107 protein-coding genes (2 of these 107 running past the window's edge) are annotated in these 115,343 nt (G+C 43.6%); 60 read left to right on the plus strand and 47 right to left on the minus strand.

The features are described 5' to 3' along the window. Window positions 1-730: the 3' end of an FMN-binding glutamate synthase family protein gene (locus tag ABD744_RS06830; protein WP_344796771.1), read on the plus strand. It extends 932 nt beyond the left edge of the window; 730 of the gene's 1,662 nt are visible here — the last part of the coding sequence; its start codon lies off the left edge, out of view; the stop codon is at window positions 728-730. Between the two features lie 81 nt (window positions 731-811). On the opposite strand, the gene ABD744_RS06835 is transcribed toward ABD744_RS06830, so the two are convergent. Beyond that, complete coding sequence (locus ABD744_RS06835) at window positions 812-1,651, minus strand: M90 family metallopeptidase (RefSeq protein ID WP_344796773.1); 840 nt, start codon at window positions 1,649-1,651, stop codon at window positions 812-814. Between the two features lie 186 nt (window positions 1,652-1,837). Between ABD744_RS06835 and cobU the strand changes: the two genes are divergently transcribed. The 3 genes from cobU to ABD744_RS06850 are packed head-to-tail and all read left to right on the plus strand — an operon-like array spanning window position 1,838 to window position 4,007. Next, window positions 1,838-2,356 carry a bifunctional adenosylcobinamide kinase/adenosylcobinamide-phosphate guanylyltransferase gene (gene cobU / locus ABD744_RS06840; protein ID WP_344796776.1) on the plus strand — a complete coding sequence of 173 codons (519 nt, stop codon included), beginning with the start codon at window positions 1,838-1,840 and terminating at the stop codon, window positions 2,354-2,356. Next, window positions 2,357-3,448 (plus strand): nicotinate-nucleotide--dimethylbenzimidazole phosphoribosyltransferase, encoded by a 1,092-nt coding sequence (cobT, locus tag ABD744_RS06845; RefSeq protein ID WP_344796778.1) that lies wholly within the window; start codon window positions 2,357-2,359, stop codon window positions 3,446-3,448. It abuts the gene before it with no gap. Then, entirely contained in the window at window positions 3,435-4,007 is a 573-nt protein-coding gene (locus ABD744_RS06850) for a histidine phosphatase family protein (protein ID WP_344796780.1), read from the plus strand. Before cobT ends, ABD744_RS06850 begins: the two co-directional genes overlap by 14 nt. Before the next feature lie 8 nt (window positions 4,008-4,015). On the opposite strand, the gene ABD744_RS06855 is transcribed toward ABD744_RS06850, so the two are convergent. Further along, window positions 4,016-4,753 (minus strand): SIR2 family NAD-dependent protein deacylase, encoded by a 738-nt coding sequence (locus ABD744_RS06855; RefSeq protein WP_344796782.1) that lies wholly within the window; start codon window positions 4,751-4,753, stop codon window positions 4,016-4,018. A gap of 253 nt (window positions 4,754-5,006) precedes the next feature. Between ABD744_RS06855 and ABD744_RS06860 the strand changes: the two genes are divergently transcribed. The 3 genes from ABD744_RS06860 (at window position 5,007) to ABD744_RS06870 (ending at window position 6,808) form a co-directional block, all read left to right on the plus strand. Then, a complete protein-coding gene (locus tag ABD744_RS06860) occupies window positions 5,007-5,438 on the plus strand; it encodes a hypothetical protein (protein WP_344796784.1) in 432 nt (143 codons plus the stop codon). 162 nt (window positions 5,439-5,600) lie between these two features. Beyond that, entirely contained in the window at window positions 5,601-6,269 is a 669-nt protein-coding gene (locus tag ABD744_RS06865; protein ID WP_344796786.1) for a DsbA family protein, read from the plus strand. A 170-nt stretch (window positions 6,270-6,439) separates the two neighbouring features. Beyond that, window positions 6,440-6,808, plus strand: a complete 369-nt coding sequence (locus ABD744_RS06870; RefSeq protein ID WP_344796788.1) for a DUF6164 family protein — start codon at window positions 6,440-6,442, stop codon at window positions 6,806-6,808. A 97-nt stretch (window positions 6,809-6,905) separates the two neighbouring features. Here ABD744_RS06870 and ABD744_RS06875 read toward each other — a convergent pair whose 3' ends face one another. The 3 genes from ABD744_RS06875 to ABD744_RS06885 form a co-directional block, all read right to left on the minus strand. Further along, a complete protein-coding gene (locus ABD744_RS06875; RefSeq protein WP_344796790.1) occupies window positions 6,906-8,144 on the minus strand; it encodes a saccharopine dehydrogenase family protein in 1,239 nt (412 codons plus the stop codon). A gap of 205 nt (window positions 8,145-8,349) precedes the next feature. Then, on the minus strand, window positions 8,350-9,405 hold the full coding sequence (locus tag ABD744_RS06880; RefSeq protein WP_344796792.1) for an SMP-30/gluconolactonase/LRE family protein: 1,056 nt from the start codon (window positions 9,403-9,405) through the stop codon (window positions 8,350-8,352). Window positions 9,406-9,530: 125 nt separating this feature from the next. Then, entirely contained in the window at window positions 9,531-9,938 is a 408-nt protein-coding gene (locus ABD744_RS06885; protein WP_344796794.1) for a YacL family protein, read from the minus strand. A 132-nt stretch (window positions 9,939-10,070) separates the two neighbouring features. Here ABD744_RS06885 and ABD744_RS06890 point away from each other — a divergent pair, with 132 nt between their 5' ends. Continuing rightward, window positions 10,071-11,612 (plus strand): DNA recombination protein RmuC, encoded by a 1,542-nt coding sequence (locus ABD744_RS06890; protein ID WP_344796795.1) that lies wholly within the window; start codon window positions 10,071-10,073, stop codon window positions 11,610-11,612. A gap of 50 nt (window positions 11,613-11,662) precedes the next feature. Here the strand turns inward: ABD744_RS06890 and ABD744_RS06895 are convergent, their stop codons facing one another. From ABD744_RS06895 to ABD744_RS06905, 3 genes are all read right to left on the minus strand, one after another. Beyond that, window positions 11,663-13,801, minus strand: a complete 2,139-nt coding sequence (locus ABD744_RS06895) for a CHASE domain-containing protein (protein ID WP_344796797.1) — start codon at window positions 13,799-13,801, stop codon at window positions 11,663-11,665. Between the two features lie 44 nt (window positions 13,802-13,845). Then, window positions 13,846-15,552: a putative bifunctional diguanylate cyclase/phosphodiesterase gene (locus ABD744_RS06900; RefSeq protein WP_344796799.1), complete on the minus strand. Its 1,707-nt coding sequence runs from the start codon at window positions 15,550-15,552 to the stop codon at window positions 13,846-13,848. 162 nt (window positions 15,553-15,714) lie between these two features. Continuing rightward, complete coding sequence (locus ABD744_RS06905; protein ID WP_344796802.1) at window positions 15,715-17,529, minus strand: ATP-binding protein; 1,815 nt, start codon at window positions 17,527-17,529, stop codon at window positions 15,715-15,717. 393 nt (window positions 17,530-17,922) lie between these two features. Here ABD744_RS06905 and ABD744_RS06910 point away from each other — a divergent pair, with 393 nt between their 5' ends. Together ABD744_RS06910 and ABD744_RS06915 are read left to right on the plus strand one after the other, a co-directional pair. Then, entirely contained in the window at window positions 17,923-19,110 is a 1,188-nt protein-coding gene (locus ABD744_RS06910) for a hypothetical protein (RefSeq protein WP_344796804.1), read from the plus strand. 76 nt (window positions 19,111-19,186) lie between these two features. Then, complete coding sequence (locus tag ABD744_RS06915) at window positions 19,187-19,813, plus strand: DUF938 domain-containing protein (protein ID WP_344796806.1); 627 nt, start codon at window positions 19,187-19,189, stop codon at window positions 19,811-19,813. Between the two features lie 10 nt (window positions 19,814-19,823). On the opposite strand, the gene ABD744_RS06920 is transcribed toward ABD744_RS06915, so the two are convergent. After that, complete coding sequence (locus ABD744_RS06920) at window positions 19,824-20,708, minus strand: ROK family protein (protein ID WP_344796808.1); 885 nt, start codon at window positions 20,706-20,708, stop codon at window positions 19,824-19,826. A gap of 91 nt (window positions 20,709-20,799) precedes the next feature. Then, the gene (locus ABD744_RS06925; protein ID WP_344796810.1) at window positions 20,800-21,291 is read right to left on the minus strand and encodes a DUF2269 family protein; all 492 of its coding nucleotides are present in this window, start codon (window positions 21,289-21,291) and stop codon (window positions 20,800-20,802) included. A gap of 119 nt (window positions 21,292-21,410) precedes the next feature. Here ABD744_RS06925 and ABD744_RS06930 point away from each other — a divergent pair, with 119 nt between their 5' ends. Beyond that, a complete protein-coding gene (locus ABD744_RS06930) occupies window positions 21,411-22,022 on the plus strand; it encodes a TetR/AcrR family transcriptional regulator (protein ID WP_344796812.1) in 612 nt (203 codons plus the stop codon). Between the two features lie 21 nt (window positions 22,023-22,043). Here the strand turns inward: ABD744_RS06930 and ABD744_RS06935 are convergent, their stop codons facing one another. Both ABD744_RS06935 and apbC read right to left on the minus strand, forming a co-directional pair. Continuing rightward, on the minus strand, window positions 22,044-22,448 hold the full coding sequence (locus ABD744_RS06935) for a gamma-butyrobetaine hydroxylase family protein (RefSeq protein ID WP_344796814.1): 405 nt from the start codon (window positions 22,446-22,448) through the stop codon (window positions 22,044-22,046). A gap of 26 nt (window positions 22,449-22,474) precedes the next feature. After that, the gene (apbC, locus tag ABD744_RS06940; protein WP_344796816.1) at window positions 22,475-23,611 is read right to left on the minus strand and encodes an iron-sulfur cluster carrier protein ApbC; all 1,137 of its coding nucleotides are present in this window, start codon (window positions 23,609-23,611) and stop codon (window positions 22,475-22,477) included. 278 nt (window positions 23,612-23,889) lie between these two features. Here apbC and ABD744_RS06945 point away from each other — a divergent pair, with 278 nt between their 5' ends. The 6 genes from ABD744_RS06945 to ABD744_RS06970 all read left to right on the plus strand — a co-directional run bounded on the left by ABD744_RS06945 (window position 23,890) and on the right by ABD744_RS06970 (window position 29,105). Beyond that, the gene (locus ABD744_RS06945) at window positions 23,890-24,321 is read left to right on the plus strand and encodes a phosphate-starvation-inducible PsiE family protein (protein WP_344796818.1); all 432 of its coding nucleotides are present in this window, start codon (window positions 23,890-23,892) and stop codon (window positions 24,319-24,321) included. A 157-nt stretch (window positions 24,322-24,478) separates the two neighbouring features. After that, window positions 24,479-25,861 carry a serine hydrolase domain-containing protein gene (locus ABD744_RS06950; protein ID WP_344796820.1) on the plus strand — a complete coding sequence of 461 codons (1,383 nt, stop codon included), beginning with the start codon at window positions 24,479-24,481 and terminating at the stop codon, window positions 25,859-25,861. A gap of 147 nt (window positions 25,862-26,008) precedes the next feature. Next, window positions 26,009-26,860, plus strand: coding sequence for an alpha/beta fold hydrolase (locus ABD744_RS06955; protein WP_344796822.1), 852 nt, complete (start codon window positions 26,009-26,011; stop codon window positions 26,858-26,860). Between the two features lie 197 nt (window positions 26,861-27,057). Then, window positions 27,058-27,495: a hemerythrin domain-containing protein gene (locus ABD744_RS06960; RefSeq protein WP_344796824.1), complete on the plus strand. Its 438-nt coding sequence runs from the start codon at window positions 27,058-27,060 to the stop codon at window positions 27,493-27,495. Beyond that, window positions 27,482-27,757, plus strand: coding sequence for a DUF2249 domain-containing protein (locus tag ABD744_RS06965; RefSeq protein ID WP_344796826.1), 276 nt, complete (start codon window positions 27,482-27,484; stop codon window positions 27,755-27,757). Before ABD744_RS06960 ends, ABD744_RS06965 begins: the two co-directional genes overlap by 14 nt. 13 nt (window positions 27,758-27,770) lie before the next feature. Further along, window positions 27,771-29,105, plus strand: a complete 1,335-nt coding sequence (locus tag ABD744_RS06970) for a hypothetical protein (RefSeq protein WP_344796828.1) — start codon at window positions 27,771-27,773, stop codon at window positions 29,103-29,105. A 107-nt stretch (window positions 29,106-29,212) separates the two neighbouring features. Here the strand turns inward: ABD744_RS06970 and ABD744_RS06975 are convergent, their stop codons facing one another. The 4 genes from ABD744_RS06975 to ABD744_RS06990 all read right to left on the minus strand — a co-directional run bounded on the left by ABD744_RS06975 (window position 29,213) and on the right by ABD744_RS06990 (window position 33,438). Beyond that, window positions 29,213-31,297 carry a lipoxygenase family protein gene (locus ABD744_RS06975; RefSeq protein WP_344796830.1) on the minus strand — a complete coding sequence of 695 codons (2,085 nt, stop codon included), beginning with the start codon at window positions 31,295-31,297 and terminating at the stop codon, window positions 29,213-29,215. Between the two features lie 281 nt (window positions 31,298-31,578). Continuing rightward, window positions 31,579-32,148, minus strand: coding sequence for a LemA family protein (locus tag ABD744_RS06980; protein WP_344796831.1), 570 nt, complete (start codon window positions 32,146-32,148; stop codon window positions 31,579-31,581). A gap of 20 nt (window positions 32,149-32,168) precedes the next feature. Next, the gene (locus ABD744_RS06985; RefSeq protein WP_344796833.1) at window positions 32,169-32,849 is read right to left on the minus strand and encodes a DUF3137 domain-containing protein; all 681 of its coding nucleotides are present in this window, start codon (window positions 32,847-32,849) and stop codon (window positions 32,169-32,171) included. A 268-nt stretch (window positions 32,850-33,117) separates the two neighbouring features. Beyond that, on the minus strand, window positions 33,118-33,438 hold the full coding sequence (locus tag ABD744_RS06990) for a hypothetical protein (RefSeq protein ID WP_344796835.1): 321 nt from the start codon (window positions 33,436-33,438) through the stop codon (window positions 33,118-33,120). Window positions 33,439-33,653: 215 nt separating this feature from the next. Here ABD744_RS06990 and ABD744_RS06995 point away from each other — a divergent pair, with 215 nt between their 5' ends. The 4 genes from ABD744_RS06995 (at window position 33,654) to ABD744_RS07010 (ending at window position 35,430) form a co-directional block, all read left to right on the plus strand. Next, window positions 33,654-33,842 carry a hypothetical protein gene (locus ABD744_RS06995; RefSeq protein ID WP_344796837.1) on the plus strand — a complete coding sequence of 63 codons (189 nt, stop codon included), beginning with the start codon at window positions 33,654-33,656 and terminating at the stop codon, window positions 33,840-33,842. Between the two features lie 160 nt (window positions 33,843-34,002). Continuing rightward, window positions 34,003-34,299: a hypothetical protein gene (locus ABD744_RS07000; protein ID WP_344796839.1), complete on the plus strand. Its 297-nt coding sequence runs from the start codon at window positions 34,003-34,005 to the stop codon at window positions 34,297-34,299. 113 nt (window positions 34,300-34,412) lie between these two features. Beyond that, window positions 34,413-34,988 (plus strand): elongation factor P-like protein EfpL, encoded by a 576-nt coding sequence (gene efpL / locus ABD744_RS07005; protein WP_344796841.1) that lies wholly within the window; start codon window positions 34,413-34,415, stop codon window positions 34,986-34,988. 97 nt (window positions 34,989-35,085) lie between these two features. Then, entirely contained in the window at window positions 35,086-35,430 is a 345-nt protein-coding gene (locus ABD744_RS07010) for a cupin domain-containing protein (RefSeq protein ID WP_344796843.1), read from the plus strand. Window positions 35,431-35,550: 120 nt separating this feature from the next. On the opposite strand, the gene ABD744_RS07015 is transcribed toward ABD744_RS07010, so the two are convergent. Further along, window positions 35,551-39,813: a fibronectin type III domain-containing protein gene (locus ABD744_RS07015; RefSeq protein ID WP_344796845.1), complete on the minus strand. Its 4,263-nt coding sequence runs from the start codon at window positions 39,811-39,813 to the stop codon at window positions 35,551-35,553. 264 nt (window positions 39,814-40,077) lie between these two features. Between ABD744_RS07015 and ABD744_RS07020 the strand changes: the two genes are divergently transcribed. Further along, complete coding sequence (locus ABD744_RS07020) at window positions 40,078-40,374, plus strand: TfoX/Sxy family DNA transformation protein (RefSeq protein WP_344796847.1); 297 nt, start codon at window positions 40,078-40,080, stop codon at window positions 40,372-40,374. 60 nt (window positions 40,375-40,434) lie between these two features. Here the strand turns inward: ABD744_RS07020 and ABD744_RS07025 are convergent, their stop codons facing one another. Beyond that, window positions 40,435-40,749, minus strand: a complete 315-nt coding sequence (locus tag ABD744_RS07025) for a DUF4124 domain-containing protein (protein ID WP_344796849.1) — start codon at window positions 40,747-40,749, stop codon at window positions 40,435-40,437. A gap of 98 nt (window positions 40,750-40,847) precedes the next feature. Next, window positions 40,848-41,723 carry a MaoC/PaaZ C-terminal domain-containing protein gene (locus ABD744_RS07030; protein WP_344796851.1) on the minus strand — a complete coding sequence of 292 codons (876 nt, stop codon included), beginning with the start codon at window positions 41,721-41,723 and terminating at the stop codon, window positions 40,848-40,850. A gap of 195 nt (window positions 41,724-41,918) precedes the next feature. On the opposite strand from ABD744_RS07030, the gene ABD744_RS07035 reads away from it, so the two are divergent. From ABD744_RS07035 to ABD744_RS07065, 7 genes are all read left to right on the plus strand, one after another. After that, complete coding sequence (locus ABD744_RS07035) at window positions 41,919-42,935, plus strand: AraC family transcriptional regulator (protein ID WP_344796853.1); 1,017 nt, start codon at window positions 41,919-41,921, stop codon at window positions 42,933-42,935. An 80-nt stretch (window positions 42,936-43,015) separates the two neighbouring features. After that, complete coding sequence (locus ABD744_RS07040) at window positions 43,016-43,348, plus strand: hypothetical protein (RefSeq protein ID WP_344796855.1); 333 nt, start codon at window positions 43,016-43,018, stop codon at window positions 43,346-43,348. Window positions 43,349-43,413: 65 nt separating this feature from the next. Further along, window positions 43,414-43,773 (plus strand): hypothetical protein, encoded by a 360-nt coding sequence (locus tag ABD744_RS07045; protein ID WP_344796857.1) that lies wholly within the window; start codon window positions 43,414-43,416, stop codon window positions 43,771-43,773. 236 nt (window positions 43,774-44,009) lie between these two features. Next, the gene (locus tag ABD744_RS07050; RefSeq protein ID WP_344796859.1) at window positions 44,010-44,492 is read left to right on the plus strand and encodes a hypothetical protein; all 483 of its coding nucleotides are present in this window, start codon (window positions 44,010-44,012) and stop codon (window positions 44,490-44,492) included. Beyond that, on the plus strand, window positions 44,489-45,394 hold the full coding sequence (locus tag ABD744_RS07055) for a restriction endonuclease (protein WP_344796860.1): 906 nt from the start codon (window positions 44,489-44,491) through the stop codon (window positions 45,392-45,394). The genes ABD744_RS07050 and ABD744_RS07055 overlap by 4 nt, the downstream gene beginning before the upstream one ends. Then, window positions 45,384-46,094, plus strand: coding sequence for a sensor histidine kinase (locus ABD744_RS07060; protein ID WP_344796862.1), 711 nt, complete (start codon window positions 45,384-45,386; stop codon window positions 46,092-46,094). The genes ABD744_RS07055 and ABD744_RS07060 overlap by 11 nt, the downstream gene beginning before the upstream one ends. Next, the gene (locus ABD744_RS07065; RefSeq protein ID WP_344796866.1) at window positions 46,091-46,513 is read left to right on the plus strand and encodes a hypothetical protein; all 423 of its coding nucleotides are present in this window, start codon (window positions 46,091-46,093) and stop codon (window positions 46,511-46,513) included. The genes ABD744_RS07060 and ABD744_RS07065 overlap by 4 nt, the downstream gene beginning before the upstream one ends. A 292-nt stretch (window positions 46,514-46,805) precedes the next feature. Here ABD744_RS07065 and ABD744_RS07070 read toward each other — a convergent pair whose 3' ends face one another. Continuing rightward, window positions 46,806-48,224 (minus strand): 3-oxoacyl-ACP reductase, encoded by a 1,419-nt coding sequence (locus ABD744_RS07070; protein ID WP_344796868.1) that lies wholly within the window; start codon window positions 48,222-48,224, stop codon window positions 46,806-46,808. A 317-nt stretch (window positions 48,225-48,541) separates the two neighbouring features. Here ABD744_RS07070 and ABD744_RS07075 point away from each other — a divergent pair, with 317 nt between their 5' ends. The 6 genes from ABD744_RS07075 (at window position 48,542) to ABD744_RS07100 (ending at window position 56,376) form a co-directional block, all read left to right on the plus strand. Beyond that, the gene (locus tag ABD744_RS07075; protein ID WP_344796870.1) at window positions 48,542-49,840 is read left to right on the plus strand and encodes an acetyl-CoA C-acetyltransferase; all 1,299 of its coding nucleotides are present in this window, start codon (window positions 48,542-48,544) and stop codon (window positions 49,838-49,840) included. 95 nt (window positions 49,841-49,935) lie between these two features. Next, complete coding sequence (locus ABD744_RS07080) at window positions 49,936-51,015, plus strand: PrnB family protein (RefSeq protein WP_344796872.1); 1,080 nt, start codon at window positions 49,936-49,938, stop codon at window positions 51,013-51,015. Between the two features lie 92 nt (window positions 51,016-51,107). Then, on the plus strand, window positions 51,108-52,619 hold the full coding sequence (locus ABD744_RS07085) for a winged helix-turn-helix domain-containing protein (protein ID WP_344796874.1): 1,512 nt from the start codon (window positions 51,108-51,110) through the stop codon (window positions 52,617-52,619). Window positions 52,620-52,750: 131 nt separating this feature from the next. Next, window positions 52,751-54,439 (plus strand): electron transfer flavoprotein-ubiquinone oxidoreductase, encoded by a 1,689-nt coding sequence (locus ABD744_RS07090; RefSeq protein WP_344796876.1) that lies wholly within the window; start codon window positions 52,751-52,753, stop codon window positions 54,437-54,439. Window positions 54,440-54,668: 229 nt separating this feature from the next. Further along, a complete protein-coding gene (locus ABD744_RS07095) occupies window positions 54,669-55,706 on the plus strand; it encodes an alpha/beta hydrolase (protein WP_344796878.1) in 1,038 nt (345 codons plus the stop codon). 166 nt (window positions 55,707-55,872) lie between these two features. Further along, on the plus strand, window positions 55,873-56,376 hold the full coding sequence (locus ABD744_RS07100; RefSeq protein WP_344796880.1) for a P-loop nucleotide/nucleoside kinase family protein: 504 nt from the start codon (window positions 55,873-55,875) through the stop codon (window positions 56,374-56,376). Window positions 56,377-56,717: 341 nt separating this feature from the next. On the opposite strand, the gene ABD744_RS07105 is transcribed toward ABD744_RS07100, so the two are convergent. Then, window positions 56,718-57,194 carry a hypothetical protein gene (locus tag ABD744_RS07105; protein ID WP_344796882.1) on the minus strand — a complete coding sequence of 159 codons (477 nt, stop codon included), beginning with the start codon at window positions 57,192-57,194 and terminating at the stop codon, window positions 56,718-56,720. Between the two features lie 199 nt (window positions 57,195-57,393). Between ABD744_RS07105 and recC the strand changes: the two genes are divergently transcribed. Genes recC through recD form a run of 3 tightly spaced genes read left to right on the plus strand, consistent with a single transcriptional unit; the run spans window position 57,394 to window position 66,576 of the window. Then, window positions 57,394-60,819 (plus strand): exodeoxyribonuclease V subunit gamma, encoded by a 3,426-nt coding sequence (gene recC / locus ABD744_RS07110; protein ID WP_344796884.1) that lies wholly within the window; start codon window positions 57,394-57,396, stop codon window positions 60,817-60,819. Continuing rightward, window positions 60,812-64,663, plus strand: coding sequence for an exodeoxyribonuclease V subunit beta (gene recB, locus ABD744_RS07115; protein ID WP_344796886.1), 3,852 nt, complete (start codon window positions 60,812-60,814; stop codon window positions 64,661-64,663). Before recC ends, recB begins: the two co-directional genes overlap by 8 nt. Beyond that, complete coding sequence (recD, locus tag ABD744_RS07120) at window positions 64,660-66,576, plus strand: exodeoxyribonuclease V subunit alpha (RefSeq protein ID WP_344796888.1); 1,917 nt, start codon at window positions 64,660-64,662, stop codon at window positions 66,574-66,576. Before recB ends, recD begins: the two co-directional genes overlap by 4 nt. 38 nt (window positions 66,577-66,614) lie before the next feature. On the opposite strand, the gene ABD744_RS07125 is transcribed toward recD, so the two are convergent. Next, the gene (locus ABD744_RS07125) at window positions 66,615-67,619 is read right to left on the minus strand and encodes a nucleoid-associated protein (RefSeq protein WP_344796890.1); all 1,005 of its coding nucleotides are present in this window, start codon (window positions 67,617-67,619) and stop codon (window positions 66,615-66,617) included. Between the two features lie 94 nt (window positions 67,620-67,713). On the opposite strand from ABD744_RS07125, the gene ABD744_RS07130 reads away from it, so the two are divergent. Then, entirely contained in the window at window positions 67,714-67,953 is a 240-nt protein-coding gene (locus ABD744_RS07130) for a GIY-YIG nuclease family protein (RefSeq protein ID WP_344796892.1), read from the plus strand. A gap of 89 nt (window positions 67,954-68,042) precedes the next feature. Here ABD744_RS07130 and ABD744_RS07135 read toward each other — a convergent pair whose 3' ends face one another. From ABD744_RS07135 to ABD744_RS07160, 6 genes are all read right to left on the minus strand, one after another. Continuing rightward, a complete protein-coding gene (locus tag ABD744_RS07135; RefSeq protein ID WP_344796894.1) occupies window positions 68,043-69,635 on the minus strand; it encodes an isocitrate lyase in 1,593 nt (530 codons plus the stop codon). Window positions 69,636-69,831: 196 nt separating this feature from the next. Next, window positions 69,832-70,527 carry a M48 family metallopeptidase gene (locus ABD744_RS07140; RefSeq protein WP_344796896.1) on the minus strand — a complete coding sequence of 232 codons (696 nt, stop codon included), beginning with the start codon at window positions 70,525-70,527 and terminating at the stop codon, window positions 69,832-69,834. Between the two features lie 6 nt (window positions 70,528-70,533). Continuing rightward, the gene (locus tag ABD744_RS07145) at window positions 70,534-70,749 is read right to left on the minus strand and encodes a DUF3820 family protein (RefSeq protein WP_344796898.1); all 216 of its coding nucleotides are present in this window, start codon (window positions 70,747-70,749) and stop codon (window positions 70,534-70,536) included. A gap of 19 nt (window positions 70,750-70,768) precedes the next feature. Beyond that, window positions 70,769-71,086, minus strand: coding sequence for a DUF3301 domain-containing protein (locus ABD744_RS07150; RefSeq protein WP_344796900.1), 318 nt, complete (start codon window positions 71,084-71,086; stop codon window positions 70,769-70,771). Between the two features lie 102 nt (window positions 71,087-71,188). After that, window positions 71,189-72,526, minus strand: coding sequence for a response regulator c-di-GMP phosphodiesterase, NosR family (gene nosR / locus ABD744_RS07155; protein WP_344796902.1), 1,338 nt, complete (start codon window positions 72,524-72,526; stop codon window positions 71,189-71,191). Next, on the minus strand, window positions 72,501-74,327 hold the full coding sequence (locus ABD744_RS07160; protein ID WP_344796904.1) for a sensor histidine kinase: 1,827 nt from the start codon (window positions 74,325-74,327) through the stop codon (window positions 72,501-72,503). Before ABD744_RS07160 ends, nosR begins: the two co-directional genes overlap by 26 nt. A 271-nt stretch (window positions 74,328-74,598) precedes the next feature. Between ABD744_RS07160 and ABD744_RS07165 the strand changes: the two genes are divergently transcribed. From ABD744_RS07165 to ABD744_RS07175, 3 genes are all read left to right on the plus strand, one after another. Further along, entirely contained in the window at window positions 74,599-76,881 is a 2,283-nt protein-coding gene (locus ABD744_RS07165; protein WP_344796906.1) for a YgiQ family radical SAM protein, read from the plus strand. A gap of 65 nt (window positions 76,882-76,946) precedes the next feature. Beyond that, window positions 76,947-77,531 carry a lysophospholipid acyltransferase family protein gene (locus tag ABD744_RS07170; RefSeq protein ID WP_344796908.1) on the plus strand — a complete coding sequence of 195 codons (585 nt, stop codon included), beginning with the start codon at window positions 76,947-76,949 and terminating at the stop codon, window positions 77,529-77,531. 111 nt (window positions 77,532-77,642) lie between these two features. After that, on the plus strand, window positions 77,643-78,491 hold the full coding sequence (locus ABD744_RS07175) for a 23S rRNA (adenine(2030)-N(6))-methyltransferase RlmJ (RefSeq protein ID WP_344796910.1): 849 nt from the start codon (window positions 77,643-77,645) through the stop codon (window positions 78,489-78,491). A gap of 46 nt (window positions 78,492-78,537) precedes the next feature. Here ABD744_RS07175 and ppnP read toward each other — a convergent pair whose 3' ends face one another. Beyond that, window positions 78,538-78,819: a pyrimidine/purine nucleoside phosphorylase gene (gene ppnP / locus ABD744_RS07180; protein ID WP_344796912.1), complete on the minus strand. Its 282-nt coding sequence runs from the start codon at window positions 78,817-78,819 to the stop codon at window positions 78,538-78,540. A gap of 149 nt (window positions 78,820-78,968) precedes the next feature. Here ppnP and ABD744_RS07185 point away from each other — a divergent pair, with 149 nt between their 5' ends. Then, window positions 78,969-79,376 (plus strand): hypothetical protein, encoded by a 408-nt coding sequence (locus ABD744_RS07185; RefSeq protein WP_344796914.1) that lies wholly within the window; start codon window positions 78,969-78,971, stop codon window positions 79,374-79,376. 96 nt (window positions 79,377-79,472) lie between these two features. Continuing rightward, entirely contained in the window at window positions 79,473-81,764 is a 2,292-nt protein-coding gene (locus ABD744_RS07190) for an ATP-dependent helicase (protein WP_344796916.1), read from the plus strand. 41 nt (window positions 81,765-81,805) lie between these two features. On the opposite strand, the gene ABD744_RS07195 is transcribed toward ABD744_RS07190, so the two are convergent. The 7 genes from ABD744_RS07195 to ABD744_RS07225 all read right to left on the minus strand — a co-directional run bounded on the left by ABD744_RS07195 (window position 81,806) and on the right by ABD744_RS07225 (window position 88,434). Continuing rightward, on the minus strand, window positions 81,806-82,819 hold the full coding sequence (locus ABD744_RS07195; protein ID WP_344796918.1) for a GNAT family N-acetyltransferase: 1,014 nt from the start codon (window positions 82,817-82,819) through the stop codon (window positions 81,806-81,808). A gap of 42 nt (window positions 82,820-82,861) precedes the next feature. Next, window positions 82,862-84,031: a JmjC domain-containing protein gene (locus ABD744_RS07200; protein WP_344796920.1), complete on the minus strand. Its 1,170-nt coding sequence runs from the start codon at window positions 84,029-84,031 to the stop codon at window positions 82,862-82,864. 94 nt (window positions 84,032-84,125) lie between these two features. Beyond that, entirely contained in the window at window positions 84,126-85,502 is a 1,377-nt protein-coding gene (purB, locus tag ABD744_RS07205) for an adenylosuccinate lyase (protein ID WP_344796922.1), read from the minus strand. A 39-nt stretch (window positions 85,503-85,541) separates the two neighbouring features. Further along, entirely contained in the window at window positions 85,542-86,171 is a 630-nt protein-coding gene (gene hflD, locus ABD744_RS07210; RefSeq protein WP_344796924.1) for a high frequency lysogenization protein HflD, read from the minus strand. A gap of 41 nt (window positions 86,172-86,212) precedes the next feature. Continuing rightward, window positions 86,213-87,298, minus strand: coding sequence for a tRNA 2-thiouridine(34) synthase MnmA (mnmA, locus tag ABD744_RS07215; protein ID WP_344796926.1), 1,086 nt, complete (start codon window positions 87,296-87,298; stop codon window positions 86,213-86,215). Between the two features lie 24 nt (window positions 87,299-87,322). Beyond that, window positions 87,323-87,772 carry an NUDIX hydrolase gene (locus ABD744_RS07220; RefSeq protein ID WP_344796928.1) on the minus strand — a complete coding sequence of 150 codons (450 nt, stop codon included), beginning with the start codon at window positions 87,770-87,772 and terminating at the stop codon, window positions 87,323-87,325. 56 nt (window positions 87,773-87,828) lie between these two features. Continuing rightward, entirely contained in the window at window positions 87,829-88,434 is a 606-nt protein-coding gene (locus ABD744_RS07225; RefSeq protein WP_344796930.1) for a pseudouridine synthase, read from the minus strand. A gap of 91 nt (window positions 88,435-88,525) precedes the next feature. On the opposite strand from ABD744_RS07225, the gene ABD744_RS07230 reads away from it, so the two are divergent. Further along, complete coding sequence (locus ABD744_RS07230; protein ID WP_344796932.1) at window positions 88,526-88,861, plus strand: putative signal transducing protein; 336 nt, start codon at window positions 88,526-88,528, stop codon at window positions 88,859-88,861. Between the two features lie 36 nt (window positions 88,862-88,897). Here the strand turns inward: ABD744_RS07230 and ABD744_RS07235 are convergent, their stop codons facing one another. Continuing rightward, complete coding sequence (locus ABD744_RS07235) at window positions 88,898-90,550, minus strand: electron transfer flavoprotein-ubiquinone oxidoreductase (protein WP_344796934.1); 1,653 nt, start codon at window positions 90,548-90,550, stop codon at window positions 88,898-88,900. 484 nt (window positions 90,551-91,034) lie between these two features. Between ABD744_RS07235 and ABD744_RS07240 the strand changes: the two genes are divergently transcribed. The 3 genes from ABD744_RS07240 to ABD744_RS07250 all read left to right on the plus strand — a co-directional run bounded on the left by ABD744_RS07240 (window position 91,035) and on the right by ABD744_RS07250 (window position 93,158). Further along, entirely contained in the window at window positions 91,035-91,784 is a 750-nt protein-coding gene (locus ABD744_RS07240; RefSeq protein WP_344796936.1) for an electron transfer flavoprotein subunit beta/FixA family protein, read from the plus strand. Continuing rightward, window positions 91,784-92,713 carry an electron transfer flavoprotein subunit alpha/FixB family protein gene (locus ABD744_RS07245; RefSeq protein WP_344796938.1) on the plus strand — a complete coding sequence of 310 codons (930 nt, stop codon included), beginning with the start codon at window positions 91,784-91,786 and terminating at the stop codon, window positions 92,711-92,713. The genes ABD744_RS07240 and ABD744_RS07245 overlap by 1 nt, the downstream gene beginning before the upstream one ends. A 91-nt stretch (window positions 92,714-92,804) precedes the next feature. Then, a complete protein-coding gene (locus tag ABD744_RS07250) occupies window positions 92,805-93,158 on the plus strand; it encodes a hypothetical protein (protein WP_344796940.1) in 354 nt (117 codons plus the stop codon). Here the strand turns inward: ABD744_RS07250 and ABD744_RS07255 are convergent. Then, a complete protein-coding gene (locus tag ABD744_RS07255; protein ID WP_344796941.1) occupies window positions 93,155-93,733 on the minus strand; it encodes a DUF501 domain-containing protein in 579 nt (192 codons plus the stop codon). The two genes, ABD744_RS07250 and ABD744_RS07255, sit on opposite strands and share 4 nt — an antisense overlap. A 123-nt stretch (window positions 93,734-93,856) precedes the next feature. Between ABD744_RS07255 and bamJ the strand changes: the two genes are divergently transcribed. Beyond that, window positions 93,857-94,486 (plus strand): BamJ family beta-barrel-assembly machinery protein, encoded by a 630-nt coding sequence (gene bamJ, locus ABD744_RS07260; protein WP_344796943.1) that lies wholly within the window; start codon window positions 93,857-93,859, stop codon window positions 94,484-94,486. A 137-nt stretch (window positions 94,487-94,623) separates the two neighbouring features. Beyond that, window positions 94,624-95,181 (plus strand): lipid-binding SYLF domain-containing protein, encoded by a 558-nt coding sequence (locus ABD744_RS07265; RefSeq protein WP_344796945.1) that lies wholly within the window; start codon window positions 94,624-94,626, stop codon window positions 95,179-95,181. A 16-nt stretch (window positions 95,182-95,197) separates the two neighbouring features. On the opposite strand, the gene ABD744_RS07270 is transcribed toward ABD744_RS07265, so the two are convergent. Together ABD744_RS07270 and ABD744_RS07275 are read right to left on the minus strand one after the other, a co-directional pair. Next, window positions 95,198-97,009, minus strand: a complete 1,812-nt coding sequence (locus tag ABD744_RS07270) for a methyl-accepting chemotaxis protein (RefSeq protein ID WP_344796947.1) — start codon at window positions 97,007-97,009, stop codon at window positions 95,198-95,200. Window positions 97,010-97,205: 196 nt separating this feature from the next. Further along, window positions 97,206-98,126 carry a LysR family transcriptional regulator gene (locus tag ABD744_RS07275; RefSeq protein WP_344796949.1) on the minus strand — a complete coding sequence of 307 codons (921 nt, stop codon included), beginning with the start codon at window positions 98,124-98,126 and terminating at the stop codon, window positions 97,206-97,208. A gap of 136 nt (window positions 98,127-98,262) precedes the next feature. Between ABD744_RS07275 and ABD744_RS07280 the strand changes: the two genes are divergently transcribed. The 6 genes from ABD744_RS07280 to ABD744_RS07305 all read left to right on the plus strand — a co-directional run bounded on the left by ABD744_RS07280 (window position 98,263) and on the right by ABD744_RS07305 (window position 104,153). Further along, the gene (locus ABD744_RS07280) at window positions 98,263-99,492 is read left to right on the plus strand and encodes an acyl-CoA dehydrogenase family protein (RefSeq protein ID WP_344796951.1); all 1,230 of its coding nucleotides are present in this window, start codon (window positions 98,263-98,265) and stop codon (window positions 99,490-99,492) included. After that, complete coding sequence (locus ABD744_RS07285; protein ID WP_344796953.1) at window positions 99,489-100,307, plus strand: SDR family oxidoreductase; 819 nt, start codon at window positions 99,489-99,491, stop codon at window positions 100,305-100,307. The genes ABD744_RS07280 and ABD744_RS07285 overlap by 4 nt, the downstream gene beginning before the upstream one ends. Next, window positions 100,304-101,380 (plus strand): phosphotransferase family protein, encoded by a 1,077-nt coding sequence (locus ABD744_RS07290; RefSeq protein ID WP_344796955.1) that lies wholly within the window; start codon window positions 100,304-100,306, stop codon window positions 101,378-101,380. The genes ABD744_RS07285 and ABD744_RS07290 overlap by 4 nt, the downstream gene beginning before the upstream one ends. A gap of 9 nt (window positions 101,381-101,389) precedes the next feature. Next, window positions 101,390-102,088 carry a histidine phosphatase family protein gene (locus ABD744_RS07295; RefSeq protein WP_344796957.1) on the plus strand — a complete coding sequence of 233 codons (699 nt, stop codon included), beginning with the start codon at window positions 101,390-101,392 and terminating at the stop codon, window positions 102,086-102,088. Window positions 102,089-102,124: 36 nt separating this feature from the next. Beyond that, on the plus strand, window positions 102,125-102,889 hold the full coding sequence (locus ABD744_RS07300; RefSeq protein ID WP_425562139.1) for an SDR family oxidoreductase: 765 nt from the start codon (window positions 102,125-102,127) through the stop codon (window positions 102,887-102,889). Between the two features lie 178 nt (window positions 102,890-103,067). Then, window positions 103,068-104,153 (plus strand): SMP-30/gluconolactonase/LRE family protein, encoded by a 1,086-nt coding sequence (locus ABD744_RS07305; RefSeq protein WP_344796959.1) that lies wholly within the window; start codon window positions 103,068-103,070, stop codon window positions 104,151-104,153. A gap of 653 nt (window positions 104,154-104,806) precedes the next feature. On the opposite strand, the gene ABD744_RS07310 is transcribed toward ABD744_RS07305, so the two are convergent. Both ABD744_RS07310 and ABD744_RS07315 read right to left on the minus strand, forming a co-directional pair. Continuing rightward, window positions 104,807-105,268 carry a flavodoxin family protein gene (locus tag ABD744_RS07310; protein WP_344796961.1) on the minus strand — a complete coding sequence of 154 codons (462 nt, stop codon included), beginning with the start codon at window positions 105,266-105,268 and terminating at the stop codon, window positions 104,807-104,809. Further along, window positions 105,261-105,584 carry a hypothetical protein gene (locus ABD744_RS07315; protein ID WP_344796963.1) on the minus strand — a complete coding sequence of 108 codons (324 nt, stop codon included), beginning with the start codon at window positions 105,582-105,584 and terminating at the stop codon, window positions 105,261-105,263. Before ABD744_RS07315 ends, ABD744_RS07310 begins: the two co-directional genes overlap by 8 nt. Before the next feature lie 106 nt (window positions 105,585-105,690). Here ABD744_RS07315 and ABD744_RS07320 point away from each other — a divergent pair, with 106 nt between their 5' ends. Then, window positions 105,691-106,200 (plus strand): DUF6942 family protein, encoded by a 510-nt coding sequence (locus ABD744_RS07320; RefSeq protein WP_425562140.1) that lies wholly within the window; start codon window positions 105,691-105,693, stop codon window positions 106,198-106,200. Between the two features lie 22 nt (window positions 106,201-106,222). On the opposite strand, the gene rapA is transcribed toward ABD744_RS07320, so the two are convergent. Next, the gene (gene rapA / locus ABD744_RS07325) at window positions 106,223-109,015 is read right to left on the minus strand and encodes an RNA polymerase-associated protein RapA (protein ID WP_344796967.1); all 2,793 of its coding nucleotides are present in this window, start codon (window positions 109,013-109,015) and stop codon (window positions 106,223-106,225) included. Window positions 109,016-109,200: 185 nt separating this feature from the next. Here rapA and ABD744_RS07330 point away from each other — a divergent pair, with 185 nt between their 5' ends. After that, window positions 109,201-109,746 (plus strand): DUF6933 domain-containing protein, encoded by a 546-nt coding sequence (locus ABD744_RS07330; protein WP_344796969.1) that lies wholly within the window; start codon window positions 109,201-109,203, stop codon window positions 109,744-109,746. Between the two features lie 22 nt (window positions 109,747-109,768). Here the strand turns inward: ABD744_RS07330 and msrB are convergent, their stop codons facing one another. Together msrB and folE are read right to left on the minus strand one after the other, a co-directional pair. Further along, window positions 109,769-110,938: a peptide-methionine (R)-S-oxide reductase MsrB gene (msrB, locus tag ABD744_RS07335; protein WP_344796971.1), complete on the minus strand. Its 1,170-nt coding sequence runs from the start codon at window positions 110,936-110,938 to the stop codon at window positions 109,769-109,771. Between the two features lie 89 nt (window positions 110,939-111,027). Beyond that, window positions 111,028-111,666: a GTP cyclohydrolase I FolE gene (folE, locus tag ABD744_RS07340; RefSeq protein WP_344796974.1), complete on the minus strand. Its 639-nt coding sequence runs from the start codon at window positions 111,664-111,666 to the stop codon at window positions 111,028-111,030. A gap of 245 nt (window positions 111,667-111,911) precedes the next feature. Here folE and ABD744_RS07345 point away from each other — a divergent pair, with 245 nt between their 5' ends. Next, entirely contained in the window at window positions 111,912-113,204 is a 1,293-nt protein-coding gene (locus ABD744_RS07345) for a DEAD/DEAH box helicase (protein ID WP_344796976.1), read from the plus strand. A 104-nt stretch (window positions 113,205-113,308) separates the two neighbouring features. Here the strand turns inward: ABD744_RS07345 and ABD744_RS07350 are convergent, their stop codons facing one another. Continuing rightward, window positions 113,309-113,911, minus strand: coding sequence for a glutathione S-transferase (locus ABD744_RS07350; RefSeq protein ID WP_344796978.1), 603 nt, complete (start codon window positions 113,909-113,911; stop codon window positions 113,309-113,311). Window positions 113,912-113,926: 15 nt separating this feature from the next. Next, window positions 113,927-114,205 (minus strand): hypothetical protein, encoded by a 279-nt coding sequence (locus tag ABD744_RS07355; RefSeq protein WP_344796980.1) that lies wholly within the window; start codon window positions 114,203-114,205, stop codon window positions 113,927-113,929. 484 nt (window positions 114,206-114,689) lie between these two features. Here ABD744_RS07355 and ABD744_RS07360 point away from each other — a divergent pair, with 484 nt between their 5' ends. After that, a protein-coding gene (locus ABD744_RS07360; RefSeq protein WP_344796982.1) for an SDR family oxidoreductase crosses the window boundary here: on the plus strand, window positions 114,690-115,343 show its 5' portion. The gene runs 933 nt beyond the window's last position; only the first 654 of its 1,587 coding nucleotides appear in the window; it begins with the start codon at window positions 114,690-114,692; its stop codon lies beyond the right edge, outside the window.

The raw sequence follows: 115,343 nt of genomic DNA on the forward strand, positions 1-115,343 counted from the left end.
ACTGTGCATCGGAAATCCAGCGGAATTTTTAAGTGTTTGCAAGGCGATGCTGGAAACAGGGATTACCCCTGACTTTATAACCGTCGATGGCGCGGAAGGCGGCACCGGTGCCGCCCCTGTAGAGTTCAGTAACCGACTTGGTATGGTGTGTCTGGAAGGTATTTACTTTGTGCATAATGCGCTGGTTGGCGTAGGTCTCAGGGATAAGATTAAGATCATTGCCTCAGGAAAGACGGCCTCAAGTTTTGATTTGCTTTCCAAGATTGCTATGGGTGCAGATTTAGTGAATGCAGCCCGGACCATGATGTTTGCGCTGGGGTGTATCCAGTCGAAAAGCTGTAATACGAACCATTGTCCTACAGGGATTGCTACGCAAGATCCAGCTCGCTCCAAGGCGATTAATGTCGAGGATAAAAGTAATCGTGTTTATAATTTTCACAGAAAAACTTTGGACAGTTTTTATGAGTTAGTGGGAAGTCTTGGTTTGGATGATCCCGCAGATCTGGCTCCTCACATGGTGAAACGCAGAACGCCTTATGGCCTGTTGATGGCCACAGGCAGTTTGGTTGAACCTCTCAGGCCCGATGCACTGGTAGAAGGGTTAGTTTCTAACAAGCAATGGGCGCATTGGTGGCAGTGCTGCAGTGCCGATCAATTTTACGTTGAAGATTTCACAGTGATTAAACCTGAAGAAATAAAGCTGACTCCTCAGGCGATTCTTGAAGAATAACGCTTGTTAGAGAGTGATTTAAACACATCGGGGTTCTCCGAAATGTTATAGCTTCATTTCAACGTAAGAGGTTGAGAACCACTATAAGTTATTCAGGCAGCACCGCTTGTATTTTTTTCCACTTCCACATGGGCAAGGGCTGTTTCTTGTAGGTTGTATATCGGCCTCAATTTCAGCCAGGTTCTGCTGATAAAAGTCGCTTAGATACTCGTAAAGTTTTGGGTGCTTTTTCTGAAGCATTTTTGGTCTTTCAAAAAAGTACTCGGAAGCAACCGCCAGAAACTCAGCTTTATTGGTGGTCGCGTATTCTCTGATGTTGCTTTTCTTATCTTCAACTTCGGATATTTTGTGTTGCACCAAATCAAACCAAGGGGCGCAGTATTCAAATTTCTTTACCCGTTCAGGAAATCCGTCGCAGTTTCCATCGGCCATATCAACCAAATGTACAAATTCGTGAATGCCCACATTTTGTTTGTCTCTGTCGTTGGCAAAGCCCTGATGTAATGCCGGTTTGCTCAATGCCATTTTTCCTGCCATCGGGCCAGTGCCTACCATTCCGGTGATTCTTGCATCTGGGCCGCCACACTCGAACTGCTCGTTAAACATCGCGGGTAATAGATAAACAGTTTTGATGTTGATGTAGTGCCAGTTAGGGAAACCCCAAACCGGAATGATGGCACTTGCCGCGACCAGAAGTTTGTCTTGATCTGTAACTTCTACAGCTACACCGCCTTCAACCGATGTGGTTGTTAAAAATAGCAGGCAACGTTGCTCAAACCGTGTTTTGTCTTCATTGGATAAATTGCGATAAAAACTCACTTTGCTATTCAGGAATGCGGACCATTCGGGTTGCCACGGAGGTAATTTTGTGGGTTTCTTGGTGAATAGGGCGCTAAAAAAATCTTTGAGGGCTTGGAACATTGACTTTTCGATCCTTGAAGTAGTGATCCTGATATTTCGGTTATATAACGATTCAAACTCCGTTAGAATCTTCCGCGAGACTGAATTCTACCGGATGTTGGAAAGCTCGTTATGATAATTGATTCGTAAAGTGAAGTAATCCGCATAGGCATCTGATTTGATTAATTTTGTAAATAGGTTGTTTAAGTGAAGACACTTATATTGGGTGGGGCTCGCTCGGGCAAGAGTAAATTGGCGGAGCAATACGCCTCTGAAAGTCAATTATCGGTGTGTTACATCGCTACCAGCGAACCCACTGATAAGGAAATGTCTGAGCGGGTACGGTTGCATCGTGAACGTCGACCTGATCATTGGGGGTTGGTTGAAGAACCCATTAAATTAGCCGACGTTCTCAAAGCGCAGGCAACGAGCGAAACCTGTATTTTGGTGGACTGCCTAACACTGTGGCTGACTAACTTGCTCATGTTGGAAGATCAGTCTCAATTTGAAAGTGAACGACAAGCCTTATTGGATGTTTTCCCCACCTTACCCGGCCAGATCATTATGGTCAGTAACGAGACCAATATGGGGGTCGTGCCGATGGGTGAACTTACGCGAAAATTTTGTGATGAGGCAGGGTTACTTCATCAGGCGGTTGCTGAGATCAGTGAACAAGTAATTTTGACGGTGGCGGGTTTGCCTCATTTTTTGAAAGGACATGCTTAAATGTTGGATTGGTTGGAAATTTCTGTAAAGGCCCTGAATAAAGAGACAAAGGCAGCTGCGCTTGATCGACAGCAGATCCTGACGAAACCGGCCGGTTCATTGGGAAAGATGGAGTCTCTTGCTGTGAGTCTGGCGACGATGCAGGGTTCTGAGCGACCTTCAGTGGATAAGACCTTTATTACGGTATTTGCTGCCGATCATGGGATAGCGGCTGAAGGGGTTTCTGCTTATCCGCAAGCCGTTACCGCACAAATGATTGCCAACTTTCTGGCTGGCGGCGCGGCCATCAGTGTTTGCGCAAGAGAGTTAGGCGCATCCTTGGAGATTGTTAATTTAGGAGCGGTCGAGCCTTTACCCCATGAATTTATAGCTTTAGCAGAATCCAGTCAAAGTCAGTTCCATCAAGTGAATATTTCAAACGGTACTTTGAGTTTTCTGACTCAACAAGCCATGACCGAAGAGCAATTAGTGCAGGCAATGAATGCCGGAAAAGAAGCGGCGGAAAGGGCGTTTGAACAAGGTGCTCAGTTGTTTATCGGTGGCGAAATGGGCATTGGTAATACCACCACCGCCACTGCGTTAGCTTGTGCGCTGTTGAATCGTCCGGCGCTGGATATTGCTGGCCCGGGCACAGGGATTACGCCTGAAGGAATTAAATTTAAAGCTCAAATGATTGAGCAGGCCATTGCTTTTCATAAAGCCGCTTTTTATAAAACAGAGGTGGTAAATCCGTTAGCAATTCTGACGTGCTTAGGCGGGTTTGAAATTGTTGCGCTTTGTGGTGCGTATTTGCGTTCGGCCCAATTAGGCTTGCCTGTTTTGGTCGATGGTTTTATTTGTTCTGTGGCTGCGCTATTTGCTCAATCTCTGAACCAAGAATGCCGGGAGTGGATGGTATTTTCTCATCAATCGGCGGAACCCGGCCATCGTATTATTTTAGAAGCGATGAATGGAGAACCAATATTGAAACTTGAAATGAGGCTAGGAGAGGGCAGTGGGGCAGCCATCGCTGTTTCGTTATTAAAGACGGCCTGTGCATTGCATAATCAGATGGCGACTTTTGCTGAGGCGGGTGTTGATGACAAAGGATAATTCTTTAAAGTCATTAACGCTGTTAAGGCACGGTATCACCGAAGCCGGTAAAGCATACATCGGTGTGACCGACGCGATATTGACCGAGGAAGGGAGGCAACAGATGCTGACTTCCGTTGGTCAACGTATTTCAGAGGTAGGCCATCCTGAATGGGATGTCATTGTGACATCGCCTCTTTTGCGTTGTTTATCCTTCAGCAAAGAACTTTCTGCGATGTTGTCTATTCCATATGAAACTGACCCGGCCTTTCGTGAATATGACTTTGGTGTGATGGAAAACCTGACGGCCATCGAAGTGCTGGATCAACATCCTGGCGTGCTGGAGCGTTTTTGGGAAGACCCGTTGAGTAACCCGCCCACGAACGGAGAGTCTCTCTCTGACTTTGATCGTCGTATTCTCGACGGACTGGCGGACATCTATGCCCGGTTCTCTGGTAAGAGCGTCTTGCTTGTTGCTCATGGCGGCGTCATTCGTGGTTTGTTGTGCCATAAACACGACAAACCGATTCAGGAGCTGATGAATTTTGAAGTCAATCACGGCCAATTGATTAGTTATTAGGGCGATTGTTAGTCCGCCCTTTCAATGTACTCAGATGCTTTCATTCTGTGGTAAGTCGTATTTTCATAAGGGATTCTAACCGGATAGGGGTCAACCACTTCAATGGGCTTGTTTTGGGTGACAGCAATTTCTAATGCCATCTGAGTGATGTTGACGCTGAACGATGTACCCATAAAAATGATTTTATCGGCGTCAATCATTCTTTGTTGCGCTTCACTGATTCGATACAGCTCGGTGTAATATTCATCAAACAACAAAACATAGGGTTTGAAAGACTGGCTCTTCATAGGCTTTCGTGTGGAAAGGCTGATTTTGAATACCTCCAGCAGTGACTCTGTGAGCGAAGTCTCGTCTACTGAATCCCATGGTGCTTGTTGGGTAGCCACGTTGTCCCCTTGAGTATGGAACAGTGTCATCTGATCCAGTCGGCCATGAATGGCTATGTAGTTTTGGTTTCCGGCTTTTCCATCTAGACCATCAATGTTTTGGGTGATTAAATTTTTGTTGGCAAGCCAGTGGTGTACTTTGTTTGGGCCATGGTTTCGATACGCTGCAAACCGTTTGTAGTACCAGGAAAGAAACTGCTCCGGGTTTTCTTTATACATTCTTCGTGTTGCCATTTCCTGAGGCGTATAGTTTTTGCTGCCTATTTTCCAGAAACCGTCCTTCCCCCGGAATGTAGGAATGCCACTTTCTTCACTGACACCTGCGCCAGTGATGTAAAGGATGTTGTTTATTTCGTTCACAAAAATGCCTTTGTTAAAAATTCAAAAATGACGTGTTCAGACGTTCTTTGATGGATTGATAAGAGTATGAATTAAAAGGTGTTAAAGCAAACTAATGCCTTTGTATGAGCCAAAAATAAGACCCTGTGTTCTATTAAAGCAGTTTGTTCTTAAATGACAATTATTAGGGTGTTCAGTCTAATTTTGGTTGATATGTTCGTGACCATACAGGGGCGTAAAGCGCTAAATTTATATCTGCAGAGTGAGTAATCTAATGAGCAAACTTAAATCAATTCAAGCCAAAGTTGAAGGTTCAATCGAAAGTGGTATCAATACTGTTGAGCAATACTACAGCTCTGTAGCTGGTAAGACGTTCGACTATGTTGAGACGATCGAAGAAAAAGCGAAAACAATCACAGCGAAAGACATTCGTGAGAAGCATAACGAAAAAGCAGTGAGTGCTTTTCAGAACGTTCGTTCTTTGAACGCAAGTGCCAGTGAATTTGTAAGCAAGCTTCTTTCGAAAATTGAAAAAGACGTTGAAGACGTTGTTGAAGAAGTAAAAGACGCCGTTGAAGATGTTGCAGAAGAAGCGAAAGAAGCGCTTGAGACTGTTAAAGAAGCGGTTTCCGAAACTGAAGCACCAGAAGCCAAAGAAGCGGCTAAAAAGCCACGTCGTTCACGCAAGAAAACTGAAGACGCATAATTCGAGCGTTTTAATTGGTTCAAAAAAGGGCACTTCGGTGCTCTTTTTTATTGCCTGAAGAAACGTTTTTCTTTCTGTGGTTTAATAGTGCAACAAATCCTCACAGCAAAAGAACTTTGATTGCACAGAAATTAATGTACAAAATACTCATCGCGAAGAATTATGACCGCCACACTCTATTACATTCATGACCCTATGTGTTCATGGTGTTGGGGTTTTAGACTTACCTGGGACGAGCTTCAAAATCATTTACCTCGTGATTTGGAAATTCAGTACGTGTTAGGAGGGCTAGCTCCGGATACCCATCAGCCAATGCCTATGGCTCTTCGGCAAACCATTCAGCAACACTGGTATAGAATCAATGATCTATTGGGAACGGAGTTTAATTTTGATTTTTGGTCTTTCAATACGCCAAAGAGATCGACTTATCCTGCGTGCAGGGCCATTATCGCGGCCAAGGTAATTGCTAAGAAATACAACTTGAATCTGGACGTTGGCAAAATAATGGTGGATGCCATTCAACGGGGATACTATTTACGAGCAATGAATCCATCAGAGAATGATATTCTGGAGACGTTGTTTCAAGAAGTGGCAACTGAGTTAAGTTTACCCGTTGAGGCGGCTTCAGATTTTCGGACAGTTTTAGATTCTGATGAAACTCATGAAGTATTGAATGGACAAATTAAGTTGGCCCGAAACCTATCGGATGCCGGATTTCCTTCTTTGGTTCTAGAATGGGGAGATCAGCTGTATCCTATTGGTATTGACTATCGAGACTGGCAATCGATGCAGTTTTCAATCTCGAATATTATCAACACAGTGAGACCTTAGCACGGACTGTGAAACGATTTAGAACAAGGCAAAAATCAACGAAAAAGCTGAGTCAGTGTGCCCCTTTGGGTATTACTGATCGTAAATGAGCATTTTGAGGCGATTTTTAACGCTGTTATTAGTCGTTGTAGCTTCCGCGCAATAGTCTCACCGCAAATTAACGGGTGTATATGCCTTATTTGATTTTTAAACTGAGTGGTGTTCCGGAAGATGAAGCAGACGATGTTCGTCATCTGCTTGAAGAAAACGCCATTGATTTTTACGAAACCACGGCTGGTCGGTGGGGCGTTTCAATGCCAGGAATTTGGGTTCATGATGAAGCGGATCACGAGCGATCTCGTGGCCTTATCGACCAATATCAGCAGGAACGTCATAGCCGGTTTAATGAAGAATGGAGGAAGCTTGAGACTCAGGGAAATTTACCAAGTATCTGGACCAATTTTCTGCATAACCCTTTCAGGTTAGTACTGGCGGTTATCGCAATTGCTTTTGTCTTGGGCTTAACGTTGTATCCGTTCTTAGACTTACTGGATTTTTAATTCAGTGTTGTGTTTGTTTTGTTGTACTGCTTTGCATTGAATGAGGCCTCAAAGTCGATCATTGAGGCCTTATTAAAACAACGATACATCTGATTTTTTAGTCAATAACTTCAAAGTTCAAATCTGCTTTTTCGGTCAGCCTCCGAATAAAGCGATTATCAAATGCTGTCGCTGGTGTCCAGAAGCCGCCAGGCTTATCTTCTTTTTTCAAGTCCAGCGCAAGGAATGCCGCTGCTTGTCCCAACATCTTAGAGGTTGAACCGTAACCTGGATCGCCTTGTCCTGTTACTTTGGTCGTGATTTTTTGACCTTTTGATGTGGAACCGACAAAACGAAGGTCGTAATAGCCGGAAAGCTGCTCTTTTGGCGACGGGCCTTCGCCGGGCTTAGGAAGAACAAAGCGCTCTAAGGCCCAACGACTTGGTTTTATGGCTGCGCCAATCAGGAATCCTGCCAGACCTGCAACGACAACGTTGGCTTTCAGACGACCTTTGAAACCCGGCCCTGTTAACATAGCTTCATCGTATTTAAAGTCTTTTCCATAAGCGTTGTCTGAAAGAGCATTGGAACGATGCACTACCCGAGTATTGATACCTGCCATTACGAATGGCGCAGCCCATGCGTTTAAGTCCTGATCAAACTCAGTTGTGCTGACATTGTGTTGCCTCGCTGTGAAGCTGTGATTTTCAGGGCAAATTGAATAAGGGTTGGCCAGCTCTTTTCGAAGCGCAGGGTTTGCTGCGGCTTCTTTGGTTATATTGACCATACTGGCAACGGTACCACCAGAAGCGCCACCTTTTGCTGCTTTTACTCGCATTTTAATGGTATTACAGTGCTCACCCAATTGTTGTTTGGCTTGCTGTTGAAGGAAGTACACGCCCATGTCGGAGGGTATTGAGTCAAAGCCGCAGCAATGCACAATTCTGGCGCCGGTTTTTTTTGCTTGAGCTTCGTATTTCGTGATCATTCGTCTGATCCACTGAACTTCACCCGTCAGATCACAGTAATCGGTACCAGTTTCCACACACGCCTTGACCAGTGGTTCGCCATAGAGCGCATACGGGCCCACCGTAGATACAACCACATTGGTTTGCTTGCACATGGCTTCTAGCGCACTTTGATCAGCCGCATCTGCAATAATGACCGGTAGCTTGGATGCTTCGATGCCGCATTCTTGCTTCAGAGTGTTCAGTTTGGATTCTGAACGGCCAGCCAGTGCCCAATTCAGCTGCTCCTGACCTTCATTGTTGAAGTTGTTTAACAAGTATTTGGTTAAGATTTGGCCAACGAAACTGGTGGCTCCGAAGACTACGATGTCAAACTGTTTTTTGCTCATGCGGTCATCCTTAAATGCTGTTGTTATTATTAATACCCTGAGATTTTTTAATACACTGTAAAGTTTAATACAAAGCAGGTTACTTTAAATCCTAAGGAAGTTCATCCTTCAATTGGATGAGTTGATTCGTATTTATTACAAAAATAAAAAAGCGGCCATGAAGGCCGCAAATAGAGTAGGAATGAAAATACGATAAAGAGATTGATCAGTCTAACGAAGCAACAATGTCACAAGCGTTAGCACTGTTCAGGTCAAATGGCATTGTTGCAGTAGATAGACGATTCCCGAAGGATGAATTTTTCTCCTGTAACAAGCCTTTTTCTGTCACTAGCAAGTCGTAACCACTGAACAGTGGTGGCTGACCGATAGCGATAGAACTGGGTGAATTGAAAGCCAGAGCGCCGGTGTCTGCAATTTCAACAAATTCTTCTTGTCCGGTGGTGTGATTAAATTGCCGTTTAACGTACTTAACACTGCCGTTGAGATAACTGGTCAGAGCAACACCGCCACAATAGGGCATGATATCGTCAACTATGGTGGCCAAACTGCCTTTCCACATCAGTGTTTCATTAGGTTCTGCAAGGCCATTGATTTCAATTGTGGTCGGAACGGTTCCGTCTTCAGCGAATGCATACCGTTTTACTGCGTTACCATTCGATACGTAAACATAATTATCGTCGGTTCGAACCCCGTTAGGTGAAGAAAGCCCGTGATTCACACCAATGAAATCTTCCTCAAGTGATGAAATAAAAGGTTGTGGGCCTGAAAAGTCTAACGTTAGTTTTGCAATGCCTGAAGTCGCAAATAAATTATAGTCAGCCACCAGCAAAGAACCGTCCTTGGTGAAAGCAATGCCGTTTGGAAGCGCTAACTGGTCATATACATCGTTCTTGCTCGGTGTTATGACGTTGAATTTAAAGTCAGAGTCGTTGACGTTGGCTGCGAGCAGGTGGTTATTGGTAAAAATAAGCCACTTGGTTTCAACGCATGAAGAAATGACCCAGTCACCGTGTTGCGCTATGCCAGTAAAGTTACACTTTAGTGCTTTACCTGACTCATCCACATACAAAGGGGTGGGTGTAAAATCGTTTCCGTTGCCGGATACTTGATAGATGTTGTTTCCGCCGGAGACTAATAACCGGCCATCTTCTAAGAACAATATATTTTCGGCATCTCCAATCTGAGTGACGTTGTGTTTGTCTATGCAGCCAGTCATGGCAGCAGCAAGAGAAGCAATAGCAATTGCTTTGGGGAAGTTCATGGGCAGTCCTTTTTTGTTTTTATTTTTTCTGATCTTCAGATAAACAAAAACGAAAGGTAACTAGCCATTTGGGTAGGAGGGGTTAATTGTGCCTGAATTTAGATGCTTATAATTCATTTATCCGTTTAGGGGAAAACAAAGTCCAGCCAAGCATGGATAAGGTCTGAGAAGTCTTCCAAGCCACACATTGCTGTGCCTTGCTGGTCATCCAAAGCCAATTCATCGTGTTCAAAGCCTAAATCCTGACTGTCATCACTTACTGCACAAAGTTCATCATTGAACGCTTCAAACCCTACGTGGGTGGCACCTACAACGGCATCTTCCTGGGTGAGTTTCAGGCTATATTCTGAGCCTTTGAGAATGAACTGGTCAATTTTTTGAGCTTGAAGTGCTTCAATTTGACTAAGAATGTGGTGAACTTTTTTTTCATCTGAAGCCATTTCTTCAGTTAACCAGTGGCCAAATGCTTCATGATCCATAGAGCAAGTTGCAACAGGCTGTGAAGAGTAGTCGGAGGAGAATTGATATTCCATAGTAAATGTATGCCTGATCGAAGATATTTAGAAGCCGAAACGGAAGGGCGCCATTTTAACGAACTTGTGCCTTTATAGAAGTCTTTCTCGGTGTTATTTTGTGCGATTCACTGATTTTAAGGAAGTACCCGAATGGATTTGACTCCGTTTACGCTCACCGCTGGCTCAGCAATGTTATTTATGTCGGTTTGTGTTGGTTATCTTGTTGCGTTGGTTCAAAGTCGCAAAACTAAAGAGTCTTTTGGTATTGAGCTTGCCCGTGCGGAACAGTCGTTGGAGTTTGAAACGGCGCAACACCAATTAACAAAGGCAGAATTTGAGTCAGTGAAGTCTCAATTACATGAAGCCCAGTCAAACTACCATAGGGCAGAGATTCAAACGGAGAGGGCACAAACGGAAGCATCTGCAGCCAAACAGATGTCTGAAACATTAAAAGAGCGTGAAGCGAATAAAGTTCAAGAATTGCAGTTAATACGGAATGAACTGGAGTCTGCGAAGCAGGCATTAGCAAAAACTCAGTCAGAGTTAACTGAACTTAGAACTAGCCATCATGAACGTACGATCAAATATCAGGAACAGTTGGCGTTACTTGAGCAAAATAAAGTTCAAATGACGAAAGATTTTGAATTGTTAGCCAACCGAATATTTGAAGAAAAGGGTAAGTCGTTTTCTCAAAACAGCCAACAAGCAATGAACTCTATGCTTGAGCCTTTCAAAGAACAAATTAAACACTTTCGTGAGCGTGTGGAGTCCATCCATACGGAAGATACCAAAAGCCAGGCCAGCCTGGCTAAAGAACTTGAACAGTTACGGGCATTGAATCAACAGATCACCGATGAAGCTCATAATCTGACGAAAGCGCTTAAAGGGGATAATAAAAAACAGGGATCGTGGGGCGAATTACAGGCTGAAATGATTCTGGAAAATTCTGGCTTGTCGAACGGTGTTGAGTTTTTCAGAGAGGCAAACTTTAAAGATGAAGAAGGAAAGAACAAACGGCCTGATTTGATCATTAGTCTGCCGGGTGGCAAAAAAGTCATTATTGACAGCAAAGTTTCTCTGGTTGCCTATGTAAACTCTGTGGAAGCGGAACAAGAAGAGGACACTAACCAATTTCTGCAAGCCCATGTTGAGTCTGTCAGGGCCCATATAGCAGATTTATCGGGTAAGGATTACACCAACCTGAACGGAATGAATTCTCCGGATTTTGTGCTGATGTTTATGCCGATCGAACCTGCATTTTTAGCCGCCGTTGAGCATGACCGCACGTTATTTAATTATGGCTTTGAACGCAATGTCGTGCTGGTGACCCCAACGACTCTTTTGCCTATAGTACGCACCATTGCGAATCTGTGGGTATTAGAGCGAAGTAATGAACAAACTCGTGAAATTGCTGAGCAGGCTGCAGGGGTGTTCAATCAGCTGTGTGTGTTCTCTGAGAAAATGCTTAAAGTTGGCAACGGCCTGCGTCAGGCGACGAAAAATTATAATGACTCCATTGTCTCTTTAGTAGGGCAACAAGGACTCTACAATAAAGTTTCTAAATTTAAGGATTTGTCAGTGAAGGTTTCCAAAACACTGCCAGATCATAGTGAAAGCTTGTTAGATGTAGACGACGAAAAGCTTCGCATGAATTTATTATCTGAAGCTGGTGTGGCGGAACTTGATTCTTGATCTTTGAGTTGATGACAGTTCACTTGAATTACTGTGTCTGAGTACTACAACTAAACATCAGTTAACTTTTTTGGCCATGTGAATATAAAGCAGGTTCCGCTTTCGCCGTCGGAAACAATTCTGATGTTGCTTTTATGTTGTTTCAGCATTTTCTTGACGAACGCGAGGCCCATGCCGCTCCCTTCGACTTCGTCCCGGGGCTTGAGTGTTTTGAAAAGTTCGAATGCTCGGTCATGTAATTTGGGGTTGATTCCTGGCCCATCATCACATACCGAGAATTCATATTCCTGAGCTTGATCGGCTACGGAGATGGTAATTGTTCCTTCAGATTTGTGATGATGTTTTATGGCATTGCTGATCAGGTTTCGAAAGATGACTTCTAACGGCACAAGTAAAGACTCAAATACTGGCATTTCGTTTTGAATGACCAGTTTGAAGCCCTTGGGCGGGTCAAGTAAATCAAAGATTGATGTCACCATGAACTCAATATCTACTTGCTGAAGTTTCCCAAGATCTCTTCCTAAACGAGAGTAGGCCAGTAGGTCATCTAATAATTTTTCGAGCCTCGATGTACGGTTTTGTAATAGCGTTAAATTATGTTTGGTTTCTTCGGTGGCTATCTCTTCAATGTCTTCTGCTATCCAAGCGGAAAGCTGCATGATGCCCCTTAACGGCGCTTTCAAATCATGCGAAGCAATGTATGCAAAATCGTTTAATTCTTTGTTGCTGCGCTTCAGTTCGTTGGTCATCTCCACGTGGGAAGACATATCAAAAATAGTGGCTAAAAACTTTGAACCCTCGCCATGTTTAAAAGGTGCGATACCAATTTCGGCTGGAAATAGGTTTCCGTTTTGTGTTTCGCAGACTACCTCTTTGTTGGATTGGGTTTGATGTTCAATGGAGTCCCAAAAGGGCAATTCGATGTTATTGGCTTGGTTGTCAGTGCTTAAATTGTCAGTGTTTTGGCTATCAGCGCTTTGGGGGTGGTCATTGCCTTGTCCCTCGTATAAGCCTTGTGGAATTAATTGTTTGATTGATTTCCCTTCAAGTTCTTCCTGTGAATACCCAAATAATGTCACTGTGTGTGGGTTTGCAATTTCAATGATGCCTTTTTGGTTAATGATAAGAATGCCGCAAGGTGCAATTTCACTGATGCTCAATTTCTGTGTCATCTGGATGGCGATCTCAATGGCTTTTTTATTGGAACGGGCGAGGGCTATAAACAAGAAAAGTAGCAGGCTATCGATGACAATCCCACCGAGCAGGATGAATGTGGACTGATAGGTATCAGCACCTTCCCGGAATGCATGTGCGGTCTGTATGCTAAATCGCCATGGGCGGCCATACATATCGATCGAAACTGTCTTTTGATAAAGCGGTTGGGCATCGTAATAAGGGTTGTCGGATGTCAGCTCATTATACAAAACGTCATTATTGTCATGAACGCTGAACAGTAATTGTCGGTGTTTTTGGGCTAGGGCGCCTTCCATCAGTTTATACATGATGAAGGGGGCGTAGACGTGCCCAATAAAGTGCTTCCTTCGCTTCTCAACCGTACCGATGTCTTCGCTGTTATAAAAAGGAACATATTGTAAGAACCCTGGTGTTTGTTTTGAATCCTGAACCAACACAATGGGGGCGGTAATTTGTGGAACGTTTAAATCTCTGGCTTTAAGCGCTGCCTGATAACGATTCGATTCAAAGGCCATATCGAGACCAATGGCTTTTTCGTTATTTATTACGGGTTCAACGTAGGTTATGGGCCAATATTCGTTTTTGTTGTGGGGTGGGTGGATGATGTAACCCGGGCGAAGCTCTCGTTCTTTGAGTAAATAGTTGTTCAATTTGTTGGGCGAGATGTAATAAATCACGCCAATACCGTTAATGCCGGGATAACTTTTGTGAATATGAAGCGTCTCTGAAAATCGTTTCCACATGTTTACATCGGCGCCTTTTTGAGCATTGATTGCAGCAACGCCAGCACGCAAGGCATCTTCATAACGGGACATTCTTTCTGAAATCAAGTCCAGAAGCTGTTGAGACTGAAACTCAAAACGCTGCTGTAGTTTTTCTTCTGTTTGGGTTTTGGAAATATACCATGCGGCCAAGGTTAGCAGCAGAGATAAGCTGACGACTAACCAGTGAAACCAGTGCAAACTTGCGGCTGCTTTTAAACCTTGAGGGGTCATTTGATTATGTCCTTAGAAAACAGCATAAAAGTAGTAAAGATTTCTCAGACGTCACTTTGGTTAATAAACTTGCTCTCTATGTCTTTTGTGGTGGCAGGCTTTGAGAAGTAATAACCTTGAGCCTGTTGTATTTTAAGTTTTTGGCATAGGGCTTGATGTTCGTCAGTCTCGATGCCTTCCGCAACGATGTCTAATTTTAAGATGGATGCCATAGATACAATGCTTTCTATGAGCGTAGTTTTTTGGTCGTTCAAATCAGATAAGAGACTCCGATCAATTTTTAGAACAGAGAGAGGGAAGTCCTGCAGTTGTGTCAGGGACGATAACCCGGTTCCGAAGTCGTCTAAAGACAGTTTTACCCCAAGTTCATTGAGTGCTTTTAACACGGCTTTTGTTGATTTAGCATTTTTAATCAGAGCCGCTTCAGTGAACTCGATGCTGACTGAACTTGGTATGGTGTTGTGTTCTTTCAGACAGGCTTTGACGTGTTCAACAATGGATGAATCTGCCAGATGAGAGGCTGATACATTGATGGCCATAGTTAAGGGAGGTGTTCGGGCGGAACTGTTCCACCTCGCTTGTTGTGAAAGGGCTTCAGAAATAACCCATCGGTCAATATCTATTATTTGGTGTGTTTCCTCTGCAATTTCTAAAAATTGCTCGGGCAAGCGGATGGTGTTTGTAACTTTCCAGCGGACAAGCGCTTCGAATCCGAGTACTTGATGAGCGTCAGTAGGGTTGATGATGGGTTGATAATGAAGCTGTAACTGGTTTTTATTAATTGCCTGCTTTAACTCGGTTTCTGTTTTTAATCTTGAATGGAACAGCTCCTGCATTTTGGGCTCAAAGAAGCAAACCTGGCCTTTACCTTGTTTTTTAGCCCGGTACATTGCAATGTCGGCAAACTTAAATAAATCGTCGCTGGTACGTTGATATTCGGAGCACAACGCAATTCCGATGCTGGCAGAGGTATTAATCGTAACAGACTCAATTTCGACGGGTTTTTGAAGTACTCGTAAAATTCTTCTGGCCACCAGACTGGCATTTTCCGGCGACTCGAGACTGGTTAAAGTTATAGCAAACTCATCGCCGCCCAATCTTGAAAATAGTTCATTGCCCCTGAGACAACCTTTGATACGGGAAACGATTTTATTGAGCAGAATATCACCTACATCATGACCGTAAGTGTCATTGACTGATTTGAAATCATCCAAGTCAAAAAGAAGCAAGGCCAATTTGGACTTGTTACGCCGGTTGTTGGCCAGTGCCTGCTTGAGAGATTCATCAAATAAATACCGGTTAGAGAGGCCGGTTAATGCGTCCGTTTCGGCCAACGATTTTACTTTTTGAAAGGTTTCGAACAGCTGTTTTTCGAGATCAAAACGGGTTGATGCATGAAGCAGGGCTCGCCGTAAGCGAGTATCGGTGATTTCTGACTTTGTGATGAAATCCTGAGCGCCGGCTCGTATGCACTCTACTGCAAGCGCTTCGTCTTCTGAGGCACTCATCATGACGATGGCAGTGTCATTACTTCTTGGTTCGTTTCTGATTTCCATCATCATTTCAATGCCGTCACGTTCTGGCATACGGTAATCTAAAAGAACAATATCGAAGTGCTGTTTAGCGTAACACCTTAAACCTTCGTCGACGGTGATCGCCTCAGTGATGTTTACGTTTAAGTTGCTTTTTTTTATTGTTCTTATCACCAGGGCCCGATCAACCTGGTCATCATCAACGATCAGAATGTCCATTTCCTAAGCCTGTCTTAATAATTAAATTATTGATTTCTTAACTGAGCGCAAGCTAATCATAGGTTCCCATAGCTCTTTAATTGTTATAACAGTTTAGTACAGTTTTATGATCCGGTTATGAATATTGATAATGTGTAATAGGGTGTAATATTTTCTGAATGTTTAATGAAACGTGGTATAGGCCGGCTTAATTTCCGTTGTGTAAATGTGTTGGTAGTGATCGTTTTTATCCCAACGTTTGGGCCAGGTAAATTTTATTTCCGTTCCTTCACCTTCATCAGATGCCAGCGACACCTGGCCACCATAAAACTCGACAATCTTTTTGATTAGAGCGAGGCCCATGCCATTTCCTTTAACTTCGTCCCGGGAGCGGAATGTTTGAAAAAGATTAAAGGCTTTAGTGTGAAACATTTTGGCAATACCTGGACCGTCATCGATGACCGAAAACTCATAGTAATGTTCACTATCTTTACATGTAACTTCTATGTGGCCTGATGATCGGTTGTGGTGATTAATGGCATTGCTTAACAGGTGTTTAAATACTTGTTCTAAATGAACTTCATTGGTTGTAAACATGGGTAGTTTACTGGTGGTTAAACTGAACTTCGGCTTGGCGGGGAGACTGGCGAAGATTTGTTCAACTAATCTATTCGTGTCTACCTCATGAGAGTTTTCAATATTGTGGTTGATCCTGGAGTATTCCAGAAGGTCGTTCAGAAGTTTTTCCATTCGGTAAATACGGGCATGTAAGAGTTCTAAGTTGTCATTGGTTTCTTTAGTGGCGGTTTCATTGAGTTCTTCTTCAATCCAGGCAGTAAGATGCTCTATCGCCCGAAGTTGCGCATGTAGGTCATGAGAGATGATATAAGCAAAATTGTCTAACTCTTGGTTAGATCGGGCGGTATCGGCACTTCGTTTTTCGGCTTCTTTTTTTAATGTTGAACTCAGTTGACTCACTTGTTTGGCTATTTTGTTAAATGAGGACTCAAGAAGACCGATTTCGTCGTTATGCGGTGTGTTAATTTGTAGATCCATACCCTCCAAGACCATGGCGGCGCCCTTTTTCAGAGCCCGAATGCGCTTGAATATCACCAGATGTACCGCCAGGTAAATTAAACAGAGGCTAATAACCACTATAAAAGCGCTATAGAGAGCAATCATCTTTCGCGACTCAATGATGGGTTCGTCCATGAAGGACTTTGAAACCTGCAATTTAATAGAAAAGTCTCTTTCTCCGAGTTGAAGGGTTCTCTCTCTGAACATCATGCCATTTGGCTGAGTCCATTTTTTACCTGGTTGCGATCCTAAGATGACCCGGTCTCGTAATGTAGTTAAGACCATGGAGGCGTTGTGCAGTTGCCAAATCGGGTTGATGAAATATAAGTGCGTTGGTGCAGCCGTGTGCCAATCGAGAGAGGAAACCACCCAGCCAGTAATTTTCTCTCTGTGTTTGAGCGGAACACTGATCCATTGGGTCTCATGTGTTGATTGGTCGATGAGTGTTTTGATCTGATCGTAAGTGGGCGGGGCAATAAATGAGGTTGCTTTCAGTGCATCGCTTCTGTGAAACCGAGCAAGGTTTCTTCCAAGGATTTTATCTTTTGGAAAAGTATCCTGAATGTTATCTCTAAGTGAAAGAGCGGTGATGTTTTTTAGCTCATCTACGATCATCACGTAGTTAAATAGGGTGTAGGCACTGGTGATGCCATTTAATAAAGTGTCGGTGTTTAGGCGCTTGTCTTCACCGGGAATAAGTTCGTTGAATAGGGTATCCGCGATCAATTGTGTGATCTTCAGTGCTTCTGTTTCTTTATCTTTAATTGCAGAAACAAACAAAGACAGTTGATCGTCCAGTTGTTCGTTGCTTTTATCCTGTAAATGCTGAGATATTTTTTGCTCAATGATGAGTGCAGAGGGGAACACTACAGACAGAATGCAGATAAGAATAATCGTTATGAGTTTGATGTGAATTGTCAAAATGCCATTCCCCATCTAATCTGCTTAAACCGCGCTTTGAAGAAAGAAAGCTCACAAACGCTGGGGTCGTATACCAGATAGTACGAACGGAGGGGCGCCGAAAATCTCATTGCAGATAGAGTTTCAAAACAATCAGTACCGTGTTTTGTTTTGTGTTGGCTGCTCATTGATATTCATACTTCTTATCAGGGGCCAGAACCGTGGAGGTAGTTATAGATATAGCTCTACCCGGTTTGTTTGCAATGAAAGCGAGAGGGTTTTACACCTCAACAGGCATATGTCTTAAATCATTTGATGGATATGTCTTATGCGAGCGAAGAGAAACAAAAAATGAATCGAATCAGTCGGTGATTTTGGTTCAATGGGAGAATCCTCAGTAAAGGACTTGCAGGCATGACGATAAAATTAAAAAACACACTCATCGCTTTAAGTAGCGGCTTTCTGTTTATTTCAACCGCTGTTGCAGTGGAAGGGTACCCTGATGTTTATTTGGATCGAGAGCAGACCATATACATACAAGGTATGACCTGTGGTGACTTCAATAAACCTAATACACTGAAACCTTCAGCTGTATACAGTAATAGCAAAAAAATACTGACAGGAACGTATTACTTCTCTTCTAAATACGGAAACTTTTCATATACTTTTGCGCCCATCGAAGGTCAGCCTGCGGAAATTATGAAGCGAGGGCTGCTTACTCAGGGTGAGACCAGTAAAGATAAAATGAAGATAGATCAGTGCCTGGTTGGGCCAATTAAGGGACTTCCGCCCCAGATTCTGAAAAACCTTCAATTACAAACGTTGGCGCCAAACGATCTTAATTGGGGCAGAACGATGGAGCAATATGCGGTCATCACCGGACGCCCCGCCTTTTCGGCAGGCAACTATCAAGATCCCCGATTAGTGAAAGCAAACTTGTCTTACGATCAACAGGTTTATGATGCAAATCAGGCTTATAAGAAAGCATTGGAGGTAAAATTCAACTCTGAATTCAGACGTCTTGTATCTGATTTGCCAAAGAAAGTGGAAGAGGCAATTTTGTATGCTCGGCAAGAAGACGGATTCATACAAAACAAACAATATCCTGTGGTAGAGAAGCCTGAAGTGTGGACTGCAACTTCAGAACGTCGTTATAACGATCAATTACGCTCATTACAGCAAATGCACGCCTGGGATAATGTCATTCAGAATAATTTTGATTGGTTACATCAGTTAGTCGGTAAAGAAGCTGAGTTAAAAGAAATAAAATTGGCCAATCAAACTTCGCTCGCATGGAATGAGCAATCTATTCATCGTACGGCCACGGTGGCTGTAATGTTTGATGATGGTAAAACCCTTGAGTTGGACTTTACAGTGAAATCGGAGGAAATTGATGAAAGTGTGTTTGAGAGTTTAGAAACCATTAAGGTGAAGTCTGAGAGGGAACGTCAGAGTATGATTGTGAAAAAAAAGGAACCGAGAGTCCTTCAACCTGTCTCAGATGCAGAGATGTTAACTGTTTACAGTCCGACTGAAAAAGTGAATCTGTTTTTCTCTCCATTCAGAGATAAAAAACCAGGCGATTCTTTTCGTTATTACTGATGTCGTTATTACTGATGCCATTATTACTGATGTCATTAGTACTGATTAAAAATTTGATGAGAGCATAAAATATTTCATGGATGATCTGACTACCTATTTGAACTATGCCCCGGCTGCCGACAGAAACAAAGAGCCGATATGGAAGGAGCTTTGCCAAATACTTGAGCCGGATTATAAGGTTCTTGAAGTCGGGGCAGGCTCAGGTCAGCATGCTTTATTCTTCAAGTCGTCAATGCCTGAATTACACTGGCAGTGTGCGGATCAGGACGAATATCTGGTTCCCCTGAAACTGAACTTAAACACATTAGCACCGGGCCAATTTCCCGAGCCATTAGTGTTGGATGTAGAGTCTTCGTCTCAAAAAGCCGAAGCAGCAGGCAAAGGCCCTTATGATGCGGTTTATTCTGCAAATACCTTCCATATCATGAGTTGGGCAGCTTGCGAGCAATTTTTTCAGTTTGTGGCTCAAGTGGTTAATAAGGGTGGCTATTTTTGTTTGTATGGGCCTTTTCTATACGAAGATCGGCAAACGGTAGCAAGCAACCTTCAGTTTGATGTCTGGTTAAAAAACAGAGATCCGTTAAGTGGCGTCAGGCGATTTAATTCCGTTGCGGCTCAGTTAGCAGAGTATGGTTTCAAGCTGATTAAAGACGTTGACATGCCAGCGAATAATCAGTTTTTGGTTTTTCGTAAAGAACCTTAGAGGCTCTTTTTCAATCCCATAACCATGCGGCACCGCGAACACCGCTGGAGTCACCATGTCGGGCTTTTACTATCTGTGTGTTAATGGTATCTGAGAACACATAGTGGTTCAGAAGCTCCGGTAAGACTTCATAGAGTTCATCGATGTTAGACATGCCTCCACCAAGAACAATAATTTCAGGGTCTAGAATATTAACCACTCCGGTGAGACTGGCTGCCAGCTTTTTTGCGTAATCTAAGAAATGAGCTTTTGCGATCATGTCTCCTGAACGCATGTTTTGTATGATTTGTTTTGCTGGCAGGTCTTGTTGATGTTGTTGCCGGTAATCAGCTTCAAAGGCCGGGCCGGAAAGGTATGTTTCGATGCAGTCTTGTTTGCCGCAGTAGCACTTTCTGGATTCCAGAAGATAATGGGTTAGGGGATTGTGACCCCATTCACCCGCGATACCATTACTGCCGTTGATTAAGCCGTTGTTGGCGACAATGCCGCCGCCTACACCCGTGCCAAGGATGACTCCAAAAACACTCTTTGCGCCAGATGCAGCACCGTCGCAATACTCAGACCAGGCAAAGCAGTTCGCATCGTTTGCCAGTCGGACGGGTCTTTGAAGTCGTTCAGATAAATCTTTGTCCAGGGGATTGCCGATCAGGCATACGGAGTTTGCATTTTTTACGACGCCGGTGGCTTCAGAAAGTGTACCGGGAATTCCGACCCCAACCGGTGTGCCTGACGGTGTTAAGTGTTCCGTGTTATGCACCAGTTGGGCAATGGCCGTCAGAATTCCCTGATAATTGCCTTTGGGCGTGTCACAGCGTTCTCGATGCACAATTTCATGATTGTCGCTAATGACAACGCATTCAATTTTGGTGCCGCCTAAATCAATCCCTATTTTCATTGTCTGACTTGCCCGTTTTCAAAAACTGCATTATCAAGAGCTGTTCAGGGCTTGTCTATATGTTGCAGCAAGATTGATGCTTTGCGGTGAATTAAGTAAGTGGCTTGGCTACCATCCAATAAATATTCAGCAAGGGGAGAAGTGTGGCCAGTGTTCCAAACCCCATCCAGAGTTTGTTGAGTTTCCAGTATTGATCTGGGATTGGCTGATCATTTTGGAATGTTTTCGCTAATTTAGCTTGTTTGAATTGAAGAGGAATCAAGATTGCCGCCCAGATAAGACCGCTTACCATGAACAGCCAGTATCCCCAGTTCAGCCAATAGGTGTTATGAATATCCAAACCTTGTTGCATTGTTTGCCACATCCCAGTGCCAATGATTAAGCCGGCCCCAGTGGCCGTAAATACGTAGTCGGTCAAAGTGACTTGTCTCTGAGCAAAAGCGATCACGTCCGGTTTGCGGGTTTTGTCGGCCATTACTTTCCACCACGCAGTGATAATGATATTGCCCAGAAATAACACCATGCCCAATAAATGTAAGCCTTTTAAGATCAGGTAACTGTCGTACGAGGTTGAAGCATCCATTCTTATTTCTCCTGTTTTTATTTTGACTGATTTAAGTTGACGCTGTCTACATTTAAAAAATAAAAGAATCCGTTGACACTGTCAACATGAGAATTAAAATACCGGACATGAAAAAATCAATGACTGAAAAAGAACCAAAGAGTACCTACCATAAGGTCAACTTGAGAGAGTCCTTAATCACTGAAGCGGCAAGAATGATTCAGGAAGAGGGCGTGGCATCAGTGACGTTGCGTGGTTTAGGGCAGCGATTGGATGTATCGAGAACGGCACCGTATCGTCATTTTGAAGACAAAACGGATTTACTTTGTGCGGTATCAGAATATGGATTTACCTTGTTTCGCCAAGCACTGGAAACAGAACGCCTGAGTCCGGGTGTACGGGCTATTTCAAGGTTTCAAAACATGGGGCGTGCCTACATTCACTTCGCACTGGAGAATACTTCGTATTACAGCTTAATGTTTCGTGAGCCGACAGTGGTTGATCATCAAACTGCATCACTGAAAGCAGCAGGAGATGCAGCGCTTAACGAATTAAAACTGATTCTCGAAGAATGCCAGAATGAAGGCTTGGTGGCTCAGGAGAATCTGGACCTTCAAGCTATGTTTGTTTGGTCCGGTATGCATGGTTATTGCAGTTTACTATTGGATAAATACCAAGGCGAAGAGGGTGAATTATCCCGAATGACAGAGTATATGGTTTCTAAAGTGCTGCAGGGCGTTTCCAAGCATTAAGCTGTAAAAGAAGGCAGAGCGTTATCTGCTCTTGCCTGCTTGCTCTAGCTGGGCCAGATAGTTTTCCCAATTTTCTTCATAACGGGCTGCAAGTTCCCAAAGATAATTCCATGTGTAGATGCCGGTATTATGCCCGTCCTCAAAAATCAGTTTAATGGCATAACTTCCTTGATGCTCAATGCCCGTGATACTGATATTTCGTTTTCCGTGTTGGAGGGTCGCTTGATCAGGTGTATGACCACGTACTTCCGCTGAAGGAGAAAATACCCTTAGATATTCGGAGGGCAGACCTGCGCTTTTTTGTGGTGGTTGAACTTCATTTGCGTAAATGAGCTCAAGCTTTTGCGACATACGGTGATATACAACTTCAACCGGAATTTTAGAACGATCCACTTTTGAATGTTGTTGACTGAACTCTATAGCCATGATGGTTTTAACCTTAAAACGTAACGTTAATCGTTCACGAAGCTGATTTTAGGGAGCGGCGTTATAAATCCGGGTTGGGCAACATTAACAGCCATTTTTAACGCTATATCGTGATAAATTTGTGCAGTTTTGCTTTCAGGGTCTGCCAGCACGATAGGAAGGCCCGCATCTGCTTGTTGACGGATTTTCATCGTTAAAGGTAAAGATCCCAAAAGCTCTGTGCAGTATTCCCTGGATAATTTGTCTCCACCTTCTTTCCCAAATATGGATTCAGCCTGGCCACATTTGCTGCAGATATGAGTGGACATATTCTCAATAATGCCCAGAGTTGGAATGTCCACTTTCTCGAACATTTCAATGCCTTTCTTGGCATCAAGCAAGGCCATATCCTGAGGCGTTGTCACAATCACGGCCCCGGCAATGGCCAGTGTTTGTGCAACCGATATTTGGATATCCCCTGTGCCCGGTGGCATGTCGATCAGCAAGTAGTCCAAATCGCCCCAAAGGGTCTGATTTATTAATTGTTTGATGGTTTCACTGGCAACAGGGCCTCGCCACATTAAAGGCGTTTTTTCTGTGACCATCACGCCCATCGACATTAACTCAAGACCATGAGCAGTAATCGGCGCGTAATAACGCATATCACGGGTTTGAGGCGTAACCCCCTCAGGAATACCTAATAATAACGGTTGGCTTGGACCAAAGAGGTCGGCGTCGAGTAATCCTACTTTTGCCCCTTGGATTTGCAGTGCAAGCGCAAGGTTGACGGATGTGGTTGATTTACCAACGCCGCCCTTACCTGAGGAGACTGCGATGATGTTCTTGATGCGGCTGACTTCTTGTCGTTGTCCCTGATGAGCCGGGATTTGCCAGCCGACATGGACCTGCACATCGTTAAACTGTTGAAAGCGCTCATCTGTCGTCAGGAGCGTCTTGAGTCCTGAGGTAAGGGCGTTTTGTATTTTATGTTGGTTTAACTTGGCGGGGTAATTCAGCACAACCGTGACTTTTAATGCAGAGTTTTCTCGGCTGATGTTTTTGACTGCATTTGCACTGATTAGATCAATACTCAAGTAAGGATCGACGTATTGGTTTGCAATTACACTTTTTACGGTTAAATGCAGTTCGTCGGGCAGGTTTTCCTCTTTGGATCGGTTAAACATTTTTTTCCAAAAGGACATATAGCGACGTACTCCCAGGTGGTTTAGCTCGATGAGACCATTTTGGGCTGCATTCTACCTTTGTCACCTCTCAAGAGCCAGTTCAGGCTGGTTTGTTGGCGCCTTCTTTGTATCTGTATTTGCAGACGATGAGAATATGCTTATGATAGCGCCCATAGAAATAGGGGGCTTTGTAAATATGGAAATCTCTGTATGGCTATCTATAGACAGTTAAGCTCTGGGAAATGACCCAACGTTGAATAAGAAGGAATCTCAAAAGTATGAAGTTATTTGAAAAGTTCGAAAAAATTATTTTGGGCGCTTTGTTATTCATGATGGGGTTGCTGGTTGTTGCTGCAATTCTTGAAGTCGGGCTTCGCTTTTTCCAATTCCTCGTAGCCAAAGATGGTTTTTTGTTGAATCTTCAGGAAATTTTTACGGTTTTAGGCTGGTTTTTGTTGGTTCTGATCGTGCTGGAGTTGATGGCTTCTGTGGCTGCCTTTCTTAAGGAAAAAGTGATTAAGGTGGAATTTATGTTCATTGTTGCAATCACTGCGGTTACCAGAAAGCTGGTAATTATGGACTCTAAAGAAACTGAGCCTTTTTACTATTTGGGACTTGCGGCTGTGATTCTGGCGCTCTCCATTGGTTATTTTTTATCTAAGAAAGTGACTATTAAATACGAAGTGAAAAAAGACGCTTCTTCTGAATAAGTCGAATAGATGATCTCCTAATCCACCTAAAGTTCGATGCTCATTAGGTTGCTGAGGCAAATTCAGGCGTTATATCGAACTTTGGAATGAGTCTATCTCGGTTGTCGTTTCTTATCATGTATTTAGGATATAAATACTTAAAGGAATGGCAACGATTATGAAAGCACTGAAAATTTCTTGCATTTGCATGCTGAGTGTCACTGCGTCAGGGTGTAAATTGGCCGATACGATGGCAAGTTATGCCGCAAGTACTATGTGTACTAAAGTTTTTCTTTCTGGCTTATCTGAACAACATGTCATGGAAACAGACTTAATACCGGCCTCTAAAGGTGCAGTTAAGGCTGCGCTTTTTAATGTCGATTATGCGGATCAAACGGTTCAGGTTCAGTTTCTCGACAGTAAACGAAAAGCTATTTATCGCGACCAACTGGGGTGTACGTTGGTGGGGGACGTGACCGAAGCTGAATTACGGCAACAAACACTGCCTCAATTAGAATCCCCTGAGCTGGATGCGAATCAAGTTTGGCCTGCGGGACGAGCAGGTGTGAGTTATGTCTCAGGCGTTGAACTGGATCAAATTGATTTGGCTGCACAAGGGTTGTTCGAAGATAAATCGACTTATGAAATCAATACCAGCAGTGTGCTTGTTTCTTATAAAGGCAAGCTTGTCTATGAACGGTATGCTGATGATTATTCGCCCGAAACGCCCGTAGCACTGTTCTCCGCATCCAAGACCATTACAGCAGTTTTGTCTGGGATGATTCAGGACGACGGCGTGTTAGACCTGAATCAACCTGCGAACGTTGCAGAATGGAATAACTCAAATGATCCCAGATCCGTCATAACACCAATGCAATTACTCACAATGACCAGTGGTTTAGGGTCGGATAAAACCGATCAGAAGATAGACCCGGATGTTTTTGAGTTGGTGGCCTCCGACGATATGGCTTCCACCTTTGCGAATAAAAAATTGTACGCTCAACCAGGCACTGCCTGGCACTACAATACCGGAAATACCTTGGTTCAAACCCGTTTGTTGCAGGAAACCTTAGGAGGAAACCTCAGTGATTTTTATCAATACATGCAAACAAGGCTATTTCATAAAATCAATGTAACGTCTGCGGTGGTGCAGCCGGATAACTCAGGAAATATGGCGCTTGGTGCGTTTGCTTTCATGACTCCCAGAGATATGGCCAGGTTTGGGCTGCTGCTTGAGCAAGGCGGCCACTGGGACGGCGAGCAGATTATTTCAGCTCATTGGCTTGAAACTATGTTGGAAGCTGTCAATTTACCCAACCCCTGGAATCGTGATTATGGCGTTGGCATCTTCCCCAATACTCAAAAAGTTGGTGAGGCGTTTTGGCCTATGTTGCCTGCGGATACTATGTCTGCTTTGGGCTTGAGAGGACAGTTGATTATCGTGGTGCCTTCGCTTGACTTGGTGGTTGTCCGGACTGGGGATGCACATGACGAGCAAGAAATATTGGTTGATATTGGGCGGTTCATCTACGGTTTATTGGAAGCATTGCCACAGGAATGATGTTTCTCGGTAATAGTTTGTCCTTATCGCTTTTTTGCAGTTTTAATTGAAGGATCAATTTAGAATAAAGCAAGCGCTGTTTTATGGTTTAATATGAAGAGATAGGCTGGTCTAAAAACCATACAGGGAAGCACTATGGAAATACGGATGTTTTACTTATTGAAAGTTATGATGGCGCTGGCTGTGCTAGCGTCATCTGCTTGTTCATATCATTCTGAATCAAAAAAAGTCAGAGAGTCCAGCGTTGTGTCTTTTGATGGAACCGAGATAGTTTATGGCACAAAAGGCAAAGGCGATTTGGCTTTGGTTTTTGTGCATTGTTGGACTTGCAACAGCACTTTCTGGGAAGACCAAATTGATCCATTCGCAATGAATCATCAGGTGGTATGGCTTGATTTGGCCGGTCATGGAAAGTCTTCTGGTACTCGATCAGAGTACTCCATCAAGAGCTTTGGTAAAGATGTCGCGGCTGTTGTTAATCAGCTCGATGTGGAGAAGGTCGTTTTGGTTGGGCACTCTATGGGTGGCCCGGTTTCCTTGGAGGCGGCAGAGCTTCTAGGTGACAAAGTGGTGGGTATCGTAGGTGTCGATACTTTTTATACATCGTTTATTTATCCAAAAGATAAAGATCAGATTAAGACATTTGTACAACCCTTTGAAGATGATTTCAGGTTAGCGTCAGATAACTTAATTCGATCCATGTTTACTTCGGAAGTGGATTCAAACGTTATCAATACCGTGCTCAAGTTAATGGCAAGTGCGGATAAATCGATGGCTGTCAGTGCCATGTATCATCTGTTTTATTGGAGTGCTGAGAACAATCCAGCAATACTGAATAAATATGAAGGCAAATTATTCAATATTAATGCTGACCCAACTTATGAAGCTGAGGCCAGTCATTCTAGTGTGACTTTGGTTCGTGGCGTGGGGCATTTTGTGCCTCAGGCGAAGCCGGATGAGTTTAATGCGGCACTTTTTAATATTCTTAAAGTTTTATAATTTTCTTAAAACTCAATAATATTCTTAAAACCCGATAGAGCCTGCTCAGCCCGCTCAAAAGGCGGGCTTTTCTTTGCATTTATTAATCTCGATCAATGAATGATTGATTGTTTATTTCTGCGATAAGATTCCTTTTTATTTTGTATTTTTCCACAGATACACTTTCAGCAAGAAGATTTGTATGAGGGTTGTAATCTATGTCAATCAACGAATTTATGTCGCACAAGCATCGCGAATGCGATGATGTTTTTTCACAAGCAGAGAATTTTGTTGCTGAAGGTAAATGGGACGAAGCGTACAAAGCCTGGCAAGAGTTTCACCATGAACTCGATGAACACTTAACGATGGAAGAAACTGTGTTATTTCCCAGATTCGAAGAGGCGACGGGTATGACACAAGGGCCTACGTCTGTGATGCGAATGGAACACGTTCAGATGCGTGAGATGTGTGATAAATTAAGCTCGGCTGCATTGGCTAAAGACCAGGACCAGTTTTTAGGGTTATCTGAAACGCTGATGATTTTGATGCAGCAACATAATATGAAAGAAGAGCAGGTGTTATATCCGATGACTGACCGGGTATTAGGGGACTCTGGCTCAATCATTCAAGCCATGGAAAACCATGGCAACCAATAATGATGTAAAGTCTGAGTTTGCTCGTATAGCGTCTCTGCCTTTTGTCGAACTCGATGTGCGCCACCTTGAAGCCCCTGAACCCATGAAGGCTATTTTGCAGGCATTGCAAAATCTTCCTGCTCAATCTTGGTTGAAAGTTGTTCATCGGAGAGAGCCGTTTCCTCTGTATCAAATACTATCGGAAAACGGTTTTCGCTTTCATCGGCAAGTCATCGCTGATGGGTTCCAAATCGCAATCTGGCGAATTTCAAATAACGGGTAGGGGAGTTCTGACCATGAACTTAAAGGGTCTCTCGTTTGATAATATTCCTGAATTCTCTACTCCGTTCCGCTTCTTTGTGACGGCGCCTGTGCTTGGGTTGTTAGGGTGCCTTTTATTAGTGGTGCCAGAGATCTGGATCTCTCGTTGGCAGCCCCAATTGATTGCAATGACGCACTTATTTACCTTGGGCTTCATTGCCATGATCATGTTTGGCGCCTTAACTCAAATACTGCCCGTATTGGCGGGTACTGGCTTACCTAAAGTAGACAAAGTTGCACCGATACTCCATGTTTGCTTAGTGCTTGGTGTGGTGTTATTTCCGCTGAACTTTTTGTACCCCTCATCGCTGGTTTTAGCGATCAGTCTGACGCCTTTGCTTATAGCGATTGGCTTGTTCGTGACGTTGATCGGTTGGGTTGTTATTAAAAAGAACACGGGTAATTACTCGATTCGTGCAGTGCGGTTTGCAGTGTTCAGTTTGGTTGTGACTGTCATAACGGGTTGCTTACAGTTGTTTGGATATTTTGTGCCAGATGTCTTGGGTTCAGGATTAGGGAAAAGCCTTACGAATTTACATTTGACCTGGGGGCTTCTGGGCTGGGTGACTGTATTGATCATGGGGGTTAGTTTTCAGGTGATCCCTATGTTTCATGTGACCCCCGACTTTCACCTTCAAATTAAAAAATGGTTACCTGCTACCCAGTTTGCTTTGCTCGTTATCCTGAGTTTTTCGGTGTTGTTTCAATATCGCGGTTTTAGTGAGTTTGTATTGGCTTTATTAGGCGTCTGTATGGTGGTGTACGCTATTTACAGCCTTCGTTTGTTGAATAACAGAAAGCGGAAAGTTCCGGATACCACAATAAATTTTTGGTTTTTGTCTTTCGTTGCCTTAATCGCTTCTATGGTGGCTTTTCTTTGTGCATCTTTCATCAACACCCAGTGGCAAGCCGAACTGCAACTCTTTGCTGTAACTGTGTTTATCGCGGGCTTCGTTATCTCTGTGATTTTTGGAATGCTCATTAAGATCATTCCATTTTTAGCCTATCTACATCTCCAGCAACGGGCAATGAAGTGTTTTCAGGCAATGAGTGCCTTACCCAATATGCATGACTTGCTTCCTGTGGTTTACGGCCAGAATCTTTTCAAAACTTATCTGATACTGCTTCCGGTCGTTTGTTTAGTGCCATTTCTGCATTCGCTTTCACCTGTGGTTGGCGTTCTGATGATTGCGACATTTCTGCAATTACTGTTCATTCAACTAAAGACATGGTCGGCCTATCAAGAAGCGATGGGGCAGATTGAAGTTCTGATCAAAGAACATGGTGAAATGGATTTAACTGGCCTGTAGTTGTGCGAATAGACAAAGATGTTAGGAAATATTCATAGTTGGTTATCGCTAGGCATGTAGAAATGAGCGCAGGTAAAAACGGGGGCAGGTTTGCCCCCGGCTTACTTTTAAATGTTAATGCTCTGTGGGATTCTTGATGGCAACAGACTTTGATACATAGGTCTGTTTAGGTTGCGCTCGCCTATTTGATTTTCAACTGCATCGAGCCTGTCCCGGAACGTTTCCAGTGCCGCCTGAACTTTGGTGTTACTGAAATAATTGCCACGTTGATGTCGGTTGTAATCCCCCAGGCGGGTGAAGTAAACCCCACCTAAACCGTGCGTGATGAGCAGTTGCTGTAAGGCCTGCTCCAGCGGCGGCAAAGTGGCTAATAGGTCTTGGCTTTCTGTGCCTTCGGTGGAGGTGGGTGCTGGTGCATAGGCTGCCAATGGCATGCTCGGTGTGTAGCTCATGACGGACAGCTGCGGGAAATTAACAGCGGCATGCTGCGCGCTGGACGTGAAAATAACCATAGTGAGCACGTCAACCAGATAAGACTTTGTGTAGATGCCGAGCGTACCATCACTGTCTTTCTCACCTAGCCCGTTGATTCTTCCTCCGTCCTCACTGGTTAGGTCTATGAGCCATGCTTGAAGTGCTTCATCATCTGCGACCTGTTTGTCGTCGACATAATAGATGTCCACGTAATCTTCAGCCCAGCTTTTGATTGCGTTCCAAACGTCCATTGCATCATCGCGGTATGGGTATGAGACTGGTAAATCTTTATTCGCCATAAATCTGCCTGCGAGTTGATTGGGCAGCATGCGTTCATTGAAATTCAGTTCGGTAAGTGAACTGGTTGTAACATCCCAGCCGGTTTCAATGGTGCCGCCTAATGTTCTGTCTACACCGCCGCCAGGATTAATGAGCGTTAGAATCGCCGCATTATTGATGAATAAAGTGCCCTGAAAATGAGGCAGAAGCAGATTGTAAACCGGATGGGAATTGTTCAATTTACGTTGCGTGCTGACTGCAAATGGTTCGATAAGCAAGTGAGTTAAACCAAGATGGCTGATTAACTCATGATAATTGGAATTTGCTGCCTGGAAATGTACTTTGCCCAGAGTCCAGGTGTCTCCGTGGAACGGGTAAAGCACCGGGTTATTAGCGGAAGGGACTTGATCCACCTGAATGGCAACAGCATGTAAAGCGCCGGAGGTATCGCCTTTTTTAACCGCAAATAACCCCATGGAGGCCGCGATGTATTTCTGTTGTGGGAACGTCCCCGGTTCAAGCACGTCAAGGGCCTTGTAATCGGTGAAGTATAACCGGTTTTCAGCAATGGCTAACGCCAGAGAGTCGTCATCACCCATCACCTTTCGATATGAATCATCATCTACCGGAAACTTTGGCGGAAGGCTGTCTATGATGCGTTCAATCACCAACGGGTTGGGGCCTGAGACTTGGAATGCGGCGAAAGCATCGTCGTTGTCAAACGTTGAGGATACATTCGGCACAACAATGGTCTGAAATTGATCAGCGTACTGACGAAGTGAAGTGGCGTCACCATGAAGACCGGCAGCTCTTAGTACTTCTTGAATGACTGCGTGAACCAAGAACCCAAAGACATCCTTAAGCAGGGCCTGAATTGCGTCAGTCAAATTGTTAATTTCTTTTTGAGCGGCTTTTCCAAGTTCTTTAGCTAGTTTGCTTCCCAGTGCAGAACCAAAATCTTTCTGAAGCTGATTTTCAATGAATTTAGCTAATTGAGCTTCTTTTTCATGAACGTCTTTTTCAACCTGGCTGGTCACAATGTCAGCAAACTCTGTGATGTTATTTAATATCTCAAGTTTTTGCTTAATTAAACCAATGACTTCTTTTAAAGAAACCGGGCCGGCTGCAGAGGTATTGCTGGTTGGCCCGACGGAGCCAATATCAAGTAAGTTGGTTAACTTGATTGTGATGTTAGTCAGTAGTTCAACTAGGGCTTCGCCGATCTGTATTATTTGTACCAGATTCGGGTTCTGGGTTGCGGGAAAAGGGTGATTCTCATCGACTTTGAGCACAGCAATAGGTTCGAGAACCTTCTTGGAACCATCTTCGAGTGTATAGGTGTAAGAGTGCATGTATTGATAGTCGCTTTGACCTGCGACAGGTGACGATTTCTTTTTGCTTGTTTTATCTTGGGTGAGCTCTGCTGTTTGTTCAGTCATGTTGATCTCCATCTCATCAGAATCAGCGGGCTAGTAACTTTGAATTTGTAGTGTGGGTTGTTAATCCACCAAAAGATTAGGCAAGCTTTTCTGGAAATGACATTACAGCTGATTACAAGAGCGAAACGCTAATGTGCACTGTTTATTACGGCTTTTTTCTAAGTAGTTGTTATTTTGAGCGAAAGCGAAGTTTCGCAAATGAGAGGAGGCTGATCATAGGAAAGAGGTAACTTGGTTGTCTCACAACCATTCAAGTGAATGGCTGTGTTTTGTTTTCCTGTCTACACATTTGGCTTGTAATCAAAACCTGACGAAGCCTGACTATCACTGAATGTTTCTACTTTTGATTTCTTATTCAGAAAACTGTTAACCAGTGAGCCTGGAAACATTTGAATGCCGTTATTAAAGTCTTCAACGTTTTGGTTGAAAATGCGTATAGCGGCGGCAATTTGCTCTTGTTGCTCGCTGATTTCAGCCATGACTTTGAGGTACACGTCAGAGGCTTTCAGTTCTGGGTAGGCTTCAACGGTGACTTTTAATCCCTGAAGCAGGCTGGATGCTAATTGTTCTGTGACGGAAAGTTTTTGTGGGTTGACTTCGCCGTTTTGAAGTTCTTGAATTGCACTTCGCAACTTGGTGACTTCTGTCAGTAGTCCGCCTTCGTGTAATTTATAATCTTCGACCATTTTTTCAACCGCCGGGATGATTTTATTTTTTTGACGCTCTTGGGTTAATACAGAGGCCCAAGCGCGCTCCACCGCATTAAAACGACCCACGATGCCGTTGTAGATCATTATAATAAATGCGGCCAATGCCACTGGTATGCCGATAAAAATAATAAGTTCGGTCATGCTCTTTCCTTGAATTTGAGTTAAATGAAGTTGTTGTCGCTTAAACGCATCAAGTCGTGAATGTGCTCAAGCAGTGTGTCCAGGGTTTTAAGTTCTGCGTGCTGGGCGATTTCTTTTGCGAATGCTTCCGGGTTGGATAAATCGTTTACTTGTTTGGCTTTGAGCAAATTATCATCGTCAAAAGATAAACAAAGCTCATTTTGTCCTGTAATTTCGATGTTCAGGTTTTTAAGTAGTTGATCCATTTGAGTTAATAATTCGATGACTGCAGGTGTTAGGAAGCGAGCTGTTTGCAATTCATCTTTCGTGCGTACTTTAAAGCGGCGGTTGAACTGGTTTGAAGCGGTGGTGTATTTCTCACCTTTATGACTAATTTCACTGTCACTATTGATACAGAGGGATTTAGCAAAAGGGAAGTTCATCAGAATACCGTGGCGATAATAACTGACGCGACGGGTTCTTGTTCTGCGATTGCCATTGGAGTCCGTATACGATTCAGTGGTCTTGCGTACATAGTGGAAACGATACATTTCAAACGCAAAGGTATGAACGGCACCCTGATACTCTCGTTTGTACAAGTGCTGAATTTCCTTTGCGTCATTGCCCCGATGAAATTCTTTAAACTTGGCAAGTAAGTCTTTTATCTTCTCATCCGGATTGAATGACACTGTCTTGAAGTCGTTGTTCAGCAGTGTGTCCAAATGATGTATATCGTTTGATATCGGTTTACGCCAGTGCTTTCGTTTTCTGAGGAAACGCCACAGGAAAAAGCTGCTGACGAGCATAGAGAGTGAAATAAATATTGCCGGATCATAAATACTTAAATACATACTCAATAGATTAACGCTGTCCCAAAACACGAAAACCCAGGGAGGAGTGAAAAATGTGAGCAAGGCTATGCTGAGCGTGATGGCTCCGATACGTTTGTTAGCCGAATCGGGAAACACTTTCGAAATGAGAGGAGTGACTTTACTTTTTTCTTCTCGCTGTCGCAGGTAAAATATACACGACCAAAGCAGGCAGCCAGGAGTGCGCACTGTAGCATGTATAACCTATGATTTGAGTAATAATGGGTAGGTATGTGTCGGTCACACCTAGAAAAAGCATCACAGAACCTAAAAGTAGAAATGACCATAAGATGATGGTCAGTGCTGTATCTTTGTAGTCTAAGGGCCCAGTGTGAGCTTGAACGGATTGGATGATGTTAACTAATTGATCTTGGCTTTTTGCTTCTTTTACTTGGCGTTTAAGTTGATTGATATTATCCGTAACTTGCTGGTTGTACGACATACAGCTCCTTTGTATCTAAGGGTATTCCCTGGGTGTTGATAGTTGACCGGGTGGTTAATTATAGGGCATTGGTCCACGGTGATAAATACAGAAGTTAACAAGATTGAGTCTCATCACAACGATTCCGTTTTTAAGGTGTTGCCAATTTCTTTCAATTTTGCGTTAAACGACCATAATTACTCTATGGTTATAGTTTGGGAACAAGGTGAGTTTTTATGAAGCAGCTCATGACAATTGAAGAAATTGAAAAACTGGCAGCAAGTGATCATGAAACAGCTAATCAGTTAGATTTGCTGGTATCAAGCACTCGAGAGCTAACGCATCAACGAGAGCTTGAGCTGACTAAGCTGTGGAGTCTGTTAAACAAACTGGAAGCTCAACTGGAAGAGCGGACAAACTCGTAACTTGAGTTAACGCATTTCTCACACAGAACAACGCCTTTTCGTTAGCGGGTAAGCGAATAATGCTTATCCCGCAGATTGGTTCATCATCGTTTGGCAATCTATATTTAAGTAGAGAACACACTCTTTGTGTCTTGTTATAAAAGTCATATGGAAGGTCTCTATGTCACACATATGTTACTTAGTTCATCCTAAAAAGTGTTTTTGCCAGATATCTTCAACCTTACTCAAAAAATGGGCCATTGAACGATATATAAAAAACCGGCCGACATTGGAGTTGTTGGAGTCTGTTACGTCCATGTCCGATAAAGAGGCTATTTCTGCTGTTGCCTTATTGGATGCGGACGATGAAACGCTTCTTGATATGATGGGAGACGTTAATTTGGCAGATCACCACATTTTACATTGTCGGGAAAACGCCAGGAAATTGCTGTTAGAGCTTAAAGCGGACATGGCTTAGTACCGTCCAAAGCTGAAATTAACAGCCTGTATTGGCTAATTTGTAAAAGTCCTTATTGAATAAACGGGGGAATATAGTAATCTTTTGCTTTTTTAGGATTAGGGCTGTAGACGATGCCAAAGGCAAGTGAAATTAAGAAAAACCAAGCAATTGAAATCAATGACAGAGTATTTATCGTAAGGGACATTGAGCGTTCCGTACCACAAGGTCGAGCGGGTGGTAGTATTTACCGTATGCGTATGTATGACGTGGTTACCGGTGGTAAAGTTGATGAGACATTCAAAGACTCTGATATGCTCAATCTGGCAGATTTAGTTCGTCGTCCGGCCACGTTGTCTTATGTTGACGGTGAAGAATATGTCTTCATGGACACCGAAGACTTCAGTTCATATATTCTGAATGCAGAATCAATTTCAGACGAAGTACAGTTCATCAACGAGAGTACTCAGGGTATTCAGGTTATCTTGGTGAAAGAGTCACCGGTTGGTTTGGATATGCCTTCCAGCGTTGAATTAGAAATCACTGAAACTGATCCATCCATCAAGGGTGGTTCTGCAACGGCTCGCACTAAGCCTGCGACACTTTCAACTGGCTTAACTGTTCAGGTTCCGGAACATATAGCGACTGGCGACTGGATCAAAATTAACGTTGAAGAACGTAAATTTATGAGCCGGGTTGATGCGAAATAATTATTATTTCGTTTTTTAAAGCGGTAACCAGGTTATCGCTTTTTAATCCTTCTAATCCTTTATAGTACGTGATGCATTCCTTATGAGAATTTCCTGCTTGAAACTGATTAGTATCATCACAGCGAGCTTTTCTTCGCAGCTGGCTATGGCCGACATTGTGTACGGCGATAAAGAAGTGTTAATTAATAATGATACAGTTGAAGTAGTACGCTTAACTTACCCGGCTGGCAGTCAGTCAGGAATGCATACTCATCAATACCCACACCGAGTTGTGTATGTTGCACAAGGTGGTGTCATAGAATTAAAGCCTTCCCAACCAGATAAATCCTCTAAAGTGCTGAACCTAAAGACGGGGCAGGCGTTGTACCTTCCCGCGACGACGCACAACGTCATCAATGTTGGTGAGAGTGAAGTGGTGTTGGTGGAAACTGAAATAAAATAAGCGGCTGACTATTCAGGTTTGTAGCTAGGTTTGTAGTTAGACTTGTAACTGGATTTGTAAGCAAGTGTGTAACACTTGCCCCATGTTCATTGATGAACAAGGGGCAGGGTTTAATGCTGGTTATTTAGGGCAGTATTGCTCAGGACAGGCCGAGCCAAGTTGTTCCCAAATGTAAGAGGTCAGAGTAATAGGGCCGCCGTACAGTCCGTTTCCTGAGGCAGCAAAACCTCTGGCGCCAGAAAGCGTTTCATCAGGGCCTACCTGATCTTCTTGATCCGTTCGTGTCGGCCCGGTATAGCTGTAATTGGCAAACTTCTCTTTGATCAGGTCTTCATGGGGGTATGGCCATAAGGCCTGCTCGGTCAGCGTATCCCACCCCGGTTGACCATAAAATGTGCCTGAGCGACCCAACTTATTAATGATATGCGCCCCCATTCGTTTGCCGCTTTCTCCTGCTGTGGCCAGCAGAGAACCAGAGTCAATCTGAGGCAAATAGGTGAGTCCATTTGTTCTTGGGTCGACCTCCAGTTTGTTTTGAAAGTACACATTGCCGGCATAATTACCGTTCGGGATAGACCAGCCTGTCATGCCATTTTCAAAGAAATTCACGAAGTTAAAGGTGATTTCACTGGGTGACATGGCTAGCAAGCCTCTCGGGTTGGTTTTTTCTCCGTCCCAGCCGGCACGATAAATAATGGAGTTTGAAATTCTCAGTGGATGATAGTCATGATAGAAGTAGCTTCTGGTCTCGGTATCAAATTGACCGAGAGTCAGTTGATCCGTCTCCAGAGGGCCGGTCATATTGATGTAGTTTAAGCTGCCACTGTGGCCGTGGTTGTCCCGAGCCACTTTGTCGCCCCAGCCTATACTGTTCTTCACGTAATTGAACTTGGCGTGTGCAGCGTCATCGTTCATTCCGGTGAATGGCAAAGAGTTATTGATGGATATACCGGAGTGGTACGTACTGTTTTCAGGGTAACCTTTGCAGTCCGAAGCGGCGTAGCCAAATGAATTGGACATGTAAGTGTGGCGAACCCAGAATTTTTCAGAGTTACTGTCCAGCACCATTGCATTTTGCCATTGAATGTTTTTACTGCAGTAGGTCATCATGCCTCCCACAGGTTCACGACCAATATAGCCATCCACCCTTGAAACAGCTCGTCTGACTATGCTGTCGATGCTTTTCCTGAAACTGATTTGATAACGGGCATGGCCGTAGGTGTAGACGTCTTCAAATAAAAGATTATTGGATCTTCGCACATAGATATTGGTTGAGCCGCAAGTGTTGCCTGTGAAACCGCATTCAGCATCTCTGCCTGAGTCTGAAGAACCCATGTCTATAAATTTCATGAATTGGGCATTGCTGACAAATATGCCTGTGTTTAGTGCGTTGTTTACATGAATGCCTCGGAAGGATATGTATTCTAAAGGCGCTGACCCTAGGTACTGGTCGGGCCAATCCGGGTTGTTCCAAGTGCCTGTCATTCGTATTAAGGAGCCGATTTTTCCTTCGCCATCAAATATGACTCTTCCTGGGTTTTCTGCCATGACGGTCGTAAAGTGCTGTTCATCTCCGGCTGGTGGTAATGAACCACCGGAAAAGTTATTGATGAAATCAGACGCCTCACCACGATAAGTGCCATCCCGGATGATCATTGTTCCTCCCGGAATTAGTGCATCCAGCCCATCTGCTACGGTCTTATGGGTTTCTTGTGGCCCGACGTAAAGGATCTGTGGGACGTTGCCGACTGTTAAAATCCAGGTTTCAATGGTCGTTTCCCCGTCTCCGGATCTTGCTTTAACGCCAAGGTGAATGCTTTCACTGGGCATCGATTCAGGTATTTGCCAAGTGAACAAACCCGTTTGAGGGTCAACGGTTGCTTCATCCGGGCCATATTCTTTTGACCAGGTAATGTTGCTGTTGTCTTTCAGGTAGGTGGGTTGGTAGCGATACTCAGTGCCTGTTGGGCTTGAATGATCTGCCACAGGCTGAATAACAGCATTAGAGGTATCTTCAGGCAAGGTTGTGATCGATAACGGCTCTGTCAATGCTGAGATTGCTCCGGAATTATTGAAAGAAGCGAGCTGAAAAGAATATTCTTGCTCAGGAGACAACCCAAAATCCTGATAAAAGAGGGAGGATGTGCGAGCCACCTCTTGTTGATCCCGGTATACGATGTAACCCGATATTTGATCTGCTGAATCAGGCTCCGTCCAGCTTAATTCAAGTGATGTAGACGTGATATTGAGTCCCGTTACAGATTTTGGTGGCAGTAATGGCGAATCAGTGTTCTCTGAGCTGGTTGTTACTTCATAGACAGGAGAACGATCAGATGTGCGACCATCTTGTGTTGTACTGGCTATTTGATACTGGTAGGTTTGCTCCGGACTCAGGTTGGCATCAGTGAAGTGCACGTTGGCTGTACGGGCAATTTCTGCACCTTCTCGAAATACGATGTACTCAGAGATCCCTTCAACTGCCTGCCAGGATAACTGGACGGAGTGTGCGGACACATGATTGAAATTAATGGACTGGGGTGGATTAACCGGTGGTTCTGGCTCTTCGTTACCTGAACCGATAGTTTCAGAATGAACTGTCATCCAGTCAAAATCCCAATGGCCACTTTCCGCCTGTAACGTGATGTATTTACCTTCGGGTTCGCTTGGAAGATTTTCCAGAGGCAGGTTGATCATTAATTCTGAGCCTCGATAGACTAATAGCTGTGAGTCTTTGAATTCCGCAGTAATGGTTTCCCAGGTGTCCTCGTTCTGGAGTAAACCATAACCGTTTCCAGAGTAATGGAGTGTTTGGTAGCCAGCACGATTTACTTTAAAGAAACTTGCCGAGTTCCCTTTGATGACCAATGAATACGTGTGTTGATTTTTCTCTCCATTGGGGCCGGTGAAGAAATGCAGCATCAATGTTGCGTAGTTCGGCGTACCCTGAGACGGTTTGGCTCTGAACCTGAACTTGGAGTCAAAGCTGGCGGCTAAAGGTGATTGGCTGGTTAAGCTGTCCCCGTTTTCAGAGGTTAAGGTAAGCGCGCTATGATCGCCCACTGACCCGGAAATGTGACTTTCACTGGGGGTCCAGCGAGAGAGTTCATCAAACTCTTCTCTGTGATGGTTGCCCGCTGTGGCCAGTGTATCAAAGTCCCAGCTTCCGCTTTCGGCTTCTAATGTAATGTATTGGCCAGTAGGGGATTCAGGGAAATTTGTTAAAGCCAGTTGGTTGATTAAAACACCATCGCGCCAGAGTTTTAGATTACTATTGATGATTTCAACTTCGAGGTCATGCCAGGTTTGATCATTGGATAGAAGCCCGTCCTGATAGCCAGACCAAAAAACAGTATCATAACCCGCTCTGACGATTTTATAGCCTGAGCTTTCATTTCCTTTGATCGTTAATTCGTAACTGTGGGCTGTGTTATTGCCTTCGCTATCTGTAAAAAGCTTGATCCGTAAAGTCGCGTAGTTTGGTGTGCCTGCAGAGGGTTTTACCCGAGCATAAAAGCGCACTGGTTTAGTTTCAGATGCAGATACTTCGTCGTACACGGCTATTTTTGAGGTGATCGCACCACCATTGGTGTTAGATAGTTTTAATACGCCGTTTGTTGGTTGATGATTTCCGCCTCGCCAATGATTGAGGTGGTTGAATGGTTCTACCCAATCCATTCGGCGTAAGTCCACGGCATTTTCGGAGGTTACTGGTTCTGATGCGGCGTCATCGGCGTTGTTCTCTGTAGAGTCAGAGTTACTATGAAGTGTGGTTTCTAGCCAGTCAAAATCCCATTGGCCGCTTTCTGCTTTAATGGTGATGTTTGAACCTTTTGGTGAAATTGATAAAGGGGTAAGGTCAATTGAGTCTTTTTGAAAACCGTTCTGATAAACCGTGATGTTAGATTGGTTTACCTGAAGCTCGATTTCGTGCCACTCATGATCATTTGTAAAAAGGCCCGAATCTTGCCCTGAATAGAAAACGGTATCGTTCCCGGCTCGAACAATCTTATAACCGGCACGTTGACCACCACTTAAGACAATTGAATAGCTTTCATCATTAAGCTGGCCGGTTTCGGAAGTGAACAAGTGTATTTGTAGTGACGCATAACCCGGTGTGTTTTGAGCTGGCTTGGCTTTGAATTTAATGGAAGCGGGGCGTGCATTAAGTGGATTATGAGTGGTATGCAGGGTATGGCCATTAGTACTGGAAATGGTAAGTACGCCATTTTCAATGCTTTGCTGGCTGCCTTCCCATTGGCTTAAATTATTGAAGGATTCCGTCCAGATAGCAGCATGTAAAGCGGTACTGAAAGAGCAGATAAAGCACAAGAGAGGGAATAACACCAAACGCTGGTGGGGTGTATATAACTGAGTGGGCATCATAAGAATTTCCTATGTGTTATTGGTTTTCTAGACACTGGTACGACTGTTTAAGGTCGAACTTTATTTAATGAAGCTCATAACATGGTGTTTTTAATGTATTGATTTTATTGGCGAATACTTTTTTGTGATGTGAGTCTTGTTTTTTTGATGATTTTATCAATATGAACTACTTATTTTGTCGTAGGTCATTCATCTATAGTGAGACGTTAAAAGACTAATGCTGTTATTGGATCTGTGTTTTAACAAAGAGGGAGATGGGCTATTGTGAAAGTCTCTGAGCTTAAGAATTTAGCTGTTAAATCTGAATTGCAGTTAGCAGAGGTGGGGGTTTGCAGTGCAGAAGATTTACGTGATATGGGTTCAGCCGAAGCCTTTGTTCGTCTAAAAGCACACTTTAAAAAAGGGATCAGCCTGAATTTCCTGTATGCGATGGAGGCTGGACTGCGCGGCGAGCATTGGCAGTTAATTTCTGATGAGGATAAGTTATCCCTCCAAACAGAAGTGGCGGCGCTTGAGGAACTCTACTCAACGTTTCATAAGGTTCCTATGTCGGATTCATGATCCGTTAAGCAAAGGCAGGGGGGGGCCTAGAAACGTATGCCTGCTTTGTGGCAGAATCGTCTAATAGTTGGATGGGGTTCCTGCTACTTCCTGGCTTTGGGTTTTATCTCCGGGAATTCTTTTCTCCTTAAAGACCAGCTTTTGTTCTGCTTTTTTGGATTCTAAATCTTGAACAACTTGGCGTAAATCACGCGGTGGCTTCGTTTCATTACCGGAAGCCACGTTTACCTCGATTCGTTCGGCATTGACATTTAATGGTGGACGATCACCGTAATTGATTTTTCCATTATCATCCAGCCAGCGAAACACTTCAGTATGAGCGGTTCCTGGGACGAGCAGAGTCATTGATAACAATAAATTTGCCAGGGCTTTCATTTCCGTTGTCCAATTTTAGCCATGTATTGTTTGTCATGTATTAATAGTCATATATTAATAGTCTAGTAATAAATGGTTAAAATATAGACAGTTGATCGTTATTTATTCAATTCTATGACGCCGTTCATGTGCAGTTTGTCGCCCTGAACGTTTCTTACATCAAAACTGATGCTGTCTTCATCGGCCTGATAATGAAGCAATGCGCGACTTGGCAAGTAAATGGGTTGCTTGAAAAAAACCGTAACGGTAATGGCGTCGGTCTTTAGTAATGGTTGCAAGCAAGCGACAGATTTGGCTTTAGACCACATGCCATGGGCTATGGCTTGTTTAAAACCAAACAGTCTGGCAGATAAACTGTGTAAATGAATCGGGTTTGAATCTCCTGAAATCTGTGCGTATTTCCGCCCAAGGTTTTCCGGTAAATACCATTCTTGTCGATAAAGGTAAGTTGAGCCATGGGACTTAGCTTTGCTGGTGGCTTTAACCGGCTTCGTATTTCGATAGAGCAGGGTGCTGCAACTTTGCCAGACATGTTCCTGGCCGCTCATTACTTCAGTGACGATATCGAATTCGAAGCCTTTGTCGGTTTGTCTGCTGTCTGCAATAAAGACTCGGTAATCCAGTAATTCATTTATCTGAATGGAGCGTTCTGTTTTTATCACATTTTTAATGTGCACCAACCCCATAACAGGCAGCGGAAACTTTTTATTAACCATCAATTCCAAATGAAGATTAAACGCTGGAAGGTGTAAGTAGGTGAGAGGGACATGTTTACCGTCAAATTTGTAACCGCACAACGTTGCATATTCACTTACCTTTTTTTTGTCCATTCGGATGCGTTTAACACTTAACTCAATGTTTGGAAGCTCCGGTGAAAGTCGGGAGCCGTGCCCGCGAGCAAGCAATGCCTTACGGTACAAATTGAGTGTTGAGGGTAATTTGGGTAAATCCAATTGAATGGTCTCTGACATCATGGCTCAAACGATCCTTACTGGGGGTTATTTATTTCCATACATGGATAAAAGGATAGCTCTACTCAGGGATGATTGAATTGGCATACAGGCCAAACCAGGCCGTCAAAAGGGTCAATTCTGCTTGACCAATCGTGGTGCTGTGTCAGAATCCGAGGTCGTGAGCTAGGCACGTAGTGGATTGAGAGAACAGGATTTATGTCTGAGTTAAAGGATGCGGGCATCTTAATGCGAATGATGAATTCGGCGATGCAGCAAATGGACGTTGATATCGAAAGTATTTACCGAAAGTGCGGTGTTACAGAAGCACACCTGGAAAATACGCAAATAAGAACCCCTCATGAAGCAAACCTGATTTTTTGGAACGCCGCTGAGACCGTCACCCAAGATGCCAATGTCGGCCTTCACTTTGGTGAAAAAATGCCGGTGTTTAAGGGGCAGGTACTGGAATATTTATTTCTGAGCAGCCCTTCATTTGGTGAAGGCCTCAAGCGGGCATTGGATTATCAGCGTCTTCTCAGTGACGCTGCCAGTGCAAGGCTGGAAATTGATGGTGATCAGGCTTGCTTGATCGCAGACACCAGTAGTGATGTGATCAAAAACTTACGCCACTTTAATGAGTGCGTGGCGGTTGGCTTGATTCAATTCTTCAAATACGTTACGGAAGGGGAGTTTAGCCCCTCCAAATTAACGTTTCACTTCTCACAACCTGCAGATATTTCAGAGCATCAACGGGTGTTTGGCTGCCCGGTTGAGTTTAATAATGCTCATAATCGTATTTACTTTGATGCTGAGCTTTTAAAACGTTCTTCCCTTCATGCGGAATCGGAACTGCTTGAATTGCATGAACAGCTAGCCGGAAAGCACGTCGCGAAACTGGAGCGGCAAGACCTTATCTCTCGCGTCAATAAAATCATTGGTGAACTGTTGGAGACCGGTGAAGTCAGCCTTGATGTAGTGGCTGAGCGAATGTCTTTAAAATCCAGATCATTGAGATCCAAACTTACGGAAGCAGGCACTAATTTTAATCAACTGTTTTCGGATTACCGGTGTCACTTAGCGAAACGCTTGCTTGTAAGGACGGAAGAATCTGTCGATGAAATTGTTTATCTGACCGGCTTTTCAGAGCCAAGTACATTCTATCGAGCATTTAAACGGTGGACAGGAATGACGCCTGTGGAGTACCGAAAATCAAAGTCGGGTATGCGGTTTTGATTGTTAGACAGTAAGGTTGTCTTCAATACAGCCGACCGCTAACGCGTCGGCTGATTGAGGCGTTGCGAAAAAGAGATGCCATGAGTAATAGTTTAGAAGAGATAAAAAAGTATTTTCTATCTACAGATTATCCGAAATGGCGAAGGGGATTGTCTGCATTATTTCTTATTGTGACTAGCTACGCAGCTGTATCTGTATTGGGTTACTTGATTTATACCGAAATTGAGTTTGGCTGCAGGGAAGTTTTTTTCTTTCTCTCAGTATTCTGGTTGATCGTCCAAACTGCTGTAATAGCATATCTTTATTTTTTCACAACAATACCTGCGTTTGCCCGGTGGTCAATTGAGGTAATATTATTAATTACTAATATTTGGTTTTTATTGTTTTTGTTTTCGTTACAAAAATGTGTATAAAAATGGAGGATTAAGCGGTGGCACAACTAAAAAATTTCCATGAGCAATGCGTTAGGTGTCAGTGAATGAGTTGCATTGCAGATATTCAAGCATTGCTTGATTTGTTCGAGAGCAAAGTGCCAGATCATGATTCAAATCGTCTGGTGGTAAAATTTGCCCATGATAAATCTCGGTGGTACAAAGCTCATGGCTTATTCACTACAATTCGAGATCGAAACTTAAAGGCCATCAAAGATGGCAATAAAGATAAAGAGTGCCAATACTATTTTGAAGAAGTTTGCGCGAAAACCTTATATAACGTTACTAGGTCAAGCGCTCCATTTGATCCTGATTCACCATATTGGGTAATAAAAAATGCTTTAGTATTGGCAAAACAAATAGATGTGCCCATCGAGCACGTTGTAGAGGTGGACGCACCTAACTAATAGAAAAGCTCTGTAATTATGGACAATTAGCGACCTGAATGGGGTGGGTATGGGGTAATATCGCGCTTATAGAGGCATATTTCCCAAATTAGGCGATATGAACGTTGCTGATTGAAAAATAGAAGAAATAAGGGCAGAGTGAGTAAATCAAAAAACAAGGATTGGCTTGGAGGAGAGTCCTGCTTCAAAAAAAGGTTTTTCTACAGGCTCGTTAGTGCAGGAGGAAAGTTAAGGTTATGGAGTTAGTTGATTCTGAAGACATTGAATATCTAGCTAAAGGTCTAAGTGCAGCGAAGTCACCATCGGATATGCTGAGTTCTTGGTTGCCTTTGGCAAAAAAGTATAAAGGCCTTAGGGCTATGTCTTGTTTATCTAACTACGATCGGTCAGGTGTTCCAGCTTCACTTAGACAGTTACCGTTAAATGTAAGAAATAAACTTATACCTTATTTCGATCATGAAAGAATTTATTTCATGAGTGACGAAATTATTCTAAGTACACTAACCAAAAATAATATTGAAATCCCCATTGATTATACAGACTACTTCGATACCAATTTTGCTAGTTACATTGGAACCATTGTCAGAGGAGGTGATTTAAAAAGGCGCTTTTGCTGGAACCTCACTCCGCGCGGCGGTTTGTGCCTGGCTTTGCTAGTGTGGCACAATCCACCATGTTCGGTTCGCAAAGCTTGGCGTTACCCTAGGAGAGTAATTTGAATTTGCTCAACTTATCGCCCGCTCAATTCGAGGGGCTAACTTTTGATATCGTCTCTATCTTAGGCCTGAGGAATGTCGTTTGGCGAACCCCAGGGAGCGATGGTGGAAGAGATATTGAGGGTATGTACTATATTTCAGATTTATCTGGTTATCACCAAAAGCAGAAATGGTATGTAGAGTGTAAAAGATATACTGGCTCTGTAGACTGGCCAACAGTGTGGAATAAAATATCTTATGCAGAATCAAACAATGCAGACGTCCTATTTTTTGTCACAACCTCATCATTAACGCCACAAGCGGTAGACAATGTAGCTCGCTGGAACAGATCTGATAAAAAACCAATTATAAGATTCTGGGGTAAAGTAGACGTAGTATTTAAATTGAATTTATACCCCCAGTTGGCATGCAAGTATGGGCTTCAACCAAGTCATGATTCACACCTGCCATTATTTGATAATATTGTTGACCTTCTTATAAAGGTGTCACACTCACTGTCGCCAGAATCAGGAGAGGCAACAGAGGAAAAATTGTTTCTCTTGCATGCGCTGAGCGAGCTGCTATCAGTAAGAATGGCAGATGTATCTCATAATGGAAGATTTATCTTTAGGCCTCACAGGCTTGAGGATTCTTTTGATTGGTTTGACTACAGAGAATGCAATGTAATAAATTTTGACAGGTCAGCACTAAGAGCGACTCTTTCTTACATAAACTTTATACTTAAAGAACAATACGAAGCCATCCGCGTTGAAAGTAATGTACTAGAGCTTGGCTTGCAACGGCAGCTTATTGAGTCAGAGTTGTTTCATCTAAATGCAATAGCAAATTCCTCAAACTTTATAATTAGGATAGATGATGATCGAATCTATCTAGAGATTACAGTCGAGATTAATAATGGACAATAAAGAAACATTGTTTTTGATTCAAAACCTAACTCACCAAGCAATAAATCCAATGAACGGGGTAATAGGGACGCTCGATAATTTGGTTGAAGGAACAGTTCCTGAGTACAAAAAAGAGCAAAAGCTTAAGCAAGCCAGGTCGCAACTTGAATATACTGTATCACTAATACGTAATCTTTCTTACTTTGCTGTATATGCTTCTGGAAACAAAGAACTCACTTCAACAAAATCAATCAGTACTACAGTGATTCCACAAGCAATCATTGAGTCTGCGCAATTTTTTCAGGAGCAAGGGCCAAAAAGCCCCGTTAAAGTGGAACTGGTTGACAGGCACATACAGAACTGCATTAAAGGAGATCCTAATCTTTTCAAGCAGGTCGTGATTAATCTAATTGACAATGGCGTTAAATATGGAAGATCAGGCTCGGTTTTAACAATTAAGAACTGGATTCAAAAAAAGACAAATGACTTGATAGTTACATTTACAGGCGAAAGTGAGTCTTTCTCATCAGATGATAAAATCTTTGATATAGGTGTTAGGTCAAAATGTGCCATAGATAGGACCTCATCAGGATCTGGTCTTGGGCTTCACATTTGCAAACTAATTATTGAGAATGTTTTTGATGGAGTTATTGATGCTAGTCACTCTTCATCAGGTGTCACAACTTTTGAAATAAGAATACCGAATGGATTTGTAAAATGAAAAGAAAAGTATTTATTCTAGATGACGAACCAATGTTTTTAGATTGGATCGAAGATTACCTAGAGTCGCACGGTTATGAGGTGGAGTTCTATACCACAATAAATGATGCACACCAGAAACTATTGAGTACTGACCTAAATGACTACGATGCTTTCTTAGTTGACCTTAATGTTCCTGCCAGCGCCGAGCTTGAAGCAGTTATAAAAGAGAAACCTGAAGTTTTTCATGATTTTAGAGGTTTGTTTATTGCTCAGCAAGCAAGGACATTGGGCGTTCAGGGTAGAAAAATCATTGTATATTCGGTGCATGATGACGCCAAGGTTGATGAATTTTGCAGTAGATTAAATGCAAGCTATCTACAAAAGGGAAGAGCAAAGGTATTGAAGGATAAACTTTCCAGTCTCATAAATGTGGAATAACATTTATATGACCGGGGGTTGTCAAGGCGCAGAAACCTGATGGCCCCTCCAAGGTCAGAGCTCAATTCCTAATGATTTTTCCTGGTTCTCTCTTATTGGCACAGCTGCCGGTTCTTTCATTCCTGTTGTCAGTTCGTAAGAATTGTATATAAGATAAGGGACTTATACATTGCCAGCTACACTATTCGGTATTTGATTGAAAAAGATACTTAATAACTCTGAATAAAGTCGCCTTTCGGGGCTCTATCCAGAGTAAGTTAATCTCTGCATGAGTAATGGCGCAATTTACTGTTTAAGCGCCTATCAAGCACTGCCCACAGACTCGGATAACGTTGCCGTTGACACCGTTGGAATCCGGAGCGGAGAAAAATGCGATGGTTTCTGCCACATCGACGGGTTTTCCGCCTTGGCTCATGGAGTTCATTCTTCGGCCAACTTCTCTGGTCATGAATGGAATGGCATCGGTCATGGCGGTTTCAATGAAGCCTGGTGCAACCGCATTAATGGTTATTTTCTTTTTAGCCAGTTGTTTGGCCATGTATTCAACGTAGCCAATGACACCAGCTTTCGAGGTGGCGTAATTGGACTGACCAACCTGACCTGCAATGCCGTTCATGGAGGAAACGCAGACAATTCTGCCGCCTTCATTGAGTACGTTATTTTCTAACAGGTATTCATTGATGGTTTCTTCGGAACTCAGGTTAATGTCTATCGTCATGTCCCAAAAGTGCTCTGGCATGTTGCCGATGGTTTTGTCTCTGGTTATGCCGGCGTTGTGGACAATGATGTCCAGGCCGCCATTTTGTTTCACTGCATCCGCGATCATTTCTGGGGTTTCTTTTGCGGTGATATCACCGACCAATGCAACTCCGCCGATTTCTTTGGCTACTTTTTCAAGGTCTGCTTTGGTGGCCTCAATATCAAGCACATAAACCTTTGCCCCGTCTCTGGCCAAAACAGATGCAATGGATTCACCGATACCACGGGAGCCACCGGTAACCAGAGCGGTTTTATTGGCTAAAGGTCTGCGCCAGTCGATGGATATTTCTTTATCTGCTTTGGATACGTTGATTACTTGCCCGTCCACGTACGCAGACTTAGGCGAGAGAACGAAACGAATGGCGGATGATGATAGGTGTTCAGCGCCGTCTTCAACGTAAATAACTTGGGCGGTAGCACCTTTTTTTCCGATTTCTTTAGCAAGGGAGCGGCTGAACCCTTCCAGAGAGCGCATGCAAGCGGCTTGTTCTGCCGAAGTGGATGCCATATGAGGCTTGCCCAAAATGAGTATTCGTCCATTTGAGTTAAGGCTCTTAATGACAGGGCTAAAAAAGTTGTAGAGCTCTTTCAAGTCTTTGGTTTTTTCGAAGCCAGTGGCGTCAAATACCAATGCATCAAACTTTTCAGATACAGCGCCTTTTTCACAGTTGGTCTGAATAGGCGTTTGACCGTGGTGTTCAAGTGCACGCTTTATGTGGTTGGCGTACTTGGAATTGGCAGGAAAAAATGTGGTGGCCTTTGCGTCAAGCAGGGTTTTAGAAAGTTGGTTTAATAGCGTGGCATTCTTTGATGCACCGATAAGTATGTTGCCATGAAAAAATACCGCTTGGCCTGTGTAACGTGTAAGTTCAACCGGGGTCGGTAAGCCAACACTTTGAAGGACTTTTCGTCCGGTTCCGTTTTTTAACATTTTTTCGTAAAAGTCGCTCATGGAGATACCTGTCTGAATGGCGATAGATGTATGAATGGATATAAGAAAGCCAATAAAAACTTTGGACTGGCATTTAAGCACTTTGAGGCATGGATGAAATTGGCATAAGAAGAGTAAACGTCTGTCATTACAGCCAATGGAACTTTGAAATTGATTTGTACACTGGGGCTCCCTGGTAATTCGTATCAAAGGTTATTTAGCCCCGATTATTGTCTAAATAGGCATTTAACATCTCAGCAGGGTGATGGTTTAATAAACGCCCCGGTACTGGGGCTAGGACTTTGGTTTGCACTTCATTTTAAGGAAAGGAAATTTGTATGACTCAACAAGTACGAAAAGTCGCGATTATTGGTGGTTCCAGAATTCCGTTTGCTCGTTCGAATACGGCGTATTCTCATGCAAGCAACCAAGACATGTTAACAGCGGCCTTAAATGGGTTGGTCAACAAATTTGATCTTCAAGGCAAGCGCATGGGCGAAGTGGTTGCGGGTTCCGTGATTAAGCATAGTCGGGATTTCAACCTGACGCGTGAGAGCGTGTTAAGTACAGCACTGGATGCAGATACGCCATGCATTGATATTCAACAGGCGTGTGGAACCGGGTTACAAGCAACGATGTTGGTCGCCAATAAAATTGCGCTTGGCCAAATTGAATGTGGTATTGCAGGCGGTTCTGATACTACGTCCGATGCACCTATTGGTGTGAGTGAGGGGCTTCGTAAGATTTTGCTGGATTTGAACCGGGCGAAATCAAACGTGGATAAGCTTAAAGTGGCTTCTCGTATTCGCCCGAAACACTTAATTCCGCTAGTGCCTGCCAATGGTGAGCCAAGAACCAATATGTCGATGGGTCAGCATTGTGAAGTTACAGTGAAAGAGTGGGGCACTCAACGGGAGGCGCAGGACGAAATCGCATTTAACAGTCACAGAAACCTGGCTGCTGCATACAAAGATGGCTTTTTTGATGATCTAGTGGTGCCTTTTAATGGCCTTGAGAAAGATAACCTGGTGCGCGCCGATGTGTCGATGGACAAGCTTGCATCCTTGAAGCCCGCGTTTGATAAGAAAAGTGGAAAAGGCACGCTAACGGCCGGTAATAGTTCTGCCCTTACGGATGGCGCTTCAGCGGTTCTATTGGCGAGTGAGGAGTGGGCGAAGGAAAATAACTTGCCGGTCCAGGCGTATCTTACTGTCTACGAAACAGCTTCGGTTGATTTCATCGGTAAAGATCGAGATTACAAAGAAGGTCTGTTGATGGCGCCAACTTACGGTATTTCTAAAATGTTGGATCGTGCCGGCCTGTCTCTTCAGGACTTCGATTTTTATGAAATTCATGAGGCGTTTGCGGGCGTTGTATTAACAACGTTAGCGGCTCTGGATGATGAGACATTCTGTAAAGAGCGCTTAGGTCGTGAGTCTAAGCATGGTGCAATAGACCGCAGCAAGCTTAACGTTAAAGGCAGTTCCATTGCCGTTGGCCACCCGTTTGCTGCAACAGGCGGACGTATTGTTGCAACATTGGCTAAAATGCTGGAAGAAAAGGGCAGTGGCCGAGGACTTATCTCTATTTGTGCTGCAGGGGGGCAAGGCGTTACAGCGATTCTGGAAAGGCCTTAATGTTCTTTTTAGCCCTGTTCAACCCTGTTGAAGGCTGAGTTTTCAGCCTTTACTGCTAAAATTATGGTAATCATGTTTTAACTTAAGGAGGAAACATGATTACCTCGCATTTCCCTCGTGGCTTTCTGCCATCCCAAGACCCTGTCTATCATTTTGAGCTTTACCCTGAATTTGAATTTATCAATGTACTGGGGCGAGATTTACCCAGTTTATTGCTTAATAAGGATTTTCGTGAATACGTCAGTCATCTCAACATTCCGTTCTGGCCTGAAACAAATGTTAAGGCTGAGAATCTTCCGGAGCTTCGGCTGTATTACTTAAGGCTGGGGTTTGTCGTCTCTGGTTATATCAATCAGGTGGGGCAGGAGGCTATTCACTCATTACCGGAAAATCTTGCGCTTCCTTTTGTTCATGCATGCAATCTATTGAATCGGCCACCCATACTGAGTTACGACGGTTATGCTCTGTATAACTGGAAACGGTTTGATGTTAATAAACCCGTAGAATTAGGGAATATTGATACCCTTCAGAATTTTGTTCATCTTTACGATGAGCATTGGTTTATTTTGATTCATGTGGATATTGAAGCCAAAGCTCAGGCGATTGTTGAAGAAGTTGAAAATCTGCTAAATCGACCTTCGCAAAATCTGGAACAGGCGCTACATCGAATAGCAGGTGTTATCTTGCAGCAGGTTGCGGTTCTGAAGCGAATTCCCGAGTTTATGTCGCCCGAATTGTATTTTGAACGGTTCAGACCCTACATTCGTTTTTTTGAAAAGGTAACCTATCAGGGAGTTGAAATGGCGCCTATGGACTACCGAGGTGAAACGGGCGCACAGAGCAGCATCATGCCACTGCTTGAAGCACTCATGAAAATACCCCATGAGCCCTCAGTATTGCTTGATCATCTCAAAGACATGAGAAATTATATGCCTGCCGAGCATAGAGCATTATTAATTCAGGTAGAGTCTTTGTCTGATTTCAAACATAGGGCTGATAAGGAGGCGTTTAACGCCGTGTTGGATGCCATGGCGAGCTTTCGATCGGTTCATATTCAATGGGCTCATGACTACATTGCTAGCAAAGTAAGTGATCCGAGAGGCACGGGTGGCACACCATATATGCAGTGGTTATCTTTATTGATTGATGAAACATTGAGTCATAAACACTCTTGAAGTGATGAATTGGAATTTGATTGTCTGATCCTCTTTGAATATTACCCGGTAGCTGAGTATGCTTTAGCTTTGGATTACTTGGACTGAGCCGGATGCTGCTTAAATCTCGTTTTTACTTACCGCCACTGAATGCTGCGCACGTCGCCCGAACGAGTTTAATTCAGCAGCTGGAAACGTTACCCGGAGGTAAAATTGCGCTGATTTGTGCCCCGGCAGGTTACGGTAAGTCGACATTAGCGAGCCAGTGGTTGCACCAGCATCATCAAACCTTCTGCTGGTTAAGTTTAGGTGAAGAACATAACAGACCAGCTATTTTTTGGCGTTATGCTCTGACTGCTATTCAACAGGCTCTTCCGAACGTTGGCAGTGAAGCCGAGAAACTGGTGGTAAATAGCGCATCAGCCGTGGCTGTTGTCATATCATTATTAAATGATTTGGACGAGCTCACTGTGATGAATCACTCAGAGGATGCCGTTTCCATTGTGCTCGATGATTTCCACCATCTGAACCACCCGGAACTACTCAAGGCCATAAATCTCTTCTTTGACCACCTTCCAGCGAATGTACGGGTGGTGTTGACGTCGCGCATTGAGCCGGACATTTATTTAGCAAAAAGACGAGCAAATCATCAATTACTCGAACTCAATCAGGCTCAAATAACGTTTAATAAGAAAGAGGCAGAGAGTCTTATTCGTTTACAGCTTGAAGCGCCGATCGACAGTCAGGAAGTCTCAGAAATTTACCAATATACAGAGGGTTGGCCAACGGGGTTACAGCTTCTGTTACTCCAGAAAAAGCGAATGGGCACGGTTGAGGCCACTAAGTGGTTGGTGAAAAGTGATTCATTTTTGGATCGGACCATCTCGGATTATTTATTTGATGAGGTATTTGTTTCTTTAACGAAAGAAACGCAACACTTTCTGATGGTTACAGCTCGGGCCAACCGATTTACTGCGGGTTTGTGCAACCATGTATTCAAGCGTAGAGACAGTTATCAAGTGATTGATCAACTGGAAAAGCTCAGCCTGTTTGTCATTCCTCTGGATAATCATAGAACCTGGTATCGTTATCATGATCTGTTCCGCAGCTTTCTTCAGGAAACCGGAAGTCGAGAGATGGGGGATGAATTAGCCTCTTACGTTGAATCATCCATAGAATGGCTGGAAAACAATGGATGTTTGATTGATGCCATTGAGATGTCTCTGGGTCATGATGTCTGGGATAAATCGATGGAATTGATCCCGCAGATCATAAAAGAAGGGGAACCGGAGCAAAAAGCCAGAGTCGCCGACTGGCTGTTGCAGTTGCCGGTAAGTATGCGTGATTCGCTGAATGATAGTTTGGATTCGGTCGATATCCCAACCAGTGATGATTTCACTGGCTATGTTTTACCGGATGCCTTTCAAACAATAGCCGACCCTTTAACGAACAGGGAGCAGCAAGTCCTTGAACTTATTGCCCAAGGCAAGTCCAATCAGCAAATTGCGGATCAGCTTTTTATTTCAGTGAATACGCTGAAAGTACATGTCAGAAATCTCTATGGAAAAATTGGCGTTGAAAATCGACGGGAAGCCATGCTCAAAGTCACTCAACCGAGCCTGTAATAGTAAAATTAGCCTTTTGGGATCTATAAGATTCACCCCTTTATTTGGAGGAATTAACCCCTTGGGGTGATCTCTCCCGCGTTGTAAGTTCTTAAGCTATTGATTCACCAAAAGTGATTGAGGGGATCAATATGACTCATAATATAAATTCAGATAACAATAAGCGTCCTGTTCGAGAAGTCATGGCATTTGATGTGGTTGTTGTCGGTGGTGGCCCGTCTGGTCTTTCAGCGGCTTGTCGTCTCAAACAAATGGCACTGGAAGCAGACATAGAGTTGTCCGTTTGTCTGATTGAGAAAGGGTCTGAAATTGGCGCTCATACGTTGTCTGGTGCTGTCTTTCAACCCACCGCGTTGAATGAGCTGTTTCCCAATTGGAAAGAAATGGGGGCGCCGCTTACAGTACCTGTAAATCAAGACGACTTCTATTTTATGTCATCCGCTCACAGTGCCATTAAGTTTCCTAAATTTATTGGTGAAAGAATGAATGTGAATCATGGCAATTACATCATCAGCATGGGGAACTTATGTCGCTGGCTGGCAGAGCAGGCAGAAGGCTTGGGTGTTGAGATATATCCTGGTTTTGCAGCGACGGAAGTGCTCTACGATCATCAAAATAGTGTGATCGGTGTAGCTACAGGGGATATGGGGGTTAATCAAAATGGTCAACCTAAAGAGAGCTTTCAATCGGGCATTGAGCTACACGCTAAATACACGCTGTTCAGCGAAGGCTGTAGAGGTCAATTAGGCAAACAATTAATGGCCCGTTATAACCTGGAAAGGGATTCAGGAACTCAGCACTATGCATTAGGTATCAAAGAGTTATGGGAGATTGATCCCAGTTTACATGAAGAAGGAAAAGTCATTCATGCATTCGGTTGGCCATTGACGGAGAGTCATACGACGGGCGGTGGTTTTTTGTATCATGGGGAAGGAAATCAGGTCGCGCTAGGGCTAATCACTGATCTCAATTACAGTAACCCTTATGTCAGCCCGTTTGATGAGTTGCAACGATGGAAGCACCACCCTTTGGTCAGCAAATATTTAAAAGGGGCGAAACGGATTTCATATGGTGCCAGAGCGTTGAATAAAGGCGGGTTGCAGGCCATCCCAACTTTGGTTTTTCCAGGGGGGCTCATGTCTGGTTGCGAAGCAGGGTTTATGAATTACGCAAAAATCAAAGGCAATCATACGGCGATGAAAACCGGAATGCTTGCAGCAGAGTCTATCTTTGAAGCGTTAAAAGGAGGGGACAAAGGGGGGCAGGTTTTAGAGTCCTACCCAGAAGCAGTTCGACAGTCTTGGGTATACAAAGAACTCTATGCGGTAAGAAATGTAGCACCAGCCATGCACCGGTTTGGTATGTTGTTTGGTTCTGCGTTCAGTTTTATAGAATATGGCCTCTTTAAGGGACGATCTTCGCTGACTTTAAGCGATCCTATTGCTGATCATGAGTGTTTGAAGCCAGCTCAGTTATCGAAAAAGATCAATTACCCTAAACCAGATAACAAAATCAGTTTTGATAAATTAACGTCCGTATTTTTGTCGAATACCAACCATGAAGAAGATCAGCCCTGTCATTTGCAGTTAAGGGACAGTGAATTACCGATCAGTCATAATTTAGCTATTTATGAGGAGCCAGCCCAGAGGTACTGCCCGGCAGGCGTTTATGAAATCATACAAGAACAAGGCGAAGCTCGATTACAGATTAATGCTCAAAATTGTGTGCACTGTAAAACGTGTGACATTAAAGACCCAAGTCAAAACATTACCTGGGTTGCGCCTGAAGGCAGTGGTGGGCCAAATTATCCCAATATGTAGGGGATAGAAAATCTTTTAAATCAATGAGCTACTTTCAATTGTTGCAGTTAATTTTTTTGTCGACTTGTTCTCAATTGAGTTGTTTGATGCTTTACCCTACCCGAATGGGTAGGGGTTATCTTGTTATTTCATTGGTTTAATGCGCGCTCAATTTTATTGGCTTAATAAAGGCTCAGAGAAGTCTGCTTTTAAAACTGACTGCCGGATTTAATTTACAAAAGGACCTCCTATGAAATACATAATGAAGCTGTGCACATGCTTAGCTCTTTTTTATTGTTCTGCTTTACAGGCTGAATTGTTAGCTACATCCGATTGGACGCCAGACGTTATATATGGCTTTGAAAGAAAAGAGTTCTCGTTTACAGAGGATTACGATGGCAAAGTCACTGCCAATCTTGTGCGAATGCAAAGCCAGGAACCTTCAACAAAAGCTGTCTTATATGTTCATGGCTTCGTTGATTACTTTTACCAAGAGGAGTTGGCGAAGACCTTTGTTGAACATGGGTATAACTTTTATGCCATTGACTTGAGAAAGCATGGTCGTTCTTTATTACCTAACCAGCATCCTAACTTTATGTTCAGTGTGGAAGAGTTTTATGAAGACTTGGATGCTGCTTTGGATGTGATTCGCAATCAGGACAACAACGAAAAAGTGCTTCTGAACGCCCACTCTACGGGTGGCTTAATTACAGCTTTGTATCTTGAAGACAGGCCGGAGTCCGGCATTGATGCCGTGGCCTATAACGGCCCGTTTTTTGATATCAATGATGCGTTTATTAATATTAATGAACGTTTATTGATACCTCGCGTTTTGAAGACGATTGCTGCGTTGAATCCTTATGGTGCGACGGGCATGAAAATTCCTGAGCAGTACGGTCAATCACTTCATATCACCGAACGAGGGGAGTGGAACTATGACCTGAACTGGAAGCCGATCATCAGCTTTCCGATCTATTGGGGGTGGTTAAAGGGCATTATGGATGCACAGCAGCGCTTACAAAATGGAATCAACCTGAATGTGCCTGTGTTGGTGATGTATTCGGATAAATCTTCAACGCCAATTCTGAATTTCTGGCGCGAAGAATTTACGGAAACGGATGTCATTCTTGATGTGACTGATATTGATCGTATCTCAGATGTCTTGGGGCGTCATGTTACGGAAATTAAAATTGAAGGCGGTGTTCATGACTTAGCTTTGTCCAAAGAGCCTGTTCGAAAGCAGTTTTATCAAGACATGATGAAGTGGGTAAACGCGTATATGAACTAAGAGTAAAGTCTTAGCTGGTTTATAAAGACTGCTACCTTTACACCGAGCCAGGAATGGCTCGGTGTTTTTATTTGTACGTATCAATTACAACTTTTGTGCTACTGCATGGTATCTTTGAAGGTGGGGATGTCTTCCATGTTGAGCATTTTTAAAATTGGTCTGGTCTATGATCCATTTAGTGTGTGGCCCTCTTGGGGCAGGTAAAACAACCGTTGCTAATGAACTATCAGAAACGTATGGAGCAATTCGTTTTTCAGAAGATGACTGGCTGAACATGTTGTTTGTTCCTGAAGCGCCAGCTGACCTGATGGATGAATCTCCTGACGTTATTGCTCATTGGGCCATGGATAAATACCCGAGATGTCGTGAGGCTATCTGGAATGTATGCGATCAGTTATTAGAGCAGGATATATCCATTGTTCTGGATGGATTTGCAGGAACAAAAGCCTTAAGGGATTTTGTTCGTAGCAAAGCTGAAGCGCACAGAGTGGCATTTCAGCTTTATTATGTGACGGCGGATGCTGACCTTCGTAGAAAACGAGTGCTTGAAAGAAATACAAATAAAGGCAGTACCTTTTCTTTGGCGGTGAGCTCAGGAATGTTTGATTTGATGGAACAGCACTTTGAAGAGCCTCAAAAAGAGGAGTTGCAAGGGGCACACATTATCTGAATATAATTTCTAAACGGATATCCATTTCTTGTTAGTGGGCCATCTTTTCGTGTGTTTTGGAGGCTAACCAACCTTTTTCCCACTCATAATGCTTCCAGTTATTTACCGCGAAAGGATTGTCTATTTGGTGTACACCCTTTAAATAGTCGTCCCACCCTTGGTCATACTGGGTGTATTTACTTTTGTTGATGGTGTCTTTCGTAAGGTGCTCATCGACAACACTCCTATTTCTTTTGTGGCCAATTCATGCCTGATTTAATTATAGATAAGTTTGGGCGTGTCGAGGATATAGAAGGGTGACTGCCAGCATAGCGGCTGGCAGGGAGTAGGGCTAGAAAGGACTACAATTGCCCAAATAACTGATATTTTGTTTCGTTATCCCAACTGTTGCATTCAGGGTTGTTGGGTCTATAACGGCATTGGCGAAGTAAATCGATGGGATAAAAAGAATAACTCTCTTTGTTTGACTGCTTAATCTGCATACACTTAAACCTGAATCCCCGATAAGAAATGGACTCGCCTTTTTCATGGGGCGATTCGGTTGTTGCAAAACAGGCTTTTACAGAGCGGAGTTTGTTGTTACTTAGGTACTTCTTTTTATTCTTCTTGGCTTTGCTATTTAAAGACTCATGAGCCGAGGTAAGGTGACGCAAATCTTGTTCGGATATATAGCCCCGGCCTGAACTGGAAGCGCGCTCCATCGAGCAAGGTGTTTTGCTGATGTACAGCTTGCCATTTGAATCTTTACAACCAAAACTGCCAGCGAATACGGAAGAAGAAAGAAACAGCGTTGAGAGGATTATTCCTTTAAAAATCATTCAACTAATCCTTTAGTTATTTAATTTAAAGTGTTCTGTCGTCGATACTATGGCGCATAGAATGACAAAATTTACCTTTTGAATCAAATCTGTATTTAGAAAACCATTGTTTTCTTTGAAGCGGACGAATAACTCTGGATAATACCCTATGCTGACAGAAGGTTAGGGCAGCGCCTGATCACACACCGGGAAAGTTGATTTGTTTACTGTTTATCACTCAAATGATGTTTCGATTCTAAAGTCGCTTGTCGTTGAACTTATGCAACGATCGCCATTGGATAGCCCTTTTTCAAGCGAAACCATACTTGTTCAAAGTCCAGGTATGTCTCAGTGGTTGAAATTACAAATTGCAGATCAGTTTGGCATTGCGGCGAACATTGATTTTCCATTACCTGCGACTTTTATTTGGGATATTTTTAAACAGGTTTTGCCTCAGGTGCCTGAACGAAGTGCATTCTCGAAAGAGCAAATGTCATGGCGTTTAATGCAAATTATTCCAGATTTTCTGACACAAGATGAGTTCAAACCCTTAGCAAGTTATTTAGCTGATGATGACAGCCAAATTAAGGGCTATCAGTTATCGGCAAAAATCGCTGATATTTTCGATCAGTATTTAGTGTATCGGTCAGATTGGGTGAATCAGTGGGAGTCTGGAGCATTGGTTTCTTCTCTTGAGGGAGAAGACGCATGGCAGTCGAAACTTTGGAAGGCGCTCTTTGAGCATACTGTGGGTTCAGGGGCTTCTTTTTACCATAGGGCGAATTTATATCAGCGATGCATTGATACCCTGAAAGGAGGGCGCTGCCCAGCGGAAATTAAAGCATTGAGGCGCATTTTTGTCTTTGGTGTTTCAGCCTTGCCGCCAAAATATCTTGAGGTATTAACGGCTTTAGGAAACCACATTGATGTTCACTTTATGCTGTCAAACCCTTGCCAGTATTACTGGGGCGATATTCTGGATCAAAAATATCTTGCAAAGCTTGCTAATAAGCAGCGCCTTTCGTTTTTAAATAAACCTGAACGAAACCTTTTAAAAGCGCCAGTTGAAGATTATATCCAGGGCTCAGCCGGAAATAGCTTATTGGCTTCCTGGGGGAAAGTAGGGCGCGACATGCAACGGCTTTTATCCGAGTGCACTGCGTCTGAGGTAGAAGCCTTTGTAGAGCCGGCTGACGATTCATTGCTGCACCATATTCAAAATGACATGCTGATGCTGAATGACCGCTCAATCACTGAAGAGCATGCCGACAGCGTTTTTAAAGAAGTCATTTCTCATACAGATTCGTCATTCAAAGTGAGTGTGTGTCACTCCCCCATGCGTGAAGTTGAGGTGCTGCATAATTATCTTTTAGACCTCATGAATGATGATTCTGAATTGTATCCCAGAGATGTGGTTGTCATGGTGTCTGATGTTGACGTCTACAGCCCGTACATCAATGCAGTGTTCTCATCTCAGCCGAAAGAACAATTTATTCCATACTCGATCTCTGACTTATCGACCAATCAGTTCAATTCCGTTGTTCAAGCCTATTTGTGGGTGCTGGGCATGAAAGAGCATCGTTGCACCGCTTCTGAGTTGATAGCCTTTATTCAGGTTCCTTCGGTTCTGAAACGGTTTGGGATTTTAGAGTCCGAGTTAAGTTTGTTGACCCATTGGATTGGGGATGTTGGTATTCGTTGGGGATTGGAGCCTGAATCTGCTGTTGAATTTGATTTGCCTGAGATGACGACCAATACCTGGTTGTTTGGCTTGAAAAGAATGCTTGCAGGGTACGCGATTCCAGAATCCAGTGGGGTTGTGAACGGTGTTTTATCGTACGATCAAATACAGGGCCTGTCTTCTGAGCTGGCAGGGAAGTTGGGCATTTTAGTCAACGAGATTATCAATATACGGTCTCGTTTTCAGGCCTCTATGGCTGTGTCGCAATGGCATGCATTATTGAATGAATTGCTGAATCAATGTTTCTTGGCTACCAACGAAGAAGACTCTCATCAGATTCATTTGATTCGAGACAACATCTCGCGATGGGTAGAAGAAATATCCATGGCGGGGTTTGAAGTTGGCCCATCGGAGGAGCGTTCATCAGAAATTTCTTCGGAAGTTGTTTTTGAAGTGATGTCTGAGAAATTGATTCAACAGCGAATCAGTCAGCGCTTTTTGGCCGGACAGATTAACTTTTGTACATTAATGCCGATGCGTTCGGTGCCGTTTAAAGTGGTTTGTTTGTTGGGTATGGACGGGAATGCTTATCCTCGGCAGCAAACCCCGTTGGGATTTGATTTAATGCATGGTCGTTTTGAGTATGGGGATCGTTCAAGGCGAGACGACGATCGGTTTTTGTTCCTTGAAGCTGTGCTTTCTGCTCAGGAAAAGCTGATGATCAGTTACACGGGAAAGTCCATTCGAGACAACAGCGATATCATCCCCTCGATATTGGTCTCTGAGCTGCTGGAGTATTGTGCGGACGGCTTTGTGCTTGATGGCGACTCGCATTTAAAACCCGCCGAAAGTGCTCAAAGAATGCTGAGTCACTTGGTGTCAACACGGGCCTTGAACCCATACAGCGTATCAGAGTACCAGCCAACACAAGGTGGTTATCGAAGTTTTGATCAGCACTGGTTCGACATCGCAAAGCTTGAAGGCTGTTTTGAGGCTGATGCAGTGGATTTCATGGCTGAAAGATTACCTGGCTGTGAATGGCCTGAGTTTGTAGAAATCAAAGATTTAAAAGCGTTCTGGAATAACCCCGTTTCATATTTTTTTAAATCTCGTTTGAGCGTGAACTTCGACTCGTACGATGCTTTGTTACAGGATGAAGAGAGTTTTGAGTTAGATGCTTTGCAGTTGTATCAACTTAAAAATCAGCTGTTGACCTATTTTCTATCTGAAAATTGGGAAGCGGAGTTAGAGGAAAACAGTGATCAAAAGTTGTTTGAGAGGGTTCAGGCTCAGGGCATTCTACCGCACGGCAATTTTGGTTCATTAGTACTTCAGGAACAAGTTGAGGCTACGCATTACTTGTATACCAAAGTGAAGCCCTATGTGCCTAAGCAAGTGCAACCGGTGGAGGTTTGTCTGGATTTAGCGATTGATGATTCGAGGGTTCGGTTAGAAGGGTGGTTGTCGAATCTTGGTCCATCCGGTTATGTAAATTATCGTGTTGGCAGAGTCAGACCGAAAGATTTGATGAGTGCATGGGTGGATCATTTGGCTGGTGCCGCCATTGACCAACCAGAAGCTACTCATTTAATCGGCTTTAACCCGAAGACATCAGAAGTAGAGCATCTGATGTTCAAAGTCACTGATAAGCTCAAAGCGACCCAAATATTGTCGAATCTTCTGAAAGCCAAAATTGAAGGCTCAAACCACCCATTATTTTTTGAAGTCAATGTTGCCAGTATTTACCTGGAGAAACTGAACTCACCAAGAGGCGGTGAAGAAGCTGCGTTAGTTGCATTGCTGGATGCCTTAGATAGTTGGTTTGAAGGTGATGAATACGTCAGCCGTTGTTGGTCGGAAATTAATGAAGACATGATTTCAGATTTTATAGAAACAACGCAGACATTTTATGCTGAAATGTCAGAGCATCTGGTTTCTGTCAGAGAGGAGTCTGACAGTGACTGAACCGCTTAATACCTTAACGTTTCCTCTTCATGGCTCGCGTCTGATAGAAGCTTCGGCCGGTACCGGAAAGACCTTTACCATAACAGGGCTGTATCTTCGGCTGTTATTGGGTCATGGCTCTGATCAAGGCACAGGTCAAGGCACAGGTACTGCTCATGAAAAGCCTCTGACGGTAGATCAGATACTGGTGGTAACCTTTACTGAAGCCGCGACTCAAGAGCTAAAGGATCGAATCAGGTTGCGTATTCGAGCTGCAAGGGAGGCGTTTGGGTTAGGTTCGACCACAGACCCGTTCATCAATGATCTGTTACGTGACATTTCTGATCATAAAACTGCGTTTGATATGTTACGCGCTGCAGAACGTCAGATGGATGAGGCCGCCATTTTTACGATCAATGGTTTCTGTATGAGGATGCTTCAACAGCATGCTTTTGAGTCGGGTAACTTCTTCTCTGTCACTATGTGTGAAGATGACAGAGAGATAAAACTGGTGGCCGTTAAGGATTATTGGCGCAGCTTCTTTTATGAACTCTCTCCTGCACTGATCAATGTGGTTTTGTCTTGTTGGAAAAACCCGGAAGCGTTGTCTCTGGAAATTGGAAAGTTTTTATCTGAAAAGCCGATTCGCTTTATTGAAGAACACTCGGTTGATGATTTGGAAGCCGAGCACGCTGTCAACCTGGTTCGTATCGGGGATTTTAAGTCTACGTTGAAGGAGCATTTCGGTGCGTTGGCGGAGGGAATTACCAAAGCGGCAGAAAACAAACAGCTGGATGGTCGGTCCTATTCGAAGAGGCATTTGCCTGGCTGGATTGCCTCTGTAAGGTCCTGGTTGGAACAGCCTATAGAGAATTATTATTTACCTAAAGAGTTGGAGCATTTTGGCAAGATTAAACTTGAGCTTAAAACAAAAAAGCCGCTTAATTTTGACTTGGATACAGCGGAGGTCATTCAGAATTTTATAGATTCGCCTCCGGAGCTAAGTACCAAGTTAAAACAACATGCCATCCGAAATGCTCGTAAAATTTACGCAAAGCATAAGCGAAAGCATCGGCTTCTAACTTTCGATGATCAGATTACAGGGTTGGTTTCGGCGCTATCAGACCCCCAAAGTGGTGATGCCTTTGCTGAACGGTTACGAACGCAATTCCCTGTGGCCATGGTAGATGAATTCCAGGACACCGACCCTTCTCAATATCAAATATTCGAACGGGTTTATGGAGGCCAGGCAAAGCAAGGCTTATTTATGATCGGAGATCCTAAACAGGCCATCTATGCATTTCGCGGCGGAGACATCTTTACTTACATGCGGGCAAGGCGAGCCGTTTCCAGCCATTATACGTTGGATACAAACTGGCGGTCTTCTGCGGATATGGTCCGAAGTGTGAATGCGGTATTTGAATGTTCAGTGAATCCATTCATTTATAAAAATGATATTCCTTTTGACCCTGTAAAGCCGAATGGCAATGCCGTAAATATGTCCTGGGCGCTGGAAGGTTCCATTCAGCCTGCTATGACACTTTGGCGACCGGATGAACAAAATGTTTTTTCAAAAGACTCTGAATATCTTGATTACATGACGCAAGCGACGGCCAACGAAATTGCATCATTGCTTACGGCATCAGATAAAGGCTTGTTGACACTGACTAAAAACGCTCAAGAGGCTCAAGCCTTAAAGCCGTCGGACATTGCAGTGCTGGTGCGGAACTTTAATCAGGCAAACCGGATTCGAGCTGCGCTCAGCGATCGTGGCATCGCGAGTGTTTATTCTTCTGATCGAAGCAGTGTTTTTGAGCAAGACGAAGCACGAGTTGTATTGCGACTGCTGAAAGGTTTTCAAAGCCCGGATAACGATAAAACCCTTAAGTCGGCCTTGGGAAGCCATTTATTTGGCCTCAGTGCATTGGAGCTTGAGCGCTTCAATGTCGATGAACACGCTTGGGAGAAGGTGGTTTCTAAATTTCAGCGCTATCGGCTGGTTTGGTTACAGCAAGGCATTTTACCCGCATTTCGACAATTAATTTTTGACTTTGATTTGGCCATAAAGCTTAGGAAGCAAGTTAACGGCGAAAGACGACTTACAGACTTTCTGCATTTGACGGAGTTACTGCAGCAGCAAAGTAAATCACTTGAGAGCCAATTTGCGCTTATTCGTTGGCTTGAAGAACGTATTCTGACGCCTAACCAGAATGCCAAAGAGCAGCAGCTGAGATTGGAGTCTGAGCAGAATCTGGTCAAGGTAGTGACGTATCATAAATCCAAAGGTTTGGAATACGATTTTGTTTTTGCGCCTTATTTGGCTTATTACTACCCCTCAAATTTCTCTGAAATTTCGATTTCTCATAATGAGCAAGGAGATGCTGTTGTAGATGTGGCTGGTGAAGCGAAGGATGCTGCGGAAAAAGAACGTCTAGCGGAAGATATCCGGTTGTTGTATGTGGTTTTGACCCGATCTGTGTACGCGTGTTTTCTTGGCTTACCCGGACTGATGGCTGGCACCAAAAAGAAGCCAGATCCTCAGATTTGTCCAAAGTACGTTGCTGCCACCGGTTTAGGTTATTTACTGGCGAGGACTGAGACGGACTCTAATGAGATTCAGTTATTGCCTGAGACGGTGGAGGATAAAGTCAGTCGGTGGTGTTCTGCATCAAATATTGCTGTTGTTGCGCCAAAGGTTGCCGATGTGGTGCTTTATACGTCACAAAAGCAGGTGTATGCCGATCTTGAGTATGCTTCTTTTTCAGGGGATGTAGAAAGTAACTGGTGGGTGACAAGCTATTCACGCTTGGCGTCGGCTCATGTCGATTATGATGCAAGCCTGGAAGTTAAAGGCTACGAAGACCCAAAAGACAGTGCCTCAGACGAACTATTGGATGGCTTTCAAGTTCACGCGTTCCCAAAAGGTGCAGAGGCAGGAACCTTCTTACATACCTTATTTGAGGAGCTGGTTTACGAAGAGTGTGAAACTGAAGAGAGTTATCAACTTATTTTTGATCTGCTTCAGGCCGATAACCTGGGAATGGAATTGGTGAATCAGGCGCTACCAAAATATGTTTTATCTCGAATGGACGAAGTGCAACAGGCAGAAGCGAAACAGTCAGTATTAGCGTCCTGGACTCAGGTTTTACATCAGATGGCAATGAATGTGCTTTCAGCGCCTTTAAACCAGCGTAATGGATCAAACATTGCTCCTGTATTAAGAAAAACCAAAGCCTCACAACGCCTGGTTGAAATGGAGTTCTTGATTCCGATTACCGAACCAATCACCTGCGACCAAGTGAATGGCATTGTTGAGCAAGATGCTTTAAGTAAAAACGCGCAACAGGGTTTGTCGTTCGGTCAGGTACAAGGCATGTTAAAGGGGTTTATTGATTTAACGTTTGAGTCTGAAGGAAAGTTCTATGTGCTGGACTGGAAGTCAAACTACCTAGGAGCTGACTCTTCCTTTTATACACAGGGTGCAATGGCCGAGGCTATGTTGGATCATCGATACGATTTTCAATATTTATTGTATACCTTAGCTTTGCACCGGTATTTAAGAGTTCGTATTAAGGATTATGATTACGAGGAGCACATCGGCGGTGCTTATTATGTTTTCTTACGCGGAGTGGAGCAAGACGCTTCCCGAGGGGTGTTTTTTACCAAACCCGATAAATCAGTGATTGAGCAACTTGATCAGTTATTTGCAGGCATAAAAACTACTGAGTGCTTGAATAATGCGGGCGGGAGCGAAACCATGGATCATGGTGAGGTTAGGGATTATGGTGAGAGTAAGGACAGTGAGAGGGTTTCTCAGCCTGAGATCAAACCTATGTCGGATGGTCAACAAGGAGAGCTGTTTTGAGGCAAAGTGCAACATTGAATTTGCTCGAACATTATCATCAGTTAGGCCTTATTCGCGGCATAGACCTGGAGTTTGCCCGGTTTGCTTTTGATCAAACAATTTCAAATTCTTCCATCGATAAAACAACGGCAGAGAAGTCTGCTGAGCTTGCGGCTAAATATGGTGTGCTGGTCAGTCATTATTTGGGTCGGGGGCATGTTTGCGTAGACTTGCTTAAAGTAAGCCAACAAAAAGACCCATTTGATTTTGAAGAAAAAAAGCAGGGGCTGGTCGCAAAAACAGAACTTATGACGTTTGATTACGACTCTGATCAACAATGGCTTGAGCAATTTTCTGTTGATAGTTCAGAAGCTCAATCATTGCTTGTGCTTGAAGACAGTAAGCTCTATTTGAATCGATATTGGTGTTACGAACAGCAAGTGGCGAGGTACATAGAGTACGCTTCGCAGCCTGAAATGAACGTGCCCCTATTGACTGAGATTGTTAATTCATTGTTTTCTTCTGCGCCGACTCAGGTTGGTTTGACTACAACAAGCTCTTCTACAGCGGTTGATTATCAAAAGGTGGCAGCGGCAGTTGCATTAACCAATCAAGTGTCTGTGATCACAGGCGGGCCTGGTACAGGAAAAACCTATACTGTAGTTCGTATTCTTGCTGGTTTGCTGACGTATGCTCAGCGTTCGGGGCACGCGTTACCGAAAATAAAACTGGCTGCACCTACGGGCAAAGCTGCTGCTCGGATGCTTGAATCAATACGGTCTTCCGTTTCTGATCTGTCTCTTGATGAAGTGTTGCTGGATTTTATTCCCAGAGAAGCAAGCACCTTGCATCGCTTGCTGGGCAGCATTCCTAATGACGTGAATTTTAGGCACCATGAAGATAACCCTCTCCATTTGGATGTATTGATTGTGGATGAGGCATCTATGATTGATTTGCCTATGATGTCGAAATTACTGAGTGCTATGCCAAAAAATGGCCGGTTAATATTATTGGGTGACAGAGATCAGTTGGCTTCCGTGGAAGCGGGGTCTGTCTTGAATGACCTATGCGTCATGGATAAAGGATATAGCCGGAAATATGCCTCACTTCTTAAATCAGTTACGGGTTATGAATTGGAAGTGGATGAAAACTCGAAAGAGGGCGGTTTTCAGGACTGTCTTGCTTGGCTGAAAATCAGCCGGCGGTTTGATGCTCAATCCGGGGTCGGTGTATTGGCAAAAGCGGTTAACAGTGGCGATCAAAGTCAGGTCAGCAACTTTATCGGTTCCGGCGATTTTGCTGATGTTCGGCAGTATTTGCTATCGGAAGCGAACTACAATTTGTGTCTCGATCAAGCGGCAAGGGAATATGAAGCATATCTAAAAGCCGTGACTGAATTAAACCATTGCGAGGCGATGGAGCGCTTTTCTGATGTCCGAGTGCTCTGTGCGTTGCGGGAAGGTATTTTTGGGGTGGAAGGCTTAAACCTGCAGATCGAACATCGATTGGCTAAAAAAGGATTGATAGACACTACTTCAGAGTGGTATTCAGGCCGACCGATCATGGTATTGCAAAACGATTATGGTCAGCAGTTGTTTAATGGTGATATCGGTTTGGTTATGCCGGATGAAGCCGGGCAATTACGCGTCTATTTCGAAGTGGGTCAGACGCTCAAATCTGTATTGCCCAACAGGGTGCCTAAACATGAAACGGCTTATGCAATGACGGTTCACAAATCTCAAGGCTCAGAATTTGCTCACTCGGTGATGATCTTGCCGGATAGAATGTCGCCAGTGATTACCCGAGAGTTGTTGTATACAGGAATTACCCGAGCGAAAAAACGGCTTTCCTTGCTTTATCAGCCGGCAGTGCTGAGTGAGGCGGTTCAGAATCCGGTAGAGCGGTTCAGTGGGTTGGCGGACAAGCTGGCATAGGCGTAACCTTTGTTACGCCTGGTGCCTGGTAGCTGTTATTAACCCTTTAATTGATGCTTAACCAGTTGCTGTTTCAAGGATTTTGGAATGTCTTTGATGATGAGTGCATCGTTATCTGTGTCATAAATAATGCCTTCACCAAAGCGGTCTGAGGAAAAACTGATACTAAGATTTTTATCTCTGCCTGTGAATCTCACGTAACGTTTTAATCTGGCTCGATCCGTGTGGATTTCGTCCATTGGATCAGTTTGCCGTTCCTGAGCGAACTGAGCAAAGCGTGTAGGTTCTTTTTGGTCAACCTGAAATGAAAGCTCATTTACGCTGACGGGCATACCGGACTTGTCTTGTTCAAGACAATATTCCATCACCTGGCTACGGTATTCCTTCGCATTTTCGTCCGGCATGGCTTCGGCGAATGCTTCAACAATGTTCAGGAATTCTTCGGTTTGTTCTACTTTGTCCAAACCTTTCGTAAAACCTGCGAACTCTTCCATCACTTCATTCAGTTCCGGGTTGCCTCGACTGCCTAAAATGGTCAGGTATTGATTCGATGTTTCTTCCAGCCATTGGTCGAACTTAACTTTAAAGCCAAAAGTTACTTTAGTGGGGTCGACGTAATCAATGTACTGCAGCTCATTGTGTTTGTTAATCTGAATGGCTTCTACGTGATTTACCCAGAAAATGTAGAGTTGATCTTGTTCCATCAGGTCATCAATGGCGAAAATAATTTTGGCATCAAATGGATCTTCGTATTTCTCAAGCGCTTCTTGAAGGTGGCCCATTAATGTTTGAGTCATGGTTAGGAATGAAGATTTACTCTCATGAAAGTCACGGGCTAAGCCTGGTAACATAGACAGTTCCTGCTGAGAACCAAAGTGACCAAACTGCTTTTGAGCACTGCGCTGAAACCCTTGGCGGTATTGCTCAAATAAAGAAGCGATAGGGCCTTCTGAGGCTTCTTCTTTGTCACTGACAAAGGTTCTGATGTCGGCGCCTGGCACTGGGCGTTGAATGCCGTGCACAATGCAATGCTTTAAGCTCATAATCTATCCACAAATTGAAGGTGTCTAAAAAGGGGATATTGTAGCAGTAATCTTTGGTAAGCTCTCAACAGTTCTGGTGGTGTTTGGAAGTTTTATGTGGTTTGTTTATATGTTGAAGTGCTCTGACAGCACACTCTATACGGGTATAACAACAGATTTGGAACGGCGAGTAAAAGAACATAACTCAAGTGATAAAGGGGCTAAATTTACCCGGAGCAGGAGGCCAGTTACTTTGGTGTACTCAGAACACTGTTCAGATAGGTCTTCGGCCAGCAAGCGGGAATACGCCATCAAAAGGCTGTCGCGAAAAAAGAAATTGGAAATGCTTGATTAATTCGGACTTCGGCGTTGAATTATTATTTTGCGAATAGCAAAAAGGCTCACCGAAGTGAGCCTTTTTTAAACAAAACTAATCAATTCAAATTAGAACTGGTTAGAAGTGTTCTTAGCGCCGCCAGCTTTTAGAGCGTTCTCACCAGCAAAGTATTCTTTGTGGTCGTCGCCCATGTCTGAACCAGCCATGTTCTGGTGCTTAACGCAAGCGATGCCTTGACGGATCTCTTTACGCTGAACGCCTTCAACATAACCAAGCATACCTTGCTCACCGAAGTACTCTTTCGCTAGGTTGTCTACAGACAACGCAGTTGTGTGGTAAGTCGGTAGAGTGATCAAGTGGTGGAATACGTTCGCTTCGCGTGAAGTATCCGCCTGGAAAGTCTTGATGCGAGCATCAGCAGCAGCTGATAGTTCAGAATCGTCGTATTCAGCAGACATTAGGTTAGCACGATCGTATGCAGAAACGTCTTTACCTTCTTCTGACCAAGCGTCAAAAGTCTGCTGACGGAAGTTCAATGTCCAGTTGAAAGATGGAGAGTTGTTATAAACAAGTTTCGCATCAGGGTGAACCTTACGAACTTCGTCCATCATGCCTTTGATCTCATGTACAGTAGGAACTGCAGTTTCGATCCAAAGAAGGTCAGCACCAGCATTGATTGCTTCGATACAGTCAAATACACAACGCTCATGGCCAGTACCTTGACGGAACTGATATAGACCAGAAGGAAGACGCTTAGGACGAACTAGCTTACCGCCACGGTTAAATACAACATCGCCTTCAGCCATGTCAGCTACGTCGATTTCTTCAACGTCTAGGAATGAGTTGTAAACGTCACCTTGGTCGCCAGGCTCTTTAACAACAGCGATTTCTTTAGTTAGGCCAGCACCTTCAGAGTCAGTACGTGCAACGATGATACCGTTGTCGATACCTAGCTCAAGGAACGCGTAACGTAGAGCGCGGATTTTACCGTGGAAATCAGCGTGAGGAACAGTAACTTTACCGTCCTGGTGGCCACATTGCTTCTCGTCAGCAACCTGGTTTTCGATCTGTAGTGCACAAGCACCAGCTTCGATCATTTGCTTAGCCATTAGGTAAGTTGCTTCAGCGTTACCAAAACCAGCATCGATGTCTGCTACGATAGGTACTACGTGAGTTTCGTGGTTTTCGATAGCTTCTAGAACTTCTGCTTCTTTCGCAGAATCACCAGCTTCACGTGCAGCGTCTAGCTCACGGAAAAGACCACCTAGCTCACGTGCGTCAGCTTGACGTAGGAATGTGTATAGCTCTTCAACAAGAGAAGCAACAGCTGTTTTCTCGTGCATAGACTGGTCAGGAAGAGGACCGAACTCTGAACGTAGAGCAGCTACCATCCAACCTGAAAGGTATAGGTAACGACGTTCTGTTGAACCGAAGTGCTTCTTGATAGAGATCAACTTCTGTTGACCTACGAAACCGTGCCAGCAGCCTAGAGACTGAGTGTACTTAGTTTTGTCAGCATCGAAAGCTTCCATATCTGCACGCATGATGTTTGCAGTGTACTGAGCGATGTCTAGACCAGTTTTGAATTTGTTCTGTGCACGCATACGAGCAGCAGATTCTGGGCTAATAGCGTCCCATGGAGCACCAGCAGCTTCTTTAACTGCTGAGATTGATTTGATGTCTTCTTGATAAGCTGACATGTAACTATCCTTAAAAAAAAGTGGAGTACATAAGATTTTCAGAACCGGGTTTTGAAAATCAGAAACTTGTTTACGAAGCGTATAATAGAGATGTTTAATTCATAATTGAAATCAATGAAATGTATTTTTGGTATTTATCTAATGAATGTTGTGGTTTCAATGAAACGAAAAGTGAAAATGACCGCAATATTTAAGATTAAAAAATACTCAGCCGGTAGCTTTCATTCTTAAGCCATTGCTTTGCTTGCAGATAATCAGGGTCCAGTTCTGCGACTAAATCCCAAAAAGCCTTTGAATGATTCATGTGAACCAAGTGCGCAACCTCATGGCAGACTAAATACCTGACAACATTGAGCGGGGCCATCATGATCAGCCAGTTAAATTGCAAGACTCCGTCCGAGGTACAGTGCCCCCATTTGGTTTTAGTGCGTCGGAATTTAATGTCGGATATACGGTTATTCAAACCTTTTGGTTTTGAAACCTGCTCAACAAGCCTGGGAATTGTTGCCTTAGCCAATTTAGTCAGAAACGAAGCAAAGGTTTTTTGGATGAGTGCTGTGTCATCTCGGGTGAGTTTAAACACTAATTGCTTGCTGGATTCATCAATAAAACACCCGCTACTGGAAGCATAGATAAACTTAAGTGTATAAGTTTCACCCAGTATCGTGATGGGCTCTTTGTCTTCAAGCTTGAACTTTTGGTGTTGTTTAACTTGCAGTTCTACTAACTTATTTTTTGCCCAGTCTTTTTTGCTGTTCACAAATGACTGAATGAAGTCGCTCGGTGTGTGATGGGGCGCTCTGACTTCAAGACCATTTGAGCTGACGTATAGCCCAATGGTTTTTCGCTTGCTGTATTTGATTTTTACTTGGTCTAGTAGGTGATCTTGCATGCGGTATTATTTGTTCTTTAGTGGATAAATAAGGCTTTCTTGTCCGTTGATGCGGATTTCAAGTGCTATTTGAAGTAATAACCCTAATTCGTTTTCAGGAAACCCTTTTTTAGAAAACCAGAGAAGGTATTCTTCTGGTAGGTCAATAATTGCTCGACCTTTGTATTTACCAAATGGCATTTTAAGGTTGGCTATTTTCAATAAGTGTTGCTTTTCAATCATAGAGTAAATATGGCATTCATTAATGCATGGTGTGTGGTTCTAATTCGATTTTCAGGATTTTATTTCCTAAAGTAATAACCCGACCTTGATAGCGGCTCTCCCCATCGCTAGAAAACTCAAAAATGTAAGAACGCCAGGCCTTAAGCCTGCCGTCTTCGTCTCTTTTAAACCAAAGCCCTCGCAGTGCGACCGCTTGATCCAGTAACTCCAAGTCCATATTGACACAATATTGTTTGGCTGCCCTGTATGCGATTTCTTTGTGACCTCTGGATTTCCACCAGTAGCTCAGAATCATAATCAGGATAAACAATACAAAAAGGTCTGATAATTCGTACATGCGAGGCTCAGGTTAGATGCAGAAATTGAGTTTGATCAGACAATCATGGTGACAATCTGGCCGGAATTCAATAGGGAAGGGTAGGTATGTGTAAAATTTCTGTCAGTTATCTTTGATGCTGTCGGTTTCAACGATCAGTTTCAACTTACAGTGCTCTACTTTTTCAATAGTAATCAGCTGTTCGATGTTTTTTTCTGTGATAACCCTGCCTTTGGATATCAATAAAATACCAAAGTTATTGACGATGTCTGTTGCGGTTATCATTCCGGGTTTCAAAGCCATTACATCCATAGCGGATTGGTTGGGCGATAGGCTGCATAGGTCATAATCATCCACCAACTTTTGTAGTATGTTCACCAGTTTCAGGTCATACATTTTACCGGATCGGCCTTTGATATGGGAAAAAGCCTGCTTGGCGTCGCGTTGCGTTTTATTGATAAGGCCGAGCTGTAATCCTATGAAATCACGAGAAATTCGTAAAATTTTGGCACCGTAGCTCATTTCATTGGCAACAAGCTTGTTTGGGTATCCTGAACCGTCCAGATTTTCTAAGTGTTGGGTAATGAATTCACAGCAAGACTCAAGGCCTTTGATATTCATTAATATAGAAGCCCCACGATCCGGGTATCGAATGTATTCTTTTAGTTGTTCCCTGGATAGTTCAGGTTCTGGCATTGAAAGAATTTCATCGGATAAGGTTATCTTGCCCAGCTCATGCAAAAGCCCGGAATACATTACTTGCTGGATAATGGGTTTGGGTAGGTCAAGATAAGAGGCTATGTCTTTGGCAAGCTCAGCAACTAAAGTGGGGCGTTGATACTCAATCTGAAATCGGCTGGAAATGACGCTGGAAAAAACCCGAATAAACATGTCGTAACTGTCGATCAACTCGTTGTAGGATTGATCCAGAAGCTCCATGGTGCGGCTGAGTTCTTCCGTTCTTTGTTTTACTTTCTCTTCCAGTTCAGAATTAAATGATTTCAGTTTCTTATTTTGACGGTGAGTCAGAACCAGTAACTGGTGTTTTTCCCGTTCAAGCCGTTTTACTTTTAAGGCTTCCTCGATACTGAGCTTTAAATCTTCATCTTCCCAGGGTTTGCTGATGTAGCGATAAATGCCACCTTTATTGAGTGCGGTAATGGTTGATGCGATATCCGAGTGGCCAGTGAGTAATATACTCTTAACGGCAGGGAATTGCTGGCGAGCTTTGGTGAGAAACTCCGCACCGTCCATTTGTGGCATACGCATGTCGGAAACGATAAGGTCAATGTCGATGTCTTTAAGCATTTCCAGGCCTTCAATGCCACTTTCAGCAAAGTGGCATTGAAATGACGCCTTTTTGAATAAGCGTTTCAGTGCTCTGAGTATTTGTGGTTCATCGTCGACAAAAAGCACGTTCTCTTGCAGTTGTGCTCTAGCATTCGGCGCTACATTGCTCATCTGTTTCTTCTTTTTCCAAAGGCTGTTTTATGGGCAGTATGGTGGTGAAGGTTGTTCCTTTGCCCTTTTTACTGGCTACTTTAATATTGCCATTGTGGCGTTGGATTATGCCGTAAGACAGTGATAAACCTAGCCCGGTACCTTTTCCTACTGGTTTGGTGGTAAAAAATGGGTCGAATATCTTCTTTAGGGTTGTTTCGTCAATACCGTGGCCAGTGTCGGATATAGAAAAAGAAATATGGTCATCGTTGAGCTGCTCCGTTTTAATTTTAATGATGCCTCGCTCATCAATTGCGTGGGCTGCATTAACAATAAAGTTGAGCACAACCTGGCCTATTTGAGATTCAACTATTTCGACGTCCGGCAGGTCTTCCGCATAATCTGTTTCAACATCTATTTTGTACTTGATTTCGTTGTGTGCAATATTTAGCGCTTTTTTGATTGGGTTATGTATATCGCACATGACCAGGTGCCCGGTATCTGTACGAGAGAAGTCTTTTAAGTCATTAACAATGTCTCGGACTCGGGTGATTCCGTCGTTTGCATCCTCCAAAAGTTCGGGTAAATCTTCGTCTAATTCCTCCAGATCAATCTCTTCTAATAAATTGTTGAAGTATTTAATGATAGATTGATCAGGGTGTTTATCTAATTGCTGTCGAATATTTTTCAGTGTGTCTAATAGGGTTTGGCTGTATTCCCCAAGCACTGAAATATTGGTTTTTACAAAACCGATGGGGTTATTGATCTCATGCGCCACCCCGGCAGCCAGTTGGCCGATGGAGGCCATTTTTTCAGACTGGAGCAATTGTTCCTGAGCTTCCTGAAGCTGTTGGATCAGTTCTTTTTGAGTTTCTTGTTCATGCTTCAGAGCTTTATTGGAACGTGCTAGTGCTCGCATCAGGCTGTTTTTGTCCAAACCCATAAAGACGGATGAAATTATCTGCTCTATATAAACATGATCTGTAATTGTATAAGGTGCCTTTATATTGGGTTTTGAAAGAACAATGGTCACTTTGCGATTACGAGCTGCGCTTTTGGCAGGGCCAATCAATATGTGTTCGTGTAACTCTAAAGGAGAGGTGTTGTTACTTTGCGGCGAAGCGTTCTCCAGAATGTAGTCGCTCATTCTATCGAGGTCATGGCCTTTGGCTCTTAAAACCTTGAGAATGTTTTTAATACTTTCATTTTTGCAGCCTTTACAAACGCTGAACTCTCCCTTGCCATCAACCAAAATGGCGCCTTTGGTTGAATTACTGATGAGCATTAATCTTGTTAACAGTTCCTGATAGAGATTTTTGTCTTCTTTAACTATGTTTTTGGTCCACTCAATACACTCAGCCCAAACCACCTGGTATCTCATGTGATTTTGTAAGTCGCTTAGCTCATTGTTTGTTGAGATGAGTTTTCGTTTAAACCCCAGGGATTGAGTGGCCCAGTAAATTTCTTCAAGAATGTGTTCGGGTAAATTTTGTGATGTTTCACTTAATAGCATGAGAATGGAGTCTTCATGCTTATCGACCGGCACACAATAGATGTGGGTGTGATAGTTTTTGTGCTCAAAGGTCAGCTCCGAGGCGGTCCATTCGAAATGTGAAGCATTTTTTTGAGCGTGTTCAAAAAAAACAAAAGGAGCTACGTCGATGACAGCATCTACGGACTCAGCATATAAGGAGTTTTCCATGTTGGGTTCGAAATCGACATCTTGCCAAAACCAGCAAACTCCAAAACCTTTGAGCTGATCTTTCAGTATGTCAAGAATCTCAACAAGTGACTGATCAACACCGGATTTCCGTATTCTCATGATAGCTGGGTCCGTCTATGAGTGATATTCTATTAGCTGTTATTTTGTAATAGACAAGGGAACTAAGGGTGTCAAGGTCAGCAGGTATGGATAACGGATATTTCTCGGAATAGAAATTGTCTTAGAATATGCTTGTAAGGCATTGATTAGTAATGTTGATTGCTTTAATTTTTTTGCTGTTTCATGAAATATGGCGAACAACTCTCGGAATACCTGAGTATTTCAGTTAGAATAGCTGCCCGCTTGAATAATTGGTTAAAGTTTGAACAATATGTCTGCAGCTGTTTCACTTACATCTCGTCAAAACCCGACAAAAATATTTGATTATCCTAAGTATTGGGCCGAATGTTATGGCCATTCCAAGTTTCTTCCGACCACCCGAGAGGAAATGGATGCTTTAGGTTGGGATAGCTGCGACATCATCATTGTTACTGGTGATGCCTATGTCGATCATGCGAGCTTTGGTATGGCCGTATTAGGCAGAACTCTGGAAGCTCAGGGTTTTCGTGTTGGCATCATTGATCAACCGGACTGGAAAGATAAATCCAACTTTGAGGTTTTGGGTAAGCCTAATCTCTATTTTGGTGTAACGGCCGGCAACATGGACTCTATGATCAATCGTTACACTGCGGATCGTCGGTTGAGGCATGATGATGCTTATACTCCAGGTGAGTTACCTGGAAAACGACCGGAGCGTGCAGTCACTGTTTATTCTCAAAAGTGTAAAGAAGCGTTTAAAGATGTGCCTATTATTATTGGAGGCATTGAAGCCAGCTTAAGACGCTTAGCGCACTATGACTATTGGTCTGAAAGTATACGCCGATCTGTGCTGCTGGATTCTACGGCCGACATGTTAATGTACGGCAACTCTGAACGATCATTGATTGAAGTATCTCATCGCTTGGCAAATGGCGAAAAAATTGGAGATATTACCAATGTTCGTGGCACCGGTTTTTTACGAAAGAAAATGCCGGAAGGGTGGGATGAAATTGACTCTACTCGTTTGGATCAGCCGGGGCGAGTGGTTCCTAAGAAAAACCCTTATGAATACGTTAATGAAGATGATAAGCCGGAAGCCGGCGCCGAGCAGGCAGTAAAAATCATTCCTGATATCGGAGCACGACAAACAGACCCTGAGCGTAGCTTTATTAGGCTTCCTTCTTTTGAACAGGTTCGAAAAGATGAAATCTTGTACGCTCATACGGATCGCATCTTCCATAAAGAAACCAATCCGGGTAACGCCAGAGCGTTGGTTCAACGCCATGGCCGAAATGATATTTGGTTAAATCCTCCTCCGATTCCTTTGACGACGGAAGAGTTGGACTGGGTTTTTGAAATGCCATATCAGCGTGTGCCTCACCCGAAGTATGGAGATGCACGCATTCCTGCGTATGAAATGATTCGCTTCTCCATTAATATCATGCGCGGTTGTTTTGGCGGATGTACGTTCTGCTCGATTACGGAACACGAAGGGCGCATTATTCAGAGCCGCTCTGAAAAATCCATCCTGGATGAAATAGAGAAAGTTCGTGATAAAACCCCAGGGTTCACTGGTGTGATCTCTGACCTTGGCGGTCCGACCGCAAATATGTATCGCCTGAACTGTAAAGATAAAAAGATTGAAGAAACTTGTCGTCGTCCTTCCTGCGTGTATCCGTCCATCTGTTCAAACATGCAAACAGATCATAGTCATACCACTCAGCTTTATCGTAAGGCCAGAGATCTGGATGGCGTGAAGAAGATTGCCATTGCATCCGGTCTGCGTTATGACCTGGCAGTGGAAGATCCAGAATACGTGAAGGAGTTAGTTACTCATCATGTTGGTGGATACTTAAAAATTGCCCCTGAACACAGTGAAGATGGCCCGCTGGACAAGATGATGAAGCCGGGCATGGGAACGTATTACCGCTTTAAGCAGATGTTCGAAAAATTCTCTAAAGAAGCAGGCAAAGAACAATATCTGATTCCTTACTTTATTTCTGCCCATCCGGGATCAACGGATAAGGATATGATGAACCTTGCTTTGTGGCTGAAAGAAAATGGTTTCCGGGTGGACCAGGTTCAAAACTTCTACCCATCGCCGATGGCTACGGCAACTACCATGTATTACACAGAGCGTAATCCGCTTAAACCTGTTAAGAAAGGCGACGGGGAAATTGTTTTCAGTGCCAAGACCAAAGAGCAACGTAAACTGCATAAAGCGTTTTTAAGATACCACGACCCGGACAATTGGCCCGCACTTCGCGAGGCATTAAAGAGATTGGGTAAAATGAATCTTATTGGTCACGGTAAAGGTTGTTTAGTACCGCCAGAAACGCGTCGAGAAATTGAAGCTCGTAAAAGAAATCACAGAATGAAGAACACCGGAGCCGGTAAAAAATTCATGCATGCCAGAACTCAGCATACAGGTTTACCGTATAATCCGGATGAGCAAAAGAAGCGCCAAAAGCCGAGCGGCAATAAGCCTAAAGCCACTAATGGTAACTCTAAGACTGGTAGTTCGGCGAAAAGGACTCCACTGACCAAGGTCAAAAAGTCTAAAACTAAACGATGACATTAGGCTTACATGTGTTAGCATACGCGCACTTTTAAATTGACTGTCGTTAAGAGAGGGTAGTAGTGCGTCGTACCATTTATAACACGCCTATAGTTCGTCAAGTGTTTTGGGTTCTTTCCTGGATCGGTATTAAGTTGTCCGGCTGGAAAATCGTTGGAACACCGCCTAAAGAGAAAAAATTTATTCTGGTTGCTGTGCCGCATACCAGTAACTGGGATTTCCCGATTACGTTGGCCATGTCTTTTCTGTTGGGTTTTCGTTTGAACTGGATGGGGAAGGATACGTTATTTAAAGGCCCTATGGGGCCGGTGATGCGCTGGTTGGGCGGCATCTCGGTTGATCGCAGTAAAAGTAATAACCTGGTTCAGCAGATTATTGATGACATCAGTCAGCTGGAGCAATGCGCCCTGGCAATACCTCCTGAGGGCACTCGCTCACGCACTGAACGCTGGAAAACAGGTTTTTACTATATTGCGACAGGTGCGGATTTACCGATTGGTTTAGCCTACTTGGACTATAAGAATAAAGAAGGCGGCTTTGGCCCTACCTTTTACCCAACCGGAGACATCGATAAGGACATTGCAGAAATGCAAAAGTTTTATAAAGGTATCTCTGGTAAGCGTGCTGATCAATGCGCTAATGACTGATCATTTTAACGGTTCGTTTTAGCTGTTCGTTTTAAATAAACCGTTTAAAATTGCTGATTAACTAACGAGTCGCTAGAATTGCGGCTCGTTTTCGTTTCTGGAACTAAAAATATGTTGAGTTACCGTCATGCGTTCCACGCTGGTAATCATGCAGATGTGTTAAAGCACTCTGTTCTTGTGGCTATTCTTGATTATTATCTAAAAAAAGATAAGCCTTTTTGGTACGTGGATACGCACTCCGGTGCTGGCATGTATAAGCTGGATAGTAAGTTCGCAGCCAAAAACGCGGAGTTTAAGACAGGCATAAGCAAGCTTTATCATAAAGATGGCTTGCCACAGTTTCTTGAGATGTTCATTGCTCAGGTTAAAGCAGCTAACACAGGAAAAAGAAGTCTGACGTATTATCCTGGTTCGCCTTGGTTTGCTGCTAAGATGCTGCGTCCATCTGATAAATTGAGATTGCATGAGCTGCATCCTACTGACAGTCAGTTATTGCAAGACAATATGAAGTCAATGGTCAGGAAGCGAGCGCACGTGGATAAAAGTGATGGGTTTTCCGGTTTGAAAGCCATCATGCCGCCGCCGACTAAACGAAGCGTGGTATTAATTGATCCGCCGTTTGAAGATAAGTCTGATTATAAAACCGTTGTTAATACCCTAAAAGAAAGTGTAAAGCGTTTCAGTTCTGGTACATTTGCGATCTGGTATCCGCAATTGTCGAGCAAAGAAAGTAAGGATTTACCTGAAAAGCTGAAAAGAACAGACGCTAAATCGTGGCTGCATGTGACGCTTTCCATTAAAGGCGAGCCAAAAGGAAAGGGCATGTACGGTAGCGGAATGTTTGTGGTGAACCCGCCGTATTTGTTAGTTCAGCAGTTAGAAGAGGCGTTGCCGGTAATGAAGGCAATGCTTTGCGACCCCTTGTCTGGTTCTGTGTCTTTGGAGCATAAAGGCATTTAACTGAGATTGTTTGCTATTCCTGAAAAGAATAGCAAACAACAATTTCTTACTCGTAAGTACAGAAATAAGCAGTATCAACAGCGACTTTCAATTGAAACTTGTTGTTTGCTGCAATATCAAAAGACTCGCCTTTATTGAACGTTTTCCATTCTGTCTCGCCCGGTAATAAAGTTGTTAAGGCACCAGAAACGACAGTCATTACTTCGTTTTGGCTTGTGCCGAATTCGTACTCGCCGGGAGCCATTACGCCAACCGTTGCAGGAAGTGTTTCTGTTTGAAGTGCAATGGACTTCACTTTGCCTTCAAAGTATTCGTTTACGTCGAACATTGTATTCTCCTAAATTTTTGGTGGCGGCATTATATCACCGATGGTTATAAGATAAATCTCGGATTGAATTCAGTGTCCCATTTAAAGGCAAAGTGCAGTGGGTTGCTTTGAACTACCTTTTAAATATTGTCCTTTAAAAGGAGTGCATCATGCAGCGTTTGAGCATTCTACGTCGAGTTTTCTCATCGTTTATTCTCTTATTATTGTTAACTTCAATTTCTGTGGTTGGGCATGCCAGAGAGTGGGCAGGTTTATATCACGGCAAAATTTCCGGTCAGCCGTCTCAGTTGACATTGAACCGGGCCGGTAATGACATAATTGGCGTGCTGGATACTGAAGGTTACCGCTATAAGCTTGAAGGTAACATTCAGCAAGGTAAGTTGATTGGTTTTTGTCGGGATATTAAATCAGGTGAAACCGGCCAGTTGTCTGCGTCTGTTACCAAAGACGTAATCATCATACGGGTGGTGCTTCCAGGCTATCATCGACCCGCAAGATTGGTTTTTGAGCGTGCAGATGACACTTCAAGTATCTTTACTAAAATGGCATCGCTTTAGTAATGGCTTAAAATCTAAGTACAAACAGTTTGTTTAAAGATACATAGGCAGACAAATTGTTTAAAATCGCACTTCAGAGATGGAGTGCGATTTTTTATGTCTTTAACAGCAGAACAAAAAGCAGTAATACATCACCCGGGAGGCCACGCGAAAGTCATGGCGGTTGCCGGTGCGGGTAAAACCACCACTCTGGTGTATTTTGTTCTGCAGTGTCTCAAAAGAAATCTTCCTGCAAAACGTATCTTGGTTTTGATGTATAACAAAGCAGCTCAGGAGGACTTTACGCGTAAGTTGCATAAGTTACATCAAAGTTATTCAAATGACTTTGAAGGAGGTGCACTTCCAGAGGTTCGTACTTTTCACTCGTTAGGCCTCAGGATTTATAAGCAGCTCATTCAACAAGGTCACTTACCCTCATTTGATTCAAAATTACTTACCGATGGTGAGGTTGAAAGCCAGGTTTGGCGAATATTACAGCAATGTGCAGATGCTGAAACAGCGAAAGATATATTGGATCAGAAAGGCAAATGGGTGGAGCCTGCCGTTAATTTCATCGACTTGGTTAAATCTACCTTGAAGCCACCCGAGGTGGTATTTGAGGCCTCAGGTTTGCCAGCTCAATGCCGTTTTTTTGCTGATGTTTTTACGGCGTTTGAACAGTGGCGTAAAGCTCAAAAACGAATAACTTTCAGCGATATGCTGTACGACCCTTGTTGCGTATTTCACCGGCAGCCTGAAGTAGCGGCTGTTTTCTCCGGGCATATGATGCAAATCATTGTGGATGAGTATCAGGATATCAATGAAATCCAGCAATTCCTGGTGTCGACGCTTCGGGGAGATCGAGGGGATTTGATGGTGGTGGGAGATCCGGATCAAACCATTTATGAGTTCAGGGGTTCCAGGCCGGAGTTTATGACAACTGAGTTTGATCAGGCGTTTTCGGGGGTGAGTTTATATAACCTATCGAATACCTTTCGATATGGGCATCGTCTTTCGTTGTTATGCAATCATTTGATTTCAAATAACCCTAACCGCGACGGAGTATTGTGTCTTTCACATTCGTCCAACCCTAAGACATCTTTAACTCATCGGGTGACGGCTGATTACGCGAAAGAGATTATTTCAGTCATTCGAGAAGAGTCAGAGCGAACCCCGTTAAAGGATATTGCTGTTTTAAATCGAATTTGGGCCATCAGTGCACCCATTGAACTGGCATTTCTGGAAAATAATATTCCTTATCGGTTGGATCACTCACTCAGTGTTCTGGATCGATACGAGCTGGCACCATTTGAAAGTTTGTTGTTAATTGCAGCGGGCAGATACGAAACACTGGAGCCGCAGGCGAAAAGTAAGTTGTTGATGACTCTGTTGACGAACCCTTATCCAAAGATTCGCCGTACGGTGCTGCAGGACATTGTTCGGGTGGCTGTTCAAATGTCTGATGCGCAACCGGGATTGGCGATACGGCAAGCGATGCCGGAGACGTTGTCCAATCGACAGGCGGATCAGCTGCTGGTTCGTTCTCGCCTGATGGACGATGCTCAGGCCGGTCGCTTTCGGGCGGCTAAGCTGCTTTCCAAATACTTTCATGCAACTGACATGGAGGAGGGGATTCGGGAGGGTGCATTTTCTTCTCAGCAAATTGACGACAGGCTTGAAACTGTCAGGGCGTTTATTCGCTATTTTCGCGGACTTGATCTGAGCTCAGATACAGGCTGGCAGTACTGGCAGGATTTACGCAGTAAGCGCCAGAGCAAAAGTAATGATGGGGTGCGTTTAACCTCAATGCACCGATCTAAAGGGCTGGAGTGGTCGTGCGTAATTATTCCGGGCTTAAGTGATCGCTTTATGCCTTATCGGCCTGATGGTGAGCTTACCGTGCCTGCCTCGGTTGAAAGCGAGCGACGCCTATTGTACGTCGCGATGACGCGAGCCAAAGAGCGCTTGTATCTGTTAACGCCAGAGGTTAAAAAAACAGCGAAAAAGGGAGAAAAACAAGAATCAAACTCCCCGTTTTTTTATGAACTGCAATATGAGTCTTCGGATCTGATAGGGACGGCGATTGATAAGTCTCAGCAGCCTGTGTTGAAAATTCCGGCGACAGCTCAAGATATCAGCAAGGAGTACCTGGTTCGTACAGGTCATGAAATAACACTGGATGTTTCTGTGGACGAACAACGGTTAAGTGGCGTACCAGATTACTTTTCCAGAAATGCGGGCAAGAGAAAGTCAGGCCAGAAAAGTGAGCAAAGGGTATTTCATCAGACGTATGGAGAGGGCGTGATTATCAGTGATGAGGCGAGGTATTGGGTGATTCTGTTTGATACCGGTGAGCAAAAGCAATTTGATAAGCGAGTGGCTGCTCAGTATTTAGATTTTTTGGTCTAGTGTACGAGTGGAGTTCATCCACTCGTTTCTTTGGTTGTTATTTAATAAGTAGTCAGTCTCAAATCTGGAATCGAGCGACTCTTTAACCAGAAATCGTCGAATAAATTCATTTCTTTAGCAATTTCAGAACGATTGGTGGTTACTGAGCCGTTAATGGTTCGGTCTCGCCCTCGTATGCTCATCTGGCCGTTATCAGAAATCATGTATTCGCGATAATCTATTTCGTCATCGGCCGGGATAAACTTACGTATTGCAATGGAAGACGGCAGTTTTTCATAGAGAGACCTTAGCCCGTGTGTCCCGGTTATCAGGCTTTTTTCGCTCATAACCAGCACCTGAATTTCTGTATAGCGGCTTCGTCGGCAGTGGTTGCTTAGAATCTCAATCAGTTGGTGGTTGCCAAAAAGCTGCGGATGCAAAATGGGCGAATATATTTTTAAAATTCTGCTGGTGCTCGACGCAACGCCCTTGAGTGCTTCAAGATAAGAACTTAGATCATTAAATGTTTGGCCGTGAAAAGCCTCTGTATTGTTGTCTGCTTCTGTATTTTGTGTGCTTGTAGAAGATTTTTTTGCAGTAAAGTCCAGATAAACCGTAGATGCCTTTTTGGGTTCTTCCCGGTTGATGTTGTAAACCATTTTTTGAGAGGGCAGGTCTCTCTCAATGATGGGTTCGCCTTCTTCTTTGAAGCCAAAGTGGACATAAAAAGGGGCGATTCTGATGTCTTCAACGATAGTCAACTTCGTTAGTTTGGTATGCTCTTTAGCGTATCTGATGACAGACTCTATGAGTTTATTTTCGATGCTTTTATGCATCCACTCGGCGGTCGTCTGAGGCTTGGAGATGTCTCCGTTTTCTGTAAGGCGGCAAGTGGCTATGGGGGTTTTATGCTCGTCAAAAGCGATAAAGTGATGGGCGTTATAGTCATGCACATCAAATGCCTGCGAAACAGGAGTATGGCTTTGAAGCGCCAGTAAGGGTTTCAGATTTCTGAGGATGACTTCTCCTGATTGCCAGGAGACCATATCTACGGTGATGTTTTCTGTTGTTTCCATGCCTTGTGCCTTTACAACTGCGGAGCAAGGCATGAAAGTTGATTACTCAACGTATAGCCAGTCTTGCTCGTATAAGTGCCTTATTATGCTTATGTTTTCGTGCGTTGTAAGAAGATTAATATGGTTGTTAATCGGAATGCAACGTTCTTGGCATAAAAGTGCAATTAAGTCTTTATTTTCAATGATGCATTCAATCTTAGACCCGTTTACAAACAACTCAAATAGTGACCCGTTTTCTGTATTTGATTCTGTGTAAACAAAGCGGGTTTGTTCACTTCTTCTTAATTCTGTTGATGACTTCAGGATGTCTGTCATTTCCTGGTTTGTTATTTCGAAGGGGATTTCATCTTTATTTTCTTCATATTTGGGCTCGCTCATGAAGCCGGCAAACCATTCCTTTATAGCTTCTTTATCATCCAGTGCTTGTTGAATGACGCTTGAAAGCTGGCTGATGGTTTCTTCTGTGATTAATCCTGGGTTGGTTGACCCGGTTGAGTCTGTGTCTGTAAAGCGAAGGTCTTGCCCTAGTTTGTCTGCAACAAAGCTTGAAAAGGACTCCAGAATTTCTCCATGGGAAGGCGCACGAAATCCAACTGAATAGGTTTGGCAAGGGGTTTTGGCAACACCAAGATGAGGAATGCGTGGTGGAATATAAAGGAGGTCTCCCGGCTTTGTCAGCCACTCTTCTGTGGCGTCAAATTCAGTCAGGATGTGTAAAGGCGTGTCTTTTCTGAATTCCGTAGAGGCATCGCAAGGTGCGCCAATTTGCCAAAGGCGTTCACCTTCGGCCTGAATAAGAAAGACATCGTATTGATCGTAATGAGGGCCAACACTGCCTTCCGGCGCTGCGAAGCTGATCATGAGGTCATCAAGGCGCCAATTAGGAATGAAATTGAAGTGATCCAAAAGCTGGCTGGCTTGTGGAATGACTTGGTCTACTGCTTGTACCAACAGTGTCCAGCCTTCCTCAGGAAGGTTTGCAAAGGTTTCATTGTCAAACGGGCCATTTGATAATTCCCAGGGGTGTGCCTTGCCATTTTCGATAATGATTCGGGATTCAATGTTTTCTTCGCAGGATAAACCGGCAAGCTCATCAGCTGTTATCACGGCTTCAAAATCGGTGAAAGCATTGGGAATAAAAAGAGGCTTTTTTTGCCAGTATTCTGCGAGGAATTCTTCTTTGGTGATTCCTGCGTTTTTAAATATGTCCATTATTGTTCCTCGCGGATGGGTTGTGGCGATTTTGTGTAAGCCTAAAACAAAATAAGGGCCATGCGGCCCTTATTTTTGTAAAACACTCTAAATGTTAGATGTTTTTTGCTTGCTCGATGGCGTTACCAATGTAAGTTGCAGGTGTCAGATCAATTAACAGCTGTTTTGCTTCGGCCGGTATTTCAAGTGTCTCAACGAACGCTTGCATGCCTTTTTGATCAATCGTTTTACCACGAGTCAATTCTTTTAGCTTCTCGTATGCACCTTCGATGTTATAGCGGCGCATAACGGTTTGAATTGGCTCAGCCATAACTTCCCAAGCGTTATCTAAGTCTTCCAGTAGCTTATCTGCATTCAATTCAAGCTTGCTAATGCCTTTTAGCGTTGACTGATAAGCAATTTGAGAGTAACCAAGACCGACACCCAGGTTGCGAAGAACAGTGGAGTCCGTAAGGTCACGCTGCCAGCGAGAAATTGGTAGCTTAGCTGAAAGGTGCTGCATGATTGCGTTGGCAATGCCCAGGTTGCCTTCTGAGTTTTCGAAGTCAATCGGGTTAACCTTGTGCGGCATCGTTGATGAACCCACTTCACCGGCAACAGGGCGCTGCTTGAAGTAGCCTAGTGAGATGTAAGACCAGATGTCGCGGTCAAAATCGATCAGGATCGTATTGAAACGGGCAATCGCGTCGTATAACTCAGCAATGTAGTCGTGAGGCTCAATTTGAGTGGTGTATGGGTTCCATGTAAGCCCCAGACCCTCAACAAAACCTTTTGCATGAGCTACCCAGTCAACGTCCGGATAGGCAGAAAGGTGAGCGTTGTAATTACCAACAGCACCGTTGATTTTGCCCAAAAGTTTCACGTTTTTAATCGCGTTTAGCTGAAGCTCAAGACGGGCAACTACGTTTGCCATTTCTTTACCCATGGTGGTCGGCGAAGCCGTTTGACCATGAGTACGAGAAAGCATTGGTTTATCGGCGTAATCATGAGCTAACTTGCGAATGGCTTCAATGACATTGGTCATTTCAGGAAGAATGGTCTCTTCAAGGCCGCCAGACAACATAAGGGCGTGTGATAAGTTATTGATGTCTTCTGACGTACAGGCAAAGTGTACAAACTCAAGAACGTTGTTGAGTTCCGCGTTATCTTTAATGCGTTCTTTGATCAGATACTCGACCGCTTTTACATCATGATTGGTGCCGCCAGGACCTACTTCAATTTCTTTCACTCGATCAGCTTCAGCTTCAGTAAAAGAATCGACCAGAGAGTTCAGAATGGCGTTAGCTTCGTCAGAAAAAACAGGGACTTCTGTGATAGCAGGGTTGTTAGCTAGCGCTTGTAACCAGCGAACTTCAACTTTAACTCGATTTCTGATCAAGCCGTACTCACTAAAGTGATTACGAAGTGCTTTGGTTTTACTGCCGTAACGGCCGTCGACTGGAGAAAGAGCGGTTAACGCATTAAGGTTCATTGTTGTTACCATTTTTTTGGCTAGTGTGTGTTTTGTTTATTAAGGGTTGGTGTTTAATAAACGCTCAGCCGCTTGTAAATACTGACGGCGAGAGAAGATAAGATGCCAACGTCTGCCACCGACTTGCCGCCACAATATTGCTGCGCGAACACCAGCCAATAGAATGGCGCGTATTTTCTCAGCATTGTGGGGTGTTTGAAGGTAGGTCGGGTTACCATTTACCTGAATTCGGAATTTTAATGTACTGACTGTGTCTTTGTAGATATCAGCAATGGAGCGAATGACATTTTCATGGGTGATGTCAAAGTGCTCAAGTTGTTTCTCTAGCTGCTCTAATCGAACAGAGATAACATTCAAAAGTTCGGAGTCACGACGAATCCTTGATTCAATATGAAGCAATGATATTGAATAGCGCAAGGCATTAGGTGTAATGCCCTGTGACTTTGGCGTCATGAACTCTTTAAGAGACTGAATGCCCTGACGGATATTCATCAGGTTATTACCAAAAACGGCAAGAGTATCATCAGGCGCTGTGTTCAAAAGAGACTGAAGACTGTTCTCAAGCGTGAATGAATTGCAATTTCCGCTATTGGCAATCTGATCCACCATTTGTGCGGCTTGAAAAACGCCGGCAAGGGCAATGGCTCTGTCTTCAATTGTATGCTTCAAGTTAGTTTCTCAATCCAATAAGTGATTAATGAATACTGTATTTACTGATGATTAAATGTCGATTCGATGACACCGCCACCCAGACATACATCGTCTTGATAGAAAACGACGGATTGACCGGGTGTAACCGCTCTCTGAGGTTCATCAAAGATAACGCGGTAACTTCCCGTTGCATCTTTGCTTAATGTGCAGTCTTGATCGCTTTGGCGGTACCTGGTTTTAGCTTTAAGCTTGCAAGGCAGTTCATTCGGTTCTCCATTCACCCAATCCACTTTGCTGGTGTTTAAACCGTCACAGAAGAGTAGGGGGTGTTGAGCGCCCTGTACGACGATCAAAACATTTCTGTCGAGATCTTTTTGTGCTACATACCAAGGATCTTCACTGTAGTTGCTCAGGCCGCCAATGCCGAGGCCTTGTCGTTGGCCCAAGGTATGATACATCAGGCCGTCATGGCGACCGATGACATCGCCGGTGTCTGTCTCTATGTTACCTGGTTGTGCTGGAATGTACTGTTGCAGAAAATCTTTAAAACGACGTTCTCCAATAAAGCAGATGCCGGTGCTGTCTTTTTTATTGTGAGTGATAAGTCCGTGCTCTTCCGCAATGCGTCGGACTTCAGGTTTTTCAAGTTCACCCACAGGGAACAGGGTTTTTAATATTTTGTCGCCGCCGACAGCGTGCAAAAAGTAACTTTGGTCTTTGTTGGCGTCGTGACCTTTAACCAGTTCAGCCACGCCATCATTCATTTGCTTTTTGCAGTAATGGCCGGTTGCAATAAAATCTGCACCTAAGTGCATGGCGTAGTCCAGAAAAGCCCGGAACTTCACTTCTTTGTTGCAGAGGATATCCGGGTTTGGCGTTCTGCCTGCTTTGTACTCTTCAAGGAAGTGTTCGAAAACACGATCCCAGTATTCAGCTGCAAAGTTGGCTTTATGGAGTTTGATGCCGAGTTTATCTGCCACTGACTGTGCATCTTTCAGGTCTTCCATGGCAGTACAGTATTCGGTGCCATCATCTTCTTCCCAGTTTTTCATGAACAGGCCTTCAACATCATAGCCTTGTTGCTGAAGAAGAAGGGCGGCAACTGAAGAGTCTACGCCACCTGACATACCAACGATTACTTTCATGAAATAGTCCGAAAAGAAGTTAAATTAAATGAGTTCGTAGATCACATCCAAAGGTAGATGGGGGCGATTAAGGTAATCTTCAATGCATTTCAATACCAAAGGGCTTCTCATTTTTTCTGGCTGGGCTTTGATTTCATCGAGCGTCATCCAGCAAGCGCCAATAATTCCATTATCCAGCTCAGCGTTAGGGTTATAGCTTTCTTCTGTCGCGGAGAAGCAATAGCGATGATAAATAACCCCGTTTGATGGTGCTTTATAGATGTACATGCCGATGAATTTATTAATTGAAACTGTATAGCCGGTTTCTTCGATGGTTTCTCGTATCGCGGCATCTAAAACAGGTTCATCGGCTTCGATGTGTCCGGCAGGCTGGTTGTAGACTTCTTTGCCGTTCGAAGAAAGCTCCTTGACCAGCAAAAATTTTCCGTCTTTCTCAACGATCGTTGCAACAGTGCCGTGCGGGGTCCAAACCATATTTCTTAACCAGTAATGAAAAATTGGCGGTATTCTAAGTTAATTTGCCTCCGGTGTTAAATCTTCTTTGATTTTCTTTTGGTTTTAGGGTGATGAGAGGTCTGCTTGGGGGTTGGCATGTTAATAGTGAGCTTTTTGTGTTCACCGGGTTTTAGCGAGTCAAGGGACCATGGTCCGATGGATATTCTTATTAATCGAAGGGTGGGATAGCCAACATTGGCAGTCATTCTCCGGACTTGCCTGTTCTTGCCTTCAGTTATGGTCAGTTTGATCCAGGAGGTTGGGATGTTATCGCGTTTGCGTACGGGTGGCACTCTATCCCAAAGATCATTTGGTTGATCAATGATGGCTGCTTTGGCCGGTCTGGTTTTTCCGTCCTTAAGCTCTACGCCGTTCATCAGTCGTTTGATTGCGTCTTGGGTGATTTGCCCTTCCACCTGAGCAATATAGGTTTTAGGCATTTTTTGTTTGGGGTTTGCGATTTGATTTTGCAGCTGTCCGTTATTGGTTAATAGAATCAAACCTTCTGAATCATAATCGAGTCTGCCTGCAGCATAGAATGCTTTGTCTTCGATGAAGTTTGCCAGTGTTTGTCTTCCTTCTGGATCGGTAAACTGAGATAAGACGTTGAACGGCTTGTTTAGCATGATTAGATTACTCATGAGTGCAGATGTCGCTTACTTTTCTATAAACAGCTATTTTCTTATAAACTATTCTCTAAGTAAAACAATGGCTGGGAATGCGTGATAAATCATGATGGAATCAACAGTGCTTGAAGATAAGCAATTGGTGTTTACTCACCCAAATTCGTTTTTAGTGATGAATGCTAAAAATTTGCTGGATATCAATCGGATTAATGCTGAAGTCAGAAATGAATTTTCGGTTGGTGCGGTTGGTGAGCTTTCGTTTGTTGATGTTTGGCCGGAGCTTTGGGTAAATCGTTGGCAGGCTGCGAAGGCAAAGGATGTATTGGCTGATATCGAATGTGATTTATCATCGGGTATGTGGTGTTGCTGCAATTGCAAAGAAGAAAATGAAGTGTCATTCGAGAGTTGTTGGTCGTGCTCTCAGGATAGAGCGGATGATTAAAAAAACCGGCTTTCGCCGGTTTTTTAATTCTGAAGATTACATGTTCGGATAGTTTGGTCCGCCAGTGCCTTCAGGAGCAACCCAGGTAATGTTTTGGCTTGGGTCTTTAATGTCACACGTTTTACAGTGAACACAGTTTTGAGCGTTGATCTGGAACTTCTCAGAACCGTCTTCTTCGCTTTTAACGATTTCATAAACACCGGCAGGGCAGTAGCGTTGCGCTGGCTCTGCATACATAGGCAGGTTCTGCTGCATAGGGATGTTAGGATCAGTCAGCTGAAGGTGTACAGGCTGATCTTCTTCATGGTTCGTATTCGACAGGAATACAGAAGAAAGACGATCAAAGCTTAATACGCCGTCAGGTTTAGGATAGCTGATCTCTTTACACTCAGACGCAGGCTTCAGCATTTCGTGATCAGGAGTTGGGTCCTGAAGCGTGAACGGAAGTTTACCGCCAAAGATGTTCTGATCGATGAATGTGAAAGCACCGCCGCCCCAAAGTCCCAGCTTATGCATTGCAGGGCCGAAGTTACGTGCTTTATGCAAATCTTCGTACAACCAGCTGTTTTCGAACTTAGCCGCAAATTCAGTGATGTCGTCATTCGCACGACCAGCCTGAAGTGCTTCGAAAATAGACTCAGCTGCAAGCATGCCAGACTTCATGGCAGTGTGAGAGCCTTTGATTTTCGCAGCGTTCAAAGTGCCTGCATCACAACCTACTAGCATACCGCCAGGGAATGTCATCTTAGGAAGTGCCTGAAGGCCGCCTTTAGCAATTGCACGAGCGCCGTAAGATACGCGCTTGCCGCCATCCAGATACTGCTTGATCACAGGATGGTGCTTGTAGCGTTGAAATTCTTCAAACGGGCTCATGTATGGGTTGCTGTAGCTTAGGTCAACAATCAAACCAACCACAACCTGGTTGTTTTCGATGTGGTACAAGAAAGAACCACCGCCAGTGCCGTCTTCCAATGGCCAGCCAGCTGTGTGAACAACAAGACCTTCTTCGTGCTTGTCTGGGTCAATGTCCCAAAGCTCTTTAATGCCGATGCCGTAGTGCTGAGGGCCTTTGCCTGCATCCAGATTAAAGTCTTTAATCAGACGCTTGCCAAGGTGTCCGCGACAGCCTTCAGAGAAAACAGTGTACTTGGCGCGAAGTTCCATACCTGGCATGAAGCCGTCTTTTTGCTCGCCATCCATGCTAATGCCCATGTCACCGGTGATGATGCCCTGAACATTGCCATTTTCGTCTTTAATTACTTCTTGTGCAGCAAAGCCCGGGAAGATTTCTACGCCCAGTTCTTCTGCTTGCTCACCCAACCAGCGGCATACGTTACCAAGGCTGACAATATAGTTGCCTTCGTTATGCATAGGCTTTGGAATAAATGCTGCTGGTGTTTTAAATGCTTTTTCTTCGTCGCGAAGAACGTAGATGTCGTCTCTTACTACAGGCGTATTTAAAGGCGCGCCTTTTTCTTTCCAGTCTGGAATAAGCTCATTAAGTGCTCTTGGTTCAAATACAGCACCAGAAAGAATATGTGCACCAACTTCGGAGCCTTTTTCGACTACACATACTGTAAGCTCTTGTTCAGCTTCATTGGCTTGTTGCATTAGTCGTATCGCAGTTGAAAGGCCAGAAGGGCCCGCACCAACGATGACGACATCGAACTCCATTGAATCTCTTTCCACGTCTATTCTCCTCACGCTGTTTTTGAACACGCGTTTTATTGTGGTCGAACCACTTATCTATCATCAGGTAGCCATACTTTGTATGAATTGTTTGCTATAAGAATAAGTTACAACAAAATTCGAACTACCGTTTAAAACGGGCGCATTATAAATAACTATTTTGAAAATCGCCAATTTCTTAAGTTATTTCTGTTTGGTAACGAAAAATAACATAACCAACTGATTAAGTTTGAATCACTTTGTCTATAAATTAGACAAATATTAGCAGTATATTGATATGAGGCACCTGAAATACGTGATTTATATTGACCTGCGCGTATTTTGGAGGCAGTATGTGGCCGCTTATTTCGCTGATGTCGATGTTTTTTACACTGTGTAAAAGCATGGATTATCTGCCTGGGATACTGGCATTGGTTTTGATTTATAAAGCCGGAAAGTAATTTTTGTCAGTACTAATACACCCATTGATTTAAACGAGGAATCTATGAAGGTTCTTGTTGCTGTTAAACGCGTAATTGACTACAACGTCAAAGTTCGTGTTAAGCCTGATAATACTGATGTTGATTTGGCTAACGTCAAAATGGCTATGAACCCTTTCTGTGAAATTGCTGTTGAAGAAGCAGTTCGCTTAAAAGAGAAAGGCGTTGCTACTGAAATCGTTGTTGTTTCTATCGGCGATAAAAAGAGTGAAGAGCAGATCCGTACTGCCCTTGCACTAGGTGCTGATCGCGGTATCTTGGTTGAGACCGACGAAAATGTATCTTCTTTGACTGCTGCGAAAATCCTTAAAGGTCTCGTAGACAAAGAAGAGCCAAGCATTGTACTACTTGGTAAGCAGTCTATCGACTCTGACAACAACCAAACTGGTCAGATGTTGGCTTCTTTGGCTGGTCTGCCACAAGGTACATTCGCATCTGAAGTAGTAGTGGATGGCGATAAAGTTAACGTTACACGTGAAATTGATGGTGGTTTGCAGACTGTTGCATTGAACCTACCAGCAGTTGTAACTACTGACTTGCGTTTGAACGAACCTCGTTACGCAAAACTACCTGATATCATGAAGGCTAAGCGTAAGCCTCTTGATAAGACTACTCCTGCTGATCTAGGTGTAGAAGTAGCTTCTAAAGTAGCGACTCTAAAAGTTGAGCCACCTGCTGAGCGTTCTGCTGGCATTAAAGTGGGCAGCGTAGAAGAGCTTGTTGAAAAACTTAAGAACGAAGCGAAGGTACTATAATGAGCACTCTAGTTATTGCAGAACACAATAACAGCGCACTAGCACCTGTTACTCTTAATGTTGTAACAGCAGCTAAAGAGATCGGTAATGAAATTACTGTTCTTGTTGCTGGTGCTGACTGTGGCGCAGCTGCTGAGCAAGCAGCTAAAGTTGACGGTGTTGCTAAAGTTTTAGTAGCAGACAACGCAGCTTACGCTAACCAATTGGCTGAAAACATGGGTCTGCTAATTGCTGACCTAGGTAAAGGCTTTACTCACATCCTTGCTGCTGCAACAACAAACGGTAAGAACTACTTGCCACGCGCTGCTGCTGCTCTTGATGTTGAGCAAATTTCTGACATCGTACGTGTAGATAGCGCTGACACTTTTGCTCGCCCAATCTACGCTGGTAACGCTGTTGCTACTGTTCAGTCTTCAGATGCTATCAAAGTGATCACGGTTCGTGGTACTTCTTTTGATGCTGCAGCTGCGGAAGGTGGTTCAGCGGCTGTTGAAGCTGTAGACGCAGCTCACGATGCTGGTATCTCTGCATTCGCTGGTGAAGAACTGGCTAAGTCTGACCGTCCTGAACTGACTGCTGCTGACGTAGTTATCTCTGGTGGTCGTGGTATGCAGAATGGCGACAACTTTGAATTGCTATACAAAGTTGCTGACAAGATCGGCGCTGCAGTAGGTGCATCTCGTGCCGCTGTTGACGCAGGCTTCGTACCTAACGATATGCAGGTTGGTCAAACTGGTAAGATCGTTGCTCCTCAGCTTTATATTGCTGTTGGTATCTCTGGTGCTATCCAGCACTTGGCAGGTATGAAAGAGTCTAAAGTGATCGTTGCAATCAACAAAGACGAAGAAGCACCTATCTTTAGTGTTGCTGATTACGGTCTGGTTGCTGATCTGTTCGAAGCAGTACCTGAGCTTGAAAAGCTTGTGTAATTCGCTTTGAATACGAAAAACCCGCTTCGGCGGGTTTTTTATTGCCTAAAATTAATAATAAGACCTTTTTAAAAAACTTAAAGAGCATTTTATGCTTCTGATTTTTGCTGCAACGTTAATTCTGATGTCTATGGTGTTTTTTCTGTTTCTTATTTTAAGAAGGGCAAGCCCGAGGCTGACGGAAAAAGATTTTCAAGCTACTTTGACGCAAGCCATTAGCGGCAACTTAACAACGGATGAGTGGTTGGTGTTTCTTTCTATGCCGATACAACATGACCCTTGGCTGGAAGCGGTTCGCCAAAAGTTATTTCAGATTGATGAAGATTACTCCATTCGGTCAGTGGTTTCTGCAGAACTGCCCAAGTGTATGTTCTCCAGGGAGGGCCTGGAGTTATTAAAAGACGTTCAGCAAAATATTCCTAAACGCCCGTATCGGGAGTTTTAAAATGAAAGCTCTAAAAGACCGTCCGCTTTAACGCGGGTTCTGAAATCAGATAAAGATTCAGAGAAATCCAGAACATTAAATCTGTCATTTAATATCTGACCGATCTGATTGTTGTCGGATACGTGATGTGCAACTTGCATGTGTAAGCAGCGAATTTTATGAAAACACTCAATGCCGCCGATACCACGGCCTTCCGTGAATTTTTCATAAATGCCGATGCTTTCCAGAAATTGTATGTCTTCGGAGGACAGCTCTTTGTTTCGAATTGACTGATAGCGTATTTGGTCCTGATAAAAAGCCGCCTTAAGTTCAGCGTTATGCTCTATATATTCTTCAAGAGGTTTAACGAGACGCTGAGACTCCAGAAAGTTAATTTTTTCAATAAGCAATTCATGACACAACCAGAAGTGGGTTGGAAAAGGGGTGTTATCGACGACACACTTCATTTTGAGCGCAATCGGCAGGCCTTTCGGGTCTCTGGCAGAAACAGCTAGTATGCCTCTCGGCACGCGACCCAGAGTAGCTTCTATGTATTTAAGGTCTTGTTCAGTAGCCGGAGATAATGAAGAATTCATAACGAAATAGGGAGCCTGATAAATTAATAACAACAAATTTTCCGCTATTTTAGGGTCTAGTAAATTTTTATGATAGAGTTACCGACCTCAATCTGACATTAATTCTGGAAACAAGGTTTATACATGTCTCGTACAACAAAAGATGCACTGAATACCTCGCATGAAAAAGTAAGCTACGGTATTGGTCGACAAATGGGTACACAGCTTAAAGGCAATGACTTTAAAGGCATTAATATTGAGTTGGTTCTTGCAGGTTTAGCTGATGCCTACGAAGGCATTGAAGATCTTGTTGGAATGGAAGAAATGAGCAAGGCTTATACTGAAATTCAAGCACAGATTCAGGCTGAAGTTGCGAAAGAAAGCGAAGCTAATATTGCTCTGGCTAATGAGTTTTTAGCAAAGAACGCCGAGCGTGAAGGCGTAAAAGTAACTGAAAGCGGCTTGCAGTTTGAAGTGCTTGTAGAAGGTAAGGGTGAAATTCCTGAAGCCACTTCAACGGTTAAAACGCATTACCATGGTACTTTCATTGATGGTCGTATGTTCGACAGCTCTGTTGAGCGTGGCGAGCCAGCAACATTCCCGGTGAACGGTGTTATCCGTGGTTGGACTGAAGCCCTGACAATGATGCCTGTTGGCTCTAAGTGGAAATTGTTTATACCTTCTGAATTAGCTTATGGTTCACAAGGCGCATCGGGTTCTATTCCACCTAATACGGCACTTGTATTTGAAGTAGAATTGCTAGAGATTGTATAAATCTTAACTCTTTGCTTGAAAAAGCCGTCAAAAGCCCAACATTGCACTGCATGTTGGGCTTTTTCATATTTGATTCACTTTCTTTCTCTGATTCTATTAGTACAATGCCGTCTTAGTCTTTGATTGACAGGTAATTCATGAAAACTTTTCTTCGCGTCCTTACAAACTATTCATCCGCTTTATTATTTTCTCTTGTGGCTTTTTCTTCCTCGTCGCAGGCAGCGAGTAAAGTTGAAATTGATGCTAAATCTTACGCTTCCGTTCAGATTTTGAAAGAAGAAATTCCAGGGGCCTCTGATTTGATAGAGCAGGCCTATGCAATGCTGGTTTTTCCGGATGTTCTTGGTGCAGGCTTTTGGTTGGGAGGAGAATACGGAGAAGGTAAAATGTACGTAGAAGATTACACCTACGGGTATTACAACTTGGTGTCTATGTCATTCGGTTTTCAAATGGGTGCTCAGGTTAAATCCGAAGCCATTTTATTTATGACGAAAGAGGCTTTTGATAGTTTTGTGAAAATTGATGGTTGGGAAGCAGGTGTGGACGGCAGTATTGCTGTGGCTGAATTTGGTGCGGCAGGGACGATTGATACGAACATCTTACAAAAGCCCATTATCGCGTTCGTGTATTCCAATAAAGGGCTTATGTACAACCTGTCTCTGGAAGGCTCTAAAATTTCAAAAATAGAGCGTTGAGACTACTTTCAACCGGTTAGACTTTGAATTGAGATACCAGCTCACTTAATTCATTGGCAAATTCAGTGAGCTGAGTTGCCAGTTGGGTGACTTGCTCTGATACTTCATAGTTTTGACCGCTGACGTCTTCAATTGTGATTACGTTTGAGTTCATCTCCTCAATGGCTTGGCTCTGTTCTTCGGTAGCTGTTGCTACCTGGAAGTTCATGTCATTTATTTGATCTACAGCCGTTCGGATCTCAGTAAGCGCTATTCCGGCTTCATTAACAGAATCGACCGTTTTGTTGGTGGATTCTTGCCCCCGATTAATCACATCCACTGCTTTACGAGAACCACTTTGAAGTTGCTCGATCATTTTCTGGATTTCATCGGTCGACTCTGCGGTTTTTTGGGCCAGGCTTCTCACTTCGTCTGCGACTACAGCGAAGCCTCGGCCTTGCTCACCGGCTCTGGCTGCCTCAATTGCTGCATTCAGAGCAAGCAGGTTGGTTTGTTCTGAAATTCCACGAATGGTATTCAGAATACTTCCTATGGACTCAGACTGTTGGCTCAGTTCATGGATTACCTGTGCGGCGTTACTCATATCATCGGACAGAGACTGAATCTGTGAAATGGATTCTTTGACGATGACGTTTCCTGATTCAACACGGTCGGTGGCATTTCTGGCAATATCCGCAGCATTATTCGCGTTTTGTGCGATTTCCTGAATTGTCGAACCCATCTCGGCCATCGCTGTGGCAAGGGACTCAATACTGCGTCTTTGTTCGTCCGTTTGCAGTTGACTGAAGTTTGCTTGTTGATGAACATCCTCAGACAAAGACAGCACGCCATTGGAACGTTGTGCCACTTGCATGATGATGTCTTGCAGCTTGGTTACGAATTCATTGAAGCCTTTTGCTACTCGACCGATTTCATCGTTACTGTCAGATCGAATTCGTTTGGTTAAATCGCCTTCACCGGAACCTATGTCTTCTAATAATGCAGCAGTGATGCCCAGTGGCTTGATTGTGCGAATGATTAAAACAGCAATAATAATCAGTGAAACTACGATGATGAAAACTGTTATGAAAAGGGTAGTGACTACGGAGTTGTTCAGGCTTTCGTAGAGTTCGCTTTCTGGAATGATGCCAATCAAGTAGTAATCCAGTTCAGGCAGGTATTCTGAGGCCAATAAATAATCCAAACCGTCAGCGGTGTTTTGAAACGTACTGTAACTGTTGCCTGAGATTATGGAGTCAGATAATCCATCGAACACAGGAAGCTTGGATATCTGTTGACCGATGTTGGATTGATTTGGGTGAATGATGATTTTTCCTTTGCTGTTTGCAAGCAACACGTAGCCAGTTTTTTCCAGCTTGAACGCCCGAATGGAGTCGCTTAAATCATCAACGTTTAACCCTAAGCCTGCAGCGCCTTTACCGCCTGCAACTCGATAGTTAAGAAACAGAGTAAGTGGGCCTGTGCCTTCAAAATAGTCCAGACTTAAATCTACTTTTTTACCTGAATTCAAAAAACCGTAAAACCATTGGTCATTGGAGTTACTGCTACTGACCTGCTTTATGATGCCGTTCTCGGTGTAATAATTGTTAGTTTGGTTCGATACAAAAAAGACCACGCCTGCGTTAGTCGATTGTTTTATCTGTGTGAAGTACTTTTTGAAATTATCCAGTAGGCCAGGGTCTTCATTGTTGTTGATCCAGTCATTGATGAAGTAGTTTTCTGCGATGAGTTTCGCGCTACTCATAGGGGCTGCAATGTGCGCTTTTATGGATTGTGAAACACTGGCTAACGAGGCAGGAAGCTGCTGACCCAACAATCTCTCGCTCATGATATTCCTGACAAGGTAATTATTAACGCTGGCGCTCACCAGCATTGCGAATAAAAAGGCAATGGAAGTGAACAGCGTTAGTTTTTTTTGTATGGAGAGATTTTTGAACACAGCAGGCACCTTTAAAATACAACTTATTAAGGAGTATAGATCGGCTGCTTAATTAAGAAACTTTAACTATTTAAGAATTCTTTAGTTAATAAGTGGTTGGTTTTGAAGAAGTTTGCTGAAAAAGCGTCAGGATGCTGCTGACTAGCCATTCAATTTCAGGCTCTTTACTTCTCATTTTGTTGACATACAAGTGAATGTCTACAGACGGTGACTCTATCGGAAATGCATGAATATTCAAACCAGAGTGTTTAGATTTTAACAGTTGAGCATAGCTCTCAGGGATGGTTAATAATAAGTCTGTATTTGAGACGACCTGGCAGGCAGCAAAGTAATGTTGGCAGCGTAATGTAATGTTCCGATTTAATCCGTAGCGGTTCAGTTCAACGTCTTCAATTGCGGCTCCGGATGCACGATAGGAGGCCACAACATGGTTCATGTTTAGGTAAGTTTCTAAGTCTAATACTGTTTTTATGTTTGGGTTGTTTTTTCTTGATACCACACACAGTCTTTCACTGATGATTTGTTTTCTTGAAATCAGTTCTGACACTGGCTGTGCAACATCAATGATCAGGTCTACCTGACCGGAAGACAAATCATTCTCCATTGTTTTTCGGTTGTGTCTTAAGCTAACGATCTTAATGCCTGGCGCAGTTTTTTGTGTTGCTTCGATTAAAGGCGGTAAACAAGTGGACTCCAGCGCATCTCTTAGCCCGATCTTAAAAAGATTGGTTGCGTTTTCCGGAATGAATTCAAGATTGGAAAGTAAGGTTGTATTTAATGTAGCCAAAGCGTTTCGGACATCGTGTATTAAGCGTTTTGATAGCGGCGTCGGCGTCATCTGATGGCCTTGCCGAACAAACAAGGCATCATCAAAGTGGCCACGGAGCTTTGCAAGGGAGTGGCTGATTGCCGGTTGTGTAATGTGAAGTGTATTGGCTGCCTTCGTTAAGTTTCCTTCATTGTAGATTGCTTCAAACACCGTAAATAAATTCAGGTCAACCCGCATCAAGCAACACTCCTTTTTCAGACTATTAGTAATTCTTATTCATCAGGATTAGAACTATTCATTGGATTGATCTTAAGGCAAAGCTTAGTATCAATACAAACCTATTTATTGGATACACATTGAACAGGAATACAACATGGATTTTTCTGCATCAGAAAGTGGGCAACAAGTTCTTAATAAGCTCAAACAGTTTATGAAAGAAGAAGTTCATCCTATTGAAGAGGCTTATTTTAAAGAGCTAAAAGCGCTGGATAACTCTTGGGTTGTACTGCCTGTAATAAATGAATTGAAAGCCAAAGCGAAAGCGCAGGGGTTGTGGAATTTATTTCTGCCAAATAGCGAGTACGGTGCAGGCATCAGTAATTCAGATTACGCTCTGATGGCGGAAGAAATGGGGCGGAGTTTTATTGCGCCAGAAATATTTAACTGTAATGCCCCGGACACCGGCAACATGGAAGTGTTGGTTCATTATGGTTCTGAGACACAAAAACAAGAATGGTTATTACCGTTATTGGCTGGGGAAATTCGATCTGCATTCTGTATGACTGAGCCAGAAGTGGCTTCTTCTGACGCCACAAATATGGAGGCTACCGCCATTATTGACGGTGATGAGGTGGTGCTTAATGGCCGAAAATGGTGGAGCACCGGAATCGGGCATCCAGATTGTAAAGTACTCATCTTTATGGGGTTAACCTATCCTGACGGACCTAAGCACGCCAAGCACTCCATGGTTTTGGTGCCAATGAGCACCCCCGGAGTGAAACTGGAGCGCATGCTCCCTGTTTTCGGTGAATATGATGAGCCATACGGTCATGGAGAAGTCAGCTTTACGAATGTCCGGTTACCTAAAAGTGCCATTATTGCAGGGCCAGGGCGTGGTTTTGAAATTGCACAAGGTCGATTGGGGCCGGGGCGTATTCATCATTGTATGAGGGCCATTGGTGCTGCAGAACGTACATTGGATTTATTGATACAGCGAGCGGTTTCACGAGAGGCATTTGGTAAGCCGATTGCCAACCTGGGGGGAAATCGGGACATCATTGCCAATGCAAGAATTGCCATTGAACAAGCAAGATTGCTTACACTGAAAGCGGCTTGGCTGCTGGATACAAAAGGAATTCTGGGAGCAATGAGTGAAGTATCGCAAATCAAGATTGTGGTGCCTAACATGCTACAGACTATTGCGGATCAGGCCATCCAAATACACGGGGGTGCAGGGGTCAGCGAAGACTTCCCTCTGACGTCTTTATTTGCTTATGCCAGATGCCTACGGTTGGCAGACGGGCCAGACGAAGTTCATCGCGGATTGGTAGCAAAGATTGAATTAAAAAAATATGAAAAATCAAAAAAGGATGCAGCAAAGTGAAAAATGTAATCATCACCGGAGGAGCCAGTGGTCTTGGTCTGGCATTGGCGCACGAGTACGCAGCTCAAGACTATCAGATTTGCATCGCTGATATGCAAAAAGAGCTGGGATTGCAGGTTGTTGAAGAGCTTAAAGCCAGAGGCTGTAATGCGTTTTTCTTTGAGCTGGATGTACGGTCAGATGAGGGGTGGGCTGAGCTTTATAAGGAAGTGACTAAACAATGGCAGCAAGTGGATGTACTGATTAACAATGCGGGCGTTGCTGCTGCAGGATTGATCGAAGACCTGCCTATGGACGATTGGGCCTGGCTGATGGACATCAATGTGATGGGGGTTGTTCGTGGTTGTAAGACATTTGCACCCTTAATGAAACACCAGGGGTTTGGTCACATAATCAATGTTGCGTCTATGGCTGGTCTGTTACATGCCGCGACCATGTCTGCTTACAACGTTTCTAAGTCTGGGGTAATCGCGCTTTCAGAAACACTAAGAATTGAATTGGCTGGGTTTAACATCAACGTTTCAGTCGTTTGTCCTGCTTTCTTTCAAACCAATCTCACTGCAACGATGAGAACGAATATTCCGGGCGTTACGAACACGGTTAATAAGTGGATGGCCTCTTCAAACGTTACGGCGGACGATGTCGCTAAAATGACCTACGACGGAATGGTTCATAAGCGGTTCTTCATTTTAACGCACCGCAAAGAGAAAATGTTGTGGTGGTTGAAGCGGCTCAGTCCTGAAGCCCTTCAACAACTCATGATCAGAACAACTAAAAAACAGATTCAACGAATGATGGAGAAAATGGCGTCATGAGTATGGAGTCAATCAATGATCAACCTACTGCAGTCAGAGACGGTGAAGAGTTAGATGTTGCTAAGGTTGATGCTTATCTGAAATCCTCTCTCGACGGTTTGATAGGGACACCGACCGTGCGTCAATTTCCTGGAGGTGCTTCAAACCTGACGTATCTGCTTTCTTATGAAAATACGGATTTGATTCTGCGTCGACCTCCCTTCGGTACTATTGCAAAGTCGGCACATGACATGCTTCGAGAAGCACACATCATTGATAGTCTAAAGCCTGTCTACGACTACGTTCCCGGCATAGTTTCGATATGCGAGGACCGGTCTGTTTTGGGTTGCGATTTTTATGTCATGGAGCGTCTGGAGGGCATTATACCTCGTCAGGATTTGCCTAAAGGACTTAAGCTGTCAGAAGCGGATACCAGAAAACTGTGTCTCAATGTCATTGATCGTCTAATCGCATTGCACCAGATTGACCCTCAAGGAACTCAGCTAGAGCAATTTGGCAAAGGAGAGGGGTATGTTGAAAGACAAATAAAAGGCTGGTCTGATCGGTACAGAAAAGCCATGACCGACGATGCTTCAGGCTTTGAAGAGGTTATGGCCTGGCTTTCCGAAAACCAACCCCAAGACATAGCGAATTGCCTGATTCATAACGATTATCGGTTCGATAATGTGGTTTTAAATCCTGATAACCCGTTTGATGTCATTGGCGTGCTTGACTGGGAAATGGCCACGTTGGGTGATCCGTTAATGGACTTAGGGAATACGCTGGCTTATTGGGTTGAAGCCGGAGACGACCCTCAAATGCAGTTTATGAGGCGTCAACCGACACACCTTAAAGGCATGCTGACCAGAAAAGAGGTGGTTGACTATTACCTGGATAAAACTGGCTATCAAGTCACTAACTTTGACTTCTATGAGATTTACGGGTTGTTTCGTTTGGCGGTCATTATTCAACAAATCTATTATCGTTATTACCACGGGCAAACTAAAGATAAGCGGTTTGCTAACTTTATTCATGCTGCAAATTATCTCGAAACTCGCTGTATGAAATTGATCTCAGAACATTCGGATAGCTAAGGGCATTTTATGGCTGAGCTGTATTTAATTCGACATGGACAAGCATCCTTTGGTGCGGAAGATTACGATCGGCTTTCCGGTTTGGGAGAAAAGCAATGCTTGCTTCTGGGGAAACATGTGGCCCGGTTTACAGATCGTATAAAGCTGGTAACGGGGAGTCACCTGCGACACCATCAGTCGAAAGATGCATTTCTTTCCGGGCTTGGCCAAGGCCGGCAGAATGTTGAGTCATTGTTGGAAATGCCTGAATTTAATGAGTTTGATCATGAAGAGGTATTGTTCAAGGCATATCCTGAAATTAAATCTAAAAAAGATCTGGCAATGATAATTTCTCAGGCTGACGTTCCTAAAAAAGCCTTTCACTTGATGTTCCAAGCATCAGTCGAACGGTGGATTTCAGGTCATTTTGAGGATGACTACAAGGAACCATGGCTCGCGTTTCAGCAGCGGTGCATAGCGGGCCTTGATGCCTTGATTGCTGAAAACTCAGGTTCTGCACCAGTGTTTCTGTTTACTTCAGGGGGACCTATCTCGGTTATTCTGAAGCATGTCATGGCGTTATCAGACAAAGCAACTTTTGCTCTGAATGACAACCTGGCAAACAGTGGAATCACCCGGCTCCTTTATTCGAATGAACGAATCAGCCCATCGTATATAAACAACTTTTCTCACCTTGAACATGACAATAAATTAATCAGTTACCGGTGAGCCGGCTTTAACAAAGAGAATAAAAATAGGACGATCATGAAAAACACTTTTGATTTAACTGGAAAAATCGCATTAGTGACAGGCGCTAGCCGAGGTATTGGCGAGAGCATTGCTAAATCCCTCGCGGATGCAGGCGCTCACGTTATTGTTTCAAGTCGGAAAATGGACGGGTGTCAGGCAGTGGTGGATCAGATTATTGCTGCAGGAGGCAGTGCAGAAGCCATTCCTTGCCACATAGGTGATATGGACCAGATACATCACATTTTCTCCGTCATTAAGGACAAACATAACCGTCTTGATGTATTGGTGAATAATGCAGCGACTAATCCCTATTTTGGTCATATCCTCGATACCGACTTATCTGTGTTCGAAAAGACAGTGGATGTGAACATTCGCGGGTATTTTTATATGTCCGTGGAAGCGGGCAAGCTAATGAAAGAGCAGGGCGCAGGCTCAATTATCAATGTTGCCTCCGTAAATGGTGTCATTCCAGGTCATATGCAGGGCATTTATTCGATCACCAAGGCATCCGTAATATCAATGACTAAATCGTTCGCCAAGGAGTGCGCTGCGTTGGGTATCCGGGTCAATGCACTGTTGCCGGGTTTAACTGACACCAAGTTTGCTTCGGCAATTACTTCGAATCCTGCGATCAATAAAATGGCCCTTGAACATGTTCCAATGAAGCGTGCCGCACAGCCGGATGAAATGGCTGGCACCGTTCTTTACCTGGCATCTGAGGCGAGCAGTTATACCACGGGGGCGTGCATTAATGTTGATGGTGGGTATTTGACTGTTTGATATATATTTCAGTAGGTTAGGTGATTTTATTAAATAATGTTGTTAGGTTGTTTTTATGGGCATACAGGCCATGGTTTCTGTGGAATTTAAACCCATTTACTGAAGTACTATGGAATAAATAAAGCACCTGGGGTAGTGTTTTAAAAACTTCTGTATCACCAATTAAAAAGGTCACCTAATGTTGAAATTTCTCATGGCTGTTTTATCACTCCTGGGGTTGGCTTCGATCTATTTGATTACCTGGCCTGTGCCTGTTCAGCCCACTGCCTGGCAAGCTCCGGAGGATCAGGGCTTAACGGGTGCATTTGCAGCGAATGATAAACTGTCTTCAGTAGAGATCATTACTTTGGGAAATGAAGAAGGCCCGGAAGACTTAGCGATCAGTGATAGCGGTGAAGTGTATTTCTCATTGTTGGATGGGAAAATCATGCGGCTTAACGAAAGCAACCAACCTGAATTATTCGCTGAAACAGGAGGCCGTCCACTAGGTATTGAATTTTCGCCAGACGGAAACCTCATTGTTGCAGATGCCTATAAAGGGCTTTTATCAATTTCCGCAGACGGTAAAGAAGTCACTCTACTGACGAAGCAAGTGAAAGGCAGTCCTATCCGTTATGCTGATGATGTTGATATTACTGACACCGGGGTGATTTATTTCACAGATGCATCCACAAAATTCCCTGCTGATATTTATGAAACGTATGGCGCCAGCTTATTGGATATTATGGAGCATGGTGGCCACGGCCGAGTCTTAAAATACTCACCTGAAACAAAAGAAACGACCGTTGTGTTGAGTGGTCTGCAGTTTGCTAATGGTCTGGCTGTTTCTCATGAGCAAGATGCTATTTTGATAAACGAGACAGGTAGCTATCAAGTACTGAAACACTGGATCGAGGGTAAGAAGAAGGGCACTACAGAAGTATTGATCAGTAATTTACCTGGATTTCCGGATAACATTAATCAAGGCAGAGATGGTAATTATTGGTTAGGGCTGGTCAGTCCAAGAAGTAAGGCGTTAGACATGTTGTCTGGTTTCCCCTTTTTAAGATCTGTTGTGCAGCGTCTTCCTGCTTCCTTACGCCCTAAGGCTGAGAGCTTTGGGCACGTTGTATTGATTAATGGCTCTGGCGAGGTAATTACAAGCCTTCAAGATCCAAGAAGCCAATACGGCTTTACTACGGGCGCTGTAGAAAGTGGTGAATGGCTTTACGTAAGCAGTTTGCATGAGAAAGTGTTGGCCAGACTGAGTTTATCCGGGATGTAGGCGAGCTCGCTTAGCTTTATGTGATCTGCATCAAATAATAATCATTATCTTTTACTGACTCTGAGGTATGGTTATCAGAATTAAATATCATGAATTGGTACCATGCTTGTCTAATATATAAGCGAGAAGGGAAGCAAGTACATTATGTCAATTCATGAACACCCAACCAATAATGAATCTTGTAGTTTAGGCGGTGCCGGTTGGTTGTGGATTGCTCTCGCCACTACTGTATTTACCTTGGTTTGGACTCTGTAAAAACGTTTTGTCGGTTTACAGTTAACGGCATTGCCACTTATCAGATAGAGCTATATTCCACTGGTTTATTGGCCAAAATGTACTTTATTTATATATGTAGCTTTTGAAAAGAAGTTGCGAGTTAACACTCTCCCGTCCAAAAGGGGATAGACCATGGCAACTGTTTCTCATACGACGTATTTTGATAATTGGGTTTTGAATTTCGTTCGAGGTTATCTTGCGTTTTCATGGGGTGCCGTAGCTTTCTTGGTAGTGATGATAGTGCTGGAAGTAATGTAAACAGCGCATCATCTAAAAGCGGGCTTTTTCTTACCATCCACAATGTATTTGGTTATGTGGCAATGGCTGAAGAGGAAGTTCGCTTTTAATATGTCTTTAAAAAGGCTCTCCCGACTAAATCAAATGATCCCGGCTTCCAGGCTGATGGCCATGGCTTGTCCGAGTTCTTCACATTGATCGATAAAACCGGCTTCAAAGTCCCCTCGACAGGTAATAGGCTCTTGAACTACTCGCCAGCGTAAACCGGTTGTAATGGTTTCAATCGCTTTTCGAGTGCCTGTTCCGTCATGACCTGCGCGAATGACAAAAGAGAAAGGCATGCCTTGCGTCTTTTCCAGACAAGGATAGTAATTACGGTCAAAAAAATCCTTCATTCCTCCGCTCATGTAGCCAAGATTTTCAGGGGTAAACAGGATGATGGCATCACTGCTTAAAACATCTGGCGGCTGACATTCGAGTGCAGGCACTGCCACAATGGAAAGTTGGTATTCCGTAGGATCATTCGTAAGGGACAGCGCTTCGACGAGCATACGTGTGTTAGGGGAAGGGGCGTGATAAACGATTAGAAGCTTTTTACTCATCTTCCCAGACCCATCTTAATGGTTCTCCAAAGTCATCGTAGACTAACTTTCTTTTCGGCTTAGACGTCCTAGGCTTGGCTTTTTTCTTGTGGGCGCTCTTTTTTCTTGAATCAATCGCAGCTACCACATCGTTAACATAACTGCGCGGCTCTTTTTTTTCATCAAATAATACGGTTTCCTGAGCCTTGAGTGGGCCACCAACCACACCGGATACACCAGAGTTTATCTGTTGTACGGAGCCGCCATTACTTTCATAGGAAAGGATGTCCTGGCTCATCATTTCACGTAACTGTGCTTTTGTTGGCTTTCGTTTCATAAGTCTAATTGCTTTGAAGAGTTATGAGTATTGCGATGTGTTAACATTTCAAGAATAACACGAATCAATTCAATGGCTAAATATTCATACTGGAAAAGGGCTGGGCGTGCCAAAAATAGGCTGTAACTCTCCGAAGATAATTGTTTGCATTAATCATCCTCTGCCTGTTGGGGCATCTCCCGAAACTCAGCCTTTAACAAAAGACTGGATGGAAGATATCAATCAAATTGGTGGCAATAATTGGCGAAAAATCTTTAATATTTACTCTAAGATGTGCTTTCAATTGATTGATTTAAAAGGGGTTGGTCTTGGTAGCGTCTCTACTTGGCAAAAATACAGAGATGATTTATTGCTCAGAAGTGAGAGTGGATTTCAGCTGCAATATCTAATGGGTGCGGAGTACGATAATCTGGACCAAAATGCGCTGTATCTGATTACGGGCAAAAAGTGTGCTGAAGAGTTGGGCGTGAAGGATCAGTTGCATTGGCTTGATAATGATTTTGCTCAGGTTCTTGGGAAAAACATGTTGGTGTGTCCGTACTTTGATTATCGGCAATTATCCAATAAAAAGCTCGATACCCTCTGCCGTTTGGTAGCAGAGCGGATCGAGCTTTAATGAGTTCTTTTTATAGGGAAAACTAAGATCCGTTTACAATGACCCGGATGGCTTCCAGTTTAATCTGACAGCTATCAATGGCGGTTTTACAGGCTTCTTTTTGGTTGATAAGCGCATCAATTTCTTCTTGACGAATGTTTGGGTTGAAGTTCTTTAAGCTGATTAAGCGGTTAATCTCATGATCAAGAACCTGATCCGCTCGTTCATTGGCGGTCTTAACAAGTCCCGCAAGCTTTGATTTAGCTTGTTTTTCAGCAATCTGAAATACTTTAAATATTAAGTCTTTCTGCGATTTAATGACTTCATGGCGAATGGCCTTGCTGATTTTTTGGCGATGCTCATGTAAATGCTGATCCGTGAGGTATTCGGTGAAGTCTCGGCTGTCATGGGAGACAACATGGCGGATGACACTCTTTGGCATGAAACGGTAGCACTGGCTGGATTTCGCCGCTTGTACCACAGGGGTATGAAGCGTTTCCACGTATAAAGTACCCGGCTTCAGTCTTTGGTCTTTAATCAGACTGAAGGCGGCGTTGCCATAGTGATGATCACAGACTAAATCCATGACACCAGTCACCATAGGGTGTTCCCATGTTAAAAACTGGAAATCTTCCCGTTCAAGTGCTCTGTCGCGGTCGTAGGTAACTGTAATGGCCTCATCGGTAACTCCCGGGAAATGATCGGTCAGCATTTGCTCCCCGGCTTTTACTACCCAGGTGTTTTCTGAATGCCTTTCTCGGTCAATACCAAAACAGTTAAATGCGGTATCCATGAACTTTTTCGGGTCATCGAATTCAAAGTCTTCAATCTCATGAATGATCTGAAGAGCCTGAATTGGCTGGCATGAGTTTAGCTCTAACAGGCGATCACGTCCGGCATCAATTTTCGCTTTAAGCGCTTGGTTGTCTTTTGCTGTGTCAGAAATTAAGGCATCAGTCAGTGCTGGATCATTGGTCTCAATGCACTTGTTCAGTCTTTCCTGATACTTCTGAACTAACGCTTCTCCAGTGGCACAAGATTGGCTGAACGCGAACAAGCCTTCGTCATACCAGCGTTTATAAATTTCCTGAACTGTGCCTGAAAAATATGGGACGTGTATTTTAATATCTTCAGTTTGACCAATTCGGTCCAGACGTCCAATTCGTTGTTCCAGCAAATCCGGATGGGCAGGTAAGTCATACATGACAATATGGTGTGCAAATTGGAAGTTGCGGCCTTCACTGCCAATTTCAGAGCAGATCAGCAGTTGCGCGCCGTCTTCCATGTCTGAGAAATAAGCGGCAGAACGGTCCTGCTCAATAATGCTCATACCTTCGTGGAACGCTGTTGTTTTCAAGCCCTCACGCAGTCTTAGGTGTTCTTCTAAAGCCAGGGCAGTTTCTGAGTTTCTGCATATGATCAGTAGCTTATCTTTCAGTTGTTTATACAGTTCAATGAGGTATTTAACCCTGGGGTCGACCTCAAGCCATTGGCGTTCATCCAAACCTTTTTCTGGCGTTAAAGAATGGCTGGAAAACAACTCTGGTTTTTCTAGTGCCTGTTCTTGCAAAATACGTTGCGGGAACCCCTTAATAGCAGAGCGCGTATTTCTGAATAAAACACGTCCTGTTCCGTGATGGTCTATTAGGTGGTTGATCAAAGACTGTTTGTTTTCATTGGTTTGACTGGACTCAAAAGTCTCAATCAGTTCGGCCAGTACGGAGTCATCAGACATCTTTTTGATTTCAGCCAGGCATTCGCCGGAGACTTCGTCGCTGTCAACAAGTTCGTTAATTGCAGAAGATATCTGATAATAGTTTTCTTCTTGTGTTTTGAACTGGTCAAGACTGTTAAAACGTTGAGGATCTAGTAAATGTAAACGCGCAAAGTGGCCTTCAACACCTAACTGTTCAGGGGTTGCGGTTAACAATAACAAGCCGGAAGACTTATCTGCTAAGGCTTGAATGTGTCGGTATTCTTCGCTGATTTCTGACTCTGACCAATGAAGATGGTGAGCCTCATCAACCACCAGTAAGTCCCAATTAGCCGATAGGGCAGACTGATGAATCTCTTCTTCATGCCACAATTTATTTGATATAAGAATTAGTTGATTCTGCTCGAATGCTTCTGGTTCTAACGCTCTTTCTCTGTCGTATACACTGAAATGCAGATTGAATTTCCGGAGCATTTCCACCAGCCATTGATGTACCAAGGTATCTGGCACGGAGATCAAAACCCGGTTTGCCCGGCCGTTCATTAGTTGTTGGTGAATGATCAGGCCGGCTTCAATGGTTTTCCCTAGCCCAACTTCATCGGCTAACAAAACACGAGGGCAGGGACGGTTTGCTACGTTATTGGCAATAAAAAACTGGTGTGGGGTAAGGGAAATTCTGGGCCCCATCAAACCATAGTACTTTGCTTGTTCCAGACGCTCACGCTCCAACAAACTCTTGTAGCGTAAATGGAACCACTGGCTGCCATCGATATTCCCGGCGGAAAGTCTTTCCCATGGCGCATTTAACGAAACCTGATCGCCGATTTCCAGCTCAGGTACGGGTCTGACTTCACCATTTGGGTCTTCGGCAAGGTAAATGTTTAACCCGTTATTTTCGGTCACTTCAATGACTTTGTATTCGTTCCCTTCACGATCCGAAAATGTATCGCCAGCTTTGAAGGTGATTCTCGAAAGGGGGGCATTATTTGAGGCATATGTTCTGCGGTCTTCAGCGGCGGGGAAGAAAATCTCAATCATTCTATGATCGACTTGTGTAATGATTCCCAAACCGAGCTCAAGCTCTGTGGTACTTAAATAACGTTGGCCAACTGAAAAACTCATAAATTACCTCATCCTAATACAGGCGCGCCATTTTAACGACTCGCCTGTCGATATCAATCACCGTTTACAAAGTTTCGCAATTTTGAAACTATACGGACACGATAAGGCTAAAACTTTAGATGAAATTCTTTAATGCTGCCTAAAATTCACACACCTATTTGATTGTTATCGTCAGGAGTAATCGATTGCTAGTCCATATTACGAACAGCCTGACTTCTTACCTCAAAGAGCAATTGCATAATAATCAACAAGAGCCACACCAATTGGTGTCTAAAAGTCGTATGGTGGGTGACGCTTGGCAGTGGCATGCGCATCGGTTTCCTTATGGCGACTCCTGTTGTGTGTTGTTATGCCACGACGCGACCGGATTTGTCTTGTCCATTACGGGGTTGGAACCGCCTGATTATCATTACATGAGTGACATCATCAAAGATCTCTTGATGGCCGCTATCGAGGATCTTGGGTTCAGTCCCGTGCAATCGAAAAAACTGATTTTGAAGCTTGGCGCAGTTATGTACGATGACCAATGTCTCGGGTCAGTGAAGGAGATGCTGAGCGTGGCCTGGCAGGACTTAAAAAACCTGTTGGTGGATCGCCCAAACTTGTTACTTTGGAACCCAATTACCATCAATCAACTGATTAATGAACGAATCATTAAGATGGATGGCGAATGGTGCCGACCAGATGGATTATTCAAGACTTTTGTTGAAAACGAGTTAAAGGGGCTTTGATAAGCCCCTTGACTGGATTTTGCTAGCGGCTGGCGGTTTCAAAAAGATTTGAATACTGCCCGTAACCTTCTTTTGCTAATTCTGCCTTAGGGATGAACCTAAGCGAGGCTGAGTTAATGCAATAGCGAAGACCAGTGGGTTGTGGGCCATCTTCGAACACATGACCCAAGTGTGAATCACCAAACTTACTTCTGACTTCGGTACGAGGATAGATCAGCTTGTAGTCTGTTTCCTCTACGATGAATGCACTGTTAATGGGTTGACTGAAGCTTGGCCATCCTGTGCCGGATTTGTATTTGTCCGTAGACGAAAAAAGAGGTTCTCCAGAGACGATATCGACGTATATTCCTGGTTCTTTATTATCCCAGTACTCATTGGTAAAAGGTCGTTCGGTGCCTTCTTCTTGCGTGACCTTGTATTGAAGCGGCGTTAATTTACTCTTAATTACGGCGTCAGAAGGTTTTGTATATTGTTGACTCGAACGGCTTGGGCTTGATTCCAGTGAAGACTGCTTTCCTTGTTTTTTGAGAATGTCAGCAATCGTCATTGGGTTGGTTGTTCGGTCTGCCCCCCAGATTGTATCAAGGTATTGGTCGCGCCCTGAATTGTATCGGTAGAATTTATACCTTAGCGGATTCTTTTTATAGTAATCCTGGTGGTAATCTTCCGCAGGCCAGAACTTCTCAAAAGGTATTAGCTCTGTATCAATGGGTTTATCAAAGAGTTGTGTTAACTCCAGATCCTTAATTGATTTTTGTGCTTTCTCAAGTTGTTCTTTTGAATGGTAAAAAATAGCAGGGCGATAGTGTGGGCCGCGATCTACAAAAGAGCCTTTGGCATCGGTTGGATCAATGTGTCGCCAAAACTGATCCAGAACACCTTCATAATTTACAACTGAAGGATCATAAGTAACTTGAATGGCTTCAATGTGACCTGTTGTGCCAGCGGAAACTTGCTTGTAAGTTGGATTTTCGAGGGCTCCGCCGGAGTAACCTGAGACAACATCAATAACGCCTGGCAATTTTTCAAGATCTGACTCTGTACACCAAAAACATCCGCCAGCCAGCGTGGCAACTTTATACAGTTTTTTACCTTGTGTTTCATCGGCTGATGATCCACTCATTGGATTAGAAAACACCCAAACAGGTAGCGCAACGGCGAATATACCTGCTGCTGTAATCCACTTTTTCATTCCATACCCCTTGATATCTAAACTTTACGTGACATCCATAGGACACTGTTTAGATAAAAAGGTTGCAATGGTGGTAATTACTTTATCTGCTAATTGAGGAATTCTGTACGAGTGGTACCGTTTGTTTTAAAGCTACCACCCAAGGCTGTTGTTTCTGTGGTTGAGTTAACATCCTTGATGCCTCGGGCTTTAACGCAATAATGTGAGGCTTCAATAGTCACCGCTACATTCTTGGTTTCCAGTAAAGTTTGTAGCGCAATCAGTACCTGCTGAGTCAGTCTTTCCTGGACTTGAGGTCTTTGAGCAAAGAAACGAACGATGCGGTTGATCTTGGAAAGCCCGATGATTTTGCTTTCTGGAATGTAAGCAACTTTCGCTTCACCATCGATCGTGACGAAGTGGTGTTCACATGTGGAAGTCAAGCTGATGCTTTTAACCTTGATCATCTCTTCGACGTTCATTTTATTTTCAATAAGTGCAATTTTAGGGAATTGCTCGTAATCGAGGCCGGAGAAAATCTCGTTTACATACATCTTGGCAATTCGATGAGGTGTTTCAGCCAAACTGTCATCGGATAAATCCAGACCTAATGTTCCTACCACTTCGGTCATAAGGCCTTTAATGCGCTCATATTTCTGCGTGTTATCAAGCCCGGTTTCGATCAATGGGGTTTCAAGGCCGTGCTCAATCAGAGCGTTTCGAACACGTTGGGCTTCTTCAGAAATCATTGCTGTCTCCATGTCGCATTGAGCTGCGGACTTGTGCGTTTAAATATTCGTTGTTACAAAAAAATGAACTTTAACAAAATATATGGTTAAACCGAAATAATTTGACTAAAACAGTAGGATAATTCCAAAGCTTTTATTGTTTCTCTAATCCCTCAGTAATAATTCGTTTGAATGAAGAGAGCCGATATTTATTACGGTGAGTGTAGTAACTGTGGTAAAGTTCGCCTTTTTTATTGGTATAAAATATGTTTTCAGAATTTGACCTTGAACCTGAACTTCTTCAAGCCATTGAAAATATGGGGTTCACTGCACCCACGACAACGCAAATGCAAGCCATACCTGCCATTAAAGAAGGTGGGGACATGGTGGTTACTGCGTCTACCGGGTCTGGTAAAACTTTATCCTTTTTAGTGCCTATGGTTCAGAAAATCCTTGAAAACTATGAATTTCTCGAACAACCGAAAAAAGGTCAGCGCGTTCAGACCATTATTCTTGCACCTACTCGCGAGCTGGCCAGTCAGATAAACTCCGTATGTACGTCACTTTTAGAGTTCACTCAGCTGAATTCTTGTGAACTGATTGGCGGTGAAGACTTTAAAGACCAACAAAAGGAATTAAATCGTTTTCCGGATGTGGTCATAGCAACGCCTGGCCGTTTACTAGAACATTTGGACGCACGCTCTTTAAGTTTGAAAGAAGTGTCTCAAGTGATTCTCGATGAGTCAGACCGTTTGTGTGATTTAGGTTTTGCAGATGACTTATTAGCCATTCTTGGTCATTTAGACGAAGATCAGGCCGGTACTGAGTTTGAGCTGGAGTGCCAGACGATCATGTTTTCAGCAACCACCTCAGGGAGAACAAGGAAACTTGCGGAACAGATTCTTAAGGAACCTCAATTCCTGACAATCAATGCTCGCCGAGCGCAAAACGAAAATATTGTTCAGCAAATTGTCTTGGCAGATGATGAACGTCATAAATTAAAGTTGATGGTGTGGCTGTTAGAGAACCAACCATTTGAACGAGCCATTGTGTTCGTGAACACCAAAACACAAGCCGATAATTTGTGCGGAAAGCTACGTTATCATAAACAACGTTCGGCCGTGTTACACAGCAACATGAAACAAAGTGTTCGAGAGGGCACTTTAGCTGCCTATAAAGAAGGTCGGGCAAATGTCTTAGTTGCTACTGACTTGGCAGCTCGAGGCTTGGACGTTGATAATATCGATGTTGTTATCAACTTTGATATGGCGAGAAAGGGCGACGATTATACGCACCGTATTGGCCGAACAGGCCGTGCCGGGAAGCAAGGCGAATCTTTTGTATTGATTATGCCGAATGAGTGGAATTTGATGTCTTCTATTGAGCGTTACTTGAAGATTCGCTTTCGACCAAAGATTATTGAAGAACTTTTGGGTGAATATCGAGGACCCAAGAAAGTAAAAGCCTCCGGTAAAGCAGCGGGAACTAAGAAGAAAAAGAAGAAGGTTGACCCGAAAGCGAAAAAATTGAAAAAGAAGTCTCCAGGCAAGAAAAAATAACGTCGAGAACGTTAAAAGAGTGAATTAATTACTGAACGCTAAGCGCCTTAAACAGAGGTGTTTACCGTTCAGTTTTTGTTTGTGCTCTTTATTTTCTGCAACGCTTAACATGGCCTGGTGAGCTTAAACGCCTCTCTTGAGCCGACAGCCTTGGCGTAGGCAGCTAGGTCCTGAAAAGATAATTCCCAGTCGTACTCCGGCATTCGAAAAGAAAGCCACTCTAAAAGGCACACGGCCGCGATGTCTGCAAGCGAGTACTGGTCGAAACAAATGAATGACTTACCTTGTGTCATTTCATTTAATGCTCCTAAGCCTCGATCCAATTTTCCTTGTTGTCGTTGCACCCAACTTCCATCTTGAATTTCAGAGGGTCTTTTTCTTTCCAAAAAAATAGCAATGGCTGCTTCACAAATACCGTCCGCAAGCGCTTCAACTTGTTTCACTTCTATGGCTGCCAACTTGGCTTCCGGAAGTAAGGCGAAATTTGGCTCCAGTATTTCAAGGTAATCTGCGATCACTGCCGAATCCGTCCAGACTTTGCCGTCGTGTTCTAATGCAGGCACTTTCCCCAGGGGGTTGTAGTTAACGACATCCGTATTTGCATCCCAAGGGATCGACTCATGAAGTTCAAAATCGAGTTGTTTTTCAATCAGTATGACACGTATTTTTCGGGCGAAAGGGCTGGTCAGTGATGCAATTAACTTCATGTTGTTTCTTTATCCTTAACGATTGTTCCAGATTTTTGCGACAGCTTTATCTGTTCCTAATAAGCCGACTATCAAGCCAACAGAGCTGAGGCAACCAAAAACCACAACAGGTATGTAATAGCCAGGGTCAGAGTTTTCAGGAATCAAATAGATAACCAATAACATCAGAAAAAAGAAAATAGAGCTGATAAAAACCAGGATTTTTCTATTCAGTGCTTTGTATTCGAATGGACCTTCATCGTTCTCAAAAATATCCAGAACGGGCTTAAATACCTTTCTCAGAGCTTGCTTCATGTAAGTATCTTCTTAATTTGTAACAACTTCTCATAATTTTATGGGTTGAGACAGACTAAAGCCAGTATAACGGTGTGTGTTTGTCCTGAATTTAGAGTCGTTTTACTAATCTAATTACAAAATATCTTCAGGTTGAGTGCACTAAATAAAGACTGAATTTTAACCGTTATTACAAGATGTAACAAAATTTGCACTTTTCAAGTCCAAAATCCGCACCAATTTGGGACGATAAGTTCTATTGGGTTTGGCTGTACAGCGTTTTATGGGGAGAAAGTTGGTTTTGCCTTTCAAATGCCCATGTTTTCTGGGGTGTGGTGAGTTTTTTAGTGTAAATACTCTAAGTGTTTACGGCGTCTAAATTCAATCATCTGTCGTAAATTTGTAATTGAATGATGTGAACGAAAGTGTTTTTATTTACACAAAGTTACAAACATTTCAACGGATGAAAACGTACCGAATTTTTAACAGTTAAGGGAAACTTAAAATGGGAATACAACAAGGCTCGATGATTAACGATCAACTTTCAGGCAAACACGTTTTAGTTACGGGTTGTACTGGGTTTTTAGGTAAGGTGCTGCTAGAAAAGCTATTACGCTCTGTACCTGACATTGCCGGAATTCATCTATTGATTCGCGGCAGTAACAAATTTAACTCGGTACGAGAGCGATTTGAATCAGAGATAGCGAGCTCGACCATCTTCAATCACATGCGCTCGGAAGATGCAGCAGGTTTTGAAAACCTTTGTAATGAAAAAGTACATATCGTTGCCGGTGAAATTACTCAGCCGAAGTTTGGTATGTCTGATGCCGATTACTCTGTGTTGGCAAACAAGATAGATATGATTGTAAATTCCGCTGCAAGTGTGAACTTCAGAGAAGAGCTGGATAAAGCAATCACTATTAACACCATGTGCCTGAATAACATTATTGCTTTGTCCGAAGCAGGTAATATTCCGGTGGTTCAAGTATCTACTTGTTATGTTCACGGCTTTAATACTGGCGATATCTATGAAGAAACACTGGCGCCGGCTGGTCGCTCTTTTCCTCGTAACAATCTAGGCCAATACTTGGTTGAAAGTACTATTGAAAAGTTACAAAAGAAAATATCCAAAGTTAAAGAAAAAGCGAAGTCGAAAGCG

It is taken from the genome of Litoribacillus peritrichatus, from assembly GCF_039537985.1.
Taxonomy (GTDB): Bacteria; Pseudomonadota; Gammaproteobacteria; order Pseudomonadales; family Litoribrevibacteraceae; genus Litoribacillus; species Litoribacillus peritrichatus.

Excerpts from the sequence above, each read along its gene's own strand:
- ABD744_RS07245 (WP_344796938.1), top strand. The coding sequence starts at position 91,784 with ATGAGCACTCTAGTTATTGCAGAACACAATAACAGCGCACTAGCACCT.
- ABD744_RS06850 (WP_344796780.1), top strand. The coding sequence starts at position 3,435 with ATGACAAAGGATAATTCTTTAAAGTCATTAACGCTGTTAAGGCACGGT.
- efpL (WP_344796841.1), top strand. The coding sequence starts at position 34,413 with ATGCCAAAGGCAAGTGAAATTAAGAAAAACCAAGCAATTGAAATCAAT.
- ABD744_RS06915 (WP_344796806.1), top strand. The coding sequence starts at position 19,187 with ATGGATGATCTGACTACCTATTTGAACTATGCCCCGGCTGCCGACAGA.
- ABD744_RS06950 (WP_344796820.1), top strand. The coding sequence starts at position 24,479 with ATGAAAGCACTGAAAATTTCTTGCATTTGCATGCTGAGTGTCACTGCG.
- ABD744_RS06835 (WP_344796773.1), bottom strand. The coding sequence starts at position 1,651 with ATGTTCCAAGCCCTCAAAGATTTTTTTAGCGCCCTATTCACCAAGAAA.
- ABD744_RS06865 (WP_344796786.1), top strand. The coding sequence starts at position 5,601 with ATGACCGCCACACTCTATTACATTCATGACCCTATGTGTTCATGGTGT.
- ABD744_RS07060 (WP_344796862.1), top strand. The coding sequence starts at position 45,384 with ATGGACAATAAAGAAACATTGTTTTTGATTCAAAACCTAACTCACCAA.
- ABD744_RS06995 (WP_344796837.1), top strand. The coding sequence starts at position 33,654 with ATGAAGCAGCTCATGACAATTGAAGAAATTGAAAAACTGGCAGCAAGT.
- ABD744_RS07100 (WP_344796880.1), top strand. The coding sequence starts at position 55,873 with ATGATCCATTTAGTGTGTGGCCCTCTTGGGGCAGGTAAAACAACCGTT.
- ABD744_RS06900 (WP_344796799.1), bottom strand. The coding sequence starts at position 15,552 with ATGGACATTCTGATCGTTGATGATGACCAGGTTGATCGGGCCCTGGTG.
- ABD744_RS07000 (WP_344796839.1), top strand. The coding sequence starts at position 34,003 with ATGTCACACATATGTTACTTAGTTCATCCTAAAAAGTGTTTTTGCCAG.
- ABD744_RS06860 (WP_344796784.1), top strand. The coding sequence starts at position 5,007 with ATGAGCAAACTTAAATCAATTCAAGCCAAAGTTGAAGGTTCAATCGAA.
- ABD744_RS07295 (WP_344796957.1), top strand. The coding sequence starts at position 101,390 with ATGGCTGAGCTGTATTTAATTCGACATGGACAAGCATCCTTTGGTGCG.
- ABD744_RS07275 (WP_344796949.1), bottom strand. The coding sequence starts at position 98,126 with ATGCGGGTTGACCTGAATTTATTTACGGTGTTTGAAGCAATCTACAAT.
- ABD744_RS06930 (WP_344796812.1), top strand. The coding sequence starts at position 21,411 with ATGACTGAAAAAGAACCAAAGAGTACCTACCATAAGGTCAACTTGAGA.
- ABD744_RS07160 (WP_344796904.1), bottom strand. The coding sequence starts at position 74,327 with ATGAGAATACGGAAATCCGGTGTTGATCAGTCACTTGTTGAGATTCTT.
- ABD744_RS06870 (WP_344796788.1), top strand. The coding sequence starts at position 6,440 with ATGCCTTATTTGATTTTTAAACTGAGTGGTGTTCCGGAAGATGAAGCA.
- ABD744_RS07345 (WP_344796976.1), top strand. The coding sequence starts at position 111,912 with ATGTTTTCAGAATTTGACCTTGAACCTGAACTTCTTCAAGCCATTGAA.
- ABD744_RS07230 (WP_344796932.1), top strand. The coding sequence starts at position 88,526 with ATGATGGAATCAACAGTGCTTGAAGATAAGCAATTGGTGTTTACTCAC.
- folE (WP_344796974.1), bottom strand. The coding sequence starts at position 111,666 with ATGATTTCTGAAGAAGCCCAACGTGTTCGAAACGCTCTGATTGAGCAC.
- ABD744_RS06880 (WP_344796792.1), bottom strand. The coding sequence starts at position 9,405 with ATGAACTTCCCCAAAGCAATTGCTATTGCTTCTCTTGCTGCTGCCATG.
- ABD744_RS06980 (WP_344796831.1), bottom strand. The coding sequence starts at position 32,148 with ATGACCGAACTTATTATTTTTATCGGCATACCAGTGGCATTGGCCGCA.
- ABD744_RS07025 (WP_344796849.1), bottom strand. The coding sequence starts at position 40,749 with ATGAAAGCCCTGGCAAATTTATTGTTATCAATGACTCTGCTCGTCCCA.
- ABD744_RS06970 (WP_344796828.1), top strand. The coding sequence starts at position 27,771 with ATGAACTTAAAGGGTCTCTCGTTTGATAATATTCCTGAATTCTCTACT.
- ABD744_RS07125 (WP_344796890.1), bottom strand. The coding sequence starts at position 67,619 with ATGAGCTTAAAGCATTGCATTGTGCACGGCATTCAACGCCCAGTGCCA.
- ABD744_RS07080 (WP_344796872.1), top strand. The coding sequence starts at position 49,936 with ATGATTACCTCGCATTTCCCTCGTGGCTTTCTGCCATCCCAAGACCCT.
- ABD744_RS06875 (WP_344796790.1), bottom strand. The coding sequence starts at position 8,144 with ATGAGCAAAAAACAGTTTGACATCGTAGTCTTCGGAGCCACCAGTTTC.
- msrB (WP_344796971.1), bottom strand. The coding sequence starts at position 110,938 with ATGAAAAAGTGGATTACAGCAGCAGGTATATTCGCCGTTGCGCTACCT.
- ABD744_RS07095 (WP_344796878.1), top strand. The coding sequence starts at position 54,669 with ATGAAATACATAATGAAGCTGTGCACATGCTTAGCTCTTTTTTATTGT.
- ABD744_RS06925 (WP_344796810.1), bottom strand. The coding sequence starts at position 21,291 with ATGGATGCTTCAACCTCGTACGACAGTTACCTGATCTTAAAAGGCTTA.
- ABD744_RS07130 (WP_344796892.1), top strand. The coding sequence starts at position 67,714 with ATGTGGTTTGTTTATATGTTGAAGTGCTCTGACAGCACACTCTATACG.
- ABD744_RS07280 (WP_344796951.1), top strand. The coding sequence starts at position 98,263 with ATGGATTTTTCTGCATCAGAAAGTGGGCAACAAGTTCTTAATAAGCTC.
- ABD744_RS06910 (WP_344796804.1), top strand. The coding sequence starts at position 17,923 with ATGACGATAAAATTAAAAAACACACTCATCGCTTTAAGTAGCGGCTTT.
- ABD744_RS06885 (WP_344796794.1), bottom strand. The coding sequence starts at position 9,938 with ATGGAATATCAATTCTCCTCCGACTACTCTTCACAGCCTGTTGCAACT.
- ABD744_RS06960 (WP_344796824.1), top strand. The coding sequence starts at position 27,058 with ATGTCAATCAACGAATTTATGTCGCACAAGCATCGCGAATGCGATGAT.
- ABD744_RS07240 (WP_344796936.1), top strand. The coding sequence starts at position 91,035 with ATGAAGGTTCTTGTTGCTGTTAAACGCGTAATTGACTACAACGTCAAA.
- ABD744_RS07165 (WP_344796906.1), top strand. The coding sequence starts at position 74,599 with ATGTCTGCAGCTGTTTCACTTACATCTCGTCAAAACCCGACAAAAATA.
- ABD744_RS07105 (WP_344796882.1), bottom strand. The coding sequence starts at position 57,194 with ATGATTTTTAAAGGAATAATCCTCTCAACGCTGTTTCTTTCTTCTTCC.
- ABD744_RS07050 (WP_344796859.1), top strand. The coding sequence starts at position 44,010 with ATGGAGTTAGTTGATTCTGAAGACATTGAATATCTAGCTAAAGGTCTA.
- ABD744_RS07090 (WP_344796876.1), top strand. The coding sequence starts at position 52,751 with ATGACTCATAATATAAATTCAGATAACAATAAGCGTCCTGTTCGAGAA.
- ABD744_RS07035 (WP_344796853.1), top strand. The coding sequence starts at position 41,919 with ATGTCTGAGTTAAAGGATGCGGGCATCTTAATGCGAATGATGAATTCG.
- rapA (WP_344796967.1), bottom strand. The coding sequence starts at position 109,015 with ATGAGTTTTTCAGTTGGCCAACGTTATTTAAGTACCACAGAGCTTGAG.
- ABD744_RS06935 (WP_344796814.1), bottom strand. The coding sequence starts at position 22,448 with ATGGCTATAGAGTTCAGTCAACAACATTCAAAAGTGGATCGTTCTAAA.
- mnmA (WP_344796926.1), bottom strand. The coding sequence starts at position 87,298 with ATGAAAGTAATCGTTGGTATGTCAGGTGGCGTAGACTCTTCAGTTGCC.
- ABD744_RS06955 (WP_344796822.1), top strand. The coding sequence starts at position 26,009 with ATGTTTTACTTATTGAAAGTTATGATGGCGCTGGCTGTGCTAGCGTCA.
- ABD744_RS07175 (WP_344796910.1), top strand. The coding sequence starts at position 77,643 with ATGTTGAGTTACCGTCATGCGTTCCACGCTGGTAATCATGCAGATGTG.
- ABD744_RS07085 (WP_344796874.1), top strand. The coding sequence starts at position 51,108 with ATGCTGCTTAAATCTCGTTTTTACTTACCGCCACTGAATGCTGCGCAC.
- ABD744_RS07200 (WP_344796920.1), bottom strand. The coding sequence starts at position 84,031 with ATGGACATATTTAAAAACGCAGGAATCACCAAAGAAGAATTCCTCGCA.
- ABD744_RS07250 (WP_344796940.1), top strand. The coding sequence starts at position 92,805 with ATGCTTCTGATTTTTGCTGCAACGTTAATTCTGATGTCTATGGTGTTT.
- ABD744_RS07145 (WP_344796898.1), bottom strand. The coding sequence starts at position 70,749 with ATGATTGAAAAGCAACACTTATTGAAAATAGCCAACCTTAAAATGCCA.
- ABD744_RS07075 (WP_344796870.1), top strand. The coding sequence starts at position 48,542 with ATGACTCAACAAGTACGAAAAGTCGCGATTATTGGTGGTTCCAGAATT.
- nosR (WP_344796902.1), bottom strand. The coding sequence starts at position 72,526 with ATGAGCAATGTAGCGCCGAATGCTAGAGCACAACTGCAAGAGAACGTG.
- bamJ (WP_344796943.1), top strand. The coding sequence starts at position 93,857 with ATGTCTCGTACAACAAAAGATGCACTGAATACCTCGCATGAAAAAGTA.
- ABD744_RS07290 (WP_344796955.1), top strand. The coding sequence starts at position 100,304 with ATGAGTATGGAGTCAATCAATGATCAACCTACTGCAGTCAGAGACGGT.
- ABD744_RS06895 (WP_344796797.1), bottom strand. The coding sequence starts at position 13,801 with ATGACCCCTCAAGGTTTAAAAGCAGCCGCAAGTTTGCACTGGTTTCAC.
- ABD744_RS07225 (WP_344796930.1), bottom strand. The coding sequence starts at position 88,434 with ATGAGTAATCTAATCATGCTAAACAAGCCGTTCAACGTCTTATCTCAG.
- ABD744_RS07190 (WP_344796916.1), top strand. The coding sequence starts at position 79,473 with ATGTCTTTAACAGCAGAACAAAAAGCAGTAATACATCACCCGGGAGGC.
- ABD744_RS07310 (WP_344796961.1), bottom strand. The coding sequence starts at position 105,268 with ATGAGTAAAAAGCTTCTAATCGTTTATCACGCCCCTTCCCCTAACACA.
- ppnP (WP_344796912.1), bottom strand. The coding sequence starts at position 78,819 with ATGTTCGACGTAAACGAATACTTTGAAGGCAAAGTGAAGTCCATTGCA.
- ABD744_RS06975 (WP_344796830.1), bottom strand. The coding sequence starts at position 31,297 with ATGACTGAACAAACAGCAGAGCTCACCCAAGATAAAACAAGCAAAAAG.
- ABD744_RS07265 (WP_344796945.1), top strand. The coding sequence starts at position 94,624 with ATGAAAACTTTTCTTCGCGTCCTTACAAACTATTCATCCGCTTTATTA.
- ABD744_RS07065 (WP_344796866.1), top strand. The coding sequence starts at position 46,091 with ATGAAAAGAAAAGTATTTATTCTAGATGACGAACCAATGTTTTTAGAT.
- ABD744_RS07315 (WP_344796963.1), bottom strand. The coding sequence starts at position 105,584 with ATGAAACGAAAGCCAACAAAAGCACAGTTACGTGAAATGATGAGCCAG.
- ABD744_RS07305 (WP_344796959.1), top strand. The coding sequence starts at position 103,068 with ATGTTGAAATTTCTCATGGCTGTTTTATCACTCCTGGGGTTGGCTTCG.
- ABD744_RS07045 (WP_344796857.1), top strand. The coding sequence starts at position 43,414 with ATGAGTTGCATTGCAGATATTCAAGCATTGCTTGATTTGTTCGAGAGC.
- ABD744_RS06920 (WP_344796808.1), bottom strand. The coding sequence starts at position 20,708 with ATGAAAATAGGGATTGATTTAGGCGGCACCAAAATTGAATGCGTTGTC.
- ABD744_RS06965 (WP_344796826.1), top strand. The coding sequence starts at position 27,482 with ATGGCAACCAATAATGATGTAAAGTCTGAGTTTGCTCGTATAGCGTCT.
- ABD744_RS07355 (WP_344796980.1), bottom strand. The coding sequence starts at position 114,205 with ATGAAGCAAGCTCTGAGAAAGGTATTTAAGCCCGTTCTGGATATTTTT.
- ABD744_RS07150 (WP_344796900.1), bottom strand. The coding sequence starts at position 71,086 with ATGTACGAATTATCAGACCTTTTTGTATTGTTTATCCTGATTATGATT.
- ABD744_RS06990 (WP_344796835.1), bottom strand. The coding sequence starts at position 33,438 with ATGTCGTACAACCAGCAAGTTACGGATAATATCAATCAACTTAAACGC.
- ABD744_RS07070 (WP_344796868.1), bottom strand. The coding sequence starts at position 48,224 with ATGAGCGACTTTTACGAAAAAATGTTAAAAAACGGAACCGGACGAAAA.
- ABD744_RS06890 (WP_344796795.1), top strand. The coding sequence starts at position 10,071 with ATGGATTTGACTCCGTTTACGCTCACCGCTGGCTCAGCAATGTTATTT.
- ABD744_RS07220 (WP_344796928.1), bottom strand. The coding sequence starts at position 87,772 with ATGGTTTGGACCCCGCACGGCACTGTTGCAACGATCGTTGAGAAAGAC.
- ABD744_RS07140 (WP_344796896.1), bottom strand. The coding sequence starts at position 70,527 with ATGCAAGATCACCTACTAGACCAAGTAAAAATCAAATACAGCAAGCGA.
- apbC (WP_344796816.1), bottom strand. The coding sequence starts at position 23,611 with ATGTTTAACCGATCCAAAGAGGAAAACCTGCCCGACGAACTGCATTTA.
- purB (WP_344796922.1), bottom strand. The coding sequence starts at position 85,502 with ATGAACCTTAATGCGTTAACCGCTCTTTCTCCAGTCGACGGCCGTTAC.
- ABD744_RS07030 (WP_344796851.1), bottom strand. The coding sequence starts at position 41,723 with ATGATGTCAGAGACCATTCAATTGGATTTACCCAAATTACCCTCAACA.
- ABD744_RS07040 (WP_344796855.1), top strand. The coding sequence starts at position 43,016 with ATGAGTAATAGTTTAGAAGAGATAAAAAAGTATTTTCTATCTACAGAT.
- ABD744_RS07195 (WP_344796918.1), bottom strand. The coding sequence starts at position 82,819 with ATGGAAACAACAGAAAACATCACCGTAGATATGGTCTCCTGGCAATCA.
- cobT (WP_344796778.1), top strand. The coding sequence starts at position 2,357 with ATGTTGGATTGGTTGGAAATTTCTGTAAAGGCCCTGAATAAAGAGACA.
- ABD744_RS07135 (WP_344796894.1), bottom strand. The coding sequence starts at position 69,635 with ATGTCAGCTTATCAAGAAGACATCAAATCAATCTCAGCAGTTAAAGAA.
- ABD744_RS07270 (WP_344796947.1), bottom strand. The coding sequence starts at position 97,009 with ATGAGCGAGAGATTGTTGGGTCAGCAGCTTCCTGCCTCGTTAGCCAGT.
- ABD744_RS07185 (WP_344796914.1), top strand. The coding sequence starts at position 78,969 with ATGCAGCGTTTGAGCATTCTACGTCGAGTTTTCTCATCGTTTATTCTC.
- ABD744_RS07015 (WP_344796845.1), bottom strand. The coding sequence starts at position 39,813 with ATGATGCCCACTCAGTTATATACACCCCACCAGCGTTTGGTGTTATTC.
- ABD744_RS07300 (WP_425562139.1), top strand. The coding sequence starts at position 102,125 with ATGAAAAACACTTTTGATTTAACTGGAAAAATCGCATTAGTGACAGGC.
- ABD744_RS07350 (WP_344796978.1), bottom strand. The coding sequence starts at position 113,911 with ATGAAGTTAATTGCATCACTGACCAGCCCTTTCGCCCGAAAAATACGT.
- ABD744_RS07255 (WP_344796941.1), bottom strand. The coding sequence starts at position 93,733 with ATGAATTCTTCATTATCTCCGGCTACTGAACAAGACCTTAAATACATA.
- ABD744_RS06945 (WP_344796818.1), top strand. The coding sequence starts at position 23,890 with ATGAAGTTATTTGAAAAGTTCGAAAAAATTATTTTGGGCGCTTTGTTA.